Here is a 113,121-nt window from a genome sequence, read left to right as displayed (position 1 = left end):
GCGTCGACAAAATGGCGATGCAGCATCTCGGTATTGGCGAACTCGAAATTATGACGCGAATATTCCTGCTCGGCCTGCAGGAAGACATCGCCATAGCTGATCTTCTCGTCGCCGTCGCGGCCGTTGAAGTTCAGGTCGTAGACATTGTCGACGCCCTGGACATACATGGCGAGGCGTTCGAGACCGTAGGTCAGTTCGCCAGCGACCGGTGAGCATTCGATGCCGCAGACCTGCTGAAAATAGGTGAACTGCGAGACTTCCATGCCGTCGCACCAGCATTCCCAGCCGAGACCCCAGGCGCCGAGCGTCGGGCTTTCCCAGTCGTCCTCGACGAAGCGGATGTCGTGCAGCAGCGGATCGAGACCGATCGCCGCGAGCGAGCCGAGATAAAGCTCCTGCAGGTTGGGCGGGTTCGGCTTCAGGATCACCTGGTACTGGTAATAATGCTGCAGCCGGTTCGGGTTTTCGCCATAGCGGCCGTCGGACGGGCGCCGCGACGGCTGGACATAGGCCGCCTTCCACGGCTTCGGGCCGAGGGCGCGCAGCGTGGTGGCCGGGTGGAAGGTGCCGGCGCCGACTTCCATGTCGTAGGGCTGCAGCACCGCGCAACCCTTGTCCGCCCAGTAGTTATGCAGGGTCAGGATCAGCGCCTGGAAGGAGCGCTTCGGGTTCATATGGTCTGGGATAGCTGACATCGAACGGCACCGATTGCTTGGGATTTGTCGGCGCGACAGGTGCCATGGAGGGCGGCGGGGGTCAAGACTTTTGCGACGGCGGAGAAGCGTCGAATGCCGATAGGGAAGAGGAATTCTTTCTGTGCTGCGGGGGGTACCCCCCTCTGTCCTGCCGGACATCTCCCCCACAAGGGGGGAGATCGGCTGGGGGGAATGTCCCGGCTTTCATAACGGCTCCGCGCAGGCGTTCCGTTGTTTGGGGAAGCCTTCGCCACTTGCCGATCTCCCCACCTGTGGGGGAGATGCCCGGCAGGGCAGAGGGGGCTTCCCACCTGCAGAGCGCCCGGAGCGGCAGCCGGATGAGAGGCAGATGAGTGGCGACGCCCCTTATTCTCCCTCGCGCTTCAGCCGGTATTCTCCGGTCGCCGGGTCCTTGACCAGCGTGCCGATGGCGCCGGTCTGGCGCTCCTTTTCAGCGCGGCGCGACTTTTCGGCGAGCTTGCGGGCATCGGAGACGAAGCGGCGGTAGAGCCACCAGGCTGAGAAAACCAGGACCAGGATCGTAATAAGCTGTGCCATGCCCCTCTCTTGCTCCTCTCAAAGCCCGAACCGGCTCCACAATGCTCTCTCTTCCGCCGCTTCGACAAGCCCCGTCGCGAGACCGGATGCAGCACCTTCTAGCGAGACCGGCGATACACCGGGAATCCGGCGGCCGAACAGGCCGCGGCCGGCGGTGACGAGCTCCAGTTTGGTCTTCTGGCCGTAGCGCCGCTTCAATTCCTGGCGCATGTCGCCGAGGCCGTCGATCAGGCCGAGTTCGAGGCCGCGCGTGCCGCTCCAGAACAGGCCGGAAAACACCGCCGCATCGTCCCTCAGCTTGCCGGCGCGACGCTCGCGCACCATGGATATGAAGACCTGGTGGATTTCGAGCTGCAGGCTTTTCAGATACTCGATATCCTTTTCCTTTTCCGGCTGGAAAGGATCGAGGATCACCTTGTTTTCGCCCGCCGTATAGACGCGGCGCTCGACGCCGATCTTCTTCAAGAGTTCGGGAAAGCCGAAACCGCCGGAGACGACGCCGATCGAGCCGACGATCGAGGTGGCGTCGGCGATGATCTCGTCGCCGGCAAGCGCGATCATGTAACCGCCCGAGGCGGCGACATCCTCGACGAAGACCAGAACCTTCTTCTGCTTCTCGCGGGCGAGCTCGCGAATGCGGGTGAAGATCAGGCGCGACTGTACGGGCGAGCCGCCCGGCGAATTGATGGAGATGGCGACTGCCGGTGCGTCCTTCATGGCGAACGCCTTTTCCAGGACCGGAGAGACATTGGCGAGGTTGAGGGTCGGCCGGAACTGGCCGCCGCCGCTGATGATCGCCCCCTGCAGGCGAACGACCGGAATGGTGATGCCGTCCTTGCGGAACCGTTTCGGCATCAGTTTTCTCAAGAATCCGGCCATTTCCCATCCTTCGCTTCGGGTCGCACGATCGTCACCCATGTATGCGCTGGAACGACAAACGCAATGGCTGCGTTCCTGAAAACATTGGGTTGAATTTGTTGTTGCGAATGACTTGCATTATCATTCTAACTCGTCATAGTGCAATGCACGATAAAACAGGTGGAAATCGCATGGACGTGCTCAATCCGAATACAAAGAGCGGCTGGCGGCACGAACGCGGAGAAGCGTCGCTGTCGGATGTCTACCGCACCGTCGGAACCGGGCGTCACAGCTCGATGTGGCGAAGGGCGGCAGCCTTCGCCGGGCCGGGCTACATGGTCGCCGTCGGGTACATGGACCCCGGCAACTGGGCGACCTCGCTCGCCGGCGGCTCGAAATTCGGCTATGCGCTGCTCACCGTCGCGCTGCTTTCCAACCTGATGGCGATCGTGCTGCAATCGCTCTGCGCGCGCCTGGCGATCGCCTCCGGCCGCGACCTCGCACAGGCCTGCCGCGACGCCTTTCCGAAATACGTCTCCTTGCCGCTCTGGGCCTTTGCAGAAATTGCCATCATCGCCACCGATATCGCCGAGGTGATTGGCACGGCGATCGGCCTCAACCTGCTGATGGGCATCCCGCTCGAACTCGGCGTGCTGATCACCGCGCTCGACGTCTTCGTGATCCTCTTCCTGCAGAAGCTCGGCTTCCGCTGGGTGGAGGCCTTCATCATCGCGCTGCTCGGCGTCATCGCGGTCTGCTTCGGCGTGCAGATCCTGCTGGCCGACCCGCAATGGGGCGCTGTTCTCACCGGCTTCTTCCCGACGACCGAGATCGTCACCAATCCCGAGATGCTCTACCTGGCGCTCGGCATTCTCGGCGCGACCGTCATGCCGCACAATCTCTACCTCCACTCCGGCATCGTGCAGACGCGGGCCTATGGCCATACCGTTCCCGAAAAGCGGGAGGCGCTGACCTTTGCGACGATCGACTCGACGGTTGCGCTCTGTTTCGCGCTGCTGATCAACGCCGCTATCCTGATCCTGGCAGCCGCCGCCTTCAATGCGCACGGCAAGACCGACGTCGTCGAACTCGGCGATGCCTATTCGCTGCTGTCGCCGCTGCTCGGCCTCGCCATCGCGCCGACGCTGTTCGGCATCGCGCTTCTCTGCTGCGGTCTCAACTCGACGGTGACGGCGACGCTTGCCGGCCAGATCGTCATGGAAGGCTTCCTCAAGATCCGGCTGAAGCCGTGGGTGCGCCGCCTGATTACCCGCGCCATCGCCATCGTGCCGGCGGCGATCGTCACCATCTGGTATGGCGACCAGGGCACGGCGGAGCTGTTGATCCTGACCCAGGTGGTGCTCAGCCTGCAGCTTTCCTTCGCCGTCTTCCCGCTGGTGATGTTTACCGCCAACAAGGCCAAGATGGGCGAACTCGTGGCGCCGCGCTGGCTGAGCGGCCTCGCCTATCTGATCGCGATCGTCATCGCCGGACTGAACATCAAGCTGCTCCTCGACTTCGTCACCGGCTGAAGCATTTTCAGGAAAAGTGTGAAGCCAGCCTAAAGCCTGGCATAGGCCGCCCGGCCATTGTTGAAATCATCGACGAGAGGGGAGAACTTGTGGCTCCCCTCTTCGTGCATGATGAGGGCAGCCCGCAGCGACAGCCGCGCCCGCGATCCCTTGATCGCTGTCACCAGGATCCGCACGGCGTTTTCACCCGGACGCGGATGGATGGCAGTGATCTCGATGCCGCCGAAGCGCCGGCCGCAGGCCGTGACGATCTCGGCGATCGACTGGGGCCTGGCGATCAGCGACAATTGCCCGCCTGGGATCATGATGGCGCCGGCCGTGCGGATCCAGCTTTCAAACAGGCCGTCGGTCATGGCATGGGCTTCGGCCTTCAGCGCATCCGGCGTGCGCCGGTCACCGGCGTCGTTGAAGGGCGGGTTCATGATGACGTGGTGGAAGCTCTCATCGGCGAGCCCCGTATCGTTGCGCGCCTTGGCGGTCAGCGTCACATCGGCCTCGACGACGCTGACGCGGTTGGCGATATGGGCATTGTCGGGCAGCAGGACGCTGCGGCGGGCATAATCGGCCATCTCGGCCGAGCGCTCGAAAAGCACCACCTCCGCATCGGCAAGGCGCGAGGCGACGGCAAGGCCGGCAGCGCCGGCGCCGGCACCGAGATCGGCAACCCTGACCTTTCGATCGTCGGCGACGAGAGCCGCAAGCAGCATCGCATCCATGCCGGAGCGATGGCCCCTGCCCTTCGGCTGCACCACATGGAAGCCGCCGCGATGAAAGGCATCGACAGTGTCAGTTGCGGTCATCGGAGCTCACTTCCGCTCGCGCAACTCGCCGCCGAGACCGGCATCGGTCAGGATGCGGCGGGCCTGATCGGCCATTTCCTCATCCACCAGCAGGCGGCGCGACAGCATGCCTAGCGAGCCTTCCAGCACGCTCATGCCCTGATCGGCGATGAAGCAGTGAATTCCGGCATCCTTCATCAAACTCTCGGCATAAGAGAGAAGAACGGGGTCGTTGGCGCGGATAAGCTCATGCATTTGCCGTCGTTTTCCTTCCAATTTCGCCCAGCGCGACAATTCACCCCTTGCCGCGTCCATCGCCCCTTTCTATTGTCAGGTGCAATGAATGAATAGGAGTCCGGGTCGTTGGGCGTGGTCATACCGCTTGAAGAAAGCAAAAACAAACTGGCATCCATAAAGCCGCTGGTCGATCTCACCAGGGCGGACATGGAGCGAGTAAACCAGCTCATTCTGTCTAAGGCCGGCTCCGATGTGCAGATGATCCCGGAAGTGGCGAACCATCTGATCTCGTCCGGCGGCAAGCGGTTGCGGCCGATGCTGACGCTGGCTTCCGCGTCGCTGTTCGACTACAGGGGCGAAAATCACGTCAAGCTCGCCACATCGGTCGAGTTCATGCATACGGCAACGCTGCTGCATGACGACGTCGTCGACGAAAGCGATCTGCGCCGCGGCAAATCGACGGCGCGAATGATCTGGGGCAACCAGGCAAGCGTGCTGGTCGGCGATTTCCTGCTCGGCCAGGCCTTCCGCATGATGGTCGATGTCGGCTCGCTCGATGCGCTGGACGTCTTGTCTTCCGCCGCCTGCGTGATCGCCGAAGGCGAGGTGCTGCAGCTTTCCGTCGCCAAGAACATGGAGACGACGGAGGACGATTATCTCTCCGTCATCCGCGCCAAGACGGCCGCTCTCTTTGCCGCCGCCTCCGAAGTCGGGCCGATCGTCGCCGAGGCCGGCCGATCCGGCCGCAATGCGCTGAAATCCTACGGCATGAATCTCGGGCTCGCCTTCCAGCTGGTCGACGATGCGCTCGACTATGGCGGCAAGGCGGCCGATCTCGGCAAGAATGTCGGCGACGATTTCCGCGAGGGCAAGATCACCCTGCCGGTCATTCTCGCCTATCGCCGCGGCACCGAGGATGAGCGCGCCTTCTGGCGTGATGCGATCGAGGCCGGCAACAGCACCGACGCCAACCTCGAAAAAGCGCTGGGACTGATCACCAAATACGGCACGCTCAGCGACACGATCGGCCGCGCGATCCATTACGGCACGATCGCGCGCGATGCGCTTGCGCCCCTTCCCGATACGGTCTGGAAATCCGCCCTGATGGAAGTGATCGACTTCTGCATCGAGCGCGTCAATTGATCAAACGTCCTTGATCGCAGGCTGATTTTCTTGCAGCGCCGCTTCAAAAAAGCCATCCTGTTATGAATCAGTGATCGCAACTGGTTTTGCGGCCGGCACCATTTGTCGGGACGCTGTCGAAGAAAGGTTTCCTAATGCGGCAGAGAATTGCCATCCGTCTTCTTACGAGCGCAGCGCTGGCCGCTGGCCTTTCGCTCAGCGGTGTCGGCGGCGCGAACGCCGAGGATGCGGCCAAGACAGACGATGCCGGCACAGCCGTTCACTTCGATGCGGACAGCGTCACCACTTTCTCCGGCGCCTTTCTCGCCGCGCGCACGGCCGATGTCGATCATGACTACGAAACGGCGATCGAACTCTACAAGAAGGCGCTGCAGATCGAGCCCGGCAATCCCGAGATTCGCCAGCGGCTGATGATCTCGCTGCTGCTCAATGGCGATATCAAGGACGGCGTCAAATATGCCAACGACCTGAAGGGCGATCCTTCCGTCGAGCGCATCACCACGATCGTGCGCGGCATGGATGCCGTGCGCCGTGACGACTACAAGTCCGCCGAGGCCATCCTGAAATATAAGGGGCCAAACGATCTCGACCGGATGATGAACGACCTGCTGCTCGCCTGGGCACGCGTCGGCGCCGGCCGCGGCAAGGAAGCGCTCACCATGGTCGAGAAGATGAAGGGCCCGGACTGGTTTCGCATCTTCCAGAATTACAATGCCGGGGCGATCGCCATCGCCATCGGCGACGTGAAATCCGCCCGCAAGCATCTGAACGATGCCGTGCTCGACAAGGAAGGGGGTGCTACGGCGCCCGACACCTTCATGCGCGCCGTGATGGCGCTTGCCCGCCTCGAAGCAACACAAGGCAATAAGCAGAAGGCGCTCGATGCCGTTTCCGTCGGCGACAACCTGCTGCCCAACTATGCGCCGCTGAACGCGCTGCGCGACAGTATCGAAAAGAACGAGAAGCAGGAACAGCAGGTCAAGACGGCCGAAGAAGGCGCTGCCGGCGTGCTCTTCTCGGTCGGCGGCGCGCTGAACCGCGACGGCGCCGAGGACATCGTCTCGCTTTACCTGCAGACGGCCAATGCGCTCGATCCGAACAGCGCCGATACGCTGGTGCTGCTCGGCGGCATTGCCGAGAAGCAGAACCAGATGGACCGCGCCATCGCGCTCTACAAGAAGGTGCCGGAGAATTCGCCGATGCGGCGCATCTCCGAGCTGCAGCTCGGCCTTGCCCTTGCCCAAGGCGGCAAAGTGGACGAGGCGCGTAAGCACCTGCAGGCGCTGATCGCCTCCGACCCGAAGGACATCCGCAGTTACCTCGCCTATGGCAGCGTGCTCTCCGACGCCAAGGACTACCAGGCGATGGCCACGAATTACGACAAGGCCGTCGAAACGATCGGCCCCATTCCCGGCCGCGCCAACTGGAGCGTCTTCTTCCAGCGCGGCATTGCCTATGAGCGGCTGAAGAAGTGGGACCAGGCGGAACCGAACTTCCGCAAGGCGCTGGAGCTCAATCCCGACCAGCCGCAGGTGCTGAACTATCTCGGCTATTCCTGGATCGACATGAACCGGAACCTCGACGAAGGTCTCGGCATGATCAAGAAGGCCGTGGAGCTTCGCCCTGACGACGGCTACATCATCGATTCGCTCGGCTGGGCCTATTTCCGCCTCAACCGCTTCGACGATGCCGTCGACGAGCTGGAGCGGGCCGCACAGATCAAGGCCGGCGACGCGACGATCAACGACCATCTCGGCGATGCCTACTGGCGCGTCGGGCGCAAGCTCGAGGCCGTCTACCAGTGGAACCGGGCGCTCGCCTCCGAGCCCGAAGCTGCCGAGATCCCGAAGATCAAGGACAAGGTCGCCAACGGCCTGCCTCCCGTCAGTGACGATGCCAAGGCGGCCGACAAGAAGCAGCCGGATCCGGCGCCCGTCACCCCGCCGCCGGTCGACAAGAAATCCTGACGGACCATGCCTGACGAGGCCCCGGCCGGCGTGCGATCAAAGAAATAGAGCATGATGTCGTCCGAAAACTGCTCACACTTTTCGGCATCATGCTCCAGCGTTTCCGAGGAAGCTCGCGCGAAAATCAACCTGGCCCTGCATGTGACGGGCCAGCGGCCGGATGGCTATCATCTGCTCGATATGCTGGTGACCTTCGCAGATCACGGCGACCGGCTGGACTTCATGCGGTCGCCGGCCGACGCATTCACCCTGTCGGGCCGTTTCGGCGAGACGCTTGCCGGCGACGGCGGCACCAACCTGGTGCTGAAGGCCCGCGACCTCCTGCGCGAGGCAATCGGTCCCCTCGCCTTTCCCGTCCGTATCCATCTCGAAAAGAACCTGCCGATCGCCTCCGGCATCGGCGGCGGCTCGGCCGATGCAGCCGCGACGCTGCGCGGGCTGATGCGGCTCTGGGGCACGACATTATCGGCGGAGACGCTTGCCACGCTGGCGCTGAAGCTCGGCGCCGACGTGCCGATGTGCCTTGAGAGCCGGCCGCTGATTGCCCGTGGCATCGGCGAAAAGATCGAAGCTGTGCCGGAACTTCCGGCCTTTGCCATGGTGCTTGCCAATCCGCTGAAGGGCGTCTCGACACCTGAGGTTTTCCGCTGGCTGGCGACAAGGAACAATCCGGCCCTGAGCCTGGCACCGTCTCAGACTGCCGACTGGCTCGCCGCGATTGCTGCTGCCCGCAACGACCTGGAGCCGCCGGCGCGCGAACTCGTGCCCGAAATTTCGGCGATCTCGGCGATGCTGCAAGCTCACGGCGCCCTGTTGACCCGCATGTCCGGTTCCGGCGCCACCTGTTTCGGCATCTTTGAGAGCATGACTGCTGCCGAACATGCAGCGGCAGCTCTTCACGACGAGCGCCCTGGCTGGTATTTCCAGGCGGCGAAAACGGTTTCGGGAGGCGCATGATGGCAGGTCTGGACGAAAAGCGGCCCTTCATCGCGATCGGCATTGCGGTTCTGACGATCTCGGATACACGCACGCCGGAGACGGACAAGTCAGGCGACACGCTGGCGGCGCGGATTACGGAGGCGGGGCATAGGCTGGTCGACCGGGGGATCGTGCCCGATGATCGCGAAAAGATTGCCGCGCGGGTGAAGGCCTGGACTGAGAACCAAGACATAGACGTCGTCATCACCACCGGCGGCACCGGCTTTACCGGCCGCGATGTGACGCCAGAGGCGCTGGAACCTTTGTTCGAAAAGCGGATGGACGGTTTTTCCGCCATCTTCCACCGGATCTCCTACGAGAAGATCGGCACGGCGACGATCCAGTCGCGCGCCACGGCAGGCGTTGCCAACGCCACCTTCATCTTCGTGCTGCCGGGTTCGCCCGGCGCCTGCCGGGATGCCTGGGACGGCATTCTGAAAGGACAGCTCGACTACCGCAGCGCGCCCTGCAATTTCGTCGAGATCATGCCGCGTCTGGACGAACACCTGAAACGCGGCGCGACGAAGTAGACTGCCTGCAACAGCCGTATTCCCTATGTCGCAAGACCCGGCAGGACCGGCATCGTGTCCCAGCTGTCACCCGACAGCAGGACGCAGCTTATGCCGTGAACATCCGTGACGATGAGTGTCCAGGTGCCGCTTTCGGCGGCATAGACCTCGAGAATGGCGTTCTGGTTGATCAGTCCGACTGCCGTGAGCTTTTCGGCGAAGTTCTTGTCGAGGAAATTGACGATTTCGGGTCGGCCTGCGCAACTGCGCATCATCTGCGATGCTGCCGAATGCGGATGCGCGATCACCAATGTCGGCAATATGACGGCTATGAGACCGTAGATCATACTGCGTACCATGACGCACCTCCTTTCGCCGGGAGCCCGGCAGAAGAGGAGATTTTCGCTGACCTGTTCTGCCGTTCACCGGCATTCCATGGCCATTCCGTTGCGAAGCGAGGCGCTTCGACGGCGCCATGTTTGAATTATAGCGCGAAATCCTATTGGGCGCCATCTTTTGCGCGCGGCCCATCGAGAAGGTTGCGATGCCTATCGCGCAGCGCGGGCAACCCATGACGGAATCAGTTCGCTCGCGAGCTTGCGCGGCTTCTGGCCCTTGACGAATTCGGTAAGTCGCATGCCGCTTTTGGCGATGGCGAGCGCCTGCTTCTTCGGCAGGAGAAAGCCGAGTTCCAGCGGCGGCACGGCTCGGCCGACACGCTGGAAGAACGGGCGCCTATAGCCGCGCGATGCGGTGAAGCGCGCCGGCAGTTTGTTCAGCGCGACATATTCGGCGATCTCATCGATCCAGCCGGCCTGCGGTCTGGCGCCCGGCTCGACGAAGAGCAGCCATTCGCCGCGCGCCGAACGGACGATGTCCTTGATATCCCATTGCGAATGGAAGCGGCAACCGGCGGCGTCGGCGACCCGCGAGGTGCCGTCGCGCGAGCCGTGATCGAGCACGACCACGTCGCTCACAAGCCCCTCCACCGCGCCTGCCACCAATACCGATAAGGTCTGTGCCAGCTCAGATTCCTGATCCTGACATTCGAGAACAACCGTCAACATTGACCATTTATAATGCGCCGCACAAATTTTTGCCAGCACCGTTTTCCTCATTTTGTTCTTGCATTGTTCTTATTTTGCGGATAGGAATTTAATCAGCAAAACGGGCGGAGGCGATGGCTTTCGCCGCGGGAGAATCCGATGAGAGAGCAGTCCCTGGCAGGGCAGGCCGCATTCGCGCCTGCCAATACGGCAGATATTGCCGATGCGATGATCGTTTCCTCCGGTCTGAGAGTCGAGGTCGATCGGCGGCGCGGACGTGGGGCGGGACTGAACCCGACAGGGCGGTTCGAAGCGCAGCAGCGCGAGACCGTCGACGATGGCTGGCAGACGTGGGAAGAGCTGCCGCCCTTCAAGACGGAAGTGCAGGTCGAAAAACCGCGCACGGCCATCACCCGCAACGAATCGCCGGACCTTTCCTTCGACCGCTCGATCAATCCCTATCGCGGCTGCGAGCATGGCTGCATCTATTGTTTCGCCCGACCGACACACGCCTATATGGGGCTTTCTGCGGGGCTCGATTTCGAGACCAAGCTCTTTGCCAAGCCCGATGCGGCAAAACTCCTGGAGCGGGAGCTCGCCAAGCCCGGCTACAAGGTGCGGGTGATCGCGATCGGCACCAATACCGATCCCTATCAGCCGATCGAGAAGGAATGGCGCATCATGCGCGGCATTCTCGAGGTGTTGAACAAGGCGAACCATCCGGTATCGATCGTCACCAAGTCGGCGATGATCCTGCGTGATCTCGACATCCTGCAGGAGATGGCAGCTAAGAACCTGGTGCGCGTCGGCGTCTCGGTGACCACGCTGGATCGCAAGCTTGCCCGGACGATGGAGCCGCGTGCCGCCACACCGCCGCGGCGGCTGGAGACGATCCACACCCTTGCCGAAGCAGGCATCCAGACGGCAGTCATGGCCGCCCCGCTCATCCCGGCGCTGAACGACCACGAGCTGGAGCGCATCCTCGAATCGGCCAAGGCTGCCGGCGCCGCCGAGGCGAGCTATGTCATCCTCAGGCTGCCGCTCGAGGTCAGCCCGCTGTTTCGCGACTGGCTGCTGCAGCATTACCCCGATCGTTACCGGCACGTGATGTCGCTGGTGCGCTCGATGCGCGGCGGCAAGGATTACGATGCCGAATTCGGCAAGCGCATGAAGGGCGCCGGCCCCTATGCCTGGCAGATCGCAAGGCGCTTTGAAATGGCCTCCAGACGTTTCGGCCTGACGCGCCGCAGCGTGCCGCTGCGCGACGATCTGTTCGTACCGCCGGATGGCAGCGGCGTGCAGCTGTCGCTGCTCTAACCTTTTGTTTTTAGGACTCCGGATGGAAACTGCTTCGCACTTTCCCTGGAATTACCTCTAGCCTTTTACGCAATTCCGGACGGAAAACCGCTGCACACTTTTCCTGGAATTGCTTCAAGCTTGCGCATCGGCGTCTCGACAAAACCGCCCTGTTTTCGAGCCCCGAGCGCAATTCCCGCGGATGGCCTTGACCGCCACCATCCGTCGGGCCAGTCCCCGGCCGCCGCCCTGATCCGGGGACTTGCGGGAAATCGGGTTGGCGTGCGAGGTTCAGCCGCATGAAACCTCGCACGTCACCCGATTCTCCCCTGCTTTTCGACACGGCTCCGCTCGTGCCGGATTTCCGACTGGAACTCAAAGCCCGCAAGGCCGGCCACTGGCCGGTCGCCGGCGCCGATGAGGCTGGTCGCGGGCCGCTGGCGGGACCCGTCGTGGCTGCCGCCGTCATTCTCGATCCGAAGCGCATCCCAGAGGGTCTGAACGATTCCAAGCAGCTTTCGGCGCAACGGCGCGAGGAACTGTTCGTGCAGATTCTGGCGACTGCGACCGTCTCCATCGCCTCCTCAAGCTCGACGCGCATCGACGAGACGGATATCCGCAAGGCAAGCCTCGACGCCATGCGCCGCGCCATCTGCAGCCTCGCCATTCCGGCCAGCTACGTGCTCACCGACGGGCTCGACGTGCCGCCGGGCCTCGATTGCCCCGGACAGGCCGTGGTCAAGGGCGATGCCCGCTCGGTCTCGATCGCCGCCGCCTCGATCGTCGCCAAGGTGACGCGTGACCGGATGATGGCGCGGGCCCATAGCGTGTTTCCGGATTACGGCTTTGCGGCGCATGTGGGCTACGGCACGGCGCAACACCGCGCCGGCATCGAGAGGCACGGCCCCTGTTCGCTCCACCGGATGAGCTTCAGGCCGTTGCGCAAGATCGAGGACGGTCCGGAGACGGACGAGCTGCTTTCCGAATAGGTCGCCTAAGGAAAAGACCGGGCAGATGAGAAGCCCGTGCATGCTCTGTGAAAGCGGCGCGCGAGGAACGGAGAGGTCGCGGCACGTCCTCTTCTCCCCTCGGGGAGAAGGTGCCGGCAGGCGGATGAGGGGGCCGCACGGCAATCACGCTCCCACTATAACCTATCCGCCGCGACGGCAACGCTATGTATCCCAGCGCCCTGAGCACCGTCGAGACGCTGCCAGACGGGTGGGAAGCGCGCTTCAGCATTGTAGGAAAGACCGGCTTCGCCGGCCCCCTCATCCGCCCTACGGGCACCTTCTCCCCGCTGGGGAGAAAAGGGAATCGAGACGTCGCGGCATGTCCCTTCGCCCTGTTTACGACGGTTCGGAGGACGGCACGAGACACGTGGTTCGACCCAGGCGAAGGTGGCAATGCCGGATCAACGGCACCACATTGTCCTCGGCACGAGGCCGAGTAAAGACCAAGCCTTGCCAACAAAGAAAAGGCCGGGACATGCCCGGCCTTCCCTCTCAATCTTTTTCGAAGCTGCTCAGTTCAGCCGCGTCTTGACCTGGCCGACAGCATTGCCGAAGAGCTCAGACTGGATCTTGGCGTCGGCCCGCTTGGCAAGCACGGTTTCAGCGGCCGCGATCGCGAGATCGACAGCGGCGGAACGCACCGCCTTCATCGCCTCGACCTCGGCCTGCTTGATCTTCTGCTCGGACAGCGCCGTGCGGTTGGCGACGAATTCTTCCGTCTTCTTCTTAGCCTCAGTGGTCAGCATTTCGGCTTCGCGCTCAGCGGCGGCAACGATGTGGGCCGCTTCGGCTTCCGCTTCCTTGCGCTTGCGCTGGTATTCAGCGAGCAGGTGCTGAGCCTCCTCACGCAGGCGCTTGGCTTCGGCCAATTCGTTGCGGATCTGGTCGGCGCGGTCGTCGAGCGACCGTGCCAACATGCCCGGAACCTTCAGGTAAACGACCAGCGCCAGGAAGAGGACGAGGCCGACAAAGGCGAAGAAAGTCGCGTCAAAGGCAAATTCCATCGATCAAGCCTCCTTCTTGGCAGCCGCGACGGCGGCGGCGACATCGGCCTTGGCGACGGTGCCGCCGATCAGCTGATCGACCACGGCAGCCGCCGTTTCCTCGGCAATGGTGCCGACGTCGGCGAAGGCCTTGGCCTTGATCTCGCCGATACGCAGCTCGGCAGCCTTGATCTTTTCCGACAGGCTCGCCTCGACAGCGCGGCGTTCCTCTTCGGCCTTGGCCTTGGCGGCGTCGCGTGCGGCAGAGCCGATCGCGTTGGATTTGGCGCGGGCAGCGGCCAGTTCACCTTCATAGGTCTGGACGGCGGCGTCGGCTTCGCCCTTCAGGCGGCCTGCTTCTTCCAGATCCTGGGAAATGCGCGTGTGACGCTGATCGAGGATGGCCCCGATGCGCGGCGCGATGACCTTTTGCATGAGCAAATAGAAGACGCCGAACGTGATCACCAGCCAGAGCAGCTGGGACGCGAAGGTCGTCGAATCGAAAGGCGGGAAAGGGCCGCGGGCGTGTTCGCCTTCGGCAACACCAGTCTCGGTATGGACCTCGCCTGCGGCCGGAGCGGCGTGCGCATCCGTACCCGTCGCTGCCGCCGGTGCTTCCTCAGCGTAAGCCGGGGTCACAAAAAACATGCTCACCTCCAGGTGGACTGCAAATGCAAAGGATCACGGCTTGCGATCGCAGGCCGTGATCCATCTATTCGCCGATATCAGACGGCGAAGAGGAGGAGGAGAGCGACGAGCAGCGAGAAGATGCCCAGAGCTTCCGTAACGGCGAAGCCGAATACCAGACGGCCGAACTGGCTGTCAGCGGCAGACGGATTGCGCAGTGCGCCGGAGAGGTAGCTGCCGAAAATATTGCCGAGGCCGAGAGCCGTACCGGCCATACCAAAGCAAGCCAGGCCTGCACCGATGTACTTTGCTGCTTCCGCTTCCATGTTGAACTCCTTTGAAATGGTTGTTGCGGCGAATGACTGACGCCCTTTGACGTCGATGTCGTTATCCTTAGTGCCCGCCCGGATGGATTGCGTCGTTGAGGTACATGCAAGTCAGCACCGCAAAGACGTAAGCCTGAAGGAAGGCGACGAGGAACTCGAGACCGGTCAGGGCGACGGTCATGATGAGGGGAAGAACGGCGCCGCCGATACCGAGAGCACCCATGGTTCCAAGCGAGGCGACGAAGCCTGCGAACACTTTGAGCGTGATGTGGCCGGCGAGCATGTTGGCGAAGAGACGAACCGAGAGCGAAATCGGACGCGACAGGAAGGAGATGATTTCAATCGCAATGACCAGCGGCAGCAGAAGGCCGGGCACGCCCGAGGGCACGAAGACATTCAGGAAGTGGAAGCCGTGCTTATAGAAACCGTAGACGAGAACCGTGCCAATGACGAGCAGGGCAAGGGCGAAGGTGACGATGATCTGGCTCGTCACCGTGAAGAAATACGGGAACATGCCAAGCAGGTTCGCCGTCAAGACGAACATGAAGAGCGAAAAGACCAGCGGGAAGAACTTCATTCCCTGCTTGCCCGCGCCTTCCTTCAGCATGTTGGCGATGAATTCATAGGACATTTCCGCAACCGACTGCGAACGGCCCGGCACGATGGCGCGGTTCGAGGTCGCGAAATAGAGGAAGCCTGCGGCAGCGGCAGCCGAAACGGCCATGAAAAGCGATGCATTGGTGAACGAAAAATCAATTCCGCCGATTTCGATCGGCACAATCTTCTGGATCAGGAACTGATGAGTCGGATCGTTAGACACCGCTTGTTCTCTCTCTTTGGCCCGCAGGACGCGGGGTCATTGCACTGGACCGGAACCGGTCCTTATTTCTTGTCGTCCTTGTCGTCCAGGGGATGGGCCACCACCCCCGCAGAACGCAGCACGTTCAGAACGCCGGCACAAAATCCGAGAAGCAGAAGAACAATCAAACCCCAAGGCGCCGTGCCAACAAAACGGTCGAGGAGATAGCCAAGGAGAGCACCGACGACGATTGCGGAAATGAACTCGCTGGAAAGCTTCATCGCCTGGGCATAACCTTTGCGGCTTACCTCGGCGCGGGCTTCCCTAGCCTCGTCTTCTCCCGTCTCCACGCCCTTGGTCGCGAGTTTCGCTCCCAATTGCGCACGGCGCTTTTCTAGACTTTCCTCGCGGTCGTCCGCCATGGGTCTCTCCTCGCCTGCCCGTCGCCCGCACTCCCGCTACCCCGGTCATTCGGACCCCGGACGCGAAGGTTGAGACCCTTCCGGCCCGTTCTGAAGTCGCGCGCAACATAGTTTTAGGGATTAGCATAGTCAAGGCGTAGACAGCTTCTGTCCAGCGAGAAAATAATTCCATCAAATCAAAGAGATAAATCGACTTCGGGTCGAGCGCGCAAATTCGACGGAAAGAATCCGCTTTTCCGGGCCGGAAATCGGCTTGCCCCAGCGATTTATGTCAGCTCCAGCCGCCGCCATAGGTGCGGTAGAAGACGTGAAGACCGATGCGGCCGACCTTTTCCATTGTCTTTGCCCATTTCGGGCGAACATAAACGGCATGGTAATGCGTCGCCGAGCCCACCTGCGGCAGCCAGATCTTGCCTGATGTCACCGCCATCGCCACATCGCGGGCGACTCGCCAGTGATATTCCGAGTTCACCCTGTCCTTGATGCTGTCGCAGGCGAAGGAAAACTGGCAGCGGTTGCGCCAATCCTCGTTCTGATAGACGACGCCGCAGATGGTCTTCGGATAGGAAGGATTGCGGACGCGGTTGAGGATGACCTGGGCGACGGCCGCCTGACCCTTCACCGATTCTCCGCGCGCCTCGAAATAGATGCCGGAGGCAAGGCACTGCTGTTCGCGGGCAGAAAAGACGCTCGGCGCCAGCACGCTTGCGGCCCAGGCGTGATCGCGCGGGCCGATCTCCGGAACGAAGCGGCCGCTGTCCTGCTCGGCTAGGATCGAATCGAACGGCGATTGGCGGGAATAGTCGGGTGCGGCCGGCCCATAGGCGGTGGCGAGCACATCGGCCTTGTTGCTGGTGATGAGGCTTGCGAGCATCGCCGGCACGCCATTATCGGTCACAACAGGCTGCTTCTTATAGAAAGAAGTGGCGATCTCGATTTCCTTGCCCTGGATCTTCGGTTTGACGAAGGCCGACCTGTCCTTGAGATCGAAGCTCGGGGTGAAGAGCATCTTGGTGCGCTCGAGGATCGAGCCGGCGGAAAAGTCTTTCGGCGGCTGCATCCTCTCGACGGCGACGACGCGGCCTTTCTTGCTGCCGCGGTTGACGCGATCCTCGTCCGGCGTGTCCTCGTGGCCCCTATCCTTGGCAGCGCCCTTGTCCTTCGCATTGAAGGCGACCTTGCGGCCATCGGGCAGCACCATGCCGGCGCTGGCTGAGATCGAACCTGTCACCATCGGCTCGGCAAAGGCGAGTTCGGCCTGGTGGATGGAGCCGGCCGGAGAATTGGTCAGCACCATACGCCAGTTCCCGCCCTCCTGATCGAGGCCGGCGAGCATCGCGGCGAGATCGGCATGAGATGCGACGCTCGGGAAAATCAGCCAGCCGGCGAGACCGAAGATTACGGGCGACACCCAATTCTCGGGAATGAGACGCAGCTTGCTACGGGAAGGGCTCTTTCGACGCAACACGGACTCCGGGCATGGAACGCGGGAACATTCCGATAAAAATCCCGCATTAACCTTGATGTCCGGTTAACAGGCTGTGCCGAAATGTGCCCATGAGAACTTTTGGATGTTCTAATGTGAGGGATAATTTCGTACGTTCGTCCGGGCTTGCTCCCTCTTCTCCCCAGCGGGGAGAAGAGGAACAGAGGGGTCTCCGCCCATCAAATGATAACGTGCGAGCCCAGTTCGACCACGCGGTTTGCCGGCAGACGGAAGTAGTCCGAGGGGTTGGCGGCGGCGTTGGCGAGCGCGATGTAGAGCCGGTCCTGCCAGTAAGGCATGCCCGACTTGGCGTCCGGCACCAGTTTGCGGCGGCCGAGATAGAAGGAGGTCGACATGATGTCGAACTTCAGTCCTGTCTTGCGCAGTGTCGCCAAGGCCTGCGAGACGTTCTGCGATTCCATGAAGCCGAACAGCAGTTCGACGCGGGAGAAACGCTCGGAAATCTGCTCTATCTTGTAACGGTCGTGGCTCGGTACACGCGGTTTGTTGATCGTGCGGATCGTCAGGATGACGTTGCGGTCGTGAAGCACATGGTTGTGCTTGAGGTTGTGCAGCAAGGCGGCGGGGGCGGATTCCGGATCGCTGGTCAGGAAGATCGCGGTGCCCGGAACCTGGGCCGGCGAATGTTCGCTCTTGCGCTCGATCGAGCTGACGAAGGAGGCGAGTGGAATATCGGTGTGGCGGGTCTTTTCCATCAGGATCGCCGAGCCGCGACGCCAGGTCCACATGACGACGGTAAAGGCCGTGGCGATCATGATCGGGATATAGCCGCCGTCGTGGATCTTCAAAAGGTTGGCGCCGAGGAAGATCAATTCGAGCACGACCAGCGGCGCAAGCGCGATCACCGCGACGGGAAGCGACCAGTTCCAGCGGGCGCGGACGAATTCGAAGGCCATGATCGAGGTGACGACCATGGCGCCGGTGACGGAGATGCCATAGGCGGTCGCCAGCGCGTCCGACGTCTTGAAACTCAGGACCAGGAAGATAACGCCGATGAACAGCACGGCATTGACCGAAGGCACGAAGATCTGTCCGGTATTGGTTTCCGAGGTGAAGAGGATTTCCATGCGCGGCAGGAAGCCGAGGTTGATGCCCTGGCGCACCATCGAGAAGGCGCCTGTGATGACCGCCTGGCTGGCGATGATCGTCGCGGCGGTCGCCAGGATGACGACCGGCAGCAGCGCCCATTTCGGAAACATCAGATAGAAGGGATCGGACATCGTCATCGGATTGCCGAGAACGAGCGCCCCTTGCCCGAGATAGTTCAGCGTCAGCGCCGGGAAGACCAGCAGGAACCAGGCCCACTGGATCGGGCGGCGGCCGAAATGGCCGAGATCGGCATAGAGCGCCTCGGCGCCCGTCACCGTCAGGAAGACGGCGCCAAGCACGACAATGCCGTAGAAGCCCTCGTGCAGCAGGAAGGCGACGGCATAATAAGGATTGAAGGCGGCAAGGATGCCGTAATCATCCGAGATATGGGAAATGCCGGCGGCAGCCATGACGAGGAACCAGACGGCGGTGATCGGGCCGAAGAACTTCGCGACGGCGCCGGTGCCGCGCGATTGCACGACGAAGAGCAGCGCCAGGATCACCACCGAGATCGGCACGATATATTCAGAGAGCCTGGGTGTGACGAGCTTCAGACCTTCGACGGCCGACAGCACGGACAGTGCCGGCGTGATCATCGCATCGCCGAGGAAGAGGGCAGCACCCATCAGGCCGAGCAGCATCAGGATGGCGGTATGGCCGTTGGCGGTCTTCATCAGCAGGGCAAGCAGCGACAACGTACCGCCCTCGCCGTCGTTGTCGGCGCGCAGCAGGAAGAGCACATATTTGATGGTGACGATGATCGTCAGCGCCCAGATCATCAGCGAGATCAGGCTGATGACTTCAAAACGGGTGACGCCGTCATGGGCCACGGGCTTCAGCGCCTCGCGAAAGGCATAGAGCGGGCTGGTGCCGATATCGCCGTAGACGACGCCGACGGAACCCAGCCCGAGATAGAACAGCTTTTTCGGCGTCATATGGCGTTCGTTCGGATGGCTCTCTTCGGACATGAAGTTTCAACAGGCTCCTCAGAGCCAGCCTTTCCAGCGGAAAAAGAAAAAAGGGATGACGGCGGATAACGCCATCAGGGCCAGCGAATAGGGATAACCCGCAGCCCAGGTCAGCTCCGGCATGACCTGAAAGTTCATACCATAGATGGAGGCGACCAACGTCGGCGGCAAGAACACCACCGAGGCGATCGAGAAAATCTTGATGATCGAGTTCTGCTCGATGTTGATCAGCCCGAGCGAAGCGTCGAGCAGGAAGGTGATGTTGGCGGCGACGAAGGAAGCATGCTCCGATAGCGACTGGATATCGCGGGAAACGGTGCGGCAGAGCTCCTTCGCCTCGCGGTCCTGCTGGATCGCCGGGATCGTGTGAAAGAACGTCAGCAGGCGGGCAAGCGAACCGAGACTGTCACGCACCTTGCTGATCATCCGGTGATGGCCGGCAATATCGCGCAACTTCTCCTCGAGGTAGTTCGAGGGCTTACGCACTTTCCTTGCCCGGTCGCCGAAGACATGCGTCGACAGGATGTCGATGCGCGAGACGGAGATTTCGAGAATCTCGGCGGTGCGGTCGACGATCGTCTCCAAGAGCTTGGCAAGAAGGGCAGCGCCGCTGCGCCAATTTTCCGGCAGCCGGTGGAGGGCGGCGATGAACAGCGCAAAGGATTTGGGATGGGCGTAGCGAATGGTGACCAGGCGATTTCCAGCCAGGATGAAAGCGACATCTGTCAGCGTCGGTACGTCGGTGTCAGCCTTCCAGAGCAGCGAGGCGGTCATGAAGACGGCGTCGTTTTCGACATAGAGACGGGCGGAAGGCTCGATATCCTTGAGGTCGTCGCGGGTCGGGACCTCGATGCCGAGAATCTTCTCGACATAGAGTTCCTCATCGCGGGTCGGCTCGATCATGTCGATCCAGACAACATCCTCGGGAAAGGACGCGGCATGCGACAGATCGCGGATCTCGACCGACCTGCAATTGGAACAGTAAGCGGTGATCACCGGTCGTCTCTCCGGCTGCATCCAACCTTAAAGGCCGGCATGCGCGTTGTGCTCAACCGCATCGCAGTTCCCAATCCTTCGATCGACAAGACAACTCCGAACTTGCAGGCGGGCCGGCCTCTTCGAAACGAAGACAACCGTCACTGAGCATCTGCAGCAAAACGCCATCATGGCGCCGCGGCATATGAAGCAAAGCCGTGAAATAATCAAGACATCTTCCGTGAAGCGCGGCTTTTCACCACGTTTCACCCACAATTTGGGGTATCCGCCGGGGTGATTCGGCGCCCTCTAAAATGCCGCGCATCGCAGGTGATCCATACGATGCGCTTCAGCTCTTTGTATCATGCATGCCGTTGTCCCGGAACCGCGGCACACTTCCCGGCGACATGCATTATTCGAAGACGATTGTCGGTGCCGGACGCTGGGACTGACCGGCGATCTGTTCCCAGACCTTGGTGGCGATGCCGCGATAGATGCCTGCGACGACGCCGTTCGGCTCGGAGGCGACAAGCGGCGTGCCGGCGTCGGAGGTTTCGCGAATGTTCATCGTCAGCGGCACTTCGCCGAGGAAGGGCACGCCGATGCGCTCGGCCTCCTTGCGGGCGCCGCCATGGCCGAAGATGTCGTAGCGGGTGCCGGTATCCGGGGCGATGAAATAGCTCATATTCTCGACGATGCCGAGCACAGGCACCTCGACCTTGCGGAACATGTTAAGGCCCTTGCGGGCATCGATCAGAGCGAGATCCTGCGGTGTGGAGACAATGACGGCGCCGGCAAGCGGCACCTGCTGGGCCATGGTCAGCTGCGCGTCGCCGGTGCCGGGCGGCATGTCGACGACGAGGACGTCGAGCTCGCCCCAGGCGACTTCGCGCAACATCTGCAGCAGCGCCGACTGGACCATCGGCCCGCGCCAGATCATCGCCGTCTCCTCGTCGACAAGGAAGCCCATCGACATGACTTTGAGGCCATAATTCTCCATCGGATTGATGATGCGGCCGTCGATCTGCGTCGGGCGGCCGGATATCTTCAGCAGCCGCGGCATCGAGGGACCATAGATATCGGCATCGAGAATGCCGACACGAAGACCGTTGGCGAGCAGGCCGAGTGCGAGATTGACGGCGGTGGTCGACTTGCCGACCCCACCCTTGCCCGAGGCGACGGCAATGATGGCACCGATGCCGGGCACGCCGATCTTGCCGGCGCGCGGCGGTTGTTGAGGCGCGTGGGCATGGCCCGCATGATCATGTTGGTGATCGTGGCCGGCATGGCCGTGAGGCGGGTTCGGCCGGTCAGCCGGAGCGGCGGCGGCGGCCTTCTTGTCGGCGGTCAGTGTGACGAGGGCACCCTTGACGCCCGGCATTTCCTTGATGATGCGCTCGGCGGCGAGCCGCATCGGCTCCAGCTCCTTGGCGCGATCGGCCGGGACGGTGATGGAGAAATAAACCTTGCCGTCGGAAATGAAGACGTCGGAGACCATGCCGAGCTCGACGATATCGTGCTCGAGATCGGGTCCACGCACGGTCTTCAGCGTTTCGAGAACCTGTTCCTTGGTAACGTCGGCCATTCCACCCTCACTGCTGCTTGCAGATCACAAATAGTGGAGACGGAAGCCTTCGCCAAACAAAATCAACGGGAGGAAAATCCGGCGCGCCAAAAGAGCGCCGGGGAGACTTGGCAATCCGTTGCGGCCATCAAGTCCGCCGGGCTTTCGCCCTGATGGCCGCAACGGTCTCCCCGAGAACCGGCGCAATCCGGGGCGAACTAGAGCAAGCCGAGCAAAAGGCCAGCGAAAAGTGAACTGGGAAGACTAAATCGCGAACAGCCGGGAAAGAAGCGGTGCCAAAACGCAACAACCGCCGCCGACACCGAAGAGCCGGGAGAAAGCGGCATCGGCGTCGGGCAGCGGTGTGTCGGCCGCGCCATTTCCTGGCGCTGGTCTCAAAGTCCCCTCTGGACCTCTCGCACAAGACATGCAGAAAGCGTGCCAGATGGAAAATTAGGAAAAACAGCGCAAAAGCGCTCGGGACAGGCTTCCAACGGGAAGGACTTGCCTATGCGCTGGGCGGCTTCGAAAGCAGTCGGTTGTTTTTTGCAACTTATTTGATCAGGCCGATGCGCAACGCCTTGGCGACGGCCTGGGTGCGGTTGACCGTGTCGAGCTTCTTGGTGGCACGGTTGAGGTAGTGATTGACCGTATGCTCGGACAGGGTGAGGATTTCGGCGATTTCGGCACTGGTCTTGCCGGCCGCCGTCCAGTTGAGGCAATCGATCTCGCGGTCGGTCAGCGTGTCCGTCATGCGCGTATCGAGGTTGCGGATCTCGGCAAGCCTGTCGAAGACATGGATGGAGATGTAGCAGAGCTCGCGCATCTCAGCCGGGCTGAAGGGTTCGCGGTCGCCGGCGAAAGAGATGGCGCCGCGCAGGCCGGAGGGCTCATGCGTCGGGAAATAGGCGCAGCGCATCATCTTGAAACGTTCGAACAGGGAGGCGACGAGAATGGACTTGCCGTCGTCCCGCGACCAGTTCTGGCGCGACATGTCGTAGAAGAAGGGCCGCGCGGATGTTCTCAGCCGCCTGAGGACCGGGCTGTTCACCATCAGGCCTTCCTGGTCGTAGAGCGCCAGAAGCTCGGCCGGCCAGCTGGTGATGACGGTGCTGCCCTGAAGATCGAAGGAGGTGATCGGCGGCAGGTTGAGAACCATGAAGGCACGGCTGCGATAGGCTTCCGTCACCCGTTTCATGAAACGGAAAATATCGAACTGGGTCTTCAGGCCCGCTATTTCCTGAACATAATCGTCTTCTTCCGTGGATGTTTGCGACAAGGGTGCCATCACATTTCTTCATCTTCGGCACAGCGGCCGACAAACCGTTTGCGAAACCTGCCCGCCATGGGGGTTTCGAATGCATCGGGGAACGACGATCGCTGGTTGGAAACGGCTTCAGCGTTGAGCGTTCGGCCGGTGACTGGTTGTAGATTTCGCGGACCGTTGTAGTTGTGGTGATTCGTCGGCAAATCTCAATATCGCGCTCATCATAAGCATGCTCTGCGATTGCGTCCAGCAGCGGGCCGATTGCAATTTTCCCTCAGCGGCGCGGACCGAGACGAACGCGCATACCTTCCATGATCCTCCCAGCCGCCAGCTGAACCGGAACGGACCATTGGTGCAGAAGTTCCATCGACAACCGATAGGCCGGACCGGTAATCGAAATGCCACCCATAAAGGTCCGATCCTCCGACCAGACGGGTGCGGCAACGCAGCGGATGCCGGCCTCATGCTCTTCGCGGTCGAAGGCATAGCCCTGATCGGCAATCTCGCGGATTTCGGCAAGCAGGGTTTCGGCAGAGACATGGGTCGAGGCGGTAAAGCTGGTGAAGATCAGGCCGGCAAGCAGTTCGACGAGGCTTTCGGCCGGCAGCAGCGAAAGGGCGGCCTTGCCGACGCCGGTGCAATAACAGGGCGAGGCATTGCCGATCTGCGAATACATGCGCACCGGTTGACGGCCTTCGACCTTGTCGAGATAGATGATCGACTGGCCTCTGAGAACGCCGAGATGCACCGTCTCACCCGTCGCCTGCTGCAGATCTCTGAGGTGCGGTTCGGCAATCAGGCGGAACTCGTTGCGCGCCCAGCTGCGCGCGGCGAAATCGAGCAGGCGCAGGCCGGGCGCATAACGGCCGTCGCCATCGAGCTCGAGCAGCCCCTCCTCCACCAGATGGGTGAGCTGGCGATGCAACGTGCCGCGCGGCTGGCCGGCAAGGGCCAGAATATCGGTGAAACGCAGCGGCGCGTCGGCATGGGTGACGAGATCGAGCAGAACCATCAGTTTGCCGAGCGTGCCGGTCTCGCGTGCCTGTGCCGTGCTTTCGCCGTTTGAATTCATCGCCTCGTCCGCCCTTGACAGAAAGGGCAGCGTAATTCGATAATTCCATATAGTCAAATTAAGTTCCAAATAATGGAACAATCAAGTCGGGAGGCGACGGTGACCATGATGGCAGCACAATTTCCCGAGTTCAAAGACCGAGCCGTGCTGGTGACCGGCGGCGGATCGGGCATAGGTGCTGCGATCGTCGAAGGTTTCGCGCGCCAGGGCGCCAAGGTCTCGTTCATCGATATCGCCGAGGCGGCCGGCCGCAAGCTTGCCGAAAGACTGTCGCGGGAGACGGCACATCCGGTCTCCTTTCACCATACCGACCTGCGCGACATCGCCGCGATCCGGCACACGGTCGATACCGTCGTCGCCAGCTCGGGGCCGATCCGCGTGCTGGTCAACAATGCCGCCTGGGACGACCGCCATGAATTCGACGCGGTGACCGAGGCCTATTGGGACAACAACCAGGCGGTCAACCTCAAGCATGTGTTCTTCACCTCGCAGGCAGTCGTACCGTCGATGCGGACGGCCGGCGGCGGGGCGATCATCAATATGTCGTCAATCGCCTTCAAGCTGAACATGGGCGGCTTTCCCGCCTATGCGGCAGCCAAGGCGGCGGTCGTCGGGCTGACGAAGAGCCTGGCGGGCAGGCTCGGGCCGGAGAACATCCGGGTCAACTGCATCCTGCCCGGCATGGTGGTCACCGAGCGGCAGATGCAGCACTGGCTCACCGAGGAGAGCATTGCGCGCTCGGTCGAGGATCAGTGCCTGAAGGTCGCGCTCAAACCCGATGCGATCGTCGGTCCCTGCTTGTTTCTTGCATCCGACTGTGCGGCGGCGATGACCGCCCAGTCCCTGATTGTCGATGGAGGCGTTCTGTAATGGCTAATCCCGCTTATGTCGCGGTGGACTGGGGCACCAGCAGCTTCCGGCTCTGGCTGATCGGCAGGGACGGCACCGTCCTTGCCGAGCGCCGCAGCGGCGAAGGCATGACGAGCGCCGCAAAGACCGGCTTTTCCGCCGTGCTTGCCGGCCATCTCGCCGCCATCGAGGCGCCGGAAAACCTGCCGGTGATCGTCTGCGGCATGGCCGGCGCCAGGCAAGGCTGGGTCGAGGCCGGTTATATCGACGTGCCGGCGCCGCTCGCCTCGATCCTGACCGGGGCGGTCTCCGTGCCCGGGGAAAGCCGCGACATTCGCATTCTGCCGGGCCTTGCCCAGCGGGACATGGCGAGGCCCGACGTCATGCGCGGCGAGGAAACCCAGCTTCTCGGCGCGCTCGGCCGCGCGAGCTCGGGCGCGCAGGCTGTCTGCATGCCCGGCACCCATTCGAAATGGGTGCATGTGACGGACAGCAAGGTAACCGGCTTCTCGACCTTCATGACCGGCGAGCTTTTCGACGTCATCAGCAAGCACACGATCCTTTCGCATGCCGTGGCCGGCGCGGAAGAACAGCCAGTGGATGCGGCAGCCTTCGAGGCGGCGGTCTCGGCCGCTTTCGCACGCCCGGCCCATGCCTCCAACCTGCTCTTTGCCGCCCGTTCCGGCCAGCTCCTGCACGGGATTTCTGCCGCTGCCGCGCAAGCCCGGCTTTCCGGCACGCTGATCGGCCTCGAAATCGCCGGGGCGCTGCAGGATGCGGCAAACGGCACCACCATCACCCTCGTCGCCTCCGGACGCCTGCAGGCGCTCTACGAACAGGCCTTCAGAACCCTCTCCCTTGCCTTCACCGCCATCGACGCCGACGCCGCCGTGCGCCGCGGGCTTTCGGCCGCCGCCGAAGCTATCTGGCCGAACTGAGAAAGCTGACACGATGAACCGTATCCCCTTCCCCGACATGAAGCGCCCGCTGATCGCCATTCTCCGCGGCATCAGGCCCGAGGAGACCGAAAGCGTCGTCGGCGCCTTGATCGACAATGGCCTGACGGCGATCGAGATCCCGCTCAACTCACCGGAGCCGTTCAAATCCATCGAGATCGCCGCGAAGATGGCGCCGGCAGACGTGCTGATCGGCGCCGGCACGGTGCTGACGGTCGAGGCGGTCGACAGCCTGCATGCGGCCGGCGGCACACTGCTGGTCACCCCGAATGTCGAGCCGGAGGTGATCATCCGGGCGCGCGGATACGGCATGGTGACGATGCCGGGCGTCTTTACGCCGACCGAGGCGCTGGCGGCCGCACGCGCCGGCGCCACCGGTCTCAAATTCTTTCCGGCCAGCGTGCTCGGCCCTTCCGGCATCACGGCGATCCGGGCCATCCTGCCGCCGGAGCTGATGATTGCCGCCGTCGGCGGTGTCTCGGACAAGAATTTCGGCGATTACACCAAGGCCGGCATCTTCGCCTTCGGCCTCGGCACCAGCATCTACAAGCCAGGAATGACCGCGTCAGAGGTTGCCGAGCGCGCCAAGGCGACCATTTACGCCTATGATGCAGCCATTGGGAGCGTGAACGTATGACCGATATTTATGAGTTCGAGGGCAAAACACTTTGCAATACTAATTCCGTTCTCGGTGAAGGCCCGACCTATGATCCGGACAGCAATACCGTCTGGTGGTTCAACATCCTCGGCAAGGAACTGCACGAGCTCAATCTTTCGACGGGCGCGAAAAAGGTGCATCCGCTGCCTGTGATGGCGAGCGTGCTTGCCCGCATCGACGCCGGGCGGCAGCTGATCGCGACGGAAGAAGGGCTGTTCGTGCGCGATGTGGCAAGCGGCAACCTCACCTTCTACGCCGCGCTCGAAAACGACAGGCCGGAAAACCGTTCGAACGACGGCCGCACGCATCCTTCCGGTGCGCTCTGGATCGGCACAATGAGCAAGCGGGCGGAAAACCAGGCCGGCGCCATCTATCATGTCGCCAGCGGCAAGGTGACGAAGATCTTCAACGGCATCAGCATCCCGAATTCGATCTGCTTCTCGCCTGACGGCACGGTCGGCTATTATACGGATTCCCGCATCAACCGGCTGATGCGCGTCATGGTCGATCCGCAGACCGGCCTGCCCTCGGGCGAACCGATCGTGCTCGTCGACAGCATGAACGACCCCGGTGACATCGACGGCTCGGTGGTCGATGCCGACGGCTATCTGTGGAATGCGCGCTGGGGCGCTGGCGTCGTCGACCGCTACAGTCCGGACGGTCTGCGTATCTCGCGATACAAGGTTCCTGCCGTGCAGCCCTCCTGCCCCGCCTTCATCGGCGTCAATGCCGACCGCCTGGCGGTGACGACAGCCTGGGAAGGGCTCGACGAGGATGCCCGGTCGGCCCAACCCAGTGCCGGCGCGCTGCTGGAACTCGGCATCGACGTCAAAGGCGTATTCGATCCCGTCTATGTGATCTGATTTTTGCTGGCCATCGGTGATCAGAGCGCTCCCCACCGGGGCGCTTTTTCTTATTTTGGTGGCCACTCATCGATAAATGTTCCGTGAAAATCGAGAGATTTTCCGTGTTTTCAACCGGAACCAATCACTCCACCAGTCATTTTCCCTTCGAACTGGCGCGGTAACGAGACCTGAGAAACAGGTTTTGCCGGGTCAGCGATCACTAGAAAAAAAACGAAGGTAGGTTCGAAATGACACGCAAACTCTTGACGACCGTTGCCGCTGGCGCCCTGTTTGCCACGGCTTTCGCACCGGCGGCATTCTCGCAGACGGCACCGCAGCCTGCGGACCCTGCCGCTCCGACCCAGGCGGCTCCCGCCGACCCGGCAGCACCGAAGCCGATGACGCCTGACGTCACCAAGCCCGCAGGCGATGCCGCACAGGCTCCGGCCGCAGCACCGACGGCAGATACGGCTCAAGCCGGCTATCTGACCGAGCAGTCTCCGGACCAGGTCAGCGCCAACACCTATATCGGCCAATCGGTCTATAACGGCAGCAATGAAAGCATCGGCAGCGTCAACGATCTGATCCTCAAGAAGGATGGCGGCATGGTTGCCGCAATCGTTGGCGTCGGCGGCTTCCTCGGCATCGGTGAAAAGAACGTCGCCGTGCCGATGGAAAAGATCACCGTCGCGCAGAACACCCAGGACGGCAGCGTCAAGCTGACGACCAGTGAAACGGCTGAATCGCTGAAGGCCGCACCTGAGTTCAAGACGCTGGCGATGCAGTCGGCCGAAAAGGCTCCGGCTGCGACCGGTACCGATACCACGGCGACCGGCTCGACCACGCCTAAGTAATCCGTGCGCGGTAGTATAGCGTAGGCGATGGCGCTCCCAGGGGCGCCATCGTTTTATGAGGCGCCATCGCTTTATGCGCTGGCCCGCTCCGCCATGGTCGGATCGTAATAGTTTTCGTGCAGGAAGCGCAGCGTGGCGATACCGTCGGCCGGACGGCCGAAGTGATAGCCCTGGCCCATGCCGCAGCCGAGCGTGCGCAACTTCACGGCCTCGGCATAATCCTCGATGCCTTCCGCCACGACTTCCAGCTCCAAGCCCTCGCACATGGTAAGGATCGCCTTGATGATGTGTTCGGAGGCGCGATCGGAATTGATGCGCGAGACGAAGGCGCGGTCGATCTTGATCTTGTCGAAGATGAAGTCGCGCAGGCGCCCGAGGCTCGACTGACCGGTGCCGAAATCGTCGAGCGAGATGCGCACACCGGCGGCGCGCAGATCGGCGATGATGCGGTGAGCGGTATCGGCTGAACTCATCACCGCCGTCTCGGTGATTTCCAGCTCCAGGCGATGCGGATCGAAGCCGACGCGGCCGAGGATCGACAGGACGCTGCTGCTCGTGCCCGGATCCATCAGTTGGGCCGAGGAGAGATTGAACGACAGGAAAAGTTCGCGCGGCCAGGAAAGTGCGGCTTCCGCGGCTTTGCGCAGCAGCGCCTCCGACAGCGCGTCGATGAAGCCGCGCTCTTCGGCGAGCGGCACGAAGACGCCGGGCGACACGAAGCCGAGATCGGGATCGTTCCACCGGGCGAGCGCCTCGAAGCCAACGACCTGATTGTTGGACAGCGAGACGATCGGTTGGAAATGCACATCGATCGCGTCGGAGATGATGGCATTTCTGAGCGCCTGCTCCAGCTGCGTCGCACGCTTCATTTCCTGGGCGATCTCGCGCGAATAGACGGTGATCTGGCCGCGGCCGCGGCGCTTGGAACGGTAGAGGGCGGTCTCGGCGCTCTTCAGCAGTTCCTCGCAATCCTCTCCGGCGAAGGGATAGATGGAAAAGCCGAGTGAGGCGGAGAGGCGGACGTTGCGGTCACCGAGGTCATAAGGCGCCGACAGCACCTCGCGGATCATCTGGCCGAATTTCTCGGCACTCGCCCGCTCGAAGATCAACGGCAGCACGAAGGCGAATTCGTCGCCATCGTGGCGGGTGACCAGCGCGCCATCAGGAATGCAGGCCCTGAGACGATGGGCGACCTGGCAGAGGATTTCATCCCCGGCTGTCGAGCCGAACAGATCGTTGATCGGCTTGAAACTGTCGAGGTTGACGATGCCGATGGTGAAGGGGGCCGGATCGTTGGCGCGCTCAGCGGAGATCTGCAAGACCTTGTCCCGCATGCGATTGCGGTTGCCCAATCCGGTCAGCGGATCGGTATAGGCCATCGCCTGAAGCTCATTCTGACCGACGGTCAAGAAAGCTATGTCCGCCGATTTCATCATCCAAAACCCGAGCTTTCCTCCGGAGCCATGCAGAAGAATGACCGGCAGGTCTTAACAATTCGATAGTAAATCAGCGGCATAGGCGCTTGAACCTCCCCAAAATCTAGGGAGTTGACGGGTATTTTGGCGTCCACACACTTTTGCGCGACATGCTTCAGCTTCGGGCCCGCATGGCCTCATTCATTAGATATTTCTGAAATACAGTCTCAAGCATATCAGGGCTGACGGGTTTCATGATGACGTCGTCCATGCCTGATTTGACGCATTCGGCGCGGTCACGCTCGAAGGCCTGGGTGAGCACGCCGATGATCGGGGTGCGGTTGCCACCGCCGGTTTCCTCCATCTGCCGGATGAGGCGCGCGGCCTCGAAGCCGTTGAAACCCGGCAGGGAAATATCCATCAGCACAATCTGCGGCCGGTGCTCGGCCCATAGGCGCACGGCCTCGTCGCCGGTCGCCGCAAGCATGTGGCGATAGCCGAGGCCTTCGAGGATCTGTGAAAAGACGATCTGGTTGATATCATTGTCTTCGGCGACGAGAACCTGCAGGCCGACCGGATCGTCGGAAATGCTGATTTCCCAATCCGCATCCGAACCGGCGGCGCTGCGGCTGTTGCGATTGAAATGGCGGGCGATCTGGAAGGTGAGCTCGTTGGCGATCTGGAAACCGTCCATGACGAGCGCCGGGATGCCGTATTGCTCGGCAAGCTCGAGGCAGCGCATGCCCATCTGGTTGTCGATGATCAGAAGATCGAGCGAGATGCCGGAGGAAGTGGCGATTTCGAGGAACCGCTCCTCTTCATCCTCGCCCCGGACCGAGCAGGATTCGAAGCCGTATTTCGTCAGCGTCCGCAGCGCGGCGGTCTCGGCGGCGAGGTCGGCAGTAACGACGAGGACCTTGCGGCCGGAGAAATTCTCCGGAACGATCGCTTCCATCGCCGCCGGTTCGCGCCGTGCGATGCCGCTTGGTACCGGCACATAGGCGCGGCGATAGCTTTGATTGCTGGAGGCGGTGATCGCGGACGCTTGGCCGAACTCGTCGAGATCGGCGCCGTCGCGCGGCAGATCCTGCATGGTCGACACCAGGAAATAGCGGCCAGGCTTGCCGATGCGGTGCTTGCGGCTGACGATATCGCGCTCGATGCCGTCGCGGGAGATCTGCCGCTGGCGGGAGACGGACATCTCGCCGGTCTCCAGCACATGGCGGTCGCTTTCTTCGAAGCGCTTGGCGATCTCTTCTGAAAAAAGATCGCCGCTCTTGCGCCCGAGCACTTCGTCGGCGCTCGTCTGATATTTCTCGCAGAAGGCAAGGTTCACCGCGACATAAGTGAGGTTGCGATCCTTGACGAACAGCGGGAACGGCAGATTGTCGAGAATGTCCTCGGTGAGCTGCACCCGCTCCAGATCGGAGCGCCATTGCTCTTCGCGCTTCTTGTTCTCGGAAATGTCGGAGATGATTGTGACGCCGTAACCGCCCGGCAGCCTACGCTTGACGAAGCGGACCCAGCTATCGGCACCGTGGCGCTCGACGGCGTCGAAACGCTCGCGCCAATGCGAGGCGATTTTCTGCGACAGCCAGTCTTCGCGGCTCAGCGAGCCACCCTGCCTGACATCATACTGCTGGCGAATGCCGGTGTCGTACATCGCGCCGAGGAAATCGCGAAGCCGCGTGCCCGGCTTCAGCATCTCGGCGGGCAGCGGAAAGAATTCGAGGGTCTGGCGGCTTGCGAAGATCAGATGATCGTTCTTGTCGTAGATGATGAAAGCTGCGGAAAGGCTGTCGCACACCACATCGAAAAGCGCCGTCTGCAGATCGGCCTCGGCGGGAGACCCATCCATTTCTGATGATGTGTCCGCCTTTTCGAAGCCGGCACTCATGCTATTGCGTCCCACATCTGTTCGATTTCGCAGCTTCCGGAGGTATGTGATTAGAAATGCCATTTTTATGTTAAAACCGGCTTAACATTACCTATTCCCAAATTTGGGGGAGCCCCGGATCACGTTTCCGGAAAGCCTGTCGAAACCCCTTCCCTCCGGCCCGCGAATCCCCGAAAATAGCCCATGGCCATCAGACAGCTTTCCGAAACGCTCATCAACCAGATCGCCGCCGGCGAAGTCATCGAACGGCCGGCGAGCGCTGCCAAGGAACTGATCGAAAACGCGCTCGACGCGGGCGCGACGCGCATCGAAATCGCCACGTCTGGCGGCGGCAAGGCGCTGCTGCGCGTCAGCGACAACGGCTCGGGCATGGATGCGGCCGATCTGGAACTGGCGGTCAGGCGCCACTGCACTTCGAAGATCTCAGAGACGCTCGAGGATATCCGCACGCTCGGCTTCCGCGGCGAGGCGCTGCCCTCGATCGGCTCGGTCGCAAGGCTCAGCATCGCAAGCCGCAGACGCGACAGCGCAGGCGGCCACGAGATCGCCGTTGCCGGCGGCAAGATCGCGCATCTGCGCCCGGCTGCCGCCAATCCCGGGACGATCGTCGAAGTGCGCGACCTGTTCTTCGCGACACCGGCCCGGCTCAAATTCCTGAAGACGGAAAAAGCCGAGGCCGGCGCCATCACCGAAATCGTCAAGCGCATGGCAATCGCCTTTCCTGCCGTGCGCTTCGTGCTGTCGGGCTCGGACCGCACCACACTGGAATTCCCGGCGACCGGCGACGATCATCTGGCGCGCATGGCGCAGGTGCTCGGTAAGGAATTCCGCGACAACGCCATTGCGCTCGACGCCGTGCGCGAAGAGATCTCGCTTACCGGCTTTGCCGGCGTGCCGACCTTCAATCGCGGCAACTCCGCCCATCAATACGCCTTCGTCAACGGCCGGCCGGTGCAGGACAAGCTGATCCTCTCGGCGATCCGCGGCGCCTATGCCGAGACGATCCCATCCGGACGCTATCCGGTGGCGGTGCTGGCGATCACGCTCGATCCCGCTCTCGTCGACGTCAATGTGCATCCGGCAAAATCCGACGTGCGGTTCCGCGATCCTGGCCTGGTGCGTGGCCTGATCGTCGGCGCCATCCGCGAGGCCTTGGCGCGCGACGGCAGCCGGGCGGCAACGACGGGTGCCAGCGACATGCTGCGCTCCTTCCGCCCCGGCTTCCAGCCGCACGCTCAACGGCCGCAGACACCATGGTCGGCCGAGACCTCGCCCTCCCGGCCCTACCAGCCGACAACGGGTTTCGGCGAGCGGCCACAGACGTCCTTCGACGGACTTTCGATGCCGACGGCGCGGGCCGAGCCGCAGTTTTCGCCACAGCCGGCAGCTCCTGAAGCAAATGCACGGTATCCGCTCGGCGCGGCGCGGGCGCAGATCCACGCAAATTACATCGTCGCCCAGACCGAAGACGGGCTCGTCATCGTCGACCAGCATGCCGCGCATGAGCGGCTGGTCTTCGAGGCGATGCGCAAGGCGCTGCATTCCAAGCGGCTGGCCTCGCAGGTGCTGCTCATCCCCGAGATCGTCGATATTCCGGAGGAGGATTGCGACCGGCTGATGCAGCACGCGGCCGAGCTTTCCGAACTTGGCCTTTCGATCGAGCGTTTCGGCCCAGGCGCAATCGCCGTGCGCGAGACGCCGGCGATGCTCGGCGAGGTCGATGCGCATGGGCTGATCCGCCAGCTTGCCGACGAGATCGCCGAGTGGGACACGGCGTCGGGCCTATCGGCCAAGCTCGAATATGTGGCGGCGACCATGGCCTGCCATGGGTCGGTGCGCTCCGGACGGCGGCTGCGGCCGGAGGAAATGAACGCGCTGCTGAGAGAAATGGAAGTGACGCCCGGCTCCGGCCAGTGCAATCACGGCCGGCCGACCTATATCGAATTGAAGCTCAGCGATATCGAACGGCTTTTCGGCAGAAGCTAAAAAAGCTGGAAAAGCAAGCCTTGCGGGAGTATGGCAGACTAAAGCGTGTCGCGATCTTTCAGATCCGCTTACCACGCTTTAGGTGTTTGGTGTCCGCATGTCGTGATCGCAAAACCGCGGCACACTTTTGCGCGACATGCTCTAATGACAGACTGCAGGGAACGGAGCGCATGAATTTGTTCGAAGGGCACGGAAACCGCGAGGCGAAGATCCGGTATCTCGATGGCGATTTCCAGATTCTCTCGCCCGGCTCCTATGTCGTCTGCGCGATGACGGGAAAACAGATCCCGCTCGACGAATTGCGCTATTGGAGCGTCGCCCGGCAGGAGCCCTATGCCGACGTGATCTCGGCGATCGACGCCGACAAACGCGCCGGCGTGCTGCCGAACCAGAGGCGCTAAAGCGCCGCGCGCCTCACCATCGATAACGATCAGCCAAGGCTTTGCTGAAGGCGTGCTGGCCGTCCCGATAAAAGATTGAAATCTGGGCACAACGAGCGGTCACCCGCCGGCCCGCCCAGCGAAGGACGGGCCGTTCGCGTGATCCGATCCCACTGGGGCAACGGTTCACTTGAATTTCGCCATATTCTCTGGCGTCACGAGCGCAGCGCCGGAGTCAATCAAAGACTCAACCGCCTCTCCGCGGATCGATTTTACCAGCGCATCCACACCGAGTTCAGCCATCTTGGTGGGAAACTGAGCCACCGACGCATCCTCGACCCCACTCTTCAGCGCTTCCTCTTCGCCGCAACAGAAGTCGAAACCGACCAGCACAATCTTGTCATTGGCAGTGCCAGCGTTCTTGATTGCGCGCGCCGCGCCAGCAGCGGGCGGGCCGCAAGCGGCATAAATGGCCTTGAGGTCCGGGTTCTTCGTCAGCAGATCCTCGGCGACACTGATCCCGAGCTCCTCGGTGCAGTTTGTCGCGCCTTTCCCGACGATCTTAACGTCAAGTCCCTTCAGCCCTTCAAGCATTCCCGTCACACGGTCATCAAGCGCTGGCACCCCGGGCACGCCCTCAAGAATCCCGAGCGTATCGCCGGCATGAAGAACAGTTTTGAGATATTCGCCAGCGATTTTGCCCGCAGCGAAATTATTGGTCGTGGCAAGCGCCGTCCTGCCGTTCCAATCCGGAATGTTGTTATCCATCAGCACGACCTTGACACCGGCCGCAACCGCCTTGTCCAGGGCAGTGGACACGGTAGGATCGACGGGCGTGAGGGCAATACCCTGCACGCCTCGTGTCACCATGGATTCGATCTGTGCAATCTGGCCCTCGATGTCGGTTGCTGATGTACCCTGCCCGTAGATGATCTCGACGCCGGGATTTCTCTTCGCATAATCTTTGGCGGCGTTCTCCATTGTTGCGAAGAACGGTACAGGGAATTTGGTTATAAAGCCGAGCTTGACCGGCTCCTGCGCCAAGGACGGGACTACAGCGACGGCCAGGGGCGCAAGAGCTCCCAGCAGGGATTGCAGTTTCATGATACACCTCCCATGTTTCGACCGCCCTCCTCTAGAGCGATCTCGTTGTCCGCTGCCCCAACGAAGCAGCGATCTCCCTTAAGCCTCGGCGCCGACAATCATCGCGACAAGGTCCTGCTTGTTGGCTTGCGTTGGCTTCAGTTCACCCACCTTGCGACCCTGCCGCAGCACAACCGCCCGATCGGCGATTTCGACGACATGCTCCATATTGTGCGTGATGATGATCACGGCATTGCCGTCGGCTTTGAGCTGATGGATAAGGTCAAGAACCTGGCGAGACTCGCGAAGACCGAGGGCGGCCGTTGGTTCGTCAAGGATTACCAGCTTGCGCGCAAAAACAATGGCGCGCGCGACCGCGATCGCCTGTCGCTGTCCCCCGGACATCAGCGCGACCGGCGCATCGAATCTCTGCAGCTTAACCTTCAGGCGATCGATGACACTCGCCGCTTCCCGCTTCATCAGGCCCGTGTTGAGGAAGCGGAGCGGACGCGGCAGCCAGGAGGGGAAAGAGATTTCTCGTCCGCAATAGAAATTCTGGACGGGGGTCAGGTTGTCGAAAAGCGCCAGATCCTGATAGACGGTTTCAATGCCGGCGCGGCGAGCCGCCGCCGTTGAATGGAGCGATACGGGCGCACCATCCACGAGGATCTCTCCTTCGTCGAGACGATGAAGCCCGCTGATGCATTTGACGAGCGTCGACTTGCCGGCGCCGTTGTCACCCAAGAGAGCGGTTACCTCACCGGAGTAGGCATCAAAGCTTACATTTTTCAGGGCATGGATGGCGCCAAAGCGCTTCTGCGCGTTTCGAACCGAAAGTGCCGGTGTGGTGGATGCCGGGTTCATTGTACTCTCGCCGATTGAAGCACGCGTGCGCGCGCCTCGAGATGGTTGCGAAGCACATCAGCCTCTACGGCGATGACGATGACGAGCCCAATCGCGATCATTTGAAAGAACACGTCGACCCCGAGAAGATTAAGGGCGTTGCGGATGACGCCGATCAGCACGGCGCCGATCAGGGCGTGGCCGAGATGGCCTCGTCCGCCAAGGAAGCTGGCGCCACCGATAATCACCGCAGCAATCGTGTCGAGTTCCAAAAGATTGCCGTAGATTGGCGAGGCGGCGGCGGTCCGTCCCGCAAGCAGCACCGCGCCGACACCTGCACAAAAGCCGCAAATAATATAGGTTGCGAGCAGAACACCCTTTACCGGTATACCCATGCTTCTGGCGGCATTCGGCGCGCCGCCGACCGCATAGATCCATCGGCCACAGACCATCGACTTCGTCAGGATCAGAAAAAGAAACCCGAACATCGCAACGACAAAGAAGGAATTGGGCACACCAAGCGTCGTACCGCCACCGATTGCAGTCACTGCATCAGGCATCCCGCGCATGGTCGTGTGGCCGGGCGCCAAGGCAAGTGCCAGGCCGCGGCAGATACTCAAGCTCGCAAGTGTAATGATAAAGGGGTGCGGCAGCCGGCCATAGACAAAGACCACGCCGTTGACCGCACCGACAGCCGCACCCGCAAGCAGCATGGCCACAATGACGACGATCGAGGAATCAACCTGCTGGTAGACGAGCCCGCCAATGACTGTCGCGAGCGCAAGATTCGAGCCGACAGACAGATCAATCCCGCGCGTCAGGATAACGAGCTGCTGCCCCATTGCGACAACGGCAATCACTGCCGTCTGCGCAAGGATGTTCCCGAGGTTCATGGGCTTTAGAAAAGCCGGCGTGATCAAACTGACGACGGCGATGAGCATAATGAGGATCAATAGTGGCCCCAGGCTCAATAGCCTCAGCCCCAATGTGATGCCAGATTGTCTCGGATGGAAGGTTGCATCCTGCGAACCGCCAGGCCGCGACGAATTCTGAGGCAGAATCCCGGAGTCTTCCAAATTCCCCTAGCCTCCCCCGTTTTTTATACATAAGAAACATATGATACACGTGCGTCAAATTGTTTTTTATGGATATCTAACCATACCGGGAGTTGCGCCATGAGAACGGATACGACTTTCAAGCGGGCATTCAATGATATGATCGATATCATTCGGACGCTCGATCTTGGGGCGGAATTGCCGTCCGAAAACGTCCTGCGCGCCCAGCTTGGCGTGAGCAGAACAACGGTGCGGAAGGTGCTGGCAGGGATGTCCGCCCGTGGGATCATCATATCTGAAGCGCACAGGCGGATCATAGGTGAGCAGCCACGGCAGAAAGAGCGCTATCCGAAGAAAGAGACCTTGGCAATTTCGGAACAGGTCGAGACGAGCTTCATGGAATGGATGCTGCGCGGTGATGCCTGTCCGGGCACAGAAATCAATGAGACGGAATTAGCTCGGAAATTCGGCGTCGCGACAACGATTGTCCGTGAGTTTCTCAATCGATTTCAGAAATATGGGCTGATCGAGAAGCGTCAGAATGCAGGCTGGGTTTTTAAAGGGTTCACAGCCAGTTTCGCACTCGAACTGTTCGAGATCAGAGAGATGTTCGAAATGCGCTCCGCACGGCTTTTCGCTGCCCTGCCCGACGGCTCGCCCGTCTGGAAACAGATCCAAGCTATGCGGGCGGCACATTTGGAACTGCTCGCGGATATCGACGCCCGGTTTCAGGATTTCTCGGAGCTGGACAGCCGGTTCCACCGGCTGATTACGGCTGTCGCGCCAAACCGCTTTATCGAAAGCTTCCAAGACGTGATAACCATGGTCTTCCACTATCACTATCAATGGAACAAGCGTGATGAACGCGCGCGGAACGAGGTCGCCATCAGAGAGCATCTCGCGCTGATCGAAGCCCTGGAAAGCCGTAATATCGCTTCGATCGATCGCGCATGTCGGTTGCATCTGACTTCCGCCCGCGAGACTTTGCTTCGCTCGATCGCGTGATCGCGTTGCCTGTACAGATGTGCGCAGGACGAGACGTTTTGCAGCAGCCCGCTAAAGCGCGTCGCGATCTTTCAGATTCGCTTGTCGCGCTTTAGGTCTTTGTTTTTACGCATGTCGTTGTCGCAAAACCGCTGCACACTTTTGCGCGACATGCTTTAGAGCGGTTCAGCCTTTCCCGGAATTGCTTTACCCCCGGCCTTCATCTCCCGCAGGCGCCGCTCGCGGCAAGCGGCGATCGCCCGGTCGATGATGAGGCTGGGGGCGAGGTGATCCTCAAAGACCATGTCGACCTCGATCACCCGGCTCTTTTCGACGAGCCGCGCCGCCTTGCCGTGATGGCCGGAAAGGCGGACGAAATCCTTGGAGGTGGTGACGATCAGGAGACCTTGATGCTCGGCGGTCGTCAGGATGTCGTCGATCTCCTCCTCGGTCAGGTGCTCGTGATCACCGAAGCTCTTGGCGACGACGATCTCGGCGCCGCGGGATTCAACCGTGCGGAAGAATTTGGCGGGATCGGCGATGCCGGCAAAGGCGAGCACCTTCGTGCCGGCCAGCGTATTGTCGCCGCGAACTTTCAGCGATGCGGTGAAATAGGGCTTTGCCGCGCGCGCCGCCATGCGGACGATCCTGTCGGCGGCGTTGCCGCCACCGACCTTCAGCAAAGCGGTCGCAGAACGCAGCTGCTGGCGGATCGGCGCGCGAACCGGGCCACCCGGAACGATATGGCCGTTGCCGAGGCCGCGCGTCGCGTCGATGACGAGCAGGGCATAGTCGATCGCCAGCCGGGCACTCTGGAAACCGTCATCCATGATGATGAGATCGGCGCCCTCCGCCACCAGCCGCTGAGCCCCTTCGACGCGCCGGCGGGAAATCACCGTCAGCGCTTCCTGGGCAAGCAGCAAGGGCTCGTCGCCGACGGCAATCGCCCGGTGATGATCGGGATCGACCACGGTGGTCACATCGAGCGAGCCGCCGTAACCCCTGCTGAGAAAGCCGGGCTTCAGCCCCTTCGCCTTGGCGGCGCGGGCAATCGTCAGCGCCGTCGGCGTCTTGCCGGCGCCGCCGACGGTGAAATTGCCGACGCAGACAACCGGGATGGGAACGGAGGCGCGGCGCGCATGGGCCATGCGGTGGCCGGCAATACGGCCATAGAGAAAAGAAAGCGGCAGCAGCAGCCAGGCCCGCCAATCGGCTTTCCTCCACCAGAACGGTGGCGCTTCAGATATCATCTTGCCGTCCCGCTCCCCTGCCCCTCGACTGGCCGGATTGAGAAGCCAAAATCGATGAAAATGCAAGCCCTTACGGATTAGGCGGGCTGCAGGTCCGGCAGCAGCGTCTCGATGGCGGTGATATCGTCGAGCACGTGATCGGCCGCGGCGGCAAGCGTCTCCCGCGAACCGGTGCCGGTCAGCACCGCGATCCTCAGGCCGGTGCCGGCATTCAGACCCATGTGCAGATCGTGATTGTTGTCGCCGACCATGGCGACCTCTTCAGGCGAAAGACCGGTCGCGGCGCAGAAGCCGAGCACCATGCCCGGCTCCGGCTTGACGCCGAAACCGCTGTCGTAGCCAGCGATGTAATCGATATAGCCGGCGAAACCGAAACGTTCCGCCGTCTGGCGGATCGACCGTTCATTGTCGCTGGAGGCAACGCCGAGCTTGAAGCCGCGCCGATGCAGCCGGGCGAAGAAGCCGGCAAGGTCGGTCACTGGCACAGAAAATTCGGCAGCGCTGGAAAAGAGTTCGTCGAGGCGGACCGTCAACTCGCCGACATCGACCATCGAACCCGCGGCAACCAGACCCTCGGCGATCTGGCGGGTATTGCCGGCGGCAAGCAGGCTGTCGGGAACGATATGGCCGGTCACCGGATCCATGCCGCAGGCCGAAAGCAGCCGGTCGGCGAGAAGCTGATCCCCTTGGGCTGCGATGCGGGCAAGCTCGCGATTGACCGGCAGCCAGCTCTCGTCATAGTCGAGCAGCGTGCCGTCCTTGTCGAAGAGGATGCCTTTGATAGGGGACGCTGCCGACATCTCAGCTCCTTAGACCTGGGCCACGGCCTTGGGCAGCAGCCGCGCCTTCACCGTCAGCGGATTGATATAGGGTTCCAGGCCCTTCACCGTCGCTGTCAGCGCGCCGCGCATTTCGTGCACGGCGGTGATGCCGGCCTCGATCATATTGCGGCGGGCGTCGTCGTTGATCAGCAGATAATGCACGCCCTTGGCCAGCATTTCGGTATCGCGCACCATGCGGGCGCTGCCGCTGCGAGCAAGCTTCTGATAGGCATCGCGGAAATTCTGCACATGGCCGCCGGAGAGAATGGCGCAGCCGAGCATGGCAGGCTCCAGCGGGTTCTGGCCGCCTTCGGCAAAGAGCGAGCGGCCGACGAAGGCGATTTCCGTCAGGCGCAGATAGAGGCCCATTTCGCCGATCGTATCGCCGAGGAAGATATCGACATCGGCGGACAAGACATCGTCGCGGGTGCGGCGGGCGACCTTCAGCCCCTGCTTGACGAGCGCCGCCTCGATCTCATCGCTGCGCTCGGGATGGCGCGGCACGATGATGGTCAATTGATGGTCGCGCTCCCTGAGCGCCCGATGAACGATGGCGGCGGCATTCTCCTCGCCGTCGAAGGTCGAGATCGCCGCCCAGGTCTTGCGATCGCCGATCTGCTTCTTATAGCGGGCGAAGACAGCGCTGTCATAAGGCGGCGCGTCGGTATCGACCTTCAGATTGCCCGAGGTGATGACGGGCACAGCGCCGAGATCGCGGAAACGTTCGGCATCGACATCCGACTGGGCGATGACGAGGGCAAGATTCTCGAACAAGGCTTCGGCGATCGCCGGGCGGCGGCGCCAGCGGGCAAAGGAGCGGTCCGACATGCGGGCGTTGATCAGGATCTGCGGAATGCGGCGGCGGCCGAGCTCCAGCACCGTTGCCGGCCAGATCTCGGATTCGGCGATGATGGCGCAATCGGGCTGCCAGTAATCGAGGAAGCGGCTGACGGAAGGCTTCAGGTCGAGTGGCACATATTGATGAATTGCTTCCTGGCCGAGACGCTCGGCGGCGAGCTTGGCCGACGTGATGGTGCCGGTCGTCAGGATGACATGGATGTCGCGGCGGCGGATTTCGCGGATCAGCGGGATGACGGCGTTGGTTTCACCGACGCTTGCGGCATGGAACCAGATGAGCGGGCCCTGCGGCCGGTTGGCGCTCGGATAGCCGAAACGCTCCAGGCGGCGGGCCCGGTCTTCCTTGCCCTTGGCCGTGCGGTAGGTGATATAGAGGCCGACGACTGGAGAGGCCACGGTTCCCGCCAGACGGTATGCGCTCAGACCGAACCGCGCCATCCGGGAACTCATCGCGCCAGCCTCCGATCAAAACCGATCGACATCAAACCCATTCCCTAATTATCGTTGCGGCCGCAATGGCCGATTAATTTGTTCAGAATGCGTCAAACAATCCGGATCGACGGGCGCGCCCGATGCAGCAAAGCCCGCTCGACGAGCGGCCGGCCGGCCGGCAGCACTTGCTAAGCTCAGCCCTTGGGCTTTTCCTGCGGATCGAGCAAACGATGCATGTGGACGATGAAGTAGCGCATATGCGCATTGTCGACCGTCTGCTGCGCCTTCGACTTCCAGGCCGTCAGCGCCGTGGCGTAATCCGGGAAAATACCGACGATATCGAGACCCTGCAGATCACGGAACTGAACGTCATCGAGGCTTTCCAGTTCGCCGCCAAAAACGAGATGCAGAAGCTGCTTCTTGTCACCGGAGTCAGTCATTTTTTGTTCTCTTTCTGCCTATTCTCCTCCGCCACCCATCTGCGGGATTTTGACGGAAACGTCAACTGTCTCGTCGTCCCGCAAAGGCCGTGAGGAATTCCTCAAGGCGAGGCGTTGGCGCCGCACAGAGGACCTTGTGGGTGACTTCGGCGCGATTGTAGACGATCGGTTGGCCTTCGATGTCGACGAGGCCGCCGCCGGCGCAGACAAGGATCAGATCGGCAGCGGCAAGGTCCCAATCATGTGAATTGCCCTTGACGAAGGTGCCTTCGAGACGGCCGTCCGCTACCATGGCGATGCGATAGGCGAGCGAGGGAATGTATTTCTCGCGCGTCACCCGGTCGCGGAACTCCGGTGGAAAGGTCTTCAGCAGGTCGTCGCCGATCGCAAGGCGGCTCATCTCTTCCGGTCCGGCCGCCGAAACGGTGAAGGGGACGCCGTTCTTCAGCGCCACGCCGCCCTCGACCGCCTCATAGAGCTCCTCGAGCGCCGGGGCATAGAGCACGCCGGCGACCGGCCGGCCGCGATGAACCACCGCGACGCTGACACACCAGACCTTCTGCCCGCCGAGGAAGGCGCGCGTGCCGTCGATCGGATCGATGATGAACAGCGTCTCGCATGAGAGACGGTCGGCATCGTCGTCGGTTTCTTCCGACAGCCAGCCATAATCCGGCCGGGCCTTGCGCAGGATGGTCTCGAGCGTCTTGTTGGCGGCGAAATCGGCGGCGCTGACGGGCGAACGGTCCTCGTTCTTCCACCAGACCTCAGGCGACTGGTTGAAGAAGCCGAAAGCGACGGCACCCGCCTCTTTCGCGGCATCGACGATCAGCGTGAGATCGCTCTGCCACCGGGCTTTCTCCATGTCGCTCATCAGATCAATCCATTTCTCAAGGACAGTTGGAGCATGATGTCGTCCGCAAACCGCTCACACTTTTCGGCATCATGCTCTAAAGCGTGTCGCGATCTTTCAGATTCGCTTGCCACGCTTTAGGTCTTTGTTTTTCCGCATGTCTTTATCGCAAAACCGCTGCACACTTTTGCGAGACCTGCTCTAGCGCCCTGCAAGCGTCATGCCTTCGATGGCGAAGGTGGGGGCCGCGACGCCGAACTTCCGGTCGATGTCGTTTGCCAGCGTCAGGCGCATGAACATCTCCTTGAGGTTCGAGGCGATCGTCACCTCGGAGACCGGGAAAGTGAGTTCGCCGTTCTCGATCCAGAAGCCGGTGGCGCCGCGGCTGTATTCGCCGGTGATCATGTTGACGCCGTGGCCGATCAATTCGGTGACATAAAAACCGTTGCCGACGCTGCGGATCAAATCCTCCGGCGAGATCTCGCCGGGTTCCAGCGCGAGGTTGGTGGAGGAAGGCGAGACGGCGGTGCCGCCGCGCACGCCGCGGCCGTTGGTTTCGAGGCCGAGCTCGCGCGCGGTCGAGGTCGAGAGGAACCAGTGCTTCAAAACACCATCCTCGATCATCACCAGCCGCTCGCCGGACACGCCCTCGCCGTCGAAGGGCCGCGAGGAAGGGCCGCGCACGATCAGCGGATCGTCGGTGATCGACAGGCCTGACTTCAGGATCTGCTGACCCATCTTGTCGCGCAGGAAGCTGGACTTGCGGGCGACGGCAGCACCATTGATCGCACCGGCGATATGGCCGACGAAGCCGCGGGCGACACGCGGATCGAAGATGACGGTGATGTCCTTGCCGGTCGGCACCTGGCGCGGATTGACGCGCTTGATCACCCGTTCGCCGGCGCGACGGCCGATTTCAGCGGGATCGTCGAGCTCGGCATAATAGAGACGGCTGTCATAATCATAGTCGCGCTCCATGCCGGTGCCTTCGCCGGCAATCACGCTGACGGAATGGCCGAAACGGGAGGCCATGTAACTGCCTTCGAAACCGTGCGAGGTGGCAAGAACGAGGCCGCCCATGCCGGCCGACGCGCCGGCGCCGGAAGAATTGGTGACACCCTTGACCGCAAGTGCTGCTGCTTCAGCGGCAAGACCCGCCTCGCGCAGCATCTCGGAGGATACCTCGGTGGTATCGAGCAATTGCAGGTCGGGATAGGATCTCGAAAGGCTCGCCTCATCCGCCAGGCAGGCGAAGGGGTCTTCCGGAGAAACCTTGGCCATGGCGACGGCGCGTTCGGCCAGCGCCTGAAGATCGAAGCCCGGATTGGCCGAAACGCTGGCGACACGCTTGCCGATGAAGACACGCAGCGAGAAATCGTCGCTTTCGGAGGATTCCGTGCCCTCGACCTTGCCGAGGCGGACGCTGACCGATTGCGAGCGCGACCGGACGACGACGGCGTCGGCGGCATCGGCCCCTGCCTTCCTTGCCAGATCGATCAATTGACTTGCGCGGGAAAGAAGTGTCGAGGAATCAATTTCAGAGGACATGATTTGGCCTTTCCTTCGGCTTCCATTTATTGTGCACTCTCCCAAGCATCAAGGCCGCCGTCACCGATTCTTTATCCGGGCTGCCTGCTTGCTCCCCGCCGTCGAAAGAAATTGTCAGCATGTCAGCGCCCAATGCCTTTTTTTCCGAAACGATCCTGCTGCTTGGCGGGGCGGTGGTCGCCGCGCCGATCTTCAAGAAACTCGGGCTCGGCACGGTGCTCGGCTATCTCGCCGCCGGCATCGTCATCGGCCCGGTCTTCCACGGCATCACCGATGGCGAACAGATCCTCGCCGTCGCCGAACTCGGCGTCGTCTTCCTGCTGTTTATCATCGGACTGGAGTTGAAACCCACCCGCCTCTGGCAGATGCGGCGCGACATCTTCGGCCTCGGCGCGGCGCAGGTGGTGCTGACGGGGCTAGCGCTGACCGCGCTTGCCTGGTTTTCCCAGGTTCTCGACTGGCGCGGCAGCATCGTCGCCGGATTTGGCCTGGCGCTGTCTTCGACCGCCTTCGCCATGCAGATCCTCGAGGGCGACGGCGACGTCAATACGCGATACGGGCAACGCTCCTTTTCGATGCTGCTGTTCCAGGACCTGGCGATCGTGCCGCTGCTGGCGCTGATCACCATCCTCGACGGCGGCGATAAGGGCAGCAACGCGCCACTGTTCGATTTCGCTATCGCCGTCGGCGCGGTTGCGGCGATGATCGTCATGGGACGTTACCTGCTGACGCCGCTTTTCCAGATCATCGCCCGGACCGGCGCGCGCGAAGCAATGATCGCGGCTGCCCTCTTCGTCGTCATGGGATCGGCGAGCTTGATGCAGCTAGCTGGGCTTTCGATGGCGATGGGCGCCTTCCTATCCGGCGTGATGCTTGCTGAATCCTCCTACCGGCACGAGCTGGAGGCGGATATCGAGCCGTTCCGCGGCGTGCTGCTCGCCATCTTCTTCATCGCCGTCGGCCTGTCGCTGGAGCTCGACGTTCTCGCCGACAACGCGCTCTTCGTCATCGTCGCCGTGCCGATCGTCATGGCCGTCAAGGCGATCGTCATCTACGGCATCTGCCGGATCTCCGGCTCTTCGCATGACGATGCGATCCGCATCGCCTTCCTGCTGCCGCAGGGCGGTGAATTCGGCTTCGTGCTGTTCACCACGGCGGGGGCGGCCGGGCTGATGTCGACGAGCACGGCCTCGCTGCTGGTCGCGATCGTCACGCTGTCCATGGCGCTGACGCCGATCGGGTCGGCCCTTTCGAAGCGGCTGCTCAACGGCGACGAACAGGAGGAGCTGGACGAGGATTTCGAGGGAGCCGGCGCCGACGTGCTGATGGTCGGCTTCTCGCGTTTCGGCCAGATCGCCGCCCAGATCCTGCTTGCCGGCGGGCGCAGCGTCACCGTCATCGATTTTTCCGCCGACCGCATCCGTCAGGCCTCCTCCTTCGGCTTCCGCATCTATTTCGGCGACGGCGCCCGCAAGGACGTGTTGCGCTCGGCCGGCATCGACCGGGCGAAGATCGTGCTCGTCTGCACGCAGAAGAAGGAAATCACCGACAAGGTGGTGGAGCTGGTGCAGGCCGACTATCCGCACACCCGGCTCTATGTGCGCTCCTACGACCGCATCCATTCGATCGAACTGCGCAACAAGGGCGTCGACTACGAGCTGCGCGAAACGCTGGAATCCGGCCTTCTCTTCGGACGGCGAACGCTGGAGGCGCTCGGCGTTTCCGAGGTCGACGCCTACGAAATCGGCGAGGATATCCGCAAGCGCGACGAGGCGCGTCTGGTGCTCCAGGTGTCCGAAGGACTGCAGGCCGGGCGCGACATGCTGTTTTCCCATCCCGTCCGCCCCGAACCGCTGGTCAAACCGAAACGCGCCGCCGATCCTTTCGAGGGCGATCCGCTGGCCGGGACCGCGGATGCGACGGCGGATGCCTGATCGCCCCGACTTGTTGCAAAATTGACGCATTGAATATCAGGGAGGCGGCGTTTATCAAACGTCCGATCGGAGCGATCCAAGAGGGAAACTTGATCAGACGGGCGGCACAGATCGAACAATGGGCGCTGCGCATCCTGTGCGCGGTCGCACTGGTGTTCGTCGGCTTCGCCCATCAGCTTCCCGCCGCAGCGGCTGGCGAATTCGATCCGGCTGAACTCGCCCAATATGTGCTTCCGGACGGGACGCTGCCGACACTTTGCGTTACCACGACGGACAAATCCGGTCAGAGCCAGCACGACAAGTCGCATTCGCACGGTTGCGAAGCCTGCCGGATCAGCACCGCCATTCTCCTGCCGGCGCCGGCGGACATCTCCGGTGCTGCCATACCCTTTGCGGCTGCGGTTGAACTGCCGATCCGGACCGAGGCCTTCCATCGCCAGCTTTTCCCGCCCAATACCGGTCCTCGGGCTCCTCCTTCCGATCCGATCCTTACCTGAACTTCGCGTTGCGGCAGGCGCCGTGACGCGCCTTTCAACGCCGGCCGACCTGCATGCGTGCCGTCGGTTGTGGATACGGATCCATTCTCATGTCGACTATTACTGCTGCCGAACCGGCAGAGGACGCCGCAAACGGCGTTTCGCTCTACCGTGCCATCTGGCGCTGGCATTTCTTTGCCGGGCTTCTCGTCATACCCTTCCTGCTCAATCTGGCCGTCACCGGATCGCTCTATCTCTTCAAGGACGAGATCAACAGCACCTTCTTCGGCTACCGCTACAGTGTCCAGCCGGCTGGCGAAACGCTGTCGCCGGAGCGGATCGCAGAGATCGCCGCCTCCTCCGTGCCGGGCTCAACCGTCACATCCTACAAAGACCCGGTCCTGCCCGAGCGATCGGCCATCGTCACCCTCGCCAGCGATGCCGGCTCGATGCTGGTCTTCGTCAACCCCTATGACGGCAAGGTGCTCGATGTGGTCGGATCGACCGACGAGTTCAATTATGTCGTCAAGCGCATCCATAGCCTCGCCTATTTCGGCACCCTGACGAACCGGCTGATCGAAATTGCCGGCGGCTTTGCCATGGTGCTCGTCGTCACCGGCATCTATCTCTGGTGGCCGCGACGCCAGACGGGCGGCGTCGTCAGCGTGCGGGGAACGCCCGGCCGCCGCGTTTTCTGGCGCGACCTGCATGCGGTGACCGGAGCCTTCGCCGGTGTCCTGATCTTCTTCCTTGCGATGTCAGGCATGCCATGGTCGGGCTATTGGGGGGCGAACGCCAATGCCTGGCTGACCGAACATGGCCTTGGCTATCCGGTCCAGCTCTGGGACGACGTGCCGAAGTCGCAAAAAGTCACCGAGGATATCCTTCCGAACAGCGGCTGGATCGTCGAGAAGGCGCCCGTTCCGCTTTCCGATATCGCCGCAGCGCAATCAGCCAGGCCAATCGGCCTCGATAAAGCCGTGGAGATCGCTAAACGGCTGGGCATGGCGCCGGGCTTCGACGTGGCGATCCCCTCCGACGAGACGGGCGTCTATACCGCCTCGCTCTTTCCCGACGACCTTACCGACGAACGCACGCTCCATATCGACCAGTATTCCGGCAAACCACTGATCGATATCGGCTTTGATCAATATCCGTTCCTCGGCAAAGCGATCGAGTGGGGCATCAATGTCCACCAAGGACAGGAATGGGGGCGTTTCAACCAGTTGCTGATGCTCGCAACATGCGTCGCAATTGTGCTCAGCTGCGTGACCGCCGTCCTCATGTGGTGGAAACGGCGCCCGATCGGCCGCCTCGGCGTGCCACCCATGCCGCCAAAGCCTTCGATCTATTACGGCCTGTGGGTAATTGTCGGGATCTTCGCGGTCACCTTCCCGATGAGCGGGCTGGCGATTCTGACCATGATCGCCTTCGACCAGATCGTCGTGCGGTTCGTACCGTTGTTGAGACGCGTTCTCGCTTGAGGGAGGCCATCAGATGAAAAAGATCATCGCTATTGTTGCCGGCATGCTGTTTGCCTCCATGGCATCTGCGGATGACGATCCGCAACAGGCGATCCCGGCGAGGCTGAAGGTGATGTTCGAAAGGCCAGACAAGCCGCTCGATATCGCGCCGGTCGTCGTTCAGGCCGATTGGGCGATCGTCGGTTGGCTGCAGGACGGACGCGGGGGACGGGCCCTGATGAAGAAGACGCATCATGGCTGGAGCATCTATCTCTGCAGCGGCGACAGCCTGAAGGATACCGGGACGCTGGAGACGATCGGGCTCTCCGCAGATGACGCCGCCGGGCTGGCTGCGAAACTGAAGGATGCCGAGGCGGGCCTCGATTCTTCCGCGCTTGCGCTCTTCTCAAGCTTCGAGGGCACGGTGATGATGAATGAGGTTTCAAACGGCGCGGGTCATGCCGGCCATGAGGGCCATGCCCAATGAAGCGAAAAACAGCTAGCGCTTCAGCCGCGCTTCGATTTCCCGGTCAAGGGCGAATTTCAGGTCGTCCTTGACGCCGACGGACATGGCGAGGACTTCGCGAGCCTTGAGGAAATCCATGACGCCGGTGCGCCCGACCGTCGGGCGCAGGAAGATGTGCGGCGGGCGAAGCCTCAGCTTCAGCGAGATCGCCGTCTGCATCATCAGCTGGCCGGAACCGAAGATGCTCTCCATACGGTTCGGAATATGGGTGCCGTCGCCTTCCGGCGCGCCGACGACATCGATGCCGACGACGATGTCGGCAAGATCCATCAGGCATTCATAGGGCACCGGATTGCTGATGCCGCCGTCGATCATCACGCGGTCGCGCAGGCGCACCGGCATGAAGACGGCGGGGATGGCGGAAGAAGCCGCGAGTGCGGGAAACAGCTCGCCCTGCTCGATGATGACTTCGCACTGCCCGTAATAATCGGTGGTGATCACCTTCATCGGGACCAGCAGATCCTCGAAGCGGGCCGGCAGCTCGGACGGCAGGAAGGCCTTGAGGATCCGCTCCAGATTGAACTGGCCGATGCGGATACCCTTGGCCACCGCATCGCGCACCGTCGCCGGCCTCAGGCCCCAGATGCGGGCGACGACGGCCGTCTTGTTGCCGACGGTCGTCAGCGCATGTTCGCGGATTTCGGCGCCTGACATGCCGGCCGCCATGCCGGCCGCCATGATCGCGCCGATCGACGAGCCTGATACCGCCACCGGGCGGATGCCGAGTTCATCGAGCGTCTCGATGACATGGATATGGGCAAGTCCACGCGCACCGCCGCCGCCAAAAGCGACGGCGACCGTCGGCACATCGCTGATCGCAGGCAATTTCGGGCTGATGATCTCTGCCTGCTGCACGCCCGCCCCCGCTTATTGCGGCTGATATCGGAAGAAATGCACCCTCGTATCGCCAAAGATGCGGCTTTCGAGGAAGACATAGGAAGGATGGACGGAAACGACAATATCGGCCCGTTCTTCGAGCACCGCGATTGCGCCTGGCCGCAGCCAGCCGCCCTCGGCCGCCGCCGCCATCGCCTTCTCACCGAGACCCTTGCCATACGGTGGGTCGGCAAAGATCACGTCGAAGGGGTCGAGATTGCCGACGCTGCCGAGATCGGTCGCATCCCGGCGCAGGATCCGCGTGCGGCCATGCAGGCCGAGCGCATCGATATTCTCCCAGAGCAGCGCCCTGCCCTCGACACTGTTTTCGACGAAGAGCGCATGGCGACAGCCGCGTGAAACCGCTTCGAGGCCGACGGCGCCGGTGCCGGCAAAGAGGTCGAGAATCCGGGTGCCATCGACGCATTCCGGATAGGCATGGCTCAATATATTGAACAGGCTCTCGCGCGTCCGGTCGGCAGTCGGCCGGATCTCGTTGGATTTTGGCACGGCGAGAGGCCGTCCGCGAAACTCACCGCCGACGATCCGCACCGCGTGTCATTCCTTTTCCTTTAGCACCACCTCTGGACGGCCCGCCCGCAGGCCTGTCGCCGCCTGGTCTGTCCCCGCCCGGCTTGGCGCCTTTCGGCTTGCCGGAAAAATTCTTGGCCCCACCGGGCTTGGCCCCACCGGGCTTGGCCGCAAAGCCCTTGCCGCGCGGCCTGTCTCCAGAAGGCCTGTCACCCGAAGGCTTGTCGCCGAACGATCTTTCACCGCGCGGACGCTCGGAGCGGCCCTCGCCGGCAAAGCTTCTGGCTGCCCGCGGACGCTCATCACCGTCCTCGCGCGGTCTGCGATCCCCACGCGGCTTATCGCCGAAGGGCCGGTCTCCACGTGAAGGACGATCACCGGAGGGGCGGTCGCTGCGCGGACGCTCAGAGCGGCCCTCACCGGCGGAGGTTCTGGCGGCACGAGGACGCTCGTCGCCATCCGCACGCGGCTTGCGATCACCGCGCGCCTTGTCGCCGAAGGGCCGATCCCCACGCGAGGGACGATCACCGAACGGCCGGTCGCCGCGCGGACGCTCAGAACGGGCATCACCTGCGGAGCTTCTCGCGGCACGAGGACGCTCGTCGCCATCCGCACGCGGCTTGCGATCACCGCGCGGCTTGTCGCCGAAGGGCCGATCCCCACGCGAGGGACGATCACCGAACGGCCGGTCGCCGCGCGCCGGGCGGTCGCCAGAACCGCGGTCTTCGCGGGCGGGTCGATCCCCGAAGGAACGCTTACGACCGAAGCCTTCGCCCTCATCCTTGCCGCGGGGCTGCTCGCTCGAGCGGATCCATTCGCCATCCTCTTCGCGCACACGGTTCACCTGCGTGCGCGGGCGATCCTCGATGCGATCATTCTTTGCCGGCGCCTGCTCGCCGCGCCGGCGCGCAGTCTGCGCATTCTTGGCGGCTTTCGCCGCTGCCTTTTCGCCGAGCGGCCGGGCGCCCGGCGCCATCCAGACATTGGCGCTGCGGCGCTGGCCGAGCGGCTGGGGACGCTTCGGCTTCTCGTCGTCCCTGCGGCCGCCGTCGCGGCGATCGTCCTCTTTGCGCGCCCCACCATGGCGGTCGTCGCGCTTCGTATCGAGACGGCTCAGCGCCCGTTCGCGCTTGTCCTCGTCGCGACGCGGACGCTCGCGCTTTTCCGGTGCTGCGGGCTCTGCCTCTTCCTCGGCAGCGACCGCCGTCGTATTGTAGATCGGCGCGTCGAAATTCGCCTTGGCTTCCTCGATGAGGCGCGGGCCGAGCTGGTCGCGCAGTGTGCGGCCGCGCACTTCGACGACATGGCCTTCCGGCAGGTCGCCAAGCTGGAACGGGCCATAGGAAATGCGGATCAGGCGATTGACGTCGAGGCCGAGCGCACCGAGCACGTTCTTGATTTCGCGGTTCTTGCCTTCGCGAAGACCCATGGTGATCCAGACGTTCGAGCCTTGGGTGCGGTCGAGCGTCGCCTCGATCGAGCCGTAGAGCACGCCGTCGACGGCAATGCCCTCCTTCAGCTTGTCGAGCGCGTCCTGATCGATCTCGCCATGGGCGCGGACGCGGTAGCGCCGCAGCCAGCCGGTGGCCGGCAGCTCGAGCGCGCGGGCGAGACCGCCGTCATTGGTCAAGAGCAGCAGGCCTTCGGTGTTGATATCGAGGCGGCCGATCGACATGACGCGCGGCAATTCTTCCGGCAGGTTGTCGAAGACGGTCGAGCGGCCTTCCGGATCGGCATTGGTGGTCACCAGGCCGGTGGGCTTATGATAGAGCCACAGCCTGGTGCGCTCGATGCCGCGGATCGGCACGCTGTCGACTTCGATGCGATCGGCGAGCGTGACGTTGACGACGGGGGTTTCGAGAACCCTGCCGTTCAGCGTCACACGGCCTTCCATGATCATGCGTTCGATGTCACGGCGGGAGGCGACGCCGGCGCGCGCCATCACCTTGGAAATGCGTTCGGCCTTGGCGTCACCATCGGTTTCGGCGGCGATTGCGCGTGCGACCGCAGGCTTTGCCGGCTTGTCGCCGTCGGCCTTCGGGCCGGCTTTCGACCTGATATCCCGTGAAAGGGGCTTTGCGCCCGGGCGTTTTGGCTTGTCTTTGGGTGTCATTTGTTGTTTGCCTGCCTTTTGGGCCTGTCTATCAGGTCACGCATCTGCGGTTAAGTGGAAATTCTTGCGATCGTGAAGACAAATCGTTTCATGGAGATGGCGCTCGAAGAAGCGCGTGCCGCCGGAGAACGCGGCGAGGTGCCGATCGGCGCCGTCGTCGTTGTCGACGATATTGCCGTTTCACGCTCGGGAAACCGCACGCGCGAGCTCAAAGACGTCACCGCGCACGCCGAAATCGCCGCGATCCGGCTCGCCTGCGAAGCGCTCGGACAGGAACGTCTTGTCGGCGCCGATCTCTACGTGACGCTGGAGCCTTGCACCATGTGCGCGGCAGCCATCTCGTTTGCGCGTATCCGCAGGCTCTATTACGGCGCCGAGGACCCGAAGGGCGGCGGCGTCGACAATGGTGTGCGATTCTATGGGCAGCCGACCTGCCACCACGCCCCGGAGGTCTATTCCGGCTTCAACGAGGTCCAATCGGCCGATCTGCTGCGAAGGTTCTTTTCGCAAAGGAGAGAGGCGCCGTAATCCCAGCGCCGGTGCGCGGCGCCGTCATCCTTGCCGGCGCGCCGAAAAAGCTATTGCAGGAAGTTCCACCACTGCTTGCCGGTGTTGGCGACCGCTGCATCCTTCTTGCGCTTCTTCTGCTTCTTGAGTTCGGGCTCGCCGACATCGTCGAGCTTTGCCGGATCGTCAACGGTGCGGTAGCCGGGCGGCGGATCGGATATATAGCGGCGCTGATCGACATAGGAGCCCTTCTGCAGGGCACGGGCTTCACGATAGGCCTTGGTCTGGGCTTCCGTCGTGCGCCGGCCGCCTTCGATCGCAGAGCTGGCGAGCGGCGAGCGGTAATTCGGATTGTCCGAATTCTCGTCGGCTTCCGAAACGAGACGGGCGCGGGTCTCCTCCGGCGATTCTAGCCATTGCGGATTGTCCTTGTTGGCGACCGTCTGCTGCGGCGCAACGAGGGTCTCCTTCTGCGCCTGTGCCGGCAGAACCAGCGTCGGCCGCGGCGTGTACTTGACGCCCTTGTTCTTCGGGTCCGGGCCGGTCAAAGACACGGACTGGCCGAGATCGTCGGTCAACTGTTCCATGGCGGTCTTGTCGGTGCCGTAGGTCGGGCTGCTGGCACAACCGGACACCAGGGAGCATCCCGCCACTACAACAGACAGGCAGGCGCCCATACGGAACCAATGCGTTGCTAACATGAAAACCCTTCCAGCCCTGCCGGTGCAATCATCGCCCAACCGGACAACCGTCCCCCTGACGCAAAAATCCGGCCATTTTCAGGCAGCTTTTACCGGATGAACCGCGAAAACGCAATTCATCCGGCAATATTCTTCACTTGAGCGTGGCAAGCTCGCGAAGGGCAGCAGCGTCGCGGGCCGAAACATCAGGATATTCGGGATCGGAACCGACATCCCTGGTGATACGCCAGGAGCGAGCGCATTTCTCACCCTCTGCAAGCTTCGGCACGACGCTGACCTGAGGCACGTCGGCAAGGCGGAAGGCATCCACTGGTCCTTCGCCGGCCTTGATCTCGATTGCCGAGGTGATGCAGACCTCGGTGAAGTCCTGGCCTTCGATCGCCTGCAGCAATTCAGGATCGGCGATGTGGACGACAGGAGCCGCCTCCAGCGAGGAGCCGATGCGCTTGTCCTTGCGCTCGATTTCCAGAGCGCCGGTCACAACCGAACGCACGGCGCGGATCTTCTTCCACTTCTCGGCCAAGGCATCGTTGCGCCATTCCTTTGCAACCGGAGCAAACTGCTCAAGATGCACAGAAACGGCGGACGGGTTGCGCGACAGCCAGGCCTCCTCGGTGGTGAAGGGCAGCATTGGGGCGAGCCAGGTCACCATGCAATCGAAGATCTGACGGATGACGTGCAGGCTGGCGCGCCGGCGCAGGCTCGACGGCGCATCGCAATAGAGCGCATCCTTGCGGACATCGAAATAGAAGGCCGAAAGCTCGACATTGGCGAAATCGATCAGCGCCCGGGCGATCTTCTTAAAGTCGAAGGCATCGTAGTTCTCGCGCACCAGCTCGTCGAGCTCGGCAAGCCGGTGCAGCATCAGCTGCTCCAGCTCCGGCAGATCGGCAAGCGCGATCTCCTCGCCCTTGTCGTGGGCGAGCGTGCCGAGCATCCAGCGGATGGTGTTGCGCAGCTTGCGATAGGCGTCGACATTGGTCTGGATGATCGTCTTGCCGACGCGCAGGTCGTCGGCATAATCCGAGGTCATCACCCAAAGGCGCAGGATATCGGCGCCGGCATCCTTCATCACTTCCTGCGGTGCTGTGACGTTGCCCTTCGACTTCGACATCTTCTCGCCCTTCTCGTCCATGGTGAAACCATGGGTGAGGACGGCGTTGTAAGGCGCACGGCCGCGGGTGGCCGCCGATTCCAGCAGCGACGAATGGAACCAGCCGCGATGCTGGTCGGAACCTTCGAGATAAAGGTCGGCCGGCCACTTCAGGTCCGGGCGGTCTTCGAGCGTGAAGGTGTGCGTCGAGCCAGAGTCGAACCAGACGTCGAGGATATCCATGACTTGGGTCCAGCGGGAATGGTCGTGGTCGTTGCCGAGGAAACGCTCCTTGGCGCCTTCGGCAAACCAGGCGTCGGCGCCCTCATCTTCGAAGGCTTCGAGGATGCGGGCATTGACGGCTTCATCGACCAGAACCTCGCCCTCATCGTCAGCAAAGACGGCGATCGGCACGCCCCATGCCCTTTGACGGGAAAGAACCCAGTCCGGGCGGCCTTCGATCATGGCGCGCAGGCGGTTTTGGCCGGCGGCGGGCACGAAGCGCGTATCGTCGATCGCACTGAGCGCGCGCGAACGCAGCGTCGTGCCGTCGGCAAGGGTCTTGTCCATATAGACGAACCATTGCGGCGTGTTGCGGAAGATGACCGGCTTCTTCGAGCGCCAGGAATGCGGATACTGGTGCTTCAGCCGGCCGCGGGCAAAGAGCGCGCCGCGGGCGATCAGCTCCCTGATGACACGGTCGTTGGCATCGCCCTTCTTGCCGTTGTCGTCGATGACGCGGGCACCCTCGAAGCCGGGAGCGTCGGCGGTATAGAAGCCACCGTCGTCGACCGGGAACGGGATCTTGGTGTCGATGCCGCGGGCCTCAAGCGTGCGGACAGCCGACATCCAGGCATCGAAGTCTTCGCGACCGTGGCTGGGTGCGGTGTGCACGAAGCCGGTGCCGGCGTCATCGGTGACGTGATCGCCATCGAGCAACGGCACGAGGAATTCGTAGCCGCCGTCGAGATCTTTGAAGGGATGGGCACAGGTCATCGTTGCGAAGTCGGCCGCAGTGACATCGCTCAAGCGCTTGTACTGCAGCTTTGCCTTGGCGAAGGATTCCTCGGCCAGCTTATCGGCAAAGATCAGCTTTTCGCCCGGACGCGGACCAAAATCGTTCTCTGCGGCCGTCACCTCGTAGAGGCCGTAGGAGATGCGCGGCGAAAAGGAGACCGCGCGGTTGCCGGGGATGGTCCAGGGCGTGGTCGTCCAGATGACCACGAACGCATCCTTGAGCGCAGCCGGACCTTCGACGACGGGGAATTTCACCCAGATCGTATCGCTCTCATAGTCTTGGTATTCGACTTCTGCCTCGGCCAGCGCGGTGCGCTCGACGACCGACCACATGATCGGCTTGGAGCCGCGATAAAGCTGACCGCTTGCGGCGATCTTCAAGAGTTCGCCGGCGATGCGCGATTCCGCGTGGAAGTTCATCGTCGTATAGGGATTGTCGAAGTCGCCCTCGATGCCGAGACGCTTGAACTCTTCCGCCTGGACCTTGATCCAGCCGGCGGCGAATTCACGGCATTCCCGGCGGAATTCGTTGACCGGGACCTCGTCCTTGTTCTTGCCCTTCTCGCGATACTTTTCCTCGATCTTCCATTCGATCGGCAGGCCGTGGCAATCCCAGCCGGGCACGTAATTGGCGTCGTAGCCGCGCATCTGGAACGAACGGTTGATGACGTCCTTGAGGATCTTGTTCAGCGCGTGGCCGATATGGATGTTGCCGTTGGCATAGGGCGGGCCGTCGTGAAGGACGAATTTCTCGCGGCCGGCGGCAGACGCGCGCAGTTTCTTGTAGAGACCCATCTCCTGCCAACGCTTGACGAGTTCCGGCTCCTTCTGCGGCAGGCCGGCGCGCATGGGGAAATCGGTCTCGGGCAAATAGAGGGTCTTCGAATAGTCGATCTTTTCGGCTGTGTCGGTCATGTCTGACAATCGTTTTTTGGCGGCCCAGGAAAGGGCGCAACGGGCGTGAAATAGCTGGTGACGGAAGCGCTCGTATCCAAGCGCCAAAAACCCGGACCTTCCGGCCGCTTAGCGCGCGCGGAAGGCCGGGCCGATAATTCGCATCATCATTGCCAGCCGATATTTCTTCATCGCGCCGGTTCATAGGCGTTTTTGCCGGCAAAAGGAAGAGAAGAATTCGCTGCCCGCAATCGGCTTCAACGGCTGGAATCGCCGGTGCCCGCATCGTTCCGGAAAGCCTATGGCTGGAAAGTCTATGCGGCTTGTGGTATATATCTGACTATCTGACCAGATTTGGATCGAGAGCCAGATCCATGAAAAAAATCACCAAGCAAAGCTGGAAGCTCGAAGACGCGAAAGCGCGCTTCAGCGAGGTGGTCCGTCGTGCACACAGCGAAGGACCGCAGCGCGTGACTGTTCGCGGCCGGGACAGCGTCGTCGTCATCAGCGCCGAAGAGCTCGACCAACTGACCAAAGCCGAACCGAAAAAGCCTTTCGTCGCCTTCATGGAGAGCCTCGACCTCAAAGAGCTCGACCTCGAGCGAGAAGCAGATTACGGGCGGGATGCAGAGCTGTGATCGGCTGGCTGCTCGATACCAACGTCATTGCCGCGCTGATCAATCCGAACGGTCCACCCTCCGTCAAATCCTGGGCTGCGGCTCAAGACGAGGAGCGGATGTTCATCAGCATCCTCACACTGGCGGAATATGACAAAGGCATCGAAAACCTGCCGGACGACGATCAAAACCGCTATCGTTATGCGGCCTCCCGCGATGCGCTGGAGGAAAGGTTTTCGCAGCGCGTTCTTTCGCTGAGCGACGCAGCCGTCAGGCACTGGGGCGTCATTTCAGGGCAGGTGAAACTCAAGACCGGACATGCGCCGTCGGTTGTCGACACGATGCTCGCAGCAACCGCAATCGAGCACAATCTCTATCTGGTGACGCGAAACGTCAGGGATACGCGCTTCTCCGGCGCGGCGATCTTCGATCCATGGACGAACGATCCCGGTCAGTTTCCGCTGAGCCGGAGATAGCCAAGGCGACCTCAGGAAAAGCAGAGTTTCTGATCAAGAGCGCCGATTGGTTTAACACCCGCAAGCAGCGCCCTCGCCTCTTCCTCATCGCGTTTGATCTGGGCGACCAGCGGATCGAGGCCGTCGAATTTCAGCTCAGGGCGGAGATAGCCGAAGAAGGAGACGGAGCAGAGCTGGCCATAGAGATCGCCGCTGAAATCGAAAAGATAGGTTTCGAGCAGCGGTGCGCCGTTTTCCGTCACCGTCGGGCGGCGGCCGTAGCTTGCGACGGCATCGTGGAGCGTGCCGTCCTGGCGGCGGAAGCGGACGGCGTAGATGCCGGCGGCAAGATCGACCTCCGGCGGCAGGCGCATGTTGGCCGTGGGAAAACCCAGCTGCCGGCCGAGCTTTTCGCCATCGATCACCTCAGCCTCCACCGTATAGCGGTAACCGAGCATGCCGGCGACTTCGCTGACATTGCCCTCCTTCAGGAGCGCGCGGATATGGCTCGAAGAGACGACATCGGCGTTTTCGTCGCGGAAAGCATCGATCAGGGTGACGCCGAAGCCGTAGGTATGGCCGGCATTCATCAGGAAGGCGGGACCGCCCTCGCGGCCGCGGCCGAAATGGAAATCGAAGCCGGTGACGACTTCGGAGGCGCCGAGCCAATCCTTCAGGATCGAGTGGATGAAATCATCGGCCGAGCGCTGCGAGAACTCGTAGTCGAAAGGATATTCGATGACGGCGCTGAAGCCCAGCGTTTCCAGGATACGGGCCTTCAGCGGCGCCGGCGTCAGGCGGAAGACCGGTGTCTGCGGCCGGAAGACCGTGCGCGGATGCGGCTCGAAGGTCAGCACCAACGCGGGGATACCGCGCGCCTTGGAGATCTCGAGCGCCCGGTTCAGCACCGATTGATGGCCTCGGTGCACGCCGTCGAAATTGCCGATGGCAATGACGCCGCCCTTCAGATGGGCGGGTAGGGGTTCCCGGGTTTCATTGCGGTGGAAGACGGTCATCGGCTGGCTTCTCTTCATGCAAGGCGTGTCTCATGCAAGGCGGGGCATCCACCACTTCGGCGCGGCGTTTTCCCGTTCGAGATAGGCGTTGAGGATCGCCTCGTCGGTTTCACCGTTGAGAGTATATTCCTTAGCGTGGATACCGCCGCTGATGTAGAGGAGGTCGAGGCCGTAATTCAAGGCGCCGCGCACATCGGTCGGCATGCCATCGCCGATCGCCAGCACACGCTCGACCGGGAAATCGCCGCTAAGCTCGCGGGCAGCCGCTAGCGTCGCCTCGTAGATCGGCCGGTGCGGCTTGCCGGCGATGCGGGTGCTGCCGCCGAGCTGCTCGTAATAGGCGGCCATGGCGCCGGCGCAGGGGATGATGCGATGGCCACGCTCGACAATGAGGTCGGGATTGGCGCAGATCATCGGCACGTCGCGAGCTTTGAAATCGAGAAGCATATCGGTGTAGTCCTCCGGCTTCTCCGTCTCGTCGTCGAAAAAGCCGGTGCAGACGAGCGATAGCGCTTCGCCGGCCGGCCGGCGCTCGACGCCAATGCCTTCGAGAAGCGCCTTGTCGCGCTCGGGGCCGAGCAGAAAGACGGTCTTCGGCCCCTCTGCGATCAAACCGCGCGTGACGTCGCCCGAGGTGACGATCCTGTCATAGGCGCTGTCGGGAACGCCGATCTGGCGCAACTGCTCGACCACCTGCCAGGAAAGGCGCGGTGAATTGGTGATAAGGACAACGGCGAGGCCGCTTTCGCGTGCCGCTTCAAGGGCTGCGGCCGCCTTCGGGAACGGATCGACGCCGTTGTGAACGACGCCCCAGACATCGCAGAGCACCACATCATAGTGACCTGATATCTCCGAGAAGTTTTCTATCCGCTTGGCCATTCCGATTTCCCGATTTGCTTCAGTCACCGGTGACATTGCAAAGGCGCAAGGCGATGGCAAGGCATTTTCTTCGCTGCCGGACCAATGCGAGGAGCTTGAACGGCGATCCGGCGAAGCGGATGGGCAAAGGGTTTTGATGATTATCGCGAAGCGGCAGATCGCCGAGCGCGGACGAGTTCGGCAAAGTTCGGCAGCACCCGGGTTTCGGCCGCAATCTCGTACTATTCTCCAGCCTCTTCACAATTCCGGCACAAAAATTCGTGATTGCTCTCATTGACTCCTCTCGGAGCCATCCCTAAATGCTCGTCGCTAGCACTCACCGCAAGGGAGTGCTAACATCTATCCATGTGGGCCACTCCGGTCCGCGAATGTCATTCGATCGAGGGATTAGACAATGGCAAGCACCAACTTCCGCCCCCTTCACGACCGCGTCGTTGTTCGCCGCGTTGAGTCCGAAGCCAAGACCAAGGGCGGCATCATCATTCCCGATACCGCCAAGGAAAAGCCGCAGGAAGGCGAAATCGTCGCCGTCGGCTCCGGCGCGCGCGATGAGTCCGGCAAGGTCGTCGCACTCGACGTCAAGGCTGGCGACCGCATCCTGTTCGGCAAGTGGTCCGGCACCGAAGTCAAGATTGACGGCGAAGACCTTCTGATCATGAAGGAAGCCGACATCATGGGCATCATCGGCTGATCGGCCGACCTGCTTTCCCGAAATGGCTGACGGGCCTTTTGCCCGAACAACTCGAATTCAGGAGTTAAGAATATGGCATCTAAAGAAATCAAGTTTGGCCGCACCGCGCGCGAAAAGATGCTGCGCGGCGTCGACATTCTCGCCGATGCAGTGAAGGTCACGCTAGGCCCGAAGGGCCGTAACGTCATCATCGACAAGTCCTTCGGCGCTCCGCGCATTACCAAGGACGGCGTTTCCGTCGCCAAGGAAATCGAACTCGAAGACAAGTTCGAAAACATGGGCGCCCAGATGGTCCGCGAAGTTGCTTCGAAGACCAACGACATCGCCGGCGACGGCACCACGACGGCTACCGTTCTTGCCCAGGCGATCGTTCGCGAAGGCAACAAGGCCGTTGCAGCCGGTATGAACCCGATGGACCTGAAGCGCGGCATCGATCTTGCTGTCGCCGACGTCGTGAAGGATCTCCAGGCCAAGGCCAAGAAGATCTCGACTTCGGAAGAAGTTGCACAGGTCGGCACGATTTCGGCCAATGGCGACAAGCAGGTCGGCCTCGACATTGCTGAAGCCATGCAGAAAGTCGGCAACGAAGGCGTCATCACGGTTGAAGAAGCAAAGACCGCCGAAACCGAACTCGAAGTCGTCGAAGGCATGCAGTTCGACCGCGGCTACCTCAGCCCCTACTTCGTGACCAACCCGGAAAAGATGATCGCCGACCTCGAAGACGTCTTCATTCTCCTTCACGAGAAGAAGCTCTCGAACCTACAGTCGATGCTCCCGGTTCTCGAAGCTGTCGTCCAGACCGGCAAGCCGCTCCTCATCGTCGCTGAAGACGTCGAAGGCGAAGCTCTTGCTACGCTCGTCGTCAACAAGCTGCGCGGCGGCCTGAAGATTGCTGCCGTCAAGGCTCCTGGCTTCGGCGATCGCCGCAAGGCCATGCTCGAAGACATCGCCATCCTGACCGGCGGCACTGTCATCTCCGAAGACCTCGGCATCAAGCTCGAATCCGTCACGCTCGACATGCTCGGCCGTGCCAAGAAGGTTTCGATCTCCAAGGAAAACACGACGATCGTCGACGGTTCGGGCGCCAAGACCGACATCGAAGGCCGTGTTGCCCAGATCAAGGCGCAGATCGAAGAAACCACTTCGGACTACGACCGCGAGAAGCTGCAGGAACGTCTTGCCAAGCTCGCTGGCGGCGTTGCCGTCATCCGCGTCGGCGGCTCGACGGAAGTCGAAGTGAAGGAAAAGAAGGACCGCATCGACGACGCGCTCAACGCGACCCGCGCTGCTGTTCAGGAAGGCATCGTCCCCGGCGGCGGTATCGCTCTGCTCCGCTCCTCCACGAAGATCACCGTCAAGGGTGCAAACGACGACCAGGAAGCCGGCATCAACATCGTTCGCCGCGCCCTGCAGTCGCTCGTTCGTCAGATCGCTGAAAACGCAGGCGACGAAGCCTCGATCGTTGTCGGCAAGGTCCTCGACAAGAACGAAGACAACTACGGCTACAACGCCCAGACGTCCGAATATGGCGACATGATCGCCATGGGTATCGTCGACCCGCTCAAGGTCGTTCGCACGGCGCTGCAGAACGCTGCTTCTGTCGCATCGCTGCTGATCACCACCGAAGCCATGATTGCCGAACTGCCGAAGAAAGAATCGGCTGGCGGTGGCATGCCGGGCGGAATGGGCGGAATGGGCGGAATGGACATGATGTGATAGGCGAAAGCCATCACTGACTACCATTCCGGCATCCGGAACAGGAAGGGCGGCCCTCGGGTCGCCCTTTTCTTTTGACCAAAGCGATTCGACGTGCGGTAGGCCCGATTGGCATAGCCGATGAAACGTTTGCCCGGCTCTCTACTGCAGCCCCAGGCGCGAAGCTTGCGCCAGGCTTACGTTGCCCGCGTCTTTCTCCGCCCACCGACATGCGAGAGATCATTGAGTTGCGGCACGATTTCCGGCCTGACGCAGCGTGAAAACGTTTGCAACGCTCTCAAAGATGATCCTCCTGTGCCAATTCTGGCGAAATAGGCCGAAGATGCAGGCATCCTAAGAAATGAGGCCGATCCGAATACCCCTTAAAAAGCCGTTGCCGTTTATCCAAAAGCTCCTATAAATCCGCGCTGCAATTAAAGCGCGCCCGGCGATAATTTTTCGCCAATAGACGAGGCCGGAGCGCGGAAGGCGATACGTGAACGTTCGGCTTCGAAGGGCTCCGCTTACGGAGGCCAGATGGCCGTGGCAATCATCGCCGGATGAAGCGCGGACATCATGCCCGCTGCTGCGTGATCCTGTTTCTTTGTGTTTGCCGAGCGTGCGGCGGGAGCCGCATCCGAACGGGGGAACGCCTTGTTTAAGATCGCCAGAGCCAATGTAGCCGTACCTTTGACGCCCGGCTCGTTTGATGACGCCAATCAAAATCACGAGATGTTGGCGCAGTTTTCCGTTTCCGAAGCCTGGACTGGAGATTTTTCGAGCGGCATGCTCCGTCTCGGCGAATGGAGCGCGATGCTGCACGGCCTTGCCGCACGGGAATGCGGACTGCTCAGCCTGATCCGCTGCTATGATGCCAAGGACCGCAGCCACATATTGGAGTTGTTCGAGCAGGCGGCGACGCTCTGCTCCTCCTTCTGTTTTTCGACGACGATCATCATGCCGAACGGCTTTCGCCAGCCGCTCTTCTGCATGGGCGAGTCCAACGGTCTCGAGCAGAAATACAGCGGCAGCATGGTCGGCGTCTTCGTCTTTCCGCGATTCAAGCTGGAAGGCACAAAGCAGATCACAAGTCGGCGATAGGCCGGAAATCAAGATAAAAGGCCGCCTCGAGGGCGGCCTTCGTGCTTTCCAGCGATCCGTCCGTTACTCCGGCTTGACCGGTATGTTGAGGCCCCTGGCACTTGCCGGACGGGCGATGCAACGCTCCAGCCAATCCGAGACAGCGGGGAATTTCGCATATTCGAGCACCTCTCGGCCGCCATAGAAGATATCGGCGCCGCGAACCCAGGTGAAGGTGGTGATGTCGGCGATTGTATAGAGATCGCCCATGATCCACTGACGACCCTTCAGCCTGTCTTCGAGCACGCCGAGCAACCGTTTGGATTCATCGCGATATCGCTCGACCGGATAGGAATTGTTGGCGACCTTGTCGGCGGCGAATTTATGGAAATGTCCGAACTGGCCGAACATCGGGCCGATACCCGCCATCTGGAAAAACACCCATTGGATGGTTTCGTAGCGACCCGCGGCATCAGCAGGGATGAGCTTGCCGGTTTTTTCGGCGAGATAAAGCAGGATCGCGCCGGATTCGAAAAGGCCGATCGGCTTTCCGTCCGGGCCGTTCGGATCGATGATCGCCGGAATGCGGCCGTTCGGGTTGAGAGATTCGAACTCCGGCGACTTCTGCTCGTTGGCGGCGAAGGAAATATAATGCGGCTCATAGGCGAGGCCGAGCTCTTCGAGGGCGACCGAGACCTTGACCCCATTCGGCGTCTGCAGGGAATAGAGCTGGATGATGTCGGGATTTTTCGCCGGCCAGCGGGTCGTGATCGGAAATGCGGAAAGATCTGCCATCGGATTCTCCATGTTGGGCGCCGACCATAAGAGACCCGGCTTGGCAAAGGCAAGCGGGGGGCAGCTAATGCATGTCGCCCAAAAGTGTGCGGCGGTTTTGGGCCAACGACATGCATGACCACAAAAGATCTAAGCGCGTCGCATGAATCCGGTCGAACGCGGCGCGCTTTGGAGATCGTTCCATATTAGTGAACGAAGTGTCCCCTTTCGTTTATCTTTCCACAACGCAAGAAAAGAGCGACATAGAGGCATCCGAGGTCGAACCGGTGCCGGGGCACCAAGATCTCCAAAGTCCTTGAAACGGAGACAACGTCCATGTCGAACAACGTCATCATCCTGATTGCCCGTATTCTTCTTTCCTTCATGTTCATCCTTTCCGGCTTCATGAAGCTCACCGATCCTGCCGGTACTGCGGGCATGATCGCCGGTGCCGGCCTGCCGGCAGCAACCCTGCTGGCCTATGTCGCAGGCCTTTTCGAACTGCTGGCCGGCCTTGCGGTTCTCACAGGCTTCCAGGTCCGCATTGCCGGCTGGCTGCTCGCCGCCTTCTGTGTCTTCACGGGCATTGCCTTCCACCTGCCCTACGCGAGTGGCACGGAACTCGTGAACATTCTCAACCAGATCATGGTCATGAAGAATATCACGCTGGCCGGCGCGTACATACTGCTCGCCACCGTCGGTGCCGGTGCCTATTCGATCGACGCACGCCGCGGCGCCTACGCAGCCGCCTGATACCAGCAGACATCCTCCCATAAATGCGAAAACCCGCCGTCACCCGACGGCGGGTTTTCTTGTGCCTTGATGACGGGGATCAGAGGGCGGCGCGCACCGCGTCGATGATCGCCTGGACCGCCGGTTCGTCCGCATGGCTCTCCTTGCGGGCGCGCACGAGGCAGGCCTGCGAATGCAGGATGACGCCGTCCTGGAGCACCTTCAGGTGGTTGGCACGCAGCGTCGAGCCGGTGGAGGTGATATCGACGATGATATCGGCCGAGCCGGAGGCGGGAGCACCCTCGGTGGCGCCCAGGCTTTCGACGATGCGATAAAGCTGGATGCCGTGCTGGCTCGAAAAGAACTGCTGGGTCAGTCGCCAGTATTTGGTGGCGATGGCAAGGCGCCGGCCGTGGCGGGCGCGGAAATCGGCGGCGACATCGACGAGATCGGCCATGGTGTCGACATCGAGCCAGATCTCCGGCACAGCGACGACGACATCGGCATGGCCGAATCCGAGGCGGGCGCAGAATTCGACGCGCTTGTCGACCTCGGCAAAACCTTCCCGCATCAGATCCTCGCCGGTGACGCCGAAATCGACGGTGCCGTTGCCGATTTCGCGGGAGATTTCGGAAGCCGAGAGGAAAGCGATTTCCACATCGTCCCAGCCTTCGACGCGGCCGCGATAGGAGCGGTCGTTACCAACAGCCGAGATCGTCATGCCGGCACGTTCGAAGATCGCCGAAGCGTCCTCCTTCATCCGGCCCTTGGAGGGAAGCGCGATGGTGATGGTCATGCGGCTGCCCTTTCGGTTTCGATGCGGTCGAGCCAGAAGGAGAAGCCGACGGCCGGAATGCGGTCCGTCGCACCGAGGAAGGTCAGGAGCCGGTCGAAGCGGCCGCCGCCGGCTAGAACCGCGGTCGAACCTTCGACCGTCACCTCGAAGACGAGGCCGGTGTAGTAGTCGAGCGGCCGTCCGAAGGCGGCACGATAGTCGAGGCAGGAAAGATCGACGCCGGCATTGGAAAGTGCTGCGACACGGCCATTGAAACGGGAAAGCGCATTGCCGAGTTTCAGGCCGGCAGCATCGGCGAAACCGGAAAGGGCCGCGGACGCATTGACCAGCGGCACGTCGAGCGACAGGAACTCTTCCAAAACATGGAAGGCCGCATCGTCGAGGCGCGTTTCGGACAGGATGAGCTTTTCCTTGAGCCTTCGGGCGATCTCCAGCGCCGAACGGCCGGCATTCGTCGAATAGCCGGTCTTCTGCATCTCGCGCTCGAGATGGGCGACCAGCGCCTGCTCGTCGCCTGACGCGACCAGCCTGGCGATATCGTCGTCCAGACCGGTGACGAATTGCGGGCTGACGAGGCTGGCAAGCAGCGCCTCCAGCTGCGTCATATTGCCGAAGGCGTGGATCAGGCGCTTCTGCCAGCCAAGCGGCAGGCCGAGCGCCTGGACGACAGCCTCGAACACCGCCTGGTCGCCCAATGTCACCGACAGACGGCGGCCCGGCAGCAGGCGGGCGAGAATGCCGGTGGCATCGCCGATGGCGCGGGCATCGGCGTTTGACAGGTCGATATCGCCGAGATCCTCGATGCCGGCCTGATAGAATTCATTGGCCCCGTCGCGACGCTGGCGGAAAACCTCGCCGAGATAGGCGTAGCGCTTCGGCGTGCCGGTCGCCGTCTCGATGTGGCGCAGACAGACGGGAATGGTGAACTCGGGACGCAGGCAGAGGCTGGCGCCGGTTTCGCTCTCCGTCATGAAGATGCGGCGGCGCAGATCTTCGCCGGCGATATCCAGGAAAGGTTCGGCCGGCTGAATGACAGGCGTATCGATGCGCTCGGCGTTGCGGGCGACGAATTCGGCGATGAGGTCGTTGGAGAATTCGGGGAGGTTGATCAGGGGCATGCAGCGCTCCGAATAATAAGCGACGGGCGTGCCGGAAATGCCTCAGACATCACCGCCCGCCCTCTTCCGATCCTCGGCCTGTGCAGCAAGGATTTCCTTCACCTTGGCGACGAGGTCGGCTTCCGGCGCCGTCTCCTGCGCCACGCGCGCTTCGCGCCAGCTGGCATTGTCCCCGATCTCGCCGGAGAGCCGCTTGCCTTCGATCAGATCCTTGATCTGCACGACGCCTTCGGCGCGCTCGTCGCCGCCCTGGATGATGGCGACGGGGCAGCCGCGGCGATCGGCATATTTCAGCTGGTTGCCGAACTTCTTCCAATTGCCCTGGAACATCTCGGCGCGGATGCCGGCGGCGCGCAGTTCCTGCGTCATCTTCTGATAGCGGCCCATCGCCTCGACGTCGCCGTCCATGACGGTCACCAGCACCGGCTCGATGACCTCGCTGGCACCGAGCTTGCCGAGGTTCTTCAGCGCCGTCATCAGCCTGGAGACGCCGATCGAAAAGCCCGTCGCCGGAACCGGCTGCCCCATGAAGCGGGAGACGAGGCCGTCATAACGACCGCCGCCGCCGACCGAACCGAAGACGACCTTTTCGCCCTTTTCATTGGTGACGTCGAAGAGAAGTTCGGCCTCATATACAGGGCCGGTATAATATTCGAGGCCACGGACAACCGATGGGTCGATCTTAATGCGATCAGACTGATAGCCGGCAGCCGTCACGAGATGGTGGATTGTATCGAGTTCAGAGAAGCCCTGATTATAAGCGCCATTTTCTTTCAGCGCTTGATTTATCTCGTCTGCTCTCTCGGACTTCCTGCTTTCCAGGTAAGGCTGCCGTAGCACTACCGCGATTAGGAATTCCACAGCTACGGGATCAAGTCCTGCACCTTTGGTGAAGTCGCCGGATTCATCCTTGCGGCCAGGACCGAGCAGCAATGCCACGCCTTCCGGGCCAAACTTGTCGAGCTTGTCGATGGCGCGCAGCACGTTGAGCCGCTGGCCGGCCTTGTCGTCGCCGCCGAGACCGATCGCCTCGAGCACGCCATCCAGAACCTTGCGGTTATTGACGCGGATGACATAGTCGCCGCGCTTGATGCCGAGAGCTTCCAGCGTATCGGCCATCATCATGCACATTTCGGCATCGGCCTGAACACCAGGCGCACCGACGGTATCGGCATCGAACTGCATGAACTGGCGGAAGCGGCCGGGGCCCGGCTTCTCGTTGCGGAAGACGTAACCGGCGCGATAGGTGCGGTAGGGAAGCTGGATCTCGTTGAAATTCTCGGCGACATGACGGGCGAGCGGCGCCGTCAGGTCGTAACGCAGCGACATCCATTGCTCGTCATCGTCCTGCAGCGAGAAGACGCCCTCGTTCGGCCGGTCGCTGTCGGGCAGGAACTTGCCGAGCGCATCGGTATATTCGAACAGCGGCGTTTCGAGCGGATCGAAACCATAATGCTCATAGACTTCCCGGATCTTTGCCGTCATCTCGTTGACGGCGCGGATATCGCCGGCCGTCCGGTCAACGAAGCCGCGCGGCAGGCGGGCCTTGAGCTTTTGCGGTTTCTTCTGCTTGTCGTTCATTTCCGGGGATTCCACTGACTGTGACAGTGGCGGTTTCCTAGCGGATTGGGCGGGGAGCGGCAAGGGCGAAGGGTCTTGATGTGGCTGCGAGAATCGATTGAACGAAGGAGCTCCATCAGAAATGCGGATATGTTCATGATCACTGAGGCACTCCTCTATGCCGCGACCTTGCCGCTGACCGGCAAGCCGCATCGAAAGTTCATCCGCTATTCCGTCAATCTCTGGTCGCGGGCCGGGCGCTGCGCGGCGGATTGGGCCGAGCATGAGGAGATGAGCCGGAAGGCGATCCTGGCGGCGACGGCCGATCTCAGGCAGAAGCGGACCGCCGTCGTCCTCGGCTCCGGCCTGTTGCGCGATGTGCCGATCGAGGTGCTGGCGCGAGATTTCGACACCGTCTTTCTGGTCGATCTCGTTCATCTCGCTTCGGTGCGCCTGTGGCTGTCGGCCAAAGCCTATCGCAATGTCCGGCTGATCGAGCGCGATCTTTCCGGCTATGATGAACTTGCCGCCGGCCGCGAGCCCGAACCGCTCCGCTTCCTGCGCGCTGTGCCCTATCTCGATTTCGTGGTTTCCGCCAACCTGTTGTCGCAGATCGGCCGCGGCGTGAAACGGCGCCATGAGGCCGAGGCAGGGCGAATGCCGGAAGACACGGTGGAAAGGCTGATCGCGGCACATCTGACCGGACTTTCGGGGCTTCCCTGCCGCAGCTGCCTGGTGACCGACATCGCCTATGCCGTCATCGACCGCAACGGCAAGACGCATGAGGAGGCCGACCTGCTGCATGGCGTTTTAGCGCCGCCGGCAAAAGCAACTTGGACATGGCCGGTCGCGCCGCTTGGCGAAGAGAGCAAGGATTATAGGATCGAGCACAAGGTCATGGCTGCTTGGTGATCAGGATGTGACCGCCGGTCGCCTTGGCTTGTATCCAGCATTCGCCTATAAAACAGCATGCGCATGCTCGCCCTCATCACGATGTTGCTCGGCTGGCTGGTTTACAGCGCCATGTCCGCATGGGCCGGCTGTCCGACCTGTGCGTCGATGAATGCAGCCGTCATCGAAAACGGCATGCACCATGAGATGGCTGGCATGGATAGGCATGAGGCGGCGGGCAAGGCCGATCCGTTGAAAGACCCGTGCACCACCGGCAACTCCGCGCATATGCCGCTTTGCGCCGCCTGTCTTCTTCTGCCAGCGACGGTGACGGTCATGGATGGCGGAAAGTCCATGTTCGGCTATCCCGGCCCGGCGCTTGCCCGCGCCCTGGATGACGAGAGGCCGACACCGCAGCCGCCCCCTCCCCGACTGTCCTGAGACAACGACTATCCATGCGGAATGGGCGGCCCGGCCGCCTGGAAGACCTATTGTCAGACAGAGGAAGGAACTCTCATGTCTTTGAAAATCATCGCCCTCACCGCAATGCTCACCATCGTCGCCGCTCCGGTCCTTGCCGAAGACAAGCCGATGGACATGAGCAAACCGATGGGCAACCACGATGCGCCGAGCCACGCCTTCAGCGAGGCGAACGCCAAGATGCACAAGGATATGATGATCGAGTATAGCGGCGACGCCGATGCGGATTTCGTCCGCGGCATGATCCCGCATCATCAGGGTGCGATCGATATGGCCAGGATCGAGCTGCAATACGGAAAAGATCCCGATATCCGCAAACTCGCCGAAGCCGTCATCAAGGCACAGGAAGCCGAAATCGCCGAGATGAACGCCTGGCTCAAGGCCCACGGCAAATAATCGATCGTTGATGAAAAGGGAACGCCGGAAATGTCAGGCGTACCCCAAGACTTATGTTGGCGATCTCAGTCCTTCGGCTCGAAATCGGCCGGGCGGCGGCCGGCGCCCTGTCGCGCCAGCATCCAGCCCGGATATTCGGGCGCAAGCGCGCTCACCTCGTCGAGCCTCTTCATATCGCCTTCATCGAGCTTCAGCTTGACGGCGGCAAGGTTCTGGTCGAGCTGATCGACACGCTTGGCGCCGATGATGACTGTGGTGACGAAAGGCTTGGCGAGTATATAGGCGAGCGCCACGGTGGCGACGCTGACGCCGTGCTTTTCGGCGACCTCGCGCATGACGGCGACGCAGGCCCAGGCCTTGTCCGTGTCGACGGGCGGGAAATCGAAACTGGCGCGGCGACCTTCGCCGTTGCCGGGCGCGCCGGGACCGTACTTGCCGGAGAGCAGACCGCCGGCGAGCGGCGACCAGACCATCAAGCCAAGCTTTTCCTCCTGCATCATCGGCACGATGTCGCGTTCGAGATCGCGGCCGGCGATGGAGTAATAGGCCTGCACAGTTTCGAAACGGGCAAAGCCGCGACGTTCGGAGAGGCCGAGTGCCTTGGAAATGCGCCAAGCCTGCCAGTTGGAGACGCCGATGTAACGCACGAGACCGCGGGACACGAGATCGTCAAGAGCGCGCAGCGTCTCCTCGATCGGCGTCACCGTGTCGGTCGCGTGGATCTGATAGAGATCGATATGATCGGTCTGCAGGCGTTCGAGGCTCGCCTCGACCGAATCCATGATGTGGCCGCGCGAGGCGCCGCGGTCGTTCGGCTTGTCGCCCATAACGCCGTAGACCTTGGTGGCGATGACGACGTCCTTGCGCTTGACGTCGAGGTTCTTCAGCGCCTGGCCGAGCAACCTTTCGGACTCGCCGGATGAATAGACGTCGGCCGTGTCGATGAAATTGACGCCCGATGCAAGTGAGCGCTCGACGATCCGGTCGGCGGCATTCTGGTCGACATCGGCGATGGCGCCCCACATACTGCCCTGTTTGGCTTCGCCGAAGGTCATCGTACCCAGGCAGATTTCCGAGACGAAAAGTCCCGTATTTCCGAGTTGATTGTAACGCATGTCGAAAAATTCCTTTGTGTCTGCCGCAAGAGGGGCTTGCGAACTGCTGAACTTCATTTTTTGATTATTGGCCTGCATATGACACGCACAGCCGTGGCTGGCTGCAAGTGAGGCGATTTCCATGTAGTGCGGCGGCGGCGCTTTTCAACGCCGTACCTTGGCTGTGCGGAGGCGGGTGCCCTTGTCTCGACACAGGCAGCAGATAGATTGCCGGCCATATTTTAAGAGGTACGCATATGACGACGCGACCACTGACCACGATCGGCTTCGATGCCGATGATACGCTCTGGCAGAACGAACAATATTACCGGCTGACGGAAGCGCATTTCACCGGGCTTCTTGCCGATTTCGCCGAGGGTCCGAAGATTTCCGAACGGCTGCTGGAAGCCGAGAAACGCAACCTTCGCCACTACGGCTTCGGCATCAAGGGTTTTACGCTGTCGATGGTCGAAACCGCGATCGAGATCACCGAGGGCAAGGTTCCCGCGAGCGTGATCGCCAAGATCCTCGATACCGGCCGCGAACTGCTATCCCATCCCGTCGAGACCATGCCGCATGTGCGCGACACGCTGGAGGCGCTTGCCGGCAAATACCTGCTTGTCATGATCACCAAGGGCGATCTCTTCGACCAGGAGCGCAAGCTTGCCCAATCCGGGCTCGGCGACTTCTTCGATGCCGTCGAGATCGTCTCCGACAAGACGGCCGTCACCTATCGCCGCATCTTCGCCAAGGTCGGCGACGGGCCGGAACGGGCGATGATGGTCGGCAATTCGCTGAAATCGGACATCGTGCCGGCGATCGCCGCCGGCAGCTACGGCGTCTTCGTGCCACACGAACTGACCTGGGTGCTGGAACATGTGGACGAGCCGAAAGAGGCGCCGCGTTTCCGCAAGATCGACCACCTCGGCGAATTGCGCGAGCTGATCGACCGGCTCGGCTAAGCCAGGCGCCACCGCTGCCTCATTGCGGCTTCGGCGGGGCCTTCGGGAACAGCGAGGGGCGCTCCGGCTCGGCCGGCGGTTTCGGCTGCTGCGGGGCAGCCGCCAGCGGCTCGATCAGGATGCGGAAGGGAGCGCCGAGGCCGCGGCGCGGCGAGACCTTGGAATAATAGGGACGCAGCAGCCAGGTGGCGTTTTCCTTGATCGTCGTCTCGAAGCTCATGCCGTCCTCGTCGGTGCCGAAGAAGGCCTCGTCATCGGGTTTCGACAGGTCGAAAATCGCCAGGAAGGCAAATTTGCTTTTCGTCGAAAAGCTGATCTTCAGGTGCTGGCCGGCGCGCACCGGCAGCGTATAGACATGGCCATTGCCGAACTTCGTCCAGCCCTTCAACTGCATGGTGACGGCCGGGAATTGCAGCTTTTCCAGCTTCTCGCCAGGATCGAGCTGCGGCGTCTGCGCCATGGCGGAGACGGTCAGAAGGAAAAGGGCAGCAGCGGCGATCAATGTTCTCACGGAATGATCTTTCATGGGCGAACCAAAGCGGTGCGCATCGCCTCGACCTCGGGCCGGCAGAAGCAGCCTTCCAGATGATCGTTGACGAGACCCATCGCCTGCATGAAAGCATAAACTGTGGTCGGGCCGACAAAGGTCCAGCCGCGTTTCTTCAGATCCTTCGAAATGACCACCGATGTCGGCGTCGTCGGATTGGCGATGATATGCTCGCGGTCGACCACCGCCGGCCGCTCGTTATGGCCGGGCTCGTAGCGCCAGAAATAATGGGCGAGCGAGCCGAATTCGTCCTTGAGTTCGATTGCGCGCTTGGCATTGTTGATGGTCGAGACGATCTTGCCGCGATGGCGGATGATGCCCGCATCGGCAAGACAGCGAGCGACATCCCCTTCGCCGAAGAGGGCGACCTTGTCGAAATCGAAACCTGAAAAGGCGGCGCGGAAATTCTCGCGTTTGCGCAGGATCGTCAGCCAGGAAAGACCGGACTGAAAGCCTTCGAGGCAGATCTTCTCGAAGAGGCGGATGTCATTGGTGACAGGGCGGCCCCATTCCTCGTCATGATAGCGGAGATAGTCGGGCAGATTGGCATGCCAGTGGCAGCGGCTCCTGCCGTCCTCTCCGATGATGATGCCTGTCGCGCTCATGATCCTTCATTCTGCGGGGATCCGCTTCGTTCTCTGCTCATGATTCCGGCTTTACCATTTGCAAACCGTCTTTCCAAACCGAACGGTAACCCTGACGAAAAGTTTATCCGGTCGGTCGGCTTTTCATGAATCGATCTTTACCATTCGCTGGCGGATCGGGTGGCAGCGTCATTCCCGGGCGGAACATGTCCGCCAGCGCATTTTCGGTCATTTGTAGAGAGTTCGTCCGATGATGAAACAGCTTGTTCTTGCCGCAGCCCTCTTCGGCATCTTCTCCACGGCCGCCCTTGCAGACGACCGCTACGCCACCCGCCCGCCCGTCGTGCTCAGCCCCGATCTGACCGCGCCCTGGATCAACCAGCTGGGCGGCGGCAGGGTTCGTCCCGTCGTCTATCAGCGGCCGGTCATCCAGCCGCAGCAGCGCGGCCTTTTCCAGCGCCGGATCATCCGTCGGGCGCCGCAGGTTTCACCGCAGACCGTTTCGGCGATCAATCCCGGCATCCCGTCGATCCGTCGTCCGATCGAACCGCAATACCTGCCGCAGATGGTCGATTACGACACCACGGAAAAGCCCGGCACGATCGTCATCGATACCAACAACCGCTTCCTCTATCTGGTGATGCAAGGCGGCAAGGCGCGGCGCTACGGCGTCGGCGTCGGCAAGCCGGGGTTCGAATGGGCAGGCGCCCACAAGATCACCCGCAAGACCGAATGGCCGGATTGGACACCGCCTTCCGAGATGATCAGCCGCGAAGCCGCCAAGGGCCATTACCTGCCGGCGCGCATGGATGGCGGGGCGGAAAACCCGCTCGGCGCCCGCGCCATGTATCTCGGCTCGACACTTTACCGCATCCACGGCACCAACGCCCCCTGGTCGATCGGCAGCGCCGTTTCCTCCGGCTGCATCCGCCTGCGCAACGAAGACGTCGTCGACCTCTACGACCGCGTCAATGTCGGGACCCGCGTCATCGTCATGTAACGGCGGCGCAATACTTACAGCGCCGCGTGTCTTGTTCTGATGCGCAAAGGGCGCTGTAATCCTTTAAATTGCTGCATAATTTCTCCTTAAGTCGATTCCGATTTGAGGATAAATTATGCAGTGGGGGCCGCAAGAACATCCGGCTCCCCTTCTCCAAAAATGCTTTATCCGGCCACACCGATCTTGAATCGGGCAGAAGTTCATGTAGCTTCGAGCGGATTTGCTTGAGGGGAATCGATCATGATCAAACTAATGCCGGGTCTGGCTGCTGCCGGACTTGTCCTATCCTTGATGTCCACATCCGCCTTTGCTGCACCCGCCGGCTCCGCGTCCGACAATGCACGGCGCCCGGCGCAGATCGTGCGCGTCGCGCAGATGCCGAAATATGTGAAGCCGCAGTTCAAGCGCAAGAAAGTGCGCCTGGTAACGACGGAAGCCACCGGCACCGTCATCATCGATACCAACAACAAATATCTCTACCTCGTCGAAGGCAACAATCGCGCCACCCGCTACGGCATCGGCGTCGGTCGCGACGGCTTCGGCTGGTCGGGGGTCGTCAAGATCGGCCGCAAGGCCGAATGGCCGAGCTGGACGCCGCCGGCCGAGATGCGCCGCCGCGAAGCCGCCAAAGGACATATTATTCCTGCTTTCCAGGAAGGCGGCGAGGACAATCCGCTCGGCGCCCGCGCCATGTATCTCTACCAGGGCGGCCGCGACACGATCTTCCGCATCCACGGCACCAATCAGCCCTGGACGATCGGCCTCAACATGTCTTCCGGCTGCATCCGGATGATGAACCAGGATGTGACCCATCTCTACGATCGCGCGCCTGTCGGCACCAAGGTGATCGTCATCGGCCCCGGCAACAGGCAGGGCAAGGTGGCGTTCGAGGACAGGGGTATCGACGTGCTGCGCACCATGTTTGGCGGCTGAGCAACACTTACCAAAAAAACGAAAGGCGCAGTTTGACGCGCCTTTTGTTTTGCTTAGACTTTGCGGCGAAAAGCTGGCACACGTGCCTAAGAGTCGACATATTTATTTCGGGGCTATTCAATGACATCTGCGCTGCGTTCCTCAGCTTCCCTGCTTGCGGGCATCGCGTTTTTTACCATCTGTTCAGCAGTTTCCGCCTCGGCGGAAGACCTGCAATTCTCCATCTACGGCGGCTACCAGACCGCACCGCACAGCGGCGTCGATCTTTCCGACGGAGCGAGTTTCACCGCCGGCTGGGAAGGCAAGTCCTTCGGCAGCCCGCCTTATTACGGTGCCCGCGTCACCTGGTGGCTCGAGAACTTCAACAAGCCGAACTGGGGTATCTCGCTCGATTATACCCATGACAAGGTCTATGCGGACGACGATACGCTCGCCAAGGCCGGCTGGTCGCATTTCGAATTCACCGACGGCCTGAACCTGATCACGGTGAACGGTCTCTATCGCTTCCAGGATCCGACCCGCCGCTGGACGCCCTATCTCGGCGCCGGTATCGGCGTGAACATTCCGCATGTCGAAGTGATTCGCCCTGAGGGCAAGACCTGGGCCTATGAATTCGGCGGCGTGACGCTGCAGGCCCAGGCCGGCGTCGACTTCAAGGTAACCGAGCGCTGGTCGACCTTCGTCGAATACAAGGGAACCTATTCGCGCATCGACGTTCCGATCGACAGCGGCGTGGACCTGAAGACCAACATCTTCACGAATGCCGTCAACGTCGGCGTATCGTTCCACTGGTAACAAATTTCAGCTGCGGTGCTATTTGGTGCCGCAGCTGACCTTGCCCTCGACGGCATAGGGTTTTTCACCGCCTTCGATCGTCAGGGAATAGCTGCCGCTGAAATTTGCCGCCGGCTTGCCGCGCTCGCCGGCAATGACCACCAGATCCAGCGTTGCTCCCTCGGTATCATCACCGCCGCCGTCAAAGACCTCCATAAGCAGTTCGCCGTCGCGCGACCAGTGATTGGTCAGGTGCTGCGATTCGAAAACACGCTTTCCGAATACTGCCGATTGGGCCTCATCCTTGACGATCAACGCGCCGCGGAAATGATTGAGCTTGTGGCCGGCAGCGCTTTCGAAACCGCTTTCGAGCGTGAAGCGTGCTTCCTTGTCATCGGCGGAACAGAAATAACGGCTATTTGCATGGGCGGTGCCTGCCGCACCGAGCAGTCCCGCAAGCACAATCATTCCCCGCCACATCGTCTAAACTCCCGAGACCGGCCCGACGGGCCTTCGCAAGCTTCAGCCTAACGGCAAACCTGTTAATTTTTCCGGCACAGCGCCGCCGTAGGCCCAATCGAGCAGTTCGACCGTATGCAGGATCGGCATGCCGGTGCCGGTGGCGATCTGGGTGATGCAGCCTATATTGCCGGTAGCGATGACATCGGCCTTGGTGGCCTCGATGTTCTTGACCTTGCGCGCCTTCAGCGCAGCCGAGATCTCCGGCTGCATGATGTTGTAGGTGCCGGCAGAGCCGCAGCAAAGATGGCCTTCGGCCGGATCGCGCACCGTAAAGCCCGCCGCTTTCAGCAATTGCTTCGGCGCAAGCGTGATCCGCTGGCCGTGCTGCATGGAACAAGCGGAATGATAGGCGACCGTGACGCCCTTCGGCTTGTGCGCCGGCAGGTCAAGGGTTGCGAGATATTCGGTGACGTCCTTGGCGAGCGCCGAGACCCTGGCCGCCTTTGCAGCATAGGCGGGATCGAGGCGCAGCATGTGGCCGTAATCCTTGATCGTCGTGCCGCAGCCCGAGGCGGTGATGATGATCGCGTCGAGGCCCCGCCCGTCGATCTCGCGTGTCCAGATATCGACATTCGCACGGGCGCTTTCGAGCGCTTGTTCGGCGCGGCCCATGTGATGGACCAGCGAGCCGCAGCAGACCTCTCCTTCCGGCACCACGACCTCGACGCCGAGCCGCGTCAGCAGCCGGATCGCCGCTGCGTTGATGCCGGGATCGAGCACCGGCTGGGCGCAGCCGGAAAGGATCGCCACCCGGCCGCGCCGTTCCGTTTCGGGCTGATAGCTGCCGGGTTTTGCGAAGTCCGAAGCGGCGGGGATGCGGCGCGGCGCAAGCGCCAGCATGGCGGCGAAGGGTTTCAGCGCGCCCCCCCGCATCAGGCCGGCGAAGGGCCTGCCGAGACGGGCGAGTTTGAGCGCCAGACGGAAACGGCCGGGATAAGGCAACACGGCGGCAAGAATGGCGCGCGTCAGCCGGTTCATGAACGGGCGCTTGTAAGTCTTTTCGATATGGGCGCGGGCGTGATCGACCAGATGCATGTAATCGACGCCGGAGGGACAGGTGGTGACGCAGGCAAGGCAAGAGAGACAACGGTCGATATGGGTGACGACCTCGGCATCGGCGGGCCGGCCGTTTTCCAGCATGTCCTTGATCAGGTAGATGCGGCCGCGCGGACTGTCGAGCTCGTTGCCGAGCGTCACATAGGTGGGACAGGTGGCGGTGCAGAAGCCGCAATGGACGCATTTGCGCAGAATCTGCTCGGATTCGGCGACATCTGGATCGAGGAGCTGGGTGGGTGTGAAGTTGGTTTGCATCTAGCGGAATTCCCAAGGGATATTGGAGGTTCTGCTCGAAATACCCCCCTCTGTCCTGCCGGACATCTCCCCCACAAGGGGGGAGATCGGCAAGAGGTTGGACCATCGCTTCCTATCTGCCGTGTCGGGGTCGCAGTGCCTGAATTGTTTGGGGAAGTCGTAGCCCCCAGCCAATCTCCCGCCTTGTGGGGGAGATGTCCGGCAGGACAGAGGGGGGTATCTCAGACGCAGACCCATCTTGTTTCTCACCCCATCTTGCCCGGATTGAATATACCGGCCGGATCGAATTTTTCCTTCACTCGCCGAGACAACGTCGCCACCGCCTCGGGCTCCGGATGGAAGGCGGGTGTAACCGCCCTCGCCTCACCCGATGCACGAATCAGCGTCGCGTGGCCGCCGCCGAGCGCCTTGATGTAGCGACGGACCAGTTCCGCTTCGGGGCCGGCCTCCATGCGCATCCAGACGAGGCCGCCCTGCCAGTCGTAGAAGGCGTCGACGGCGGCCTCGAGGCGGAGTGCTGCGACCAGCTGATGGCCGGTGCCGGGGGCGACCGAGACGCGCCAGATCGGCCGCACGCTGCCGTCGGCATAGGGCAGCACGTCGCGGATTTCCTGCCAGAGCTTCTGGCTTTCCGGCTGTTCCAGCCGCGTGACCCTGGCGAAGGCCGACATGGCCGCCGCAAGCTTTTCGATGCGCACGTCGACCGAGCTCGGCAGGCCTTCGATGCGCAGAACGGTCGCCTCGCCCTCGGGCAATTTGCCGGCGAGGAATTTCCACGTCACCGTCAGCGGCAGGTGGGCGGCGCCCGAGACTTCCACCGGCAGGGCCATCGCCGCCGCCATGGCATTTGCCGCCTCGGCGTCGTTGAGACCCGATAGCACCACCGTCCGCTCCGTCTTCGGGCGCGGCGGCACACGGAAGGTGACTTCGGTGAGGAAGCCCAGCGTGCCGTGCGAGCCGGCAATCAACTTGACGAGATCGAGGCCGGTGACATTCTTCATCACCCGGCCGCCGGCCTTGATGATCTCACCCTTGCCGTTGACGAAGCGCACGCCAAGCAGGCTGTCGCGGGCGGCACCCGCGATCAGCCGGCGCGGACCGGAGACATTGGCGGCAAAGACGCCGCCGATGGTCGGCTCGCCGGATGTGCCCATCACAGGGCGATGATCCATCGGCTCGAAGGCGAGCATCTGGCCGTTCTCCGAAAGTGCCGCCTCGACTTCGGCCAGCGGCGTGCCCGATCGGACGGTCATGACCATTTCGCCGGAATTATAGGCGACGATGCCGGAGATTTCGGTCGAGCGCAGCCGGTCCTCGGCGGCAACCGCATTGCCGAAGCCCGAGCGGCTATCGCCGCCGCAGATCGCGAGCGGCTGGCCGCTTTCCGCATGGGCGCGGACGATCACTGCTGCCTCTTCCTCGGTCTTCGGCATCAGATCGATCATGCGGCGGGGCGCCCTTCGAGCGGGAAGACCTTCGACGGGTTGAGGAGCCAGCCGGGATCGAAGGCAGCGCGCGCCGCCATCTGCTGGGTGAGATCGGCCTCGGAATATTGGTGCCGCATCAGGTCGCGCTTCTCGATGCCGACACCATGTTCGCCGGTCAGGCAGCCGCCGGCATCGACGCAGAGCCTCAGAATATCGTTGCCGGCCGCTTCGGCGCGGGCGGCATCATCGGGATCATTGGCGTTGAAAAGGATCAGCGGGTGCATATTGCCATCGCCGGCATGGAAGACGTTGGCGACGCGCAGGCCGTAATGATCGACGATCTCGGCGGTCCGCTTCAGCACGTGGGAGAGCTGGCTGAGCGGCACGGTGCCGTCCATGCAGATATAGTCGGCTATGCGGCCGGTGGCGCCGAAGGCGGATTTGCGACCCTTCCAGATCAATGCCGCCTCGGTCGCCGACTGGCATTCGCGCACGGTCTTCACAGCGTGCCGGCGGGCGATCTCGACGATGTCCTTCAGCGCGGCGTCCATTTCCGCTTCCGACCCCTCGACCTCGACGATCAGCAGTGCGCCGACATCGAGCGGGTATCCGGCATGGGCGAAGGCCTCGCAGATCTCGATCGCCGGCTTGTCCATGAATTCGATCGCAACCGGGATGATGCCGGCGGCAATGACATCGGCAACGCAGGCGCCCGCCTCCTCCGAACTCTCGAAGCCGAAGAGCACCGGGCGCGCGCCTTCCGGCTTGGCGATCAACCGCACCGTCGCCTCGGTGACGATGCCAAGCTGGCCTTCGTGGCCGCAGACGAGGCCGAGTAGGTCGTAGCCTGCCGCATCCAGCGCCTTGCCGCCAAGCTCGATCACGGTGCCGTCGACCAGCACCATCCTGACGCCGAGCAGATTATTGGTGGTGACGCCGTATTTCAGGCAGTGGGCGCCGCCGGAATTCATGCCGATATTGCCGCCGATGGTACAGGCGAGCTGCGAGCTCGGATCGGGCGCATAGAAAAAGCCGTCCGCGGAGACGGATTCGGAAATATTAAGATTGGTGACGCCGGCCTGGACCACGGCGACGCGGTTCGGCAGATCGATTTCGAGGATGCTGTTCATCTTCGACAGGCCAAGCACGACGGCATCCTCCTGCGGAATGGCGCCGCCGGAGAGCGAAGTGCCGGCACCGCGCGGCACGACGGGAATGCCGTAGCGGTTGCAATAGCGCATGACGGCGGAAACCTCAGCCGTGGTGCGCGGCAGGGCGACGGCGAGCGGCAGGCGGCGGTAGGACACGAAGGCGTCGGTCTCGAACGGCACCAGCTCGCGCGCCTCATGCACCAGGCATTCCGGCGGCAGAAGATCGGTCAGATCGGCAACGATCTGGGCTCGGCGCGCCAGCACGTCAGCGCGCGGCTCGAGAAACGAAATGGCGTCGGACATGGCGTTCTCCCTGGCCCTGACGACGGGGAATGACAGCGGGAAGATGATAACGGAAACCGGCCGCGAACCTCCCTGCCGCCGATAGACCGGCTTAGCACTTTCCCGAAAGTGGCGCAAATGCTAAGCACTTATGCCAAAAGGGGAAAAAGTCACAAAACCATATGACCAATCTGGGTGATCTCGAAATCTTTGCCAAGGTCGTTTCAACGGGAAGCATGTCGCTCGCCGGGCGGGCGCTCGGCTTTTCGCCGGCCGTCGTCTCCAAACGGATCAAGCGGTTGGAGGACCGGCTCGGCACCCGGCTTCTGCAGCGGACGACGCGACAGATCTCGCTGACGGAGGCCGGACAGGGTTTCTACGATCGCGTTCTCGGCATTCTCGCCGGGCTCGAAGAGGCGGAATTCTATATTTCCGGCCGCTCAGCGCAGATGCACGGCACGCTGAAGATCTCGGCCCCGACCTCCTTCGGGCGCATGCATATAGCACCGCATCTGAAGGATTTCATGGAGGCGCATCCAGAGCTTGCGATCAACCTGGTGCTGACCGACGAATTCAGCGACATCGTCGGCGGCGGTTTCGATCTGGCGATCCGCATCGCCGAACTCACCGATTCGAGCCTCGTTGCCCGAAGGCTGGCGCCGGTGCGCCGGCTGCTCTGCGCTTCGCCGGACTATCTTGCAGCGCATGGCGAACCGAAGCACATCGACGAGCTGAAACACCATCGCTGCCTGCCGGCCCACAATAACGACACCTGGCGGCTGAAGGGGCCGGACGGGGCGCTGAGTCTCAGGCCGGAAGGCTTGCTGATTACCAATTCCAGCGAGGTGATCCGCGAGGCTGTGATCGCCGGCCTCGGGATCGCGCTGCGCTCCACCTGGGATATCGGCGAAGAGCTCAAGAGTGGCCGGCTGGTGCAGGTGCTGCCGGCCTATGAGAGCTCGCACAATGTCGCGCTGTCGGCCGTCTATCCCAGCCGGCAGTTCCTGCCGGCCAAGGTGCGGCTGTTCATCGACTATCTGGCGGAACTTTATGGGCCTGTCCCCTATTGGGAGCGTTGACGCCGCTTCAGCGCGCCAGATCGAGATAGGCGTTCGCCACCATCGCATCGATATCGGCGGGCACAGACACGAGGCAGGATTGGGGACCGGCTTCGCCCCTGGCGATGCGTTCCAGGCAGCGGGCCTGAAGGGTGAAGCCGAGATCCATCGATTCGACGGTATTGCCGAGCGGCCGCGGGCCGGCGAGGTTGGCCATGTGGCCGCCACCCAGCACATGGAAGGAGCGGCCGTCGCCGAGATGGAAGGTCTCGATGTGATCGGCCTCATAGCGGTCGATGCCAACGATATCGGGATGGCGGCGGAAAGCCTCGACATCGATCTCATGCGGGAAATGACCACCATTCATCAGGATCGCGCCATCCTTGACGAGTGGCAGGTCGGCCGCCGTGACGATACCGGTAAAACCCGTGACGGTGATGATGATATCTGCCGAGCGGATCGCCGCATCGCGCAGCGGCGTGACGAAGCCGTCGAGATGGGCTTCGAGTGTCGTCACCGGATCGGTATCGACGACGCTGACATTGGAAAAGGCATTGCAGAAACAGGCGGCCGTGCCTTTGCCGCAGGCGCCGTAGCCGAACACCGTCACGCGTTTGCCGTTGGTGGAGCGGTTGGTGAAGCGCAGGTAGCTTTCGAACAGGCTCTGGCCGACGGCATGCCTGTTTTCGGCGAACTGCTTGATCGGGCTGTCGTTGATGACGAGGATCGGCATGTTCAGGCGCTCGCGCAGCGGCAGCAGCCGGGTGCGGCCGGAGGTGGTTTCCTCGGTGCCGCCGCGGAGATTGGCGTAGGTTTTTTCCGCCGCGATGGCGAAAAGATCGCCGCCATTGTCGAGCAGCAAATCGGGCTGTTCGGCGATCACTGCTTCGAGGCTCTGATGATGCGCGGCGGGATCGGTCGTCTGCGAGGCAAAAACCGTGATGCCTTCCGAACGCAGGAATTCGACCGTCGAAGGCTGGGTGCTGTTGAGATTGCCGGTGCAGACGAGACGGGCGCCGCCGGCGCGAAGCGTCATCAGCAGCGCTACCGTCTTCGGCTCCAGATGAATGCCGGTGCCGATCGACAGGCCCTCGAAAGGACGCGTCCGCTCGAATTCGGCGGCCGTCGCCTTAAGCAGCCGGCAGCTGTTGCCGATCCAGTCGATGCGGGTTGCGCTCTTTTCCATCATCTCTTTCCTATTTGCGTGTTGGTGCTATTTTTAGCCGAGCAACAGGGCGGCGAATATGGAAGTAATTCTGGCGAAGGGGCAGAAAAGCTGCCCTTTCAGGCCGGTGTCCCGCAACGAAGCAGCCAGCCGGATAAGGCGGCAAAGGCCGGCCGTTTCGCATCCGGCGTGCGGCAGCAGAGGCTATAGCCCGATGGCCGGGAGATGAAACCGTAGGGCGCGACCAGATGCCCGCGCTGAAGATCGTCCTCGATCGAAGCGCGTGGCGCAAGCGCGATGCCAAGCCCGGAGCGGGCCGCCCCCAGCGATAGCAGCAGATCCTCGAATTCTTGGGCACGGGAAAAGACGACCGGCGGCGTGCCGCTTTCGGCAAACCACTCGTCCCAGAGCTTCGGAACGCTGCGGCTGACAAGCATCGTCAGCCCGCCCATTGCCGCCGGGCCGCTCGATAGTGTCGCGGCAAGCGAAGGCGTCGCGACCGGGCCGAATTCGTCCTCCATGAACCGCAGGGCGGTGATGCCCGCGGCCGGCCGGTATTCGCCACCCATGATCACAGCGTCCAATTCGGGATGCATCTGCAGCGGTTCGACCACGGTCATCGGCACGATGTCGACGGTATGACCGAGGCTCGCCTGCATGTCCCCGACGCGCGGCATCAGCCACCAGACCGCGAAGGCGGAGGGCACGCCAAGGCGGATGCGGCCTGGCACCACACCTTCGAGTTCCGAAGCGGCGCGCTGTAGAATGTCGAAAGCCGCACTCGCGGCGGCTGCAAAAACGCTGGCCTGCAAGGTCGGGACCAGCCTGCGGCCGTCACGCGTAAAGAGCTTGCGACCGAAGTGATTCTCCAGCGTGTCGATCTGCTGGCGCACGGCGCCGCGCACCACATTCAGCTCTTCGGCAGCCTTCAGAATGCTGCCGTGACGGCAGACGGCCTCGAAGGCGCGGATGGCATTGAGCGGTGGAAGACGCATGGAGACGACATTCACAAAATCATAGTGGATCACTAGATCTCGCCATTGAACGAAAGGCAAGATCACGCCATATTGTACAGCTGTGCAATGTGACGCATTCGAGACAGGATGTGGCGGATTTTCCGAACCTGTCCCACCTCGATTTCCCTATGAACGGCGATCAAATCGCGTTTCGATCGTCACGCCTATTTTGGATTGAGTAAGCTTTCCGTGATATACGTATATGAGTGATTCCTAACGACGACTGCGAAGGTGACCCGACCATTGACTCTTCTCGCCCGACTGGCTTCCGATGTGCAACTGATGTTCCGGCGTCCGCCGCGACAGCAATATGGTGCGCTCTGCTATCGGGTAAAGAAGAAGAGCGGCGAGGTCGAGGTACTGTTGATGACCAGCCGCGATACCGGCCGCTGGGTCATTCCCAAGGGCTGGCCGATGACGTGCAAATGCGCCCATGAGGTCGCGATGCAGGAAGCCTTCGAGGAAGCCGGCGTCCGCGGCGTCGTCGAAACGGAGACGCTCGGCGCCTACACTTATTCGAAGGTGCTGCGCGACGGCGTGCAGGTGATCTGCAAGGTGCAGGTCTATGCACTCGAAGTCACCGACATGGCGAAAAACTTCAAGGAAAAGGGCGAGCGCCGCATCGAATGGGTCTCGTTCGACGAGGCGGCCGGGCGCGTGCGCGAACCGGAACTCCGCCACCTTTTCCTCGCCTTCAAACAAAGGATGGCCGACAGGCTTTCGGCCAAGGCTGCAAAACAAATTCCAGAAGTGAAACAAATTCCGGCAGAATGAATCCTGCCATCTTGCGCTGCTAGGAAAGCAGCGTAGAAGCAGATTCATCCTCAGGAAAAAGAATGCCGCCACGTCCCGCAGTCCTCACGAAACGCACGCTCGACAAGGACCTCGACAAGATCACCCATGCCGAGGACGCGGCGAAGCATGTTTTGCGGCGGCTGGTGACGCCTGGTCTCGGGCTGATCTTCGTCGGTCTGGCCATGCTCTTTGCCGGCGTCTACGTATTCGACCGGCCGGGAGCGATGCTCGTCATCGCGGCGGCGGCCCTTGCCGGCTACATGGCGATGAACATCGGCGCCAATGACGTGACCAACAATGTCGGCGCCGCCGTGGGCGCGCGCGCCATGACGATGGGCCAGGCACTCATCATCGCCGCGATTTTCGAAGTTCTTGGCGCCACGATCGGCGGCGGCGAGGTCGTCAAGACGATTTCCGCAAACATTGTCGACGCCGTCCAGGTACCGCCGGCGCTGCTCGGCTGGATCATGATGGCGGCCCTGATGGCGGCGGCCCTCTGGATCAACCTCGCAACCTGGATGAACGCGCCGGTGTCCACCACCCATGCGATCGTCGGGGCGGTGATCGGCGCCGGCATCTCAGCCGTCGGGCCGGAGCCGGTGAACTGGCGGGTGATGCTGGAGATCACCTCGAGCTGGATCACCTCGCCGCTGATCGGCGGGCTGATCGCGGCCGGGCTGCTTTATCTCGTCAAGACCCTGATCATCTATCGCGACGACAAAATCGCGGCCGCACAGCGCTGGGTGCCGGTGCTGGTCGCGGTGATGGCCGGCGGCTTCATGGCCTATATGGTGCTGCAGCTGTCGCCCACGGGCAGGTTTCAGTCTTTCACCATCATCCTCATCGGGATCGGCATCGGGCTGGTGAGCTGGCTTGCCGCCCGGCCGCTCATTCTCGCCCAAGCGCGGGATCTCGAAAACCGCAACAGCTCGCTGCGGGTGCTGTTTAAGCTGCCGCTGATCGGCTCCGCAGCGCTGCTGTCCTTCGCGCATGGCGCCAACGACGTTTCGAACGCGGTCGGGCCGCTTTCGGCGATCGTCCATTCGGTCGGCATCGGCGGAGACGGTGGCGTCGGGCATCCGCCGCTCTGGGTGATGCTGATCGGCGCCTTCGGCATCTCCGTCGGCCTGCTGCTCTTCGGGCCGCGCCTCATCCGGCTCGTCGGCGAGGAGATCACCAAGCTCAATCCGATGCGGGCCTATTGCGTCGCGCTGTCGACCGCCTTCACCGTCATCGTCGCCTCCTGGCTCGGCCTGCCGGTCAGCACCACGCATATCGCCGTCGGCGCCGTTTTCGGCGTCGGCTTCTTCCGCGAATGGTACACGCGCCATTCGAAGGCCCGCATCGCCTATATCAGACGCAAGGCCGAAAGCTGGGACATTGACGAGCCGGAAGAGCCGAATATCCACGAGACCCGGCGGCGCTATCTCGTGCGCCGTTCGCATTTCATGACGATCATCGCCGCCTGGATCGTCACCGTGCCGGTTTCGGCAGCGCTTGCGGCAATGATTTATTGGGTTATGTTCGCGCTCTTCGTCTGAGATCCCGAGTTTTTTTAAATGCGCGCCAATTTCCGTATGCAACGGCTTTTCGTCGACGCGCCGCTTTCCAGCGGCGCCGTCGTAGAGGCGAATGCCGATCAGTTCAACTATCTCGGCAATGTGCTGAGGATGGAGGACGGTGCGGAGATCCTGCTCTTCAACGGCCGCGACGGCGAGTGGAAGGCGACCCTTACCTTCCCCACGCGCAAACGCATCCTTTTGACGGCAACCGAAGAGACGCGGCCGCAGCCGCTGCCTTGCGACCTGCACTACCTCTTTGCGCCGCTCAAGGTCGGCCGCTTGGACTATCTCGTGCAGAAGGCGGTCGAAATGGGAGCCGGCCTGCTGCAGCCGGTCATGACCCAGCACGTCCAGGGCAAGATCACCAATCTCGACAAGCTGCGCGCCAATGTCGTCGAGGCGGCGGAGCAATGCGGCATCCTCGGCATTCCCGATGTGGCCGAGCCGGTGAGGCTTCTCGACCTGCTCGACCGCTGGCCGAGCGAGCGCCGCATCATCTATTGCGACGAGGGCGATGCCGGGCAAAACCCGCTGCCGGTGCTCTCGGCGATCAGGGAAAGACATCTCGCTTTGCTCGTCGGGCCGGAAGGCGGCTTTTCGGAAGAGGAACGCGCGCGGCTTCGAAGCCTCGATTTCGTCACCGCCATTCCGCTCGGACCGCGCATCCTGCGGGCCGATACGGCAGCCGTTGCGGCATTGGCAGTGGTCCAGGCCGCGATCGGCGACTGGAACTAAGATCGAAAACGGGTTGACATGGAAATCACTGTTATTTTTTTGATGCGTCATTGAAAGAATTTCACTTGCAACATGGGTGGCTTGGGTCCAAATCACCCTTCCAATTGCCCGGCCCCCTGGGCGCCTTTTTGAATACAGGTATCCCGCATGGCCCGCGACACTACCGACCAGACACCGCTCTCTTCGGTCCAGGATCTGACCGATTATATCGCGGCGGGCAACAAGCCGCGGGAGCGCTTCCGGATCGGCACCGAACACGAGAAATTCGCCTTCTTTCGCGCCGACAACAGCCCGGTTCCCTATTTCGGCGATGCCAGCATTTCGGCCCTCTTGACCGGCCTGCAGAAAAAAAGCGGCTGGGAGCCGATCACCGACGGCGGCAACATCATCGGGCTTGCCGAGCAGAACGGCATGGGCGCGATCTCGATCGAGCCTGGCGGCCAGTTCGAACTTTCCGGCGCACCGCTGGAGACGATCCATGAGACCTGTCGGGAATCGAACCAGCATCTGGCGACGCTGCGCGAAATCGCCGAACCGATGGGCATCCGCTTCCTCGGCATCGGCGGCAGTCCGAAATGGACCTATGCGGAAACCCCGCAGATGCCGAAATCACGCTACGAGATCATGACCCGCTATATGCCGAAGGTCGGCACCCAGGGTCTCGACATGATGTACCGCACCTGCACGATCCAGGTGAATCTCGATTTCTCCTCGGAAGCCGACATGCGCAAGAAAATGCGCGTCTCGATGAAGCTGCAATCGCTGGCGACCGCTCTATTTGCATCCTCGCCCTTCACCGAAGGCAAGCCGAACGGGCTGCTCTCCTGGCGCGGCGATATTTGGCGCGATGTCGACAACCGGCGCGCCGGCCTGCTCGATTTCACCTTCCGCGACGATTTCGGCTTCCGTGACTATGCCGAATGGGCGCTCGACGCGCCGATGTATTTCATCGTCCGCGACGGCCGCTATCACGACTGCACCCATGTCACCTTCCGCCAGTTCATGAACGGCGCATTGAAGGGCGAGGTCGCCGATCCGGCGCCGACGATGGGTGACTGGACAAACCATCTTTCGACACTTTTCCCCGACGTGCGGCTAAAGCGTTTCCTCGAAATGCGCGGCGCCGACGGCGGCCCATGGCGCCGCATCTGTGCCTTGCCGGCCTTCTGGGTCGGCCTGCTTTACGACGATGCGGCACTCGACGCCGCCGACGAGTTGACGAAGGATTGGAGCTTTGCCGAGATCGGTGCGCTGCGCAACGCCGTTCCCGCCGAAGGGTTGAAGGCGCAATTCCGCGGACATCCGCTCTTCGACATGGCGCGCGAGGTGATCGGCATATCAAGGGCCGGCCTCAAGGCGCGGGGCAGGCTCAACCGCGAAGGCCAGGACGAGAGCATCTTCCTGGCGCCTCTCGAAGAGGTGCTCGCCAAGAAGGCGACACTCGCCGAGGATCTGCTGTCGCTCTATCACGGCCGCTGGCGGGGCTCCGTGGAACCGGTGTTCGAGGACTATCAGTACTGAACTGAGCCCTGAATAATTCCCTAAATCGGAACCGATTCAAGGAATATGCAGTGGCAAGCTGTGGTCACGGCGCCTTCGCGCGCTTCCTGGCTTCGCGCAATCTGGCCGTGCGACGAGCGGGCCTCAGTTCCTCGATCGTCGGCAGCCACCACTCGGCGTCTTGAACTGGTGGCATCTTCGCAGGCCAGGTGCGGACGAGTTCTTCCAATGTGGGGACCCGCCAATATCCCCAGACATGATCCTCGGTCACGCCGGCATAGAAGTCCGTAACGACGTTCGGGTCGACCAGTTCGCCGGTGATCTCGGTAAAGACGACGATTCCGTAGGCGGTGACCACAGGGCGGCCTATCGGCGGCAAGTCGTCGCTCTGAAGCGGGTAGCGATGACGCTTCCGTTCCGCAGAGCGGAGCTTGCTGCGTATATCCTGTTCGGTCCCCTTCCGCTCCTCGGCTCGACGCCGTCTCTCCTCTGGCTCGTTTCTGCGCGCCGCCGCCTCGATCTCCTGCCACCGGCGTCTGAGTTCCTCATAGGACCGGAAGGGAACGTGCCATATCTTGAGATCGCCGTCCCATCGCGAGAATGGCACTTCGCGCAATTCGTCGACGACGGTCTTCGAATACGGCGTGCGAATTCGAAAGCCTGCCTTGCCGAGTTCAAGGTAAGAACTGTCGATGGGATCGAAGGCGAAGGCGTCGCGGCCCTTCGCATCCGCATGGGCGTCGGCTTCAGCCTCCATCTCGGCAAGCCATCGCCCGATGCGGCGGGACGCCGTCCGCCCGGGAACGAACCAGGCCTTGCGGGCATCACTCCAGCGGGCACGGGGGAAACGTCTTCGGAATTGCTCGACAGTCATCCTGTCATAGGAGAAGGAAATGTCGGCGCCCGGCTTCACACCGTCTTCACTCGGCGGCGCCTCGTTGTGATCAGCGGGGGATTTCGTTTCGGCCATGGAAGGAGAACGCCGGCGCGCAGGGATCGGTTTCCGGCGAGGATATCATGCCGCGAAGAAATCGGCTCAGCTCCGGAAATTTGCCTGCACATGCTTAAATGCCCGCTCGACGGCGGGGCGTGGTTCAGCGACGGCGGGGTCCTGCTCGGCTTCGACGACCAGCCATCCGCGATAGCCGCTGTCCCTGACGAAACGGGCAAGCCGCTTGAAATCGATGATGCCGTCGCCGGGGACGGTGAACATGCCCCCGCGCACGCCGGCATTGAAGCTCATGTCACCCGCACGCACCTCGTCGATAACAGGACCTCGAATGTCTTTCAGATGAATGTGCACGATGCGATCGCCGAACCGATCGATCAGCCTGGCATAGTCGAAGCCGCCGGCGACGGCATGGCCGGTATCGAGAAGCAGTCCCGCCTCCGAGCCTGTCTTGTCAAAGATTGCCGATATCTCGTCGAACGTTTCGGCGACCATCATCAGGTGATGGTGGTAGGCAAGCGTCAGACCATATTCCGTCGCCAGGCGTCCGGCGAAATCGGTCAGGCGCCCGGCATATCCCGCCACTTCGGCCGCCGGCATGCGCAACCGCTGCGACATCGGTGCATCCAGCGGCGATCCAGGCGTCATCATCGCGACTTCGCCATAGACCATCACCTTGCAATCCATCGCTCGCAGCAGCGCGGCGTGCCCGGCAACGGCCTTCATCTCGTCGTCGACACTGCGCTCGGCCAACTCGCCGGAATGCCATCCGGATGCGAGAGCAAGCCGATGGCTGTCCAGCAGCGAGCGGAGCACTCCTGCCTCGCGCGGGAATTTCCGCCCGAGCTCGATCCCCTCATAGCCGCTCTCGGCAGCGTCCCGGAGGCAGGTTTCTAGCGATATGTCGGCGCCGAGGTCTTCCAGAACGTCGTTGGCCCATGACAGCGGACTGACCGCCAGACGCACGCCAACGGGCAAGGCAGTGATATGTCCAGTCATCGATATTTCCTCCGAGATATGTCTTGAGAGTGCCGCTTGGTGGCCGCGAAAAGGAGCGCCCCATGTGGAAATGGCCTATGTGGATGTTCGCACGACCAGCTTGCCGGGAAGGGTTACGGTTTCCGGCTCCAGCCGGCCCTTGATCATGCCGATGACCGCCTGCACCATCTCGATCCTCGGCTGCTCATAGGTCGTCAGGCCGTAGCAGGAGGCGCCGCCGAGTTCGTAATTGTCGAAGCCGACGACGGCGATGTCATCAGGTATCCGCAGTCCGAAATTGCCGCGGATCTCGTCCATCGCTCCGAGGGCGAGGATATCATTTTCGCACATGAGGACGTCGACCCTTGCGGCCGGGTCGATGTCGTTCAGATAGTGACGGACGGATCCTGCCCCAGCTTCGGCGCTGTATCTGTCGGCGGACAGAATGACGATCTCGTCCACCCCCTTCCCCTTCCAGAAATCGATGAAATGCTGCCGGCGCCGCAGCGCCGTCGATAGCGCCGGCGCACCGGTCATGAAACCGGGACGCCGGTATCCCCTTTCATAGAGGTGGTCGACAATGTCGCGCAGCGCCAGTTCGGCGTCGCAGACGACGGCCGGCACGCCGTCGATCTGGCTGTCACGAGCCAGGACGAACATCGGCGGCATGCCCCTGCCCAATTGCCGGTCGCTCAGCGTTTCGTTGCGAAAGGCGGTGCCGAAGAGGATGACGGCGTCGACCTGACGCTGATCGGCGTTCAGCAGCGCATGGACGTGATCGAAGTGATTGTTGATATTGATCAGCACCGCGACCAGGCCTTCCGCCTGCAAACGTTCGGTCAGGGTTTCCAGGAACGGCAGCTTCTGGGGATTGGCGAAGTCGTCGACGAAGACCGCGACCTGATGCGTCAGATTGGTCGCGAGACTACGGGCGAGCAGGTTGGGCGTGTAGTTGAGCACGGCCGCCGCCTCGAGAACCCTACGCTTGCTTTCCTCGGTGATCGAGGCGCCCGGCGTAAATGCCCGGATGACCGTCCACTTCGAGACGCCTGCCGCATCCGCGACCTCTTTGGCCGTCGCTCTTTTTCGCAATGATGCCTCCCCGCAAAAAAAATGAAACAAACATTCCATTTTATGATTCAGATGAAATGAATGCTTGATTTTAGCGCATCCGTGAATAAGATGCACCCGTTTGCACCCGGTAGCAAGCACGTTTGCACCCGGTAGCATTCGTTTTTGCCATCCTGAGGAGTGGATGGCCTAGAGGAGGAAGACATGACATCTATTTTGAAGAAGCTCGCATTCGGCGCCCTCGCCCTTGGCGTTGCGACCACGGCGGCTGTCGGAGCCAAGGCCCAGGAGCCGACGATCATCGCCGTCACCCACGGCCAGGCGTCCGATCCGTTCTGGTCGATCGTCAAGAACGGCATGATGCAGGCGGCCAAGGACAGCAACGTCAAGGTCGACTATCGCGCTCCCGAAACCTTCGACATGGTGGCGATGGCGCAGCTGATAGAAGCCGCCGTCAACCAGAGCCCTGCCGGCATCGTCATCTCGAACCCCGATCCCGATGCGCTCGGTTCGGCGATCGAAAAGGCCGTTGCCGCCGGCATCCCGGTCATCTCGATGAACTCCGGCATTTCCGCTGCCGAAAAACTCGGCATCAAGCTGCATGTCGGCCAGGACGAACTGCCGGCAGGCGTCAAGGTCGGCGCCAAGCTCAAATCTCTCGGCCTGAAGCACGTCCTCTGCGTCAACCAGGAAGTTGGCAACGCGGCGCTCGATCAGCGTTGCGCCGGCACCGAGAAGGGCTTTGAAGGCGGCACGGTCACCGTTTTGCCGACCACGGCCGATCCGGCCGAAATTGAAGCGAAGATCCAGGCGGCTCTGACCTCCGATCCGTCCATCGATGTCGTTCTCGGCCTGTCGGCTCCGCTCGTCGGCGAGCGTGCGGTCGCCGTCGTCGAGAAGATGGGCGCTGGCGACAAGGTCAAGGTCGCATCCTACGATCTGTCCGCCGGCTTCCTGCAGGCTGTCGCCGACGGCAAGGCGTTGTTCGCGGTGGACCAGCAGCCATACCTCCAGGGCTATCTCCCCGTGACCTTCCTGGCGCTCAACGCTCGATATGGCACGATCCCGGCAGGCAACGTCGCCTCCGGCCCGAGCTTCGTCGAGAAGGATGCGGCCGCATCGGTCATCGAGAAATCCTCCCAGGGCATCCGCTGAGGCGGAGCCGCGGCAGCTTCCGCCTGGGCGGAGGCTGCCTCCAACGCCGCGCCTCCACGCGTGAAGGCGCACGCACGGCAACGACCAATCCTTGAGGAATGAACCATGACGCTCGCCAATGAACAGAATGGGGCTGCCACCCGATCCGATGAGCGGCTGAAAAAGGTTTCGGGTTTGACCGCGCTGCTGCGGCGGCCGGAACTCGGCGCCGTCGCCGGTCTGGTGCTCGTCACCATCTTCTTTTTCTTCACCGCCAATCCCGCCATGTTCACGCTGGCCGGCGTGATCAATTTCATGGCGCCGGCCGCGCAGCTCGGCATTCTGGCGATCGGCGCGGCATTGTTGATGATCGGCGGCGAATTCGATCTGTCGATCGGCTCGATGGTGGCCTTTGCCGGATTGGTCTTCGGCACCGCCCTCGTCGTTCTGCACCTGCCGCTCAGCGTGGCGATCCTCGTTGCGCTGGCCTTCGCCGCCGTGATCGGCGTGACCAACGCCCAGATCACCATGCGGACCGGCCTTCCCTCCTTCATCGTCACGCTCGCCTTCCTGTTCATCCTGCGCGGCCTGACGCTCGTCGGCCTGAAATGGGCAAGCGGCGGCGCCACCCAGCTGCGCGGCATGAAGGAAGCCGCAGCCGGCAGTCCGCTCGCGCCATTCTTCTCGGGCGACGCCTTTATCGGCCTGTTCTCATGGCTCGCCGGGCACGGGATCATCGAGACCTTCCCGAACGGCACGCCGAAAGTGCCGGGAATTCCGGTCGAGATCCTGTGGTTCTTCGGCATCGCCGTTCTTGCCACCTGGGTCCTGCTCAGAACCCGCTTCGGAAACTGGATCTTCGCAGCCGGCGGCGATCCGCGCGCCGCCAGAAAATCGGGCGTTCCGGTTGCCCGCGTCAAGACCACGCTTTTCGTGATCACCGCCCTTTGCGCCACGCTGGTCGCCATCCTGACCGTGCTCGACGCAGGCTCGACGGATGCGCGCCGTGGCTTCCAGAAGGAGTTCGAGGCCATCATCGCCGCCGTCATCGGCGGATGCCTGCTGACAGGCGGCTATGGCTCGGCCATCGGCGCATTCTTCGGTTCGATCGTCTTCGGCATGGTGCTGATCGGCCTGACCTACACCTCGATCGACCAGGATTGGTACCTCGTCTTCCTCGGCGGCATGCTGCTGATCGCGGTGATCTTCAACAATGTCATTCGCAAACGCGTCACGGGAGAACGCTGATGAGCATGTCTCAGACGCCCCTCGTCGAGGTGAAGAACCTCGTCAAACACTTCGGCTCCATCATTGCGCTGAACGGCGTGTCGCTCACCGTCAATGCCAACGAAGTGCTCTGCCTTCTCGGCGATAACGGCGCCGGCAAGTCGACGCTGATCAATACGCTCGCCGGCGTCTTCAAGCCGACATCGGGAGAATTCCTGGTCGAAGGGCAGCCGCGCGCCTTTGCCGGTCCGCGCGACGCGCTCGATGCCGGTATCGCCACCGTGTATCAGGATCTCGCGATGATCCCGCTGATGTCGGTGACCCGGAACTTTTTCATGGGACGCGAACCGCTCAAAGGCTTCGGCCCCTTCAAGCGCATGGACATGGAACACGCAAACAACGTGACGCGCGACGAGATGCACAGGATCGGCATCGATGTGCGCGATCCCGAGCAGGCCGTCGGCACGCTTTCCGGCGGAGAGCGCCAATGCGTTGCGATCGCGCGCGCGGTCTATTTCGGCGCCAAGGTGTTGATCCTCGACGAACCGACATCGGCACTCGGCGTGGCGCAAACATCGATGGTACTGAAATACATCAACCAGGTCCGCGGCAAGGGCCTCGGCGTGATCTTCATCACCCACAATGTTCGCCACGCCTATGCTGTCGGCAACCGCTTCACCGCGCTCAACCGCGGCCGCACGCTCGGCACCTATTCGAAGAGCGAGATCGGCATCGAGGACCTTCAAAACCTGATGGCCGGCGGCAAGGAGCTGCAGACCCTGTCGGAAGAACTCGGCGGAACGATCTGACCGACCTTCACCCCGAACTACGATGCGGCGCTCGCGCCGCTCTCACCACCTCAGACCCTTGATATGGAAACCCTGCCATGAGTGCTGCCAAGACTTCCCCCTTCCCGCTTGCCGCCTGCGCCGAAATGCTCTGGCGCGACAAGCCGATCGAATGGCGCGCCGCGAGGCTGAAGGAAATGGGCTTCGGCGTCGGTCTCTGGAACTGGCCGGAGCACGACCTCGCCAAACTGGAGGCAACAGGCGCGACCTTCACGATCATGAACGGCTATCTCACCGGCCGCCTGACCGACGACGAGGGCGCCGCCGAACTTTTAAGGACGGCGCGCCAAACCGCTGAGATCGGCAAGCGGCTCGGTGTGCAGCGGCTGAACCTGCACGGCACCGGCCTCGGAGATGGGGGCCTACCCGTCCAGCCGGTCGAAGTGGTCACCGGCGCGATGTGGCTGAAAGCGCGCGACACGCTCCTCCGGATCGTCGACATGGCCGAAGAGGAAAACGTCACCTTCACGCTCGAAAACCTCAATCTACCGGTCGATCATCCGGGCGTGCCCTTCGGACGCGCGGAAGACACGCTGGCGCTGGTCTCGAGCGTCGATCACCCCCGGCTTCGCCTCAATCTCGACCTCTACCATGCCCAGATCGGCGAAGGGAACCTGATCGAGCTTTGCCGCAAATGCCTGCCCTGGATCGGCGAAATCCAGGTGGCCGACGTGCCGGGCCGCTGCGAGCCGGGGACCGGCGAAATCAACTGGCGCGGCATCGCCCGCGCGCTGAACGCCATGGGCTATTCCGGCCCGGTCGGCATGGAAGCCTGGTCGGCGGGCGATCCCGAAGCCGCGCTTGAAGCCTTCCGCACCGCCTTCACCCTCTGATCCATCTCGATACGCACAGGATTGCTGCCATGCCAGCCAACAAACCCGTCAATCTCGGCCTCATCGGCGCCGGCCGCATCGGTTCCTTTCATGGGGAGACCGTGTCCCGCCGCCTCGTCAACGCCAATCTCGTCGCCATCGCCGATCCCGCACCGGGCGCTGCCGCCAGGCTCGGCGAGACGCTCGACGTCGAGACCGCTTATACCGGCGTCGCGGAGCTTCTTTCCCATCCCGGGCTCGATGCCGTGATCATCGCCACACCTGCCCGCTTCCACACCAATATCCTCGTCCAGGCCGCCGAAGCCGGCAAGGCGATCTTCTGCGAAAAGCCGATGGCGCTGACACTGGAGGATGCCGATCGCGCTATTGCAGCGGCACGCGCGGCCAACGTTCCCCTTCAGGTCGGTTTCAACCGGCGTTGGGATCAGGCCTTTGCCGAAGGCCGTGCCGCGATCGACGAGGGAAAGATCGGCGCGCCGCAGCTGATCCGCTCGCTGACGCGCGATCCCGGCCCGTTCGGCGCCGATCCCGATCGCATTCCGCTCTGGACGATTTTCTACGAAACCCTCATTCACGACTTTGACACGCTGCTTTGGCTCAATCCCGGAGCAAAGCCCGTCGAGGTCCATGCAATGGCCGACGCCCTCATCCGGCCGGATGCCCGGGAGAAAGGCTTCCTCGATACGGCTGTAGTGACCATCCGGTTCGACAATGGCTCGATCGCGGTCGCCGAGGCAAACTTCTCCGCCCTCTACGGCTACGACATTCGCGGCGAAGTCTTCGGCTCCGGCGGGATGGTCACGATGGGCGACGTGCGCCGCTCTAGCATGACGCTCTTCGACGGCAATGGCGTCTCGAACGACACATGGCGCCGCGACACCGAGCACTTCGTTCACGGCTATACGGCCCAGCTCGCCTCTTTCGTTCGCGCCGTTCGTAACCGTGAACTACCCAAAGGGCCGACGGGTACGGATGCTCGCAATGCACTCGCAATCGCGCTTGCCTGCATCGCATCGGTTTCGAAAAAGCAGGCAATCCCGCTGGACTGAAGGCCAACCGCGGTGCGTCCGGAGCCGGCGCACTGCATCTCGAAGGAACCACGGTCATGAATTCTGAGGAAAATCTCAAGCGGCCGACCGATCTGACCGAACTCAAGGCCATGATCGTCAAGACAGGCTTGACGCTGCCCGAACAGCAGGAACGCGCTGCCCGCATGGCGCTCACAAATCCGGAACTGATCGCGTTCGGGACCGTCGCTTCTGTCGCGCTCAAGTGCTCCGTCTCCCCCTCCACCGTCGTTCGCGTTGCCACCGCTCTCGGATTTGCGAGCTTTCGCGACTTCAAGACATTTTTCCGGCAGCATCTGAAAACATCCCGCCTTGCCGAGCAGAGCATAAACACTGCCCGACACGCGCCTCCCATCCCGAACCGATGATGTCCTAAAGCGAGAGGGCCGGCGGCGGTGTTCCACTGATCTGCCGCTGAGGCTCGACCGCATGCTCCAGCAAAAAAATTCCTCCCTAAGTTCTTATGGCAAAAAGCCGTTTGCACATTACCATTTCCGGATATAGTGACGTGACACGCGTCACGACTCGGGGAAAGGGACCTCCATGCTGCCACTCTTCGACATGATGATGCAGGCGCAGAACGGCGCGGCGATGGAGGCGATCGCCCGGCAGTTCAACCTTGCGCAGGAACAAGCGACGAAGGCAATGGCGGCGCTGATGCCGGCCTTTTCCGCAGGGCTGAAGCGCAGCACCAGCAATCCCTATGATTTCGTCGGGCTGATGCAGGCGGTCTCCTCCGGCAATTATGCGCGATATTTCGAGGATATGAACCGGGCGTTCACGCCGGAGGGCATTTCCGACGGCAACAATATCCTTGCTCAACTCTTCGGTTCGAAGGAGGTTTCGCGTGCGGTCGCGGCCCAGGCCGCGCAGATGACCGGCATCGGCCAGGATATCTACAAACGGATGCTGCCGGTGCTCGCCGATACGCTGATGGGCGGGCTGTTCAAACAGACGACCGGCCAGATGGCCTCGCCGGTCAACCCCTTCGTCAACACCGCGATGAACGAGACCATCCAGAAGTGGCTGGAAAGCACCGGCTTTGCGCCGAAGCCGAAGACAGCTCCGGAACCCAGCATCTTCGACAATCCCTTCACGCAGGCGATGCAGCTGATGTTTTCGGTGCCGAAGCCGGAAGCGACATCTCAACCGAACCCCTTCCTCGACAATCCCTTTGCCAAGGCGTTCCAGGAGATGATGGGCGGGCTCGGCCAGCAGCCGGCGGCCCCGACCAAGACCAAGACGCCGGAGGCGCCGAAGGAAGAGGCGAAGCTCAATGCCGACAGCTATACCGAGATGCTGAACGCCATGTTCGACAGCGGACTGGAAGTGCAGAAGAACTACCAGAGGAACCTGGAAGCGATCTTCGAAACCTATCGGCCGAAGCCCTCCTCGGACAAGGGCGAATAGCGCTCTAAAGCGCGACGCGATCTTTCAGATTCGCTTGCCACGCTTTAGGTGGTTGGTTTCGCGCATGTCGTTGCCGCAAAACCGCGGCACAGTTTTGCGCGACATGCTTTAGATTTTTGCGCATGTCGTTATCGCAAAACCGCGACACACTTTTGCGCGACATGCTTTAGCGCATAAAAAAACCCGGAGATGGCTTGGGAAAGCCGATCACCGGGTCAAGCGGCAGGGCTATTGGCTATCACCCTGCGGGGAAACTCGCCGCTCCTACTGTTCGTAGGAGCGGAAGAGCGACAGGCGCCAGCGATTGCGCGCCGAGCGCGTCAGATGTTCCGACGGGTCCTCGAAAAAGGTCGACGCCAGGAACGCGGAGGTCAGGTCGGCCCTGCTAAGGCCGATATCCCTCAGCTGAGCGTCGCTCAGATCGTGCAGCGTGTTGATCTCCATCCGATTGCGGAACCCGCGAAAGAGGGAGGTCAACGGTGCGAGGCCTGCTGCCAGACGCTGGGGAAACGTCGGGGTGAGCTTGCCGCAGTCGAGTTCTATTGTTCTGTCTGTCATCCGCATGGGACTCTCCTTTCTTTCGATTTCTTTCAGGCGCGCAACAACCCACCCCTCCCGCGAGGTCGTGCGGGAAGGAGCAAGGCTGAATTCGCTCGGACAGGCAGGGTGTCTGTCCTTCACTTTGCTTGATTTGCATCCCGAAGATGCCAAAGACCTATTGATCAGTCCAACGAATGTTTCTAATGATTATCATCAGCTATCTTTATGGGTGACAACATGTCCGCGCCTCTTGATCTCGACCAATTGCAGACTTTCATCGCCATCGTCGATTCCGGCAGCTTCACCAAGGCCGCCGACAGGGTCTACAAGACCCAATCGGCCGTCTCCATGCAGATGCGCCGTCTCGAGGAGCGCATCGGCAAGCAGCTGTTCATCAAGGACGGCCGCGGCAACCGGCTGACGGTCGAGGGCGAAAAGCTGCTCAACTATGCCCGGCGCATCATCCGCCTCAACAATGAGGCGATCGCGGCCTTCGACGACAACAGGCTGGAAGGGACGCTGCGGATCGGCACGCCTGATGACTATGCCGACCGCTACATGCCCGAGATCATCGGCCGCTTCGCCAAGACGCATCCGAATGTCGAGCTCTATATCGTCTGCGAGCCCTCGGTGGATCTTGCCGAACGCATGCATAAGGGCGAGCTCGACATCGCGCTCGTCACCCACAATCCGCGTGAGCGCATGTCCGATGTGGTGAGAACCGAGCCGCTCTGCTGGGTGGGTTCGGCCAACCATCCGATCCGCGACGACGCGCCGGTGCCGCTTGCCGTCGGCCGGCGTGACTGCCAGTGGCGCCAGCTCGCCTGCTCGGCGCTCGATGCTGTGGGGCGCGAGCACCAGATCCTGTTCACCAGCTGGTCCTGCACCGTCGTTGCCGCTGCTGTGCTTGCCGGCATGGCGGTTTCGGTGATGCCGGAATCGGCGCTGCGGACGGGCATGAAGGTGTTGAGCCAGGCGGACGGCTTCCCGGCGCTGCCGCCGGTGCAGATCGGCATCATGAAGCGACCGGGCGTTTCGCTCTCGCTGATGAACGCGATCACCGCGCATATCACCGCCTGCCTCGACAACATCACGCCCACTGTCGTCGACGACAGCCTCGAGGCAGACGTCAAATCTACCCAGGCGCGCCTTTATCCGCGGCTGAAGGCGGCCAATATGGTCCCAAGCTGGTAGCCGCTCTCAGGCGGCGCGCGGCAGGGTCGTGGCGAAAAGGGAGGCGCGGATGACGCGCTTCCACTCATCGAGCATACGCCGCGCCAAGGCCTCCTCGCTGACGGCGGCAAGCCGGATGACGGCGCCGATCAGGTGGCTGAATAGGTAAGTGCGCGCATACATTTCTTCGTCGCAAAGGTCGGGAGCCAGCTGACGCACGGCGTCATGGAAGATGCCGGCGACGTGACCGCTGTGCTCGATATTCAACTGCAGCAGATCCTGATCGGTCTCCGTTCCCATCCAGACACCGAGATAGACGGGATCGTTGTGGTAGGAATCGTAATACCAGTCGATGGTGGCGCAGACGACGTCCTGCGCCTGGTCGAGTGACTGAACGTCGGCAAACATCGCCGCCATCTTCGCCTGGATCGCCGAGGCGTGCTGGTCGAACAGGGCTTTGACGATCGCCGCCTTCTCCGGGAAATACTGGTAGACCGAACCGATCGGCACCTTGGCGGCGATGGCAAGTTCCGTCATCCGCATGGCGCTGACGCCCTTTTCGGCGATGATCTTGGCGGCGGCGGCGAGAATGAGGTCCAGCCTCTGGATGCTGCGCTCCTGCTTCGGCTTCCTGCGCAAGCCGATCCGATCCATGCTTTCCGCGCCCATGTCGTTCCCATTCTTTTTGTTCGCGCCGGAAGGCATGACATGCAGGTCTTCATCGGCCGTAAATGGAAACACTCGCATTTTAACGACCGGCAAAAGCGTATGAAAAACGGGGCTCTACGGCATTATGCTGCAACTCAAAGTGTTGCAATGTCCTTACGCGCCTGAAAAGACGCGGGAGCGCTGCAATGCATCTCGTATTTAAATCGGGACGTTTCTAGAATTTCACCGACAGCGCCGCTTTAACCCCATGCTGCTGCGCGTTATCGGCAATCTGGCCGGAATAGGCGATGCCGAGGATGGCGCTTCCGGTGAGGTCGAAGTCGAGCCCGGCGTCGAGAACCAAGGCGTTCTCTGCCACCGGCACGCCGGCGACGGTGAACGCGTCGCCTCCGGCAAAAGCCTGCGTCGACAGCGGAACGATGTCGCCGGCGGCGTGCCGCCAGCCTGACATGCCGCGCAGGGTGGCGTTCGTCTCACCCAGGCGGATCTCCATTTCAGCATGCAGCCCAAGCGTGGTGATCGTGGTGTTGGTCATGCGGCTGGAGCTGTGGAGCGCAGCCGCCCCGCCCTCTTCGGTGAAACCCGCCGTTCGAATACCCACATGAGCGAGATTGACGAAGGGCTCGAAAGAGGCCGCCGCCGTATCAAACTGATAGCCCAGCTCCGCAAATGCCTGCAGCGTGCCGGCATTATAGCTCGCTTCCAGCCTGTCCTCGAAGCTCCCCATAAAGACGCTGCGGCTGGTCTCGATCTCGTGCCACGTATGAGCGATGCCGGAGCGGAAGACGAGACCGCCCCATTGCGTGCCGGCGTAAAGGCCGAGGTGATAATCGTCGCTTGATCCCGATGAGCTCCGGTGCCTCGGATCAAATCGGGAATTGCTGTAACCGGCCATCAGGCCGAGCCTGACGTCATCGAACATGGCGTCGACGCCAGCGAGAAACCCGCCGGTCTGGTGGTTGAGTGTGGCGGCATTGCCGTCCGTGCGCGTCTCGCTTGCGCCGCCAAAGGCCGTGCTCCAGAAAACCGGCGCGTCCGAAGGATCGGCAGCGACGAGTTCCGGGCCGCCCGGCCAGAAAGCCTGAATCGGGATCACGCCGGCACCGGCATCGCCGAACGCGGAACGCAGGCGCTCGTTGGCGGCCTCGCGGACAAAGAGGCTTTGCGTGATCAGCGCCGTTTTGATCGAGGCATGGATTTCACCGGAAAGCGCGTCGTAACTGGCCTGGATCAGCGGCTCGTCATCGGGCAATGTGACGATGGCGTCGTAGATATCGTTGCCAGTTCCGAGATTCTCTGCAGCCTCTGCCGCTGCCATCTGGTTGCGCGACCGGGCCATGTCGCTGAAACGCACGTCGTTGCGTTCGATTTCCAGATAGACGTTGTTCGGATCATAGGACAGATTCGCCGAGAGGAAGGCATAATCGGACGTGACGGCGCCGAATGTTCCGTTGATCCCGCCGGCGGCCGTCAGGATCGTATAGGTCGAGAAAGGCTGGTAGTCGCCATTCATCCCGACATGGGCAACGCTGGCGCCATTGAGGAACGCGATGCCCGTGACCGAGATTAAATCGCTGGCAGTGCCAGCCGGATCGACCTCGACCTCATAGGTGGAACTGGGATTGAGGGTGAGGTTGCCGCCGATGGTCAATGTTCCGATGGAGTTGCCCGGCGCGATGGTGACGCCCGCGCCGGCGGTCACCGTACCGATATGACCCGACCCGGCCAGCGTGCCGCCCGTCATCATCAAGATGCCGCCAAGGCTGCCATTGACGATCAGGCGTCCGTCCGAAACCGTGGTCGTGCCGGCATAGCCCGAACTGTTGCCGGTCAGACGCAAGGTGCCGCTGCCCAGCATCGTGACGTCGCCGCTGCCGGAGAATATACCGCCATAGGTGGTGTTGCTCGTCTGATCGAGCGTGAGTTCGGCGCCGCCGATGGCGATCTCGCCGCCGCTTCCCGAAAGTTCTCCCATGGCCAGGTCGAAGCCGCCGAGATCGAGTATGCCGCCATTGACCGCATAGGCGCCGTTCTGCACGAAGGCGCCGGCGCTGCCCGCCTGCAAAGTGCCGGCCTCGACCGTGGTCACGCCGCCATAGCTGCTGGCGCCCGACAGCGTCAGCGTGCCGGCGCCCTGCTTGGTCATACCGCCAGCACCTTGCAGATCCGTCCCAATGCCGATGGCAAAGCCGTTGGTGTCGATAAAGGCGCCGCCCGCATCGAGCATGACATCTCCGGCGTTGAACCCGCCCAGGAAATTCGCCTCATTGCCCGTTGCACGCAGAATACCGCCATCGAAGACGAGGCCGGCGTCACCGGCGCCCCTGTCGATATAACCGGTCTCCAGGACGCCGCGTCCGCTTCCGGCGCTGCCGACAAGTTCTACCGTTCCCGTGGCGCCCGAATCGTCGGCGATGACAACCCCGGAAGCCGAAATCATGCCGCCGTTCTCGACCGTCACGCTGCCCGAGCCGAATTCGCCGACAAACAACGCGCTGGAACTGATCCAGCTCGATCCCGTGCCCGTCACGCTGACCACGCCGCTGCCGTTCGTACTGAAGCCGACATAACCCAGGCTGCCGGTGACCGAGCCGCCGTTCGAAATGGTCAGTGATCCCGCGCCGGCCGTGCCGACCGAGACTTCGGTGGAGTTGCTCCAGACCGAGTTCGGGCCGGTAACGATGACCTCGCCGATGGCGGTGGAATCATTGCTGATATAGCCGGACGCGCTGTTGACCGTTCCGCCATTGGAAATGATCAGAGTACCGGCGCCGCTATCGCCGATGGTGAGATCCTGCGAATTCGTCCAGGTCGAGCCGCTGCCTGTCACCGTCACCGTGCCGCTGGCAGCGGCGGAGAAATAGCCGATATAACCGTTGATATTGTCGACAGCACCTCCGTTTTCGATGGTGAGCGTGCCGGTGCCTTCATTGCCGATATAAAGGTCGTCGGCATTGGTCCAGGTTGAGCCTGCCCCCGTGACCGTCACCGTGCCGCTGGCGCCCGGGTCGACGCCGAGCACGCCGATGTCATTGCTGACGGCGCCGCCATTGCGGATGATAAGGGCTGCGTCGTCGCCGTTCTGGTCGCCCACGAGGAGGTCGGTATTGATTGTCCATGGGCTCGGTTGCGTGCCCGGGCCGGCACCGCCCGGATCGTTGCCATCGACGATCTCCGTGTCATTGCCGGTGATGACCTGCGCCCATCCCGGCTGCACGGCCAGGACCAGCGCCGCAGTGCTCGCCAAACCCGCAAGTCGCAGCATGGCCATCCCATGGATTGCCGCTCCACACATCCTTTCGCCCATGCTCGCTCGCAAATCGTCCCCACCGTCATTCGCTCGCGCAGAAATAGACCAATCAATTTAAATATTAGTAACCATGTTACTGAAATATTCATCGGCCGCGGGAACAACAGCCTTACGTCGCACGCTTTAGGCGCATGTTTTGACTGGTCCACCGCCTCTTCACTGTGAAAGCAATATCGTTGGGAATGACTCATCGTCCGGCGGCCATTTAGGCGCCGATGCCGGCATTTTGCGTCGTCGGCCTGCAACACTTACGGGCAAATGATGGGGCGGCAGCGCCTGTCGCCTCAGCTCATCACCATCCATGCGGCAAGCCAGACCCACATGGCGGCAAGCACCAGGTAACCGGCAGCGAAGATCGGGCTGCGATAACGCAGATCGTTGCTGGTGACATGGATGGCGGCGTGGGCGTAGCGCAGGGCGACGAAGATCCAGGCAAGCCCGACGGTGACGATATTGTCGGCGTCCGCGATATAAAGAAGAATGCAGCAGACATGGAAGAGCACAGGCAGTTCGAACTGGTTGGCGAGGCAGTTCTTGACGGCAAGGCTCTCGGCCGGCTCGTCACGGTTTTCGCGATAATCCGATTTCGCGATGCTGCCGGCGCGGAGCATTTTTGCGCGCCGAAGCCCAAGAAGCGCATAAAGACCATAGACCAGGGCCACATGGGCGAGGAGTGGCCAGAAGATTTGATAGCCGGTCATGTGTGGCCGTTTCCTTTCCGCTTCCGCTTTCGTCGCGAGCATTAGCCGAAAGGGGAGCTGGATACCAGCATAGGGCAACGCCCCATCGGCACCTGCGTCGCTAAGGCACGTCGGCGCAGGTGTCTCGGCTTTTCGACATGGAGCTGGATGGAATACGGCGCCTCAGTCCTGGCGCGGCGAGAGCCAGCGGGCAATGGCAAACCGGGCGATGAGGATGAAGCAGATGGCGAGGCTTGCGAATTTCAGCCGTGTCATCCACGGCAGCAGCTGCGTTGCAACAGTTGAGGGCGCACCGTTGCCGAAGGCCATCAGGCTCGAGATGTTCTCGCCATAGTCGGCGATGCCATAGATGAATGGCAGCAGGTATACCGCCTTGCCGATGAGCGGATGCACCGATTGGCCGAACCACGAGCCGACGGGACCGAGCTTGAGGAAGGCGAGGAACAGCAGCGCCGTCAGCAATGCCGGAAAGATCAGCTCCGGCCCGAAATACATGGCGCGCAGCAGCCCGGTCGCCGTCTCGTTCTCATCGAGCAGCTTCTGCATGTGGAAGACCGCCGACTCGTCGTAACCGGCGAAATAGGTGTCGAGGACCGCCTGCCCGGTTTCGTGCTTGAACGGAACGACGAAACCGAAGGTCGTCCAGGCGAGCACGGCAAGACAGAGAGCTGCGAGCAGCGCGACGATCCAGAGAGGAATCCCGCTGCCCGCCTTCATGATCAGAGGCCAGCGCCCGGATAGTTCGGGCTCTCGCGGGTGATCGTCACGTCATGGGCGTGGCTTTCGCGAAGGCCGGCACCGGAGATGCGCACGAACGTGGCCCGCTCCTGGAAATCCTTGAGGTCCTTGCCGCCAACATAACCCATGGCCGCCTTGAGGCCGCCGGCGAGCTGGTGGATAACGCCCGAGACCGGCCCCTTGTACGGCACCTGGCCTTCGATGCCCTCGGGCACGAGCTTCAGCGTGTCGCGCACCTCGGCCTGGAAGTAACGGTCGGCCGAGCCGCGGGCCATGGCGCCGACGGAGCCCATGCCGCGATAGGCCTTGAAGGAACGTCCCTGGTAGAGATAGACCTCGCCCGGGCTCTCATCGGTGCCGGCAAGCAGCGAGCCGATCATGACGGCGGAAGCACCGGCGGCGATCGCCTTGGCAAGATCGCCGGAGAACTTGATGCCGCCATCGGCGATGACGGGCACATCCTGATCATTTGCGGCCTGCACCGCCGACATGATGGCGGCGAGCTGCGGCACGCCGACGCCGGCGACGATGCGCGTCGTGCAGATCGAACCCGGACCGATTCCGACCTTGACGGCGTCCGCGCCGGCATCGATCAGCGCCCTGGTGCCGTCATAGGTGGCGACGTTGCCGGCCATGATGCGCACCGAATTGGAAAGCTTCTTGACGCGGGTGACGGCATCGAGGACGCGCTGCGAATGGCCGTGGGCGGTATCGACGACCAGAAGGTCGACACCGGCCTCGATCAGGCGTTCGGCGCGCTCGAAGCCGTCGTCACCGACGCTGATGGCGGCGGCGGCGCGAAGCCTGCCCTGCGCATCCTTGGAAGCGTTCGGGTTCAGCTGGGACTTCTCGATGTCCTTGACGGTGATGAGGCCGACGCAGCGGCCTTCGGTATCGACCACCAGCAGCTTCTCGATGCGATGCGAATGCAGCAGGCGCTTGGCCTCCTGCTGATCGACGTTTTCCTTGACGGTGACCAGATTGTCCTTGGTCATCAGTTCATGGATCTTCTGTTCCTGATCGGAAGCGAAGCGGACGTCGCGGTTGGTCAGGATTCCGACGAGGCGGCCGGACTTCTCGACGACGGGGATGCCGGAGATGCTGTAGGACTTCATGAGCCCGAGCGCATCGGCAAGCGTCGCATCGGGGCCGATCGTCACCGGATTGACGACCATGCCGCTTTCAAACTTCTTCACTTGCCGGACCTGCTCGGCCTGCTCGATCGGCGTCAGGTTGCGATGAATGACGCCAAGGCCGCCGGCCTGGGCCATGGCGATCGCCAGGCGGCTCTCGGTGACGGTATCCATGGCTGATGAGATGATCGGGATGTTGAGTTCGAAATCCCGGGCGATGCGGGTGGAGATATTCGTCTGGCCCGGCATGACCTCGGAATGTCCCGGCTGCAGCAGCACGTCGTCGAAGGTAAGCGCGTCTGCGCCGGTTGCCGTTTCAATGATGCGTGCCATGGCCAAATTCCTTCATTTAATAAAAATGCGACCCTGTCCGGAAACGAATCGTCCGCCCCGGCGGTCTGCATGGGTTGCTTGGAAGTTGGCGAGGGCTGGTAACACGTCTATGACAGGAAGGAAATAGCAAAAAGCCCGGCCTGCCCGCCGGGCTCGTCATGGGTGCCATGCGCCAGGAGCATTCCGGGAATAACGCTAGGCAATTTTCTGTCCAGAACGTTGTAAAAACAATATGTTATCGCGGTTCAGCGCTTCCGTGAAGGCTGAACCGCTTCGGATCAGATGTCGAACTGATAGGTCTTCGGCACGAAACGGTACCCGCCATCCTGCCGCTCGACGAAGCCGACTGCCGGGAACGGCATGTGGTAGCCAAGGAAGGCGATCTTTTCGCTCGCAATCATCTCGAAAACCTTGCGGCGGGTGGCGGCTGCCTGCGTCTTGTCCATGTCGAAGCGCACCTCCCAATCCGGCCGCAGCAGCGACAGGATATAGTGGTTGGCGGTATCGCCCGTGAGCACAAGGCGCTTGCCCTCGGATTCGACGTGGAACACCATATGTCCCGGTGAGTGGCCGGCCGCCAGCATCGCCGTTATGCCGGGTGCAAAGCTATCACCCTCCTTGAGGAAAGTGGTCTTTTCGGCAAGCGGCACCACATTGGCGAGCACCGCCTTGTGACCGCCCTCAGCCGGCGTACCCTCACGCGCCTTGTCCGACCAGAAGTCATATTCGGCCTGGCCGACGACATAGCGGGCATTCTTGAAGGCAGCAGCACCGTCTTCCATCAGGCCACCAATATGATCGCCGTGCAGATGGGTGAGCGCCACCAACGTGACGTCGTCGGCCGAATATCCCGCCGCCTTCAGGCCTTCGGTCAGTTGGCCGGCCCCACGTGCGCGGCCGCCAGCGCCGAAGCCGGTATCGACGAGGATGACATCCGAACCGGTATCGATGAGAGCCGGCATATAGCCGTTCATGAACTTGTCGGCCGGCAGGAAGTTTGCGGTCAGCAATGCCTTGACGGTTTCGGGATCCTGATTGGTGCCGAAGGTTTCATAGGGCTTTTCGACAATGCTGGTGCCGTCACGGACGACGGTGAACTTATAGGAACCGAGCTTGAATTGATTGATCTCGGGCAAAAGCGTTCCATCCATATGATTGCTTTCTCCAGTTGCGGCCGCTTCGGCCTTCTCTCTTAAAATGACCGGCGCCGCGAGCAGGCCAAGGCCTGCGGCAAAAAGGGTACGTCGTTTTATTCCCGATGAAATTGCCATATGTCCATCCTCTTATGACGTGCGGTGCGTCGCCGCACGGCCCCCAGTGTCGATTCCGACCGGATTTCTTGCCCCGGCCAAGTAAACATATGTCAATCTTGACTGGCGACGTTGTTGCGCAAGCCGTCTCACGCAGACGTGAAGCAAACGTGTCGTCGACCCGGATTTGGGGATTGGCAGAACCCGCCACTGGGACTAAACAGCACGGGCCTTTCCAGCTCCAATCCGCTGCCCCATCAAGGCTCCCGCCTATGAATCGCATCGTCCCGCTGATCCTCGCCGTCGCCCTTTTCATGGAACAGATGGACTCCACCGTCATTGCGACGGCGCTGCCGGCGATCGCGGCGGATTTGCATGTCGGGCCAATCACGCTGAAGCTGGCGCTGACCTCCTACATGGTGGCGCTTGCGGTATTCATCCCGGTGAGCGGCTGGATGGCCGACAGGTTCGGCGCCAAGAAGATCTTCCGGCGTGCCATCTCAGTCTTCGTCATCGGCTCGATCCTCTGCGCAATCTCGTCCAACCTCGTCGAATTCGTGCTTGCGCGCTTCCTCCAGGGCATGGGCGGCGCGATGATGACGCCCGTCGGCCGCCTCGTGCTGGTGCGCACCACCAAGCGCAGCGATCTGGTCTCGGCCATGGCGCTGCTCACCATCCCCGCACTTGTCGGCCCGCTCACCGGACCGCCGCTCGGCGGCTTCATCACCACCTATTTCAGCTGGCACTGGATCTTCCTGATCAACGTGCCGGTCGGCATCATCGGCATCTGGCTTGCGACGATTTTTCTGCCGGAGGTGGAAGCGACGGCGCCGCCGCGGCTCGATTTCACCGGTTTCGTGCTGACCTCGCTTTCGGCCGCGGGTGTCGTCTTCGGCCTGTCGGTGGTCAGTCTGCCGGCCCTGCCCCCGATCATAGGCATCACCGCCACCTTGATCGGCGTGCTTTGCGGCTTTCTCTATATGCGCCATGCCAAGCGGCATCCGGCGCCGATCCTCAACCTCAACCTGTTCAAGAACCCGACGTTTCGAACCTCCACCTTGGGCGGCACGCTCTTCCGTATCTGCGTCGGCGCCATGCCCTTCCTGACGCCGCTGATGCTGCAGCTCGGTTTCGGGCTGACGCCGTTCCAATCCGGCCTCATCACCTTTGCCGGCGCAATCGGGGCGATCACCACTAAGTTCATGGCGAAGCGCGTCTTCGCCGCCGCCGGCTTCCGCACTACGCTTCTCGGCGCCGCCATGGTCACGACCCTGGTGACTGTCGTCACCGGCCTGTTCACGCCGTCGACGCCGCATCTCGTCATCATCGGTGTGCTGCTGCTCGGCGGTTTCTCCCGCTCCTTCATGTTCACCGGCGTCAATGCGCTTGCCTTCGCCGATATCGATGATGCGGAAGCGAGCCAAGCGACATCGATGAGCTCGGTGATGCAGCAGATCAGCCTGGCGCTTGGCGTCGCACTCGCCGCCGCGATCCTCGAGAGCTCGATCTATTTCCGCGGCGAAACGCTGCAGGTGGCCGATTTCCACCTTGCCTTCTACATCATCGCCGGGCTGACCGTCATTGCGACCATTCCCTTCATCCGGATGGACCGCAATGCCGGCGCACTCGTGTCCGGGCACCGCTTGAAGACGATGACGGCAGCAACTGTGGAAGCCGAACAGCCCGCGGTGAAATAAAACTTGTCGCGCAACAGTGTGCCGCGGTTTTGCGGCAACGACATGCGTGGAAACAAAGACTAAAGCGCGAGGAGCGAATCTGAAAGATTGCGAGGCGCTACAGGCAGCCGCTACTGCGGGTTTTCGCAGACGGCAGAGAGCTTGTTGCCGTCGAGGTCACGCACATAGGCGGCGTAGAAATGGGCATGGTAGGAGCGCAGGCCGGGCTCGCCCTCATCCACGGCGCCTGCCGCGATTGCCGCCGCATGGAAGGCGTCGACATCCGCCCGTGTTTCGGCCGCGAGCGCGACCATGGCGCCATTGCCTGAGGTCGCCCGGCGGTGATTGAACGGCGTCACCACCCAGAAGCGGCAGCGCGTATCACCCTCGGCGGCATAGCCGATTTCCTCTTCGGAAGAGCGCTGGCGGCGATAGCCGAGGGGAGACAGCACGGCATCATAAAAATGCCCTGCGCGATAAAGGTCGTTGGTTCCGAGCGTGACGTAAAGAAGCATGGGATCAGCGGTTCAAATCCTGACAGCGCGGCGCGTCCTTTGATACGCGCAAAGGACGCGGAAACGCTTTCCATTGCCGCATATCTTATCCTTAAATCGATACCGTTTTAAGGAGTTATGCAGTCGATCGCCATCATCCGTCAGGACCTGCCCGAAAATCAAGCTTCCTCTGCGTCGCCTTCGGCCTTGCGCCCCTTGAACCCCTTGGCCAGCAGGAACATCTCGACCGATTCGGCGCGCGACGAGTTCGGTTTGACATGGACGACCTGGCGGAAGTTCTGCTTCAGCATGGCGAGCAGCTCACGCTCCGTGCCGCCCTGAAAGGTCTTGGTGAGGAAGTGCCCGCCTTCCCCCAGCACTTCGACGGCGAAATGCGCCGCCACTTCGCAGAGATGCATGGTGCGCAGATGGTCGGTGCGGTGGTGGCCGGTGGTGGGCGCCGCCATGTCGGAGATGACGAGATCAGGCGTGCCGCCGACGGCCTCCAACAGCTTTTCCGGCGCACTGGGATCGAGGAAATCGAGCTGCAGGATCTTGACCCCCGGCAGCTGGGTCATTTCAAGGAAATCGATCGCAGCCACACGGATATCACCATCCGTCGAGCCGGTGACCTTGGCGGCGATCTGCGACCAGCTGCCGGGGGCAGCGCCGAGATCGATGATGCGCCTGGCGCCGCGCAGGATGTGATGCTTCTCATCGATCTCCAGCAGCTTGAAGGCGGCACGAGCGCGATAGCCTTCGAGTTGGGCGCGCTGCACATAGGGATCGTTGATGTGACGCTCCAGCCATTGGCGGGAGGAGGCCTTCATCTTCTTGTTCTTGACGCGCTGGCCGAGCTTGCGGCCGGTGCGGTTTCCCGCGATCGGTGCCTTGGTCATGCCTATTCCTTATCTCACGATCTCACGCGCTGGCCGCGGCGGTTGCGATTGCGCCGCCACACGCCGTCATCGGCCATCATGTCGGTGAGCAAACCTTCCCTCAAGCCACGATCGGCAACCCGCATGCGCGGGCTCGGCCAGCGGCGGCGGATCGCCTCGAGAATGGCGCAGCCGGCGAGCACCAGATCGGCCCGGTCAGGCCCGATGCAGGGATTGGCGGCGCGGCTTGCGAAATCCCAGGAGAGAAGCTTTGCCTGCATGGCGGAGACCTCATCGTCGGACAGCCAGATGCCATCGACCTTGCGCCGGTCATAACGCGGTAGGTCGAGATGCACGCCGGCAAGCGTCGTCACCGTGCCCGATGTGCCGATCAGGTGAAAGTCGCCGCTCTGGGCGACCTCGATCTCCGGGCAATTGAAGCTTCCAAGCATGCCTTCGACTTCACGCACCATGCCTTCGAAGGCCTCCGGCGTGACGTCGTGCCCGCCATGGCGCTCCGACAGGGTCACGACGCCGACCGGAAGCGAGGTCCAGTGGGTGATGTGATTGGCAAGGCGGCTGAAGCGATTGTCGCCGATGCGGATGACGGCAATCTCCGACGAGCCGCCGCCGATATCGAAAAGCACGACGGAGCGCGTCTCGCGACCGACCAGCGAGGAGCAGCCGGAGACGGCAAGCCGCGCCTCTGTCTCGCGATCGATGATCTCGAGCGCGAGGCCGGTTTCGGCAACGACCCGGCTGAGGAATTCCTCGCCATTGACTGCCTGGCGGCAGGCTTCGGTGGCGATCAGCCGCATGCGGCGGATCTGCCGGTTCCTGAGCTTGGAGGCGCAGATCCTCAGCGCCTCGATCGCCCTCTCCATCGCCTCATCCGACAGACGGCCGCTTGCCGCAAGGCCTTCGCCGAGGCGCACGATGCGGGAAAAAGCATCGACGACGCGGAATTGACCCGGACGAGTCGGCTGGGCAATGAGGAGGCGGCAATTGTTGGTGCCGAGATCGAGGGCGGCGTAGAGCTCCTCCGGCCACACATGCTCGCCGGCCTGACGATCCCCCGGATGCCCGGAATGGGACTGGCTTTCCTGGCGGCCCCTGCGGTTGGCGCTTGCGCCATTCAGTGCTTCACGCAGTTCGGCCCTGAGCACGGTTTCTTCTGCGCGGCTTTCCTGCTGCTGGGCGCCTGATGGTTTTGCCGGTGTCAGCGGCCGGCCCTGCAGACCGCGCTTGCCGCGGTTTTTGCGGCGATTGCGACGGCTCGGCGCTGAATCGCTATCGGAGCGGACAGCATTGCCTGCCGCTGCCGTCTGTTCCATTGCCTGGGGGAGAGGTGAACCATCCTGCACAGCACCATGGCCACCACGACGGCGACGCTTGCGCTTGCGGGCCGGATTCCCGGCTGCATCTTCCATCGGGCGCGCAGGCTGTCCGGCACCGCCGGAAGGCTCATGCGAAGCGGGATGAGCCGCGTTGCGGGATTGCCCGCCACGTTTGCCCTTGCGGCGCCTGGACTTCTTGCCGTCCTTGCGCCCTGCCGCCGACGCCCCGTCAAATTGCGGCTTTGCGCCGCCTTCGGGGTCTTCCACGTTGTTTTTCCATCGCGCCGCGCAAGTCTTGAGATATGCAGCAGGCGCTCATTCGATTTTTGCGTTGCGGCAAGAATATCAGCGCCCGCCAAAATCACCAAATTCTTTTTTGGACAAGGGATTTGCCGCGGTTTCACGTCTTCCGCGGCAGCACCGATTTTTTTCAAAACAGCTATTTGCAATCCCCCGGCTTTTGGTTATAAGCGCCGCACACCAGCCGACCGCCCGCCGGTTCGCTTATGCTGGGGAATAGTTCAATGGTAGAACGACGGACTCTGACTCCGTTAATCTTGGTTCGAATCCAGGTTCCCCAGCCAGATTTTCCCTCATTAAATCAGAACATTTCGCGTCAGTTGGACACTCAGTTGGGAATTTCCGTTCTCTCCGAAGAAAACTACCGCGACCTTGTCGACGTCAGCGACGCGCGCGCCGCAAAGGTGCGCATCGATGCCGGCGAAGAGATCTGGCCGGAAGACGTCGTCAAGGCGCTGATTTCAGGCGAAGATCCTGTCCGCGTGTTCCGCAAGCATCGCGGCATGAGCGTCAAGGAGCTGGCGAAAAAGGCTCGGCTCTCCCAGCCCTATCTTTCCGAAATCGAGACCGGAAAGAAGGAAGGCTCCCTGGACGCGTTGAAGGCGATCGCTCGGATTCTGGACGTAGACCTCGGCGATCTGGTTTGATGCAGGATGCGCATCCGCATCCTCGTATTCCTTCAGTCGACGCGCTCGCCATTGGAATGGCTGAAAGCGCACATCCTTAAAAAACTGATGCGGGCATGGTTTTCGATGATGGGGCGGTGGGTACGTGATTTGAAACCCGCTCGTACTGGATCGAATGAGTGGGGTCACCAAGTCCGAGATTGAAGCGCCGCTCCCAAGTCATCAAACAGCGCGATGACGCGTTCCGACACCCAGGGCCGCCTCTTGAGGCGGACACGAGCTGCCTGCACTGCGGAAGACCGTGATTTCCGATTATTTCAGTTGCGCTCATTGCAGAAAGCGACAAGAAGGTGGTTGTCTATTGATCTGCGAGACGCTGGTAAGCAATGCCTGAAAATTCTCCCTCTGAGACACGGCGCTCAGGATGGTTGTTAGTGTCGCTCGTCGCCCCTCTGCTGGCGATGCCGCGGGTTGCCAAACGCGCTCTGGCATTGCTGCTGGATTCC

At 62.0% G+C, this 113,121-nt stretch carries 111 protein-coding genes and 1 tRNA gene (1 of these 112 only partly in view); 50 read left to right on the top strand and 62 right to left on the bottom strand.

Annotation, left to right across the window (positions count from 1 at the left end; genetic code table 11):
• From G9X67_RS15690 to G9X67_RS15680, 3 genes are all read right to left on the bottom strand, one after another.
• Positions 1–695, bottom strand: partial view of a glycine--tRNA ligase subunit alpha gene (locus G9X67_RS15690; RefSeq protein ID WP_011650682.1) — the 5' portion only. It extends 262 nt beyond the left edge of the window; the window shows 695 of its 957 coding nt (coding positions 1–695); its start codon is at positions 693–695; its stop codon lies beyond the left edge, outside the window.
• A gap of 366 nt (positions 696–1,061) precedes the next feature.
• A complete protein-coding gene (locus G9X67_RS15685) occupies positions 1,062–1,253 on the bottom strand; it encodes a hypothetical protein (protein ID WP_003545875.1) in 192 nt (63 codons plus the stop codon).
• An 18-nt stretch (positions 1,254–1,271) separates the two neighbouring features.
• Positions 1,272–2,132, bottom strand: a complete 861-nt coding sequence (locus tag G9X67_RS15680; protein ID WP_029872639.1) for a S49 family peptidase — start codon at positions 2,130–2,132, stop codon at positions 1,272–1,274.
• A 170-nt stretch (positions 2,133–2,302) separates the two neighbouring features.
• Here G9X67_RS15680 and G9X67_RS15675 point away from each other — a divergent pair, with 170 nt between their 5' ends.
• Positions 2,303–3,643 carry an Nramp family divalent metal transporter gene (locus tag G9X67_RS15675; RefSeq protein WP_138328873.1) on the top strand — a complete coding sequence of 447 codons (1,341 nt, stop codon included), beginning with the start codon at positions 2,303–2,305 and terminating at the stop codon, positions 3,641–3,643.
• A 29-nt stretch (positions 3,644–3,672) separates the two neighbouring features.
• Here the strand turns inward: G9X67_RS15675 and G9X67_RS15670 are convergent, their stop codons facing one another.
• Complete coding sequence (locus G9X67_RS15670) at positions 3,673–4,443, bottom strand: methyltransferase (RefSeq protein WP_171599103.1); 771 nt, start codon at positions 4,441–4,443, stop codon at positions 3,673–3,675.
• Between the two features lie 6 nt (positions 4,444–4,449).
• On the bottom strand, positions 4,450–4,677 hold the full coding sequence (locus G9X67_RS15665; RefSeq protein WP_003545870.1) for a DUF2007 domain-containing protein: 228 nt from the start codon (positions 4,675–4,677) through the stop codon (positions 4,450–4,452).
• A 108-nt stretch (positions 4,678–4,785) separates the two neighbouring features.
• Between G9X67_RS15665 and G9X67_RS15660 the strand changes: the two genes are divergently transcribed.
• From G9X67_RS15660 to moaB, 4 genes are all read left to right on the top strand, one after another.
• A complete protein-coding gene (locus tag G9X67_RS15660) occupies positions 4,786–5,802 on the top strand; it encodes a polyprenyl synthetase family protein (RefSeq protein WP_029872636.1) in 1,017 nt (338 codons plus the stop codon).
• A gap of 134 nt (positions 5,803–5,936) precedes the next feature.
• The gene (locus G9X67_RS15655; RefSeq protein WP_171599102.1) at positions 5,937–7,769 is read left to right on the top strand and encodes a tetratricopeptide repeat protein; all 1,833 of its coding nucleotides are present in this window, start codon (positions 5,937–5,939) and stop codon (positions 7,767–7,769) included.
• A 51-nt stretch (positions 7,770–7,820) separates the two neighbouring features.
• Positions 7,821–8,726 carry a 4-(cytidine 5'-diphospho)-2-C-methyl-D-erythritol kinase gene (locus tag G9X67_RS15650; protein WP_171599101.1) on the top strand — a complete coding sequence of 302 codons (906 nt, stop codon included), beginning with the start codon at positions 7,821–7,823 and terminating at the stop codon, positions 8,724–8,726.
• Positions 8,726–9,277, top strand: coding sequence for a molybdenum cofactor biosynthesis protein B (gene moaB, locus G9X67_RS15645; protein ID WP_171599100.1), 552 nt, complete (start codon positions 8,726–8,728; stop codon positions 9,275–9,277). The genes G9X67_RS15650 and moaB overlap by 1 nt, the downstream gene beginning before the upstream one ends.
• A gap of 23 nt (positions 9,278–9,300) precedes the next feature.
• Here moaB and G9X67_RS15640 read toward each other — a convergent pair whose 3' ends face one another.
• Both G9X67_RS15640 and G9X67_RS15635 read right to left on the bottom strand, forming a co-directional pair.
• Entirely contained in the window at positions 9,301–9,615 is a 315-nt protein-coding gene (locus tag G9X67_RS15640; protein ID WP_138328878.1) for a hypothetical protein, read from the bottom strand.
• Positions 9,616–9,804: 189 nt separating this feature from the next.
• Positions 9,805–10,323, bottom strand: a complete 519-nt coding sequence (locus G9X67_RS15635; protein ID WP_018245012.1) for a glycosyltransferase family A protein — start codon at positions 10,321–10,323, stop codon at positions 9,805–9,807.
• Positions 10,324–10,461: 138 nt separating this feature from the next.
• On the opposite strand from G9X67_RS15635, the gene G9X67_RS15630 reads away from it, so the two are divergent.
• Together G9X67_RS15630 and G9X67_RS15625 are read left to right on the top strand one after the other, a co-directional pair.
• Positions 10,462–11,619 (top strand): PA0069 family radical SAM protein, encoded by a 1,158-nt coding sequence (locus G9X67_RS15630; RefSeq protein ID WP_171599099.1) that lies wholly within the window; start codon positions 10,462–10,464, stop codon positions 11,617–11,619.
• Between the two features lie 278 nt (positions 11,620–11,897).
• Positions 11,898–12,587 (top strand): ribonuclease HII, encoded by a 690-nt coding sequence (locus G9X67_RS15625; protein ID WP_171599098.1) that lies wholly within the window; start codon positions 11,898–11,900, stop codon positions 12,585–12,587.
• 533 nt (positions 12,588–13,120) lie between these two features.
• Here G9X67_RS15625 and G9X67_RS15620 read toward each other — a convergent pair.
• The 11 genes from G9X67_RS15620 to G9X67_RS15570 all read right to left on the bottom strand — a co-directional run bounded on the left by G9X67_RS15620 (position 13,121) and on the right by G9X67_RS15570 (position 24,207).
• The gene (locus G9X67_RS15620; protein ID WP_171599097.1) at positions 13,121–13,612 is read right to left on the bottom strand and encodes a F0F1 ATP synthase subunit B; all 492 of its coding nucleotides are present in this window, start codon (positions 13,610–13,612) and stop codon (positions 13,121–13,123) included.
• Between the two features lie 3 nt (positions 13,613–13,615).
• Positions 13,616–14,239 carry a F0F1 ATP synthase subunit B gene (locus tag G9X67_RS15615; RefSeq protein ID WP_065282341.1) on the bottom strand — a complete coding sequence of 208 codons (624 nt, stop codon included), beginning with the start codon at positions 14,237–14,239 and terminating at the stop codon, positions 13,616–13,618.
• 77 nt (positions 14,240–14,316) lie between these two features.
• Positions 14,317–14,544 carry a F0F1 ATP synthase subunit C gene (locus tag G9X67_RS15610; protein ID WP_003545854.1) on the bottom strand — a complete coding sequence of 76 codons (228 nt, stop codon included), beginning with the start codon at positions 14,542–14,544 and terminating at the stop codon, positions 14,317–14,319.
• Positions 14,545–14,611: 67 nt separating this feature from the next.
• A complete protein-coding gene (locus G9X67_RS15605) occupies positions 14,612–15,364 on the bottom strand; it encodes a F0F1 ATP synthase subunit A (RefSeq protein ID WP_064651444.1) in 753 nt (250 codons plus the stop codon).
• Between the two features lie 62 nt (positions 15,365–15,426).
• On the bottom strand, positions 15,427–15,765 hold the full coding sequence (locus G9X67_RS15600; RefSeq protein WP_012756239.1) for a F0F1 ATP synthase assembly protein: 339 nt from the start codon (positions 15,763–15,765) through the stop codon (positions 15,427–15,429).
• 271 nt (positions 15,766–16,036) lie between these two features.
• Positions 16,037–17,230 (bottom strand): cell wall hydrolase, encoded by a 1,194-nt coding sequence (locus G9X67_RS15595; RefSeq protein WP_171599096.1) that lies wholly within the window; start codon positions 17,228–17,230, stop codon positions 16,037–16,039.
• A 200-nt stretch (positions 17,231–17,430) separates the two neighbouring features.
• The gene (locus G9X67_RS15590) at positions 17,431–19,329 is read right to left on the bottom strand and encodes a potassium transporter Kup (protein WP_171599095.1); all 1,899 of its coding nucleotides are present in this window, start codon (positions 19,327–19,329) and stop codon (positions 17,431–17,433) included.
• An 18-nt stretch (positions 19,330–19,347) separates the two neighbouring features.
• A complete protein-coding gene (locus G9X67_RS15585; protein WP_138390668.1) occupies positions 19,348–20,325 on the bottom strand; it encodes a magnesium transporter CorA family protein in 978 nt (325 codons plus the stop codon).
• 391 nt (positions 20,326–20,716) lie between these two features.
• Positions 20,717–21,889, bottom strand: coding sequence for an Mrp/NBP35 family ATP-binding protein (locus tag G9X67_RS15580; protein ID WP_171599093.1), 1,173 nt, complete (start codon positions 21,887–21,889; stop codon positions 20,717–20,719).
• 532 nt (positions 21,890–22,421) lie between these two features.
• Positions 22,422–23,156, bottom strand: coding sequence for a LuxR family transcriptional regulator (locus tag G9X67_RS15575; protein WP_138390670.1), 735 nt, complete (start codon positions 23,154–23,156; stop codon positions 22,422–22,424).
• Positions 23,157–23,409: 253 nt separating this feature from the next.
• Positions 23,410–24,207 carry an IclR family transcriptional regulator gene (locus G9X67_RS15570; RefSeq protein WP_171599092.1) on the bottom strand — a complete coding sequence of 266 codons (798 nt, stop codon included), beginning with the start codon at positions 24,205–24,207 and terminating at the stop codon, positions 23,410–23,412.
• Between the two features lie 108 nt (positions 24,208–24,315).
• Here G9X67_RS15570 and G9X67_RS15565 point away from each other — a divergent pair, with 108 nt between their 5' ends.
• The 5 genes from G9X67_RS15565 (at position 24,316) to G9X67_RS15545 (ending at position 28,369) form a co-directional block, all read left to right on the top strand.
• Positions 24,316–25,077, top strand: coding sequence for an SDR family oxidoreductase (locus G9X67_RS15565; RefSeq protein ID WP_171599491.1), 762 nt, complete (start codon positions 24,316–24,318; stop codon positions 25,075–25,077).
• Positions 25,077–25,994 carry a 2-dehydro-3-deoxygalactonokinase gene (locus G9X67_RS15560; RefSeq protein WP_171599091.1) on the top strand — a complete coding sequence of 306 codons (918 nt, stop codon included), beginning with the start codon at positions 25,077–25,079 and terminating at the stop codon, positions 25,992–25,994. The genes G9X67_RS15565 and G9X67_RS15560 overlap by 1 nt, the downstream gene beginning before the upstream one ends.
• Before the next feature lie 13 nt (positions 25,995–26,007).
• Entirely contained in the window at positions 26,008–26,649 is a 642-nt protein-coding gene (locus G9X67_RS15555) for a 2-dehydro-3-deoxy-6-phosphogalactonate aldolase (protein ID WP_171599090.1), read from the top strand.
• Positions 26,646–27,533 carry an SMP-30/gluconolactonase/LRE family protein gene (locus G9X67_RS15550; protein WP_171599089.1) on the top strand — a complete coding sequence of 296 codons (888 nt, stop codon included), beginning with the start codon at positions 26,646–26,648 and terminating at the stop codon, positions 27,531–27,533. The genes G9X67_RS15555 and G9X67_RS15550 overlap by 4 nt, the downstream gene beginning before the upstream one ends.
• A 230-nt stretch (positions 27,534–27,763) precedes the next feature.
• On the top strand, positions 27,764–28,369 hold the full coding sequence (locus G9X67_RS15545; RefSeq protein WP_138328891.1) for a PRC-barrel domain-containing protein: 606 nt from the start codon (positions 27,764–27,766) through the stop codon (positions 28,367–28,369).
• 71 nt (positions 28,370–28,440) lie between these two features.
• Here the strand turns inward: G9X67_RS15545 and G9X67_RS15540 are convergent, their stop codons facing one another.
• The gene (locus tag G9X67_RS15540; protein WP_138328892.1) at positions 28,441–29,805 is read right to left on the bottom strand and encodes an EAL domain-containing protein; all 1,365 of its coding nucleotides are present in this window, start codon (positions 29,803–29,805) and stop codon (positions 28,441–28,443) included.
• Between the two features lie 154 nt (positions 29,806–29,959).
• Entirely contained in the window at positions 29,960–31,681 is a 1,722-nt protein-coding gene (locus G9X67_RS15535; RefSeq protein ID WP_171599088.1) for a response regulator, read from the bottom strand.
• Positions 31,682–31,864: 183 nt separating this feature from the next.
• Between G9X67_RS15535 and mutL the strand changes: the two genes are divergently transcribed.
• Positions 31,865–33,667: a DNA mismatch repair endonuclease MutL gene (gene mutL / locus G9X67_RS15530; RefSeq protein ID WP_171599087.1), complete on the top strand. Its 1,803-nt coding sequence runs from the start codon at positions 31,865–31,867 to the stop codon at positions 33,665–33,667.
• A 170-nt stretch (positions 33,668–33,837) separates the two neighbouring features.
• Complete coding sequence (locus tag G9X67_RS15525; RefSeq protein WP_003545832.1) at positions 33,838–34,068, top strand: DUF2093 domain-containing protein; 231 nt, start codon at positions 33,838–33,840, stop codon at positions 34,066–34,068.
• Positions 34,069–34,233: 165 nt separating this feature from the next.
• Here the strand turns inward: G9X67_RS15525 and G9X67_RS15520 are convergent, their stop codons facing one another.
• From G9X67_RS15520 to G9X67_RS15510, 3 genes are all read right to left on the bottom strand, one after another.
• On the bottom strand, positions 34,234–35,151 hold the full coding sequence (locus G9X67_RS15520) for a sugar ABC transporter substrate-binding protein (protein WP_171599086.1): 918 nt from the start codon (positions 35,149–35,151) through the stop codon (positions 34,234–34,236).
• Positions 35,152–35,229: 78 nt separating this feature from the next.
• A complete protein-coding gene (locus tag G9X67_RS15515) occupies positions 35,230–35,994 on the bottom strand; it encodes an ATP-binding cassette domain-containing protein (protein WP_171599085.1) in 765 nt (254 codons plus the stop codon).
• A complete protein-coding gene (locus tag G9X67_RS15510) occupies positions 35,991–37,049 on the bottom strand; it encodes an ABC transporter permease (RefSeq protein ID WP_171599084.1) in 1,059 nt (352 codons plus the stop codon). The genes G9X67_RS15515 and G9X67_RS15510 overlap by 4 nt, the downstream gene beginning before the upstream one ends.
• A gap of 99 nt (positions 37,050–37,148) precedes the next feature.
• Here G9X67_RS15510 and G9X67_RS15505 point away from each other — a divergent pair, with 99 nt between their 5' ends.
• Positions 37,149–38,033, top strand: a complete 885-nt coding sequence (locus G9X67_RS15505; RefSeq protein WP_171599083.1) for a GntR family transcriptional regulator — start codon at positions 37,149–37,151, stop codon at positions 38,031–38,033.
• A 155-nt stretch (positions 38,034–38,188) separates the two neighbouring features.
• On the opposite strand, the gene lpxK is transcribed toward G9X67_RS15505, so the two are convergent.
• The 6 genes from lpxK to G9X67_RS15475 all read right to left on the bottom strand — a co-directional run bounded on the left by lpxK (position 38,189) and on the right by G9X67_RS15475 (position 44,211).
• Positions 38,189–39,262: a tetraacyldisaccharide 4'-kinase gene (lpxK, locus tag G9X67_RS15500; protein WP_171599082.1), complete on the bottom strand. Its 1,074-nt coding sequence runs from the start codon at positions 39,260–39,262 to the stop codon at positions 38,189–38,191.
• Positions 39,263–39,339: 77 nt separating this feature from the next.
• On the bottom strand, positions 39,340–40,062 hold the full coding sequence (locus tag G9X67_RS15495) for an HAD family hydrolase (protein ID WP_171599081.1): 723 nt from the start codon (positions 40,060–40,062) through the stop codon (positions 39,340–39,342).
• Between the two features lie 9 nt (positions 40,063–40,071).
• Complete coding sequence (gene waaA / locus G9X67_RS15490) at positions 40,072–41,391, bottom strand: lipid IV(A) 3-deoxy-D-manno-octulosonic acid transferase (protein ID WP_171599080.1); 1,320 nt, start codon at positions 41,389–41,391, stop codon at positions 40,072–40,074.
• Positions 41,392–41,567: 176 nt separating this feature from the next.
• The gene (locus G9X67_RS15485) at positions 41,568–41,813 is read right to left on the bottom strand and encodes a DUF4170 domain-containing protein (protein WP_003545820.1); all 246 of its coding nucleotides are present in this window, start codon (positions 41,811–41,813) and stop codon (positions 41,568–41,570) included.
• 61 nt (positions 41,814–41,874) lie between these two features.
• Positions 41,875–42,684 carry a 3'(2'),5'-bisphosphate nucleotidase CysQ gene (locus G9X67_RS15480; protein WP_171599079.1) on the bottom strand — a complete coding sequence of 270 codons (810 nt, stop codon included), beginning with the start codon at positions 42,682–42,684 and terminating at the stop codon, positions 41,875–41,877.
• Positions 42,685–42,864: 180 nt separating this feature from the next.
• Positions 42,865–44,211, bottom strand: a complete 1,347-nt coding sequence (locus G9X67_RS15475) for a TldD/PmbA family protein (protein ID WP_171599078.1) — start codon at positions 44,209–44,211, stop codon at positions 42,865–42,867.
• Positions 44,212–44,330: 119 nt separating this feature from the next.
• Here G9X67_RS15475 and G9X67_RS15470 point away from each other — a divergent pair, with 119 nt between their 5' ends.
• From G9X67_RS15470 to G9X67_RS15455, 4 genes are all read left to right on the top strand, one after another.
• Entirely contained in the window at positions 44,331–46,145 is a 1,815-nt protein-coding gene (locus G9X67_RS15470; protein WP_171599077.1) for a monovalent cation:proton antiporter-2 (CPA2) family protein, read from the top strand.
• Between the two features lie 89 nt (positions 46,146–46,234).
• Positions 46,235–46,642 carry a hypothetical protein gene (locus G9X67_RS15465; RefSeq protein WP_171599076.1) on the top strand — a complete coding sequence of 136 codons (408 nt, stop codon included), beginning with the start codon at positions 46,235–46,237 and terminating at the stop codon, positions 46,640–46,642.
• A gap of 89 nt (positions 46,643–46,731) precedes the next feature.
• A complete protein-coding gene (locus G9X67_RS15460; protein ID WP_171599075.1) occupies positions 46,732–48,105 on the top strand; it encodes a PepSY domain-containing protein in 1,374 nt (457 codons plus the stop codon).
• Between the two features lie 13 nt (positions 48,106–48,118).
• Positions 48,119–48,571, top strand: coding sequence for a copper uptake system-associated protein (locus tag G9X67_RS15455; RefSeq protein WP_138328906.1), 453 nt, complete (start codon positions 48,119–48,121; stop codon positions 48,569–48,571).
• Between the two features lie 12 nt (positions 48,572–48,583).
• Here G9X67_RS15455 and G9X67_RS15450 read toward each other — a convergent pair whose 3' ends face one another.
• From G9X67_RS15450 to G9X67_RS15440, 3 genes are read right to left on the bottom strand one after another with little or no spacing between them, the layout of a single operon-like run.
• Positions 48,584–49,465 carry a patatin-like phospholipase family protein gene (locus G9X67_RS15450; RefSeq protein WP_138390683.1) on the bottom strand — a complete coding sequence of 294 codons (882 nt, stop codon included), beginning with the start codon at positions 49,463–49,465 and terminating at the stop codon, positions 48,584–48,586.
• A gap of 12 nt (positions 49,466–49,477) precedes the next feature.
• Positions 49,478–50,038 (bottom strand): 16S rRNA (guanine(966)-N(2))-methyltransferase RsmD, encoded by a 561-nt coding sequence (gene rsmD / locus G9X67_RS15445; protein WP_138390684.1) that lies wholly within the window; start codon positions 50,036–50,038, stop codon positions 49,478–49,480.
• Positions 50,019–52,130 (bottom strand): pseudouridine synthase, encoded by a 2,112-nt coding sequence (locus G9X67_RS15440; protein ID WP_171599074.1) that lies wholly within the window; start codon positions 52,128–52,130, stop codon positions 50,019–50,021. Before G9X67_RS15440 ends, rsmD begins: the two co-directional genes overlap by 20 nt.
• A gap of 90 nt (positions 52,131–52,220) precedes the next feature.
• Here G9X67_RS15440 and G9X67_RS15435 point away from each other — a divergent pair, with 90 nt between their 5' ends.
• The gene (locus tag G9X67_RS15435; RefSeq protein ID WP_138329004.1) at positions 52,221–52,658 is read left to right on the top strand and encodes a nucleoside deaminase; all 438 of its coding nucleotides are present in this window, start codon (positions 52,221–52,223) and stop codon (positions 52,656–52,658) included.
• 50 nt (positions 52,659–52,708) lie between these two features.
• Here the strand turns inward: G9X67_RS15435 and G9X67_RS15430 are convergent, their stop codons facing one another.
• On the bottom strand, positions 52,709–53,338 hold the full coding sequence (locus G9X67_RS15430; protein ID WP_138328908.1) for a hypothetical protein: 630 nt from the start codon (positions 53,336–53,338) through the stop codon (positions 52,709–52,711).
• A 133-nt stretch (positions 53,339–53,471) separates the two neighbouring features.
• Positions 53,472–56,363 (bottom strand): isoleucine--tRNA ligase, encoded by a 2,892-nt coding sequence (ileS, locus tag G9X67_RS15425; RefSeq protein ID WP_138329005.1) that lies wholly within the window; start codon positions 56,361–56,363, stop codon positions 53,472–53,474.
• Between the two features lie 353 nt (positions 56,364–56,716).
• On the opposite strand from ileS, the gene G9X67_RS15420 reads away from it, so the two are divergent.
• The gene (locus G9X67_RS15420) at positions 56,717–56,980 is read left to right on the top strand and encodes a type II toxin-antitoxin system Phd/YefM family antitoxin (RefSeq protein WP_017959151.1); all 264 of its coding nucleotides are present in this window, start codon (positions 56,717–56,719) and stop codon (positions 56,978–56,980) included.
• Positions 56,977–57,435, top strand: coding sequence for a type II toxin-antitoxin system VapC family toxin (locus G9X67_RS15415; RefSeq protein WP_138328909.1), 459 nt, complete (start codon positions 56,977–56,979; stop codon positions 57,433–57,435). Before G9X67_RS15420 ends, G9X67_RS15415 begins: the two co-directional genes overlap by 4 nt.
• Positions 57,436–57,446: 11 nt before the next feature.
• On the opposite strand, the gene G9X67_RS15410 is transcribed toward G9X67_RS15415, so the two are convergent.
• Positions 57,447–58,430, bottom strand: a complete 984-nt coding sequence (locus G9X67_RS15410; protein ID WP_138329006.1) for a bifunctional riboflavin kinase/FAD synthetase — start codon at positions 58,428–58,430, stop codon at positions 57,447–57,449.
• Between the two features lie 30 nt (positions 58,431–58,460).
• Positions 58,461–59,309: a TIGR01459 family HAD-type hydrolase gene (locus tag G9X67_RS15405; RefSeq protein WP_171599073.1), complete on the bottom strand. Its 849-nt coding sequence runs from the start codon at positions 59,307–59,309 to the stop codon at positions 58,461–58,463.
• On the opposite strand from G9X67_RS15405, the gene G9X67_RS15400 reads away from it, so the two are divergent.
• The 4 genes from G9X67_RS15400 (at position 59,302) to G9X67_RS15385 (ending at position 62,796) form a co-directional block, all read left to right on the top strand.
• A complete protein-coding gene (locus G9X67_RS15400; RefSeq protein ID WP_171599072.1) occupies positions 59,302–59,586 on the top strand; it encodes a hypothetical protein in 285 nt (94 codons plus the stop codon). The two genes, G9X67_RS15405 and G9X67_RS15400, sit on opposite strands and share 8 nt — an antisense overlap.
• Before the next feature lie 117 nt (positions 59,587–59,703).
• Positions 59,704–60,000 carry a co-chaperone GroES gene (groES, locus tag G9X67_RS15395; protein WP_003545797.1) on the top strand — a complete coding sequence of 99 codons (297 nt, stop codon included), beginning with the start codon at positions 59,704–59,706 and terminating at the stop codon, positions 59,998–60,000.
• A gap of 72 nt (positions 60,001–60,072) precedes the next feature.
• Positions 60,073–61,716, top strand: a complete 1,644-nt coding sequence (groL, locus tag G9X67_RS15390) for a chaperonin GroEL (RefSeq protein ID WP_012756206.1) — start codon at positions 60,073–60,075, stop codon at positions 61,714–61,716.
• A 633-nt stretch (positions 61,717–62,349) separates the two neighbouring features.
• Positions 62,350–62,796, top strand: a complete 447-nt coding sequence (locus G9X67_RS15385) for a hypothetical protein (RefSeq protein ID WP_138328912.1) — start codon at positions 62,350–62,352, stop codon at positions 62,794–62,796.
• 63 nt (positions 62,797–62,859) lie between these two features.
• On the opposite strand, the gene G9X67_RS15380 is transcribed toward G9X67_RS15385, so the two are convergent.
• On the bottom strand, positions 62,860–63,570 hold the full coding sequence (locus G9X67_RS15380) for a glutathione binding-like protein (protein ID WP_138328913.1): 711 nt from the start codon (positions 63,568–63,570) through the stop codon (positions 62,860–62,862).
• A 315-nt stretch (positions 63,571–63,885) separates the two neighbouring features.
• On the opposite strand from G9X67_RS15380, the gene G9X67_RS15375 reads away from it, so the two are divergent.
• Entirely contained in the window at positions 63,886–64,302 is a 417-nt protein-coding gene (locus G9X67_RS15375; RefSeq protein WP_138328914.1) for a DoxX family protein, read from the top strand.
• Positions 64,303–64,381: 79 nt separating this feature from the next.
• Here G9X67_RS15375 and hisG read toward each other — a convergent pair whose 3' ends face one another.
• From hisG to hisS, 3 genes are read right to left on the bottom strand one after another with little or no spacing between them, the layout of a single operon-like run.
• A complete protein-coding gene (hisG, locus tag G9X67_RS15370; RefSeq protein WP_138328915.1) occupies positions 64,382–65,077 on the bottom strand; it encodes an ATP phosphoribosyltransferase in 696 nt (231 codons plus the stop codon).
• Positions 65,074–66,195, bottom strand: a complete 1,122-nt coding sequence (locus G9X67_RS15365; protein WP_138328916.1) for an ATP phosphoribosyltransferase regulatory subunit — start codon at positions 66,193–66,195, stop codon at positions 65,074–65,076. The genes hisG and G9X67_RS15365 overlap by 4 nt, the downstream gene beginning before the upstream one ends.
• Before the next feature lie 42 nt (positions 66,196–66,237).
• Positions 66,238–67,776, bottom strand: coding sequence for a histidine--tRNA ligase (gene hisS, locus G9X67_RS15360; RefSeq protein WP_171599071.1), 1,539 nt, complete (start codon positions 67,774–67,776; stop codon positions 66,238–66,240).
• A 129-nt stretch (positions 67,777–67,905) separates the two neighbouring features.
• On the opposite strand from hisS, the gene G9X67_RS15355 reads away from it, so the two are divergent.
• From G9X67_RS15355 to G9X67_RS15345, 3 genes are all read left to right on the top strand, one after another.
• On the top strand, positions 67,906–68,667 hold the full coding sequence (locus G9X67_RS15355; RefSeq protein WP_171599070.1) for a hypothetical protein: 762 nt from the start codon (positions 67,906–67,908) through the stop codon (positions 68,665–68,667).
• Between the two features lie 57 nt (positions 68,668–68,724).
• Positions 68,725–69,087: a hypothetical protein gene (locus G9X67_RS15350; protein WP_138328918.1), complete on the top strand. Its 363-nt coding sequence runs from the start codon at positions 68,725–68,727 to the stop codon at positions 69,085–69,087.
• A gap of 75 nt (positions 69,088–69,162) precedes the next feature.
• Positions 69,163–69,522, top strand: a complete 360-nt coding sequence (locus tag G9X67_RS15345; protein ID WP_138328919.1) for a DUF305 domain-containing protein — start codon at positions 69,163–69,165, stop codon at positions 69,520–69,522.
• Between the two features lie 65 nt (positions 69,523–69,587).
• Here G9X67_RS15345 and G9X67_RS15340 read toward each other — a convergent pair whose 3' ends face one another.
• Complete coding sequence (locus G9X67_RS15340) at positions 69,588–70,637, bottom strand: aldo/keto reductase (RefSeq protein WP_138328920.1); 1,050 nt, start codon at positions 70,635–70,637, stop codon at positions 69,588–69,590.
• Positions 70,638–70,873: 236 nt separating this feature from the next.
• Here G9X67_RS15340 and G9X67_RS15335 point away from each other — a divergent pair, with 236 nt between their 5' ends.
• Complete coding sequence (locus G9X67_RS15335) at positions 70,874–71,578, top strand: HAD family hydrolase (protein WP_138328921.1); 705 nt, start codon at positions 70,874–70,876, stop codon at positions 71,576–71,578.
• A gap of 19 nt (positions 71,579–71,597) precedes the next feature.
• Here the strand turns inward: G9X67_RS15335 and G9X67_RS15330 are convergent, their stop codons facing one another.
• Both G9X67_RS15330 and G9X67_RS15325 read right to left on the bottom strand, forming a co-directional pair.
• Positions 71,598–72,104, bottom strand: coding sequence for a hypothetical protein (locus tag G9X67_RS15330; RefSeq protein WP_138328922.1), 507 nt, complete (start codon positions 72,102–72,104; stop codon positions 71,598–71,600).
• Positions 72,101–72,730: a DNA-3-methyladenine glycosylase I gene (locus tag G9X67_RS15325; RefSeq protein ID WP_062943465.1), complete on the bottom strand. Its 630-nt coding sequence runs from the start codon at positions 72,728–72,730 to the stop codon at positions 72,101–72,103. The genes G9X67_RS15330 and G9X67_RS15325 overlap by 4 nt, the downstream gene beginning before the upstream one ends.
• Positions 72,731–72,959: 229 nt before the next feature.
• Between G9X67_RS15325 and G9X67_RS15320 the strand changes: the two genes are divergently transcribed.
• The 3 genes from G9X67_RS15320 to G9X67_RS15310 all read left to right on the top strand — a co-directional run bounded on the left by G9X67_RS15320 (position 72,960) and on the right by G9X67_RS15310 (position 75,437).
• Positions 72,960–73,709: a L,D-transpeptidase gene (locus tag G9X67_RS15320; protein ID WP_003545770.1), complete on the top strand. Its 750-nt coding sequence runs from the start codon at positions 72,960–72,962 to the stop codon at positions 73,707–73,709.
• Between the two features lie 240 nt (positions 73,710–73,949).
• Positions 73,950–74,642: a L,D-transpeptidase gene (locus G9X67_RS15315; RefSeq protein ID WP_064651506.1), complete on the top strand. Its 693-nt coding sequence runs from the start codon at positions 73,950–73,952 to the stop codon at positions 74,640–74,642.
• A gap of 120 nt (positions 74,643–74,762) precedes the next feature.
• On the top strand, positions 74,763–75,437 hold the full coding sequence (locus tag G9X67_RS15310; RefSeq protein WP_171599069.1) for an outer membrane beta-barrel protein: 675 nt from the start codon (positions 74,763–74,765) through the stop codon (positions 75,435–75,437).
• 18 nt (positions 75,438–75,455) lie between these two features.
• Here the strand turns inward: G9X67_RS15310 and G9X67_RS15305 are convergent, their stop codons facing one another.
• The 4 genes from G9X67_RS15305 to G9X67_RS15290 form a co-directional block, all read right to left on the bottom strand.
• Positions 75,456–75,896, bottom strand: a complete 441-nt coding sequence (locus tag G9X67_RS15305) for a hypothetical protein (protein WP_138328924.1) — start codon at positions 75,894–75,896, stop codon at positions 75,456–75,458.
• 42 nt (positions 75,897–75,938) lie between these two features.
• Positions 75,939–77,249, bottom strand: a complete 1,311-nt coding sequence (gene glcF / locus G9X67_RS15300; RefSeq protein ID WP_138328925.1) for a glycolate oxidase subunit GlcF — start codon at positions 77,247–77,249, stop codon at positions 75,939–75,941.
• Between the two features lie 245 nt (positions 77,250–77,494).
• Positions 77,495–78,694 (bottom strand): glycolate oxidase subunit GlcE, encoded by a 1,200-nt coding sequence (gene glcE, locus G9X67_RS15295; RefSeq protein ID WP_138328927.1) that lies wholly within the window; start codon positions 78,692–78,694, stop codon positions 77,495–77,497.
• On the bottom strand, positions 78,691–80,130 hold the full coding sequence (locus G9X67_RS15290; protein WP_138328928.1) for an FAD-linked oxidase C-terminal domain-containing protein: 1,440 nt from the start codon (positions 80,128–80,130) through the stop codon (positions 78,691–78,693). The genes glcE and G9X67_RS15290 overlap by 4 nt, the downstream gene beginning before the upstream one ends.
• A gap of 161 nt (positions 80,131–80,291) precedes the next feature.
• Here G9X67_RS15290 and G9X67_RS15285 point away from each other — a divergent pair, with 161 nt between their 5' ends.
• Positions 80,292–81,188: a LysR family transcriptional regulator gene (locus G9X67_RS15285; RefSeq protein WP_025393312.1), complete on the top strand. Its 897-nt coding sequence runs from the start codon at positions 80,292–80,294 to the stop codon at positions 81,186–81,188.
• 7 nt (positions 81,189–81,195) lie between these two features.
• Here G9X67_RS15285 and G9X67_RS15280 read toward each other — a convergent pair whose 3' ends face one another.
• Complete coding sequence (locus G9X67_RS15280) at positions 81,196–82,353, bottom strand: adenosylhomocysteinase (RefSeq protein ID WP_171599068.1); 1,158 nt, start codon at positions 82,351–82,353, stop codon at positions 81,196–81,198.
• A 98-nt stretch (positions 82,354–82,451) separates the two neighbouring features.
• Entirely contained in the window at positions 82,452–83,360 is a 909-nt protein-coding gene (locus G9X67_RS15275; protein WP_171599067.1) for a LysR substrate-binding domain-containing protein, read from the bottom strand.
• A 231-nt stretch (positions 83,361–83,591) separates the two neighbouring features.
• On the opposite strand from G9X67_RS15275, the gene G9X67_RS15270 reads away from it, so the two are divergent.
• From G9X67_RS15270 to G9X67_RS15255, 4 genes are all read left to right on the top strand, one after another.
• Positions 83,592–84,122, top strand: a complete 531-nt coding sequence (locus tag G9X67_RS15270; protein WP_171599066.1) for an NUDIX hydrolase — start codon at positions 83,592–83,594, stop codon at positions 84,120–84,122.
• A 62-nt stretch (positions 84,123–84,184) separates the two neighbouring features.
• The gene (locus G9X67_RS15265; protein ID WP_138328933.1) at positions 84,185–85,684 is read left to right on the top strand and encodes an inorganic phosphate transporter; all 1,500 of its coding nucleotides are present in this window, start codon (positions 84,185–84,187) and stop codon (positions 85,682–85,684) included.
• A gap of 18 nt (positions 85,685–85,702) precedes the next feature.
• Entirely contained in the window at positions 85,703–86,440 is a 738-nt protein-coding gene (locus tag G9X67_RS15260; RefSeq protein WP_138328934.1) for a 16S rRNA (uracil(1498)-N(3))-methyltransferase, read from the top strand.
• A 147-nt stretch (positions 86,441–86,587) separates the two neighbouring features.
• Positions 86,588–87,961, top strand: a complete 1,374-nt coding sequence (locus tag G9X67_RS15255; protein WP_138328935.1) for a glutamate--cysteine ligase — start codon at positions 86,588–86,590, stop codon at positions 87,959–87,961.
• Positions 87,962–88,025: 64 nt separating this feature from the next.
• On the opposite strand, the gene G9X67_RS15250 is transcribed toward G9X67_RS15255, so the two are convergent.
• From G9X67_RS15250 to G9X67_RS15240, 3 genes are all read right to left on the bottom strand, one after another.
• Positions 88,026–88,910 (bottom strand): hypothetical protein, encoded by an 885-nt coding sequence (locus G9X67_RS15250; protein WP_138328936.1) that lies wholly within the window; start codon positions 88,908–88,910, stop codon positions 88,026–88,028.
• A 66-nt stretch (positions 88,911–88,976) separates the two neighbouring features.
• Positions 88,977–89,888, bottom strand: a complete 912-nt coding sequence (iolE, locus tag G9X67_RS15245; RefSeq protein WP_138328937.1) for a myo-inosose-2 dehydratase — start codon at positions 89,886–89,888, stop codon at positions 88,977–88,979.
• A 75-nt stretch (positions 89,889–89,963) separates the two neighbouring features.
• Positions 89,964–90,959, bottom strand: coding sequence for a LacI family DNA-binding transcriptional regulator (locus G9X67_RS15240; protein WP_138390705.1), 996 nt, complete (start codon positions 90,957–90,959; stop codon positions 89,964–89,966).
• A 183-nt stretch (positions 90,960–91,142) separates the two neighbouring features.
• On the opposite strand from G9X67_RS15240, the gene G9X67_RS15235 reads away from it, so the two are divergent.
• The 7 genes from G9X67_RS15235 (at position 91,143) to G9X67_RS15205 (ending at position 97,457) form a co-directional block, all read left to right on the top strand.
• Entirely contained in the window at positions 91,143–92,093 is a 951-nt protein-coding gene (locus G9X67_RS15235) for a sugar ABC transporter substrate-binding protein (protein WP_138328939.1), read from the top strand.
• Between the two features lie 105 nt (positions 92,094–92,198).
• Positions 92,199–93,320, top strand: coding sequence for an ABC transporter permease (locus tag G9X67_RS15230; RefSeq protein ID WP_097620998.1), 1,122 nt, complete (start codon positions 92,199–92,201; stop codon positions 93,318–93,320).
• Positions 93,320–94,108, top strand: a complete 789-nt coding sequence (locus G9X67_RS15225) for an ATP-binding cassette domain-containing protein (protein WP_029872562.1) — start codon at positions 93,320–93,322, stop codon at positions 94,106–94,108. Before G9X67_RS15230 ends, G9X67_RS15225 begins: the two co-directional genes overlap by 1 nt.
• 77 nt (positions 94,109–94,185) lie before the next feature.
• On the top strand, positions 94,186–94,980 hold the full coding sequence (locus G9X67_RS15220; protein ID WP_138328940.1) for a hydroxypyruvate isomerase family protein: 795 nt from the start codon (positions 94,186–94,188) through the stop codon (positions 94,978–94,980).
• A 29-nt stretch (positions 94,981–95,009) separates the two neighbouring features.
• Entirely contained in the window at positions 95,010–96,029 is a 1,020-nt protein-coding gene (locus G9X67_RS15215; RefSeq protein ID WP_094086672.1) for a Gfo/Idh/MocA family oxidoreductase, read from the top strand.
• Between the two features lie 56 nt (positions 96,030–96,085).
• Complete coding sequence (locus G9X67_RS15210) at positions 96,086–96,415, top strand: MurR/RpiR family transcriptional regulator (protein WP_094086673.1); 330 nt, start codon at positions 96,086–96,088, stop codon at positions 96,413–96,415.
• 175 nt (positions 96,416–96,590) lie between these two features.
• The gene (locus tag G9X67_RS15205) at positions 96,591–97,457 is read left to right on the top strand and encodes a DUF937 domain-containing protein (protein WP_138328941.1); all 867 of its coding nucleotides are present in this window, start codon (positions 96,591–96,593) and stop codon (positions 97,455–97,457) included.
• Positions 97,458–97,721: 264 nt separating this feature from the next.
• Here G9X67_RS15205 and G9X67_RS15200 read toward each other — a convergent pair whose 3' ends face one another.
• On the bottom strand, positions 97,722–98,021 hold the full coding sequence (locus G9X67_RS15200; protein WP_138328942.1) for a DUF1127 domain-containing protein: 300 nt from the start codon (positions 98,019–98,021) through the stop codon (positions 97,722–97,724).
• A gap of 213 nt (positions 98,022–98,234) precedes the next feature.
• Between G9X67_RS15200 and G9X67_RS15195 the strand changes: the two genes are divergently transcribed.
• The gene (locus G9X67_RS15195; RefSeq protein WP_138328943.1) at positions 98,235–99,191 is read left to right on the top strand and encodes a LysR substrate-binding domain-containing protein; all 957 of its coding nucleotides are present in this window, start codon (positions 98,235–98,237) and stop codon (positions 99,189–99,191) included.
• A gap of 6 nt (positions 99,192–99,197) precedes the next feature.
• Here the strand turns inward: G9X67_RS15195 and G9X67_RS15190 are convergent, their stop codons facing one another.
• The 6 genes from G9X67_RS15190 to G9X67_RS15165 all read right to left on the bottom strand — a co-directional run bounded on the left by G9X67_RS15190 (position 99,198) and on the right by G9X67_RS15165 (position 107,325).
• Positions 99,198–99,839 (bottom strand): TetR family transcriptional regulator, encoded by a 642-nt coding sequence (locus tag G9X67_RS15190; RefSeq protein WP_138328944.1) that lies wholly within the window; start codon positions 99,837–99,839, stop codon positions 99,198–99,200.
• Positions 99,840–100,053: 214 nt separating this feature from the next.
• Positions 100,054–103,104 (bottom strand): autotransporter domain-containing protein, encoded by a 3,051-nt coding sequence (locus G9X67_RS15185; RefSeq protein ID WP_246705419.1) that lies wholly within the window; start codon positions 103,102–103,104, stop codon positions 100,054–100,056.
• A 329-nt stretch (positions 103,105–103,433) separates the two neighbouring features.
• Positions 103,434–103,850, bottom strand: coding sequence for an MAPEG family protein (locus G9X67_RS15180; RefSeq protein WP_138328946.1), 417 nt, complete (start codon positions 103,848–103,850; stop codon positions 103,434–103,436).
• A gap of 162 nt (positions 103,851–104,012) precedes the next feature.
• Entirely contained in the window at positions 104,013–104,567 is a 555-nt protein-coding gene (locus G9X67_RS15175; protein ID WP_138328947.1) for a hypothetical protein, read from the bottom strand.
• Positions 104,568–104,569: 2 nt separating this feature from the next.
• Positions 104,570–106,054 (bottom strand): IMP dehydrogenase, encoded by a 1,485-nt coding sequence (gene guaB, locus G9X67_RS15170; RefSeq protein ID WP_128440017.1) that lies wholly within the window; start codon positions 106,052–106,054, stop codon positions 104,570–104,572.
• A 278-nt stretch (positions 106,055–106,332) separates the two neighbouring features.
• Positions 106,333–107,325 (bottom strand): MBL fold metallo-hydrolase, encoded by a 993-nt coding sequence (locus G9X67_RS15165; protein ID WP_138328948.1) that lies wholly within the window; start codon positions 107,323–107,325, stop codon positions 106,333–106,335.
• Positions 107,326–107,576: 251 nt separating this feature from the next.
• Here G9X67_RS15165 and G9X67_RS15160 point away from each other — a divergent pair, with 251 nt between their 5' ends.
• Complete coding sequence (locus G9X67_RS15160) at positions 107,577–109,001, top strand: DHA2 family efflux MFS transporter permease subunit (protein ID WP_171599063.1); 1,425 nt, start codon at positions 107,577–107,579, stop codon at positions 108,999–109,001.
• 110 nt (positions 109,002–109,111) lie between these two features.
• On the opposite strand, the gene G9X67_RS15155 is transcribed toward G9X67_RS15160, so the two are convergent.
• The 3 genes from G9X67_RS15155 to G9X67_RS15145 all read right to left on the bottom strand — a co-directional run bounded on the left by G9X67_RS15155 (position 109,112) and on the right by G9X67_RS15145 (position 111,956).
• Positions 109,112–109,495 carry a VOC family protein gene (locus G9X67_RS15155; RefSeq protein WP_138328950.1) on the bottom strand — a complete coding sequence of 128 codons (384 nt, stop codon included), beginning with the start codon at positions 109,493–109,495 and terminating at the stop codon, positions 109,112–109,114.
• Between the two features lie 158 nt (positions 109,496–109,653).
• Positions 109,654–110,373, bottom strand: a complete 720-nt coding sequence (locus tag G9X67_RS15150) for an RlmE family RNA methyltransferase (RefSeq protein WP_171599062.1) — start codon at positions 110,371–110,373, stop codon at positions 109,654–109,656.
• Between the two features lie 14 nt (positions 110,374–110,387).
• Complete coding sequence (locus tag G9X67_RS15145; RefSeq protein WP_171599061.1) at positions 110,388–111,956, bottom strand: Ppx/GppA phosphatase family protein; 1,569 nt, start codon at positions 111,954–111,956, stop codon at positions 110,388–110,390.
• 243 nt (positions 111,957–112,199) lie between these two features.
• Here G9X67_RS15145 and G9X67_RS15140 point away from each other — a divergent pair.
• Both G9X67_RS15140 and G9X67_RS15135 read left to right on the top strand, forming a co-directional pair.
• Positions 112,200–112,273, top strand: a tRNA-Gln gene (locus tag G9X67_RS15140).
• Between the two features lie 48 nt (positions 112,274–112,321).
• Positions 112,322–112,636: a helix-turn-helix transcriptional regulator gene (locus tag G9X67_RS15135; RefSeq protein WP_246705418.1), complete on the top strand. Its 315-nt coding sequence runs from the start codon at positions 112,322–112,324 to the stop codon at positions 112,634–112,636.
• Positions 112,637–113,121: the final 485 nt, after the last annotated feature.

The organism is Rhizobium sp. WYCCWR 11152 (genome assembly GCF_013087615.1).
Lineage (GTDB): Bacteria > Pseudomonadota > Alphaproteobacteria > Rhizobiales > Rhizobiaceae > Rhizobium > Rhizobium indicum.
The sequence above is the reverse complement of the archived record's forward strand: the minus strand, read 5'-3'. Positions and strand labels throughout refer to the sequence as shown.

Bases quoted from the DNA above. Each gene is read 5' to 3' on its own strand.
- G9X67_RS15485 (WP_003545820.1), bottom strand. From the start codon at position 41,813: ATGACTGACTCCGGTGACAAGAAGCAGCTTCTGCATCTCGTTTTTGGC.
- G9X67_RS15340 (WP_138328920.1), bottom strand. From the start codon at position 70,637: ATGCGTTACAATCAACTCGGAAATACGGGACTTTTCGTCTCGGAAATC.
- G9X67_RS15475 (WP_171599078.1), bottom strand. From the start codon at position 44,211: ATGTCCTCTGAAATTGATTCCTCGACACTTCTTTCCCGCGCAAGTCAA.
- G9X67_RS15200 (WP_138328942.1), bottom strand. From the start codon at position 98,021: ATGCGGATGACAGACAGAACAATAGAACTCGACTGCGGCAAGCTCACC.
- G9X67_RS15455 (WP_138328906.1), top strand. From the start codon at position 48,119: ATGAAAAAGATCATCGCTATTGTTGCCGGCATGCTGTTTGCCTCCATG.
- lpxK (WP_171599082.1), bottom strand. From the start codon at position 39,262: ATGATATCTGAAGCGCCACCGTTCTGGTGGAGGAAAGCCGATTGGCGG.
- G9X67_RS15405 (WP_171599073.1), bottom strand. From the start codon at position 59,309: ATGGCCAAGCGGATAGAAAACTTCTCGGAGATATCAGGTCACTATGAT.
- G9X67_RS15655 (WP_171599102.1), top strand. From the start codon at position 5,937: ATGCGGCAGAGAATTGCCATCCGTCTTCTTACGAGCGCAGCGCTGGCC.
- G9X67_RS15195 (WP_138328943.1), top strand. From the start codon at position 98,235: ATGTCCGCGCCTCTTGATCTCGACCAATTGCAGACTTTCATCGCCATC.
- G9X67_RS15440 (WP_171599074.1), bottom strand. From the start codon at position 52,130: ATGACACCCAAAGACAAGCCAAAACGCCCGGGCGCAAAGCCCCTTTCA.
- G9X67_RS15365 (WP_138328916.1), bottom strand. From the start codon at position 66,195: ATGCCCCTGATCAACCTCCCCGAATTCTCCAACGACCTCATCGCCGAA.
- G9X67_RS15230 (WP_097620998.1), top strand. From the start codon at position 92,199: ATGACGCTCGCCAATGAACAGAATGGGGCTGCCACCCGATCCGATGAG.
- G9X67_RS15685 (WP_003545875.1), bottom strand. From the start codon at position 1,253: ATGGCACAGCTTATTACGATCCTGGTCCTGGTTTTCTCAGCCTGGTGG.
- moaB (WP_171599100.1), top strand. From the start codon at position 8,726: ATGGCAGGTCTGGACGAAAAGCGGCCCTTCATCGCGATCGGCATTGCG.
- G9X67_RS15205 (WP_138328941.1), top strand. From the start codon at position 96,591: ATGCTGCCACTCTTCGACATGATGATGCAGGCGCAGAACGGCGCGGCG.
- G9X67_RS15555 (WP_171599090.1), top strand. From the start codon at position 26,008: ATGAACCGTATCCCCTTCCCCGACATGAAGCGCCCGCTGATCGCCATT.
- G9X67_RS15665 (WP_003545870.1), bottom strand. From the start codon at position 4,677: ATGCATGAGCTTATCCGCGCCAACGACCCCGTTCTTCTCTCTTATGCC.
- G9X67_RS15670 (WP_171599103.1), bottom strand. From the start codon at position 4,443: ATGACCGCAACTGACACTGTCGATGCCTTTCATCGCGGCGGCTTCCAT.
- G9X67_RS15545 (WP_138328891.1), top strand. From the start codon at position 27,764: ATGACACGCAAACTCTTGACGACCGTTGCCGCTGGCGCCCTGTTTGCC.
- iolE (WP_138328937.1), bottom strand. From the start codon at position 89,888: ATGACTGGACATATCACTGCCTTGCCCGTTGGCGTGCGTCTGGCGGTC.
- G9X67_RS15495 (WP_171599081.1), bottom strand. From the start codon at position 40,062: ATGTCGGCAGCGTCCCCTATCAAAGGCATCCTCTTCGACAAGGACGGC.
- G9X67_RS15325 (WP_062943465.1), bottom strand. From the start codon at position 72,730: ATGAGCGCGACAGGCATCATCATCGGAGAGGACGGCAGGAGCCGCTGC.
- G9X67_RS15345 (WP_138328919.1), top strand. From the start codon at position 69,163: ATGTCTTTGAAAATCATCGCCCTCACCGCAATGCTCACCATCGTCGCC.
- G9X67_RS15355 (WP_171599070.1), top strand. From the start codon at position 67,906: ATGTTCATGATCACTGAGGCACTCCTCTATGCCGCGACCTTGCCGCTG.
- G9X67_RS15310 (WP_171599069.1), top strand. From the start codon at position 74,763: ATGACATCTGCGCTGCGTTCCTCAGCTTCCCTGCTTGCGGGCATCGCG.
- mutL (WP_171599087.1), top strand. From the start codon at position 31,865: ATGGCCATCAGACAGCTTTCCGAAACGCTCATCAACCAGATCGCCGCC.
- G9X67_RS15290 (WP_138328928.1), bottom strand. From the start codon at position 80,130: ATGTCCGACGCCATTTCGTTTCTCGAGCCGCGCGCTGACGTGCTGGCG.
- G9X67_RS15165 (WP_138328948.1), bottom strand. From the start codon at position 107,325: ATGGCAATTTCATCGGGAATAAAACGACGTACCCTTTTTGCCGCAGGC.
- G9X67_RS15550 (WP_171599089.1), top strand. From the start codon at position 26,646: ATGACCGATATTTATGAGTTCGAGGGCAAAACACTTTGCAATACTAAT.
- G9X67_RS15620 (WP_171599097.1), bottom strand. From the start codon at position 13,612: ATGGAATTTGCCTTTGACGCGACTTTCTTCGCCTTTGTCGGCCTCGTC.
- G9X67_RS15430 (WP_138328908.1), bottom strand. From the start codon at position 53,338: ATGTTAGCAACGCATTGGTTCCGTATGGGCGCCTGCCTGTCTGTTGTA.
- G9X67_RS15630 (WP_171599099.1), top strand. From the start codon at position 10,462: ATGAGAGAGCAGTCCCTGGCAGGGCAGGCCGCATTCGCGCCTGCCAAT.
- G9X67_RS15255 (WP_138328935.1), top strand. From the start codon at position 86,588: ATGGCCCGCGACACTACCGACCAGACACCGCTCTCTTCGGTCCAGGAT.
- G9X67_RS15410 (WP_138329006.1), bottom strand. From the start codon at position 58,430: ATGACCGTCTTCCACCGCAATGAAACCCGGGAACCCCTACCCGCCCAT.
- G9X67_RS15160 (WP_171599063.1), top strand. From the start codon at position 107,577: ATGAATCGCATCGTCCCGCTGATCCTCGCCGTCGCCCTTTTCATGGAA.
- G9X67_RS15650 (WP_171599101.1), top strand. From the start codon at position 7,821: ATGATGTCGTCCGAAAACTGCTCACACTTTTCGGCATCATGCTCCAGC.
- G9X67_RS15190 (WP_138328944.1), bottom strand. From the start codon at position 99,839: ATGGGCGCGGAAAGCATGGATCGGATCGGCTTGCGCAGGAAGCCGAAG.
- groL (WP_012756206.1), top strand. From the start codon at position 60,073: ATGGCATCTAAAGAAATCAAGTTTGGCCGCACCGCGCGCGAAAAGATG.
- waaA (WP_171599080.1), bottom strand. From the start codon at position 41,391: ATGAGTTCCCGGATGGCGCGGTTCGGTCTGAGCGCATACCGTCTGGCG.
- guaB (WP_128440017.1), bottom strand. From the start codon at position 106,054: ATGGCACGCATCATTGAAACGGCAACCGGCGCAGACGCGCTTACCTTC.
- G9X67_RS15610 (WP_003545854.1), bottom strand. From the start codon at position 14,544: ATGGAAGCGGAAGCAGCAAAGTACATCGGTGCAGGCCTGGCTTGCTTT.
- hisG (WP_138328915.1), bottom strand. From the start codon at position 65,077: ATGACCATCACCATCGCGCTTCCCTCCAAGGGCCGGATGAAGGAGGAC.
- G9X67_RS15210 (WP_094086673.1), top strand. From the start codon at position 96,086: ATGAATTCTGAGGAAAATCTCAAGCGGCCGACCGATCTGACCGAACTC.
- G9X67_RS15505 (WP_171599083.1), top strand. From the start codon at position 37,149: ATGAGAACGGATACGACTTTCAAGCGGGCATTCAATGATATGATCGAT.
- G9X67_RS15580 (WP_171599093.1), bottom strand. From the start codon at position 21,889: ATGGCCGACGTTACCAAGGAACAGGTTCTCGAAACGCTGAAGACCGTG.
- G9X67_RS15540 (WP_138328892.1), bottom strand. From the start codon at position 29,805: ATGATGAAATCGGCGGACATAGCTTTCTTGACCGTCGGTCAGAATGAG.
- G9X67_RS15460 (WP_171599075.1), top strand. From the start codon at position 46,732: ATGTCGACTATTACTGCTGCCGAACCGGCAGAGGACGCCGCAAACGGC.
- G9X67_RS15375 (WP_138328914.1), top strand. From the start codon at position 63,886: ATGTCGAACAACGTCATCATCCTGATTGCCCGTATTCTTCTTTCCTTC.
- G9X67_RS15250 (WP_138328936.1), bottom strand. From the start codon at position 88,910: ATGGCCGAAACGAAATCCCCCGCTGATCACAACGAGGCGCCGCCGAGT.
- G9X67_RS15335 (WP_138328921.1), top strand. From the start codon at position 70,874: ATGACGACGCGACCACTGACCACGATCGGCTTCGATGCCGATGATACG.
- G9X67_RS15565 (WP_171599491.1), top strand. From the start codon at position 24,316: ATGGCAGCACAATTTCCCGAGTTCAAAGACCGAGCCGTGCTGGTGACC.
- G9X67_RS15265 (WP_138328933.1), top strand. From the start codon at position 84,185: ATGCCGCCACGTCCCGCAGTCCTCACGAAACGCACGCTCGACAAGGAC.
- G9X67_RS15635 (WP_018245012.1), bottom strand. From the start codon at position 10,323: ATGTTGACGGTTGTTCTCGAATGTCAGGATCAGGAATCTGAGCTGGCA.
- G9X67_RS15615 (WP_065282341.1), bottom strand. From the start codon at position 14,239: ATGTTTTTTGTGACCCCGGCTTACGCTGAGGAAGCACCGGCGGCAGCG.
- G9X67_RS15470 (WP_171599077.1), top strand. From the start codon at position 44,331: ATGTCAGCGCCCAATGCCTTTTTTTCCGAAACGATCCTGCTGCTTGGC.
- G9X67_RS15625 (WP_171599098.1), top strand. From the start codon at position 11,898: ATGAAACCTCGCACGTCACCCGATTCTCCCCTGCTTTTCGACACGGCT.
- G9X67_RS15180 (WP_138328946.1), bottom strand. From the start codon at position 103,850: ATGACCGGCTATCAAATCTTCTGGCCACTCCTCGCCCATGTGGCCCTG.
- G9X67_RS15675 (WP_138328873.1), top strand. From the start codon at position 2,303: ATGGACGTGCTCAATCCGAATACAAAGAGCGGCTGGCGGCACGAACGC.
- G9X67_RS15600 (WP_012756239.1), bottom strand. From the start codon at position 15,765: ATGGCGGACGACCGCGAGGAAAGTCTAGAAAAGCGCCGTGCGCAATTG.
- G9X67_RS15235 (WP_138328939.1), top strand. From the start codon at position 91,143: ATGACATCTATTTTGAAGAAGCTCGCATTCGGCGCCCTCGCCCTTGGC.
- ileS (WP_138329005.1), bottom strand. From the start codon at position 56,363: ATGACCGACACAGCCGAAAAGATCGACTATTCGAAGACCCTCTATTTG.
- glcE (WP_138328927.1), bottom strand. From the start codon at position 78,694: ATGATCGATCTGATGCCGAAGACCGAGGAAGAGGCAGCAGTGATCGTC.
- G9X67_RS15590 (WP_171599095.1), bottom strand. From the start codon at position 19,329: ATGTCCGAAGAGAGCCATCCGAACGAACGCCATATGACGCCGAAAAAG.
- hisS (WP_171599071.1), bottom strand. From the start codon at position 67,776: ATGAACGACAAGCAGAAGAAACCGCAAAAGCTCAAGGCCCGCCTGCCG.
- G9X67_RS15155 (WP_138328950.1), bottom strand. From the start codon at position 109,495: ATGCTTCTTTACGTCACGCTCGGAACCAACGACCTTTATCGCGCAGGG.
- G9X67_RS15480 (WP_171599079.1), bottom strand. From the start codon at position 42,684: ATGAGCGACATGGAGAAAGCCCGGTGGCAGAGCGATCTCACGCTGATC.
- G9X67_RS15575 (WP_138390670.1), bottom strand. From the start codon at position 23,156: ATGGCACCCTTGTCGCAAACATCCACGGAAGAAGACGATTATGTTCAG.
- G9X67_RS15435 (WP_138329004.1), top strand. From the start codon at position 52,221: ATGGAGATGGCGCTCGAAGAAGCGCGTGCCGCCGGAGAACGCGGCGAG.
- G9X67_RS15260 (WP_138328934.1), top strand. From the start codon at position 85,703: ATGCGCGCCAATTTCCGTATGCAACGGCTTTTCGTCGACGCGCCGCTT.
- G9X67_RS15525 (WP_003545832.1), top strand. From the start codon at position 33,838: ATGAATTTGTTCGAAGGGCACGGAAACCGCGAGGCGAAGATCCGGTAT.
- G9X67_RS15680 (WP_029872639.1), bottom strand. From the start codon at position 2,132: ATGGCCGGATTCTTGAGAAAACTGATGCCGAAACGGTTCCGCAAGGAC.
- G9X67_RS15420 (WP_017959151.1), top strand. From the start codon at position 56,717: ATGAAAAAAATCACCAAGCAAAGCTGGAAGCTCGAAGACGCGAAAGCG.
- glcF (WP_138328925.1), bottom strand. From the start codon at position 77,249: ATGCAAACCAACTTCACACCCACCCAGCTCCTCGATCCAGATGTCGCC.
- G9X67_RS15640 (WP_138328878.1), bottom strand. From the start codon at position 9,615: ATGGTACGCAGTATGATCTACGGTCTCATAGCCGTCATATTGCCGACA.
- G9X67_RS15285 (WP_025393312.1), top strand. From the start codon at position 80,292: ATGACCAATCTGGGTGATCTCGAAATCTTTGCCAAGGTCGTTTCAACG.
- G9X67_RS15315 (WP_064651506.1), top strand. From the start codon at position 73,950: ATGATCAAACTAATGCCGGGTCTGGCTGCTGCCGGACTTGTCCTATCC.
- G9X67_RS15215 (WP_094086672.1), top strand. From the start codon at position 95,010: ATGCCAGCCAACAAACCCGTCAATCTCGGCCTCATCGGCGCCGGCCGC.
- G9X67_RS15225 (WP_029872562.1), top strand. From the start codon at position 93,320: ATGAGCATGTCTCAGACGCCCCTCGTCGAGGTGAAGAACCTCGTCAAA.
- G9X67_RS15185 (WP_246705419.1), bottom strand. From the start codon at position 103,104: ATGCTGCGACTTGCGGGTTTGGCGAGCACTGCGGCGCTGGTCCTGGCC.
- G9X67_RS15570 (WP_171599092.1), bottom strand. From the start codon at position 24,207: ATGAATTCAAACGGCGAAAGCACGGCACAGGCACGCGAGACCGGCACG.
- G9X67_RS15515 (WP_171599085.1), bottom strand. From the start codon at position 35,994: ATGAACCCGGCATCCACCACACCGGCACTTTCGGTTCGAAACGCGCAG.
- G9X67_RS15380 (WP_138328913.1), bottom strand. From the start codon at position 63,570: ATGGCAGATCTTTCCGCATTTCCGATCACGACCCGCTGGCCGGCGAAA.
- G9X67_RS15280 (WP_171599068.1), bottom strand. From the start codon at position 82,353: ATGGAAAAGAGCGCAACCCGCATCGACTGGATCGGCAACAGCTGCCGG.
- G9X67_RS15175 (WP_138328947.1), bottom strand. From the start codon at position 104,567: ATGAAGGCGGGCAGCGGGATTCCTCTCTGGATCGTCGCGCTGCTCGCA.
- G9X67_RS15220 (WP_138328940.1), top strand. From the start codon at position 94,186: ATGAGTGCTGCCAAGACTTCCCCCTTCCCGCTTGCCGCCTGCGCCGAA.
- G9X67_RS15535 (WP_171599088.1), bottom strand. From the start codon at position 31,681: ATGAGTGCCGGCTTCGAAAAGGCGGACACATCATCAGAAATGGATGGG.
- G9X67_RS15320 (WP_003545770.1), top strand. From the start codon at position 72,960: ATGATGAAACAGCTTGTTCTTGCCGCAGCCCTCTTCGGCATCTTCTCC.
- G9X67_RS15150 (WP_171599062.1), bottom strand. From the start codon at position 110,373: ATGACCAAGGCACCGATCGCGGGAAACCGCACCGGCCGCAAGCTCGGC.
- G9X67_RS15330 (WP_138328922.1), bottom strand. From the start codon at position 72,104: ATGAAAGATCATTCCGTGAGAACATTGATCGCCGCTGCTGCCCTTTTC.
- G9X67_RS15305 (WP_138328924.1), bottom strand. From the start codon at position 75,896: ATGTGGCGGGGAATGATTGTGCTTGCGGGACTGCTCGGTGCGGCAGGC.
- groES (WP_003545797.1), top strand. From the start codon at position 59,704: ATGGCAAGCACCAACTTCCGCCCCCTTCACGACCGCGTCGTTGTTCGC.
- G9X67_RS15350 (WP_138328918.1), top strand. From the start codon at position 68,725: ATGCGCATGCTCGCCCTCATCACGATGTTGCTCGGCTGGCTGGTTTAC.
- G9X67_RS15520 (WP_171599086.1), bottom strand. From the start codon at position 35,151: ATGAAACTGCAATCCCTGCTGGGAGCTCTTGCGCCCCTGGCCGTCGCT.
- G9X67_RS15560 (WP_171599091.1), top strand. From the start codon at position 25,077: ATGGCTAATCCCGCTTATGTCGCGGTGGACTGGGGCACCAGCAGCTTC.